Source organism: Kineosporia sp. NBRC 101677 (assembly GCF_030269265.1).
GTDB classification, from domain to species: domain Bacteria; phylum Actinomycetota; class Actinomycetes; order Actinomycetales; family Kineosporiaceae; genus Kineosporia; species Kineosporia rhizophila.
The window spans coordinates 858,844-973,318 of sequence record NZ_BSTA01000001.1; the positions used below are offsets into that span (position 1 = coordinate 858,844).

107 protein-coding genes (2 of these 107 running past the window's edge) are annotated in these 114,475 nt (G+C 70.9%); 35 read left to right on the plus strand and 72 right to left on the minus strand.

The features are described from left to right. The 4 genes from QSK18_RS03910 to QSK18_RS03925 all read left to right on the plus strand — a co-directional run. On the plus strand, window positions 1–117 hold the final stretch of the coding sequence (locus QSK18_RS03910; RefSeq protein ID WP_232808528.1) for a carboxylate--amine ligase/circularly permuted type 2 ATP-grasp protein. The gene continues 2,442 nt to the left of window position 1, outside the view; the window shows 117 of its 2,559 coding nt (coding positions 2,443–2,559); its start codon lies beyond the left edge, outside the window; it ends in the stop codon at window positions 115–117. Window positions 118–202: 85 nt separating this feature from the next. Further along, window positions 203–1,975, plus strand: a complete 1,773-nt coding sequence (locus tag QSK18_RS03915) for an N-acetylglutaminylglutamine amidotransferase (RefSeq protein ID WP_232808529.1) — start codon at window positions 203–205, stop codon at window positions 1,973–1,975. Beyond that, window positions 1,972–3,864 (plus strand): S9 family peptidase, encoded by a 1,893-nt coding sequence (locus QSK18_RS03920; RefSeq protein WP_285616579.1) that lies wholly within the window; start codon window positions 1,972–1,974, stop codon window positions 3,862–3,864. The genes QSK18_RS03915 and QSK18_RS03920 overlap by 4 nt, the downstream gene beginning before the upstream one ends. Before the next feature lie 323 nt (window positions 3,865–4,187). Next, complete coding sequence (locus QSK18_RS03925) at window positions 4,188–5,444, plus strand: calcium:cation antiporter family protein (RefSeq protein WP_502894171.1); 1,257 nt, start codon at window positions 4,188–4,190, stop codon at window positions 5,442–5,444. A gap of 61 nt (window positions 5,445–5,505) precedes the next feature. On the opposite strand, the gene QSK18_RS03930 is transcribed toward QSK18_RS03925, so the two are convergent. Then, window positions 5,506–6,069 (minus strand): DinB family protein, encoded by a 564-nt coding sequence (locus tag QSK18_RS03930; protein ID WP_232808532.1) that lies wholly within the window; start codon window positions 6,067–6,069, stop codon window positions 5,506–5,508. Between the two features lie 305 nt (window positions 6,070–6,374). Between QSK18_RS03930 and QSK18_RS03935 the strand changes: the two genes are divergently transcribed. Beyond that, the gene (locus tag QSK18_RS03935; protein ID WP_232808533.1) at window positions 6,375–6,623 is read left to right on the plus strand and encodes a hypothetical protein; all 249 of its coding nucleotides are present in this window, start codon (window positions 6,375–6,377) and stop codon (window positions 6,621–6,623) included. A 515-nt stretch (window positions 6,624–7,138) separates the two neighbouring features. Next, window positions 7,139–7,918, plus strand: a complete 780-nt coding sequence (locus tag QSK18_RS03940) for a hypothetical protein (protein WP_232808534.1) — start codon at window positions 7,139–7,141, stop codon at window positions 7,916–7,918. A gap of 1,022 nt (window positions 7,919–8,940) precedes the next feature. Here the strand turns inward: QSK18_RS03940 and bldC are convergent. Next, a complete protein-coding gene (gene bldC / locus QSK18_RS03945; RefSeq protein WP_052533586.1) occupies window positions 8,941–9,150 on the minus strand; it encodes a developmental transcriptional regulator BldC in 210 nt (69 codons plus the stop codon). An 861-nt stretch (window positions 9,151–10,011) separates the two neighbouring features. On the opposite strand from bldC, the gene QSK18_RS03950 reads away from it, so the two are divergent. Next, on the plus strand, window positions 10,012–10,224 hold the full coding sequence (locus QSK18_RS03950) for a DUF3073 domain-containing protein (protein ID WP_232808535.1): 213 nt from the start codon (window positions 10,012–10,014) through the stop codon (window positions 10,222–10,224). A gap of 241 nt (window positions 10,225–10,465) precedes the next feature. On the opposite strand, the gene purM is transcribed toward QSK18_RS03950, so the two are convergent. The 8 genes from purM to QSK18_RS03990 form a co-directional block, all read right to left on the minus strand. Beyond that, window positions 10,466–11,590, minus strand: a complete 1,125-nt coding sequence (gene purM, locus QSK18_RS03955; protein WP_232808536.1) for a phosphoribosylformylglycinamidine cyclo-ligase — start codon at window positions 11,588–11,590, stop codon at window positions 10,466–10,468. A gap of 100 nt (window positions 11,591–11,690) precedes the next feature. Further along, the gene (gene purF / locus QSK18_RS03960; RefSeq protein ID WP_232808537.1) at window positions 11,691–13,274 is read right to left on the minus strand and encodes an amidophosphoribosyltransferase; all 1,584 of its coding nucleotides are present in this window, start codon (window positions 13,272–13,274) and stop codon (window positions 11,691–11,693) included. 86 nt (window positions 13,275–13,360) lie between these two features. Then, entirely contained in the window at window positions 13,361–13,708 is a 348-nt protein-coding gene (locus QSK18_RS03965; RefSeq protein WP_232808538.1) for a hypothetical protein, read from the minus strand. 16 nt (window positions 13,709–13,724) lie between these two features. After that, window positions 13,725–14,114, minus strand: coding sequence for a sterol carrier family protein (locus QSK18_RS03970; RefSeq protein ID WP_285616581.1), 390 nt, complete (start codon window positions 14,112–14,114; stop codon window positions 13,725–13,727). Window positions 14,115–14,165: 51 nt separating this feature from the next. Further along, entirely contained in the window at window positions 14,166–15,458 is a 1,293-nt protein-coding gene (locus QSK18_RS03975; RefSeq protein WP_285616582.1) for a DUF1501 domain-containing protein, read from the minus strand. A gap of 172 nt (window positions 15,459–15,630) precedes the next feature. Continuing rightward, window positions 15,631–17,052 (minus strand): DUF1800 domain-containing protein, encoded by a 1,422-nt coding sequence (locus QSK18_RS03980; protein WP_285616583.1) that lies wholly within the window; start codon window positions 17,050–17,052, stop codon window positions 15,631–15,633. 96 nt (window positions 17,053–17,148) lie between these two features. Continuing rightward, a complete protein-coding gene (locus tag QSK18_RS03985; RefSeq protein ID WP_232808542.1) occupies window positions 17,149–17,907 on the minus strand; it encodes a class I SAM-dependent methyltransferase in 759 nt (252 codons plus the stop codon). Then, window positions 17,904–18,680, minus strand: coding sequence for a TetR/AcrR family transcriptional regulator (locus QSK18_RS03990; protein ID WP_285616584.1), 777 nt, complete (start codon window positions 18,678–18,680; stop codon window positions 17,904–17,906). Before QSK18_RS03990 ends, QSK18_RS03985 begins: the two co-directional genes overlap by 4 nt. 57 nt (window positions 18,681–18,737) lie before the next feature. Between QSK18_RS03990 and QSK18_RS03995 the strand changes: the two genes are divergently transcribed. Continuing rightward, a complete protein-coding gene (locus QSK18_RS03995; protein ID WP_285616585.1) occupies window positions 18,738–19,676 on the plus strand; it encodes an ATP-binding cassette domain-containing protein in 939 nt (312 codons plus the stop codon). Beyond that, window positions 19,673–20,455 carry an ABC transporter permease gene (locus tag QSK18_RS04000; RefSeq protein WP_232808546.1) on the plus strand — a complete coding sequence of 261 codons (783 nt, stop codon included), beginning with the start codon at window positions 19,673–19,675 and terminating at the stop codon, window positions 20,453–20,455. Before QSK18_RS03995 ends, QSK18_RS04000 begins: the two co-directional genes overlap by 4 nt. A 62-nt stretch (window positions 20,456–20,517) precedes the next feature. Here QSK18_RS04000 and QSK18_RS04005 read toward each other — a convergent pair whose 3' ends face one another. The 3 genes from QSK18_RS04005 to QSK18_RS04015 are packed head-to-tail and all read right to left on the minus strand — an operon-like array spanning window position 20,518 to window position 23,409. Next, window positions 20,518–21,294, minus strand: coding sequence for an ATP-binding cassette domain-containing protein (locus tag QSK18_RS04005; RefSeq protein ID WP_352396464.1), 777 nt, complete (start codon window positions 21,292–21,294; stop codon window positions 20,518–20,520). Between the two features lie 44 nt (window positions 21,295–21,338). Further along, a complete protein-coding gene (locus QSK18_RS04010; protein WP_285616587.1) occupies window positions 21,339–22,349 on the minus strand; it encodes an ABC transporter permease in 1,011 nt (336 codons plus the stop codon). A 4-nt stretch (window positions 22,350–22,353) separates the two neighbouring features. Continuing rightward, a complete protein-coding gene (locus tag QSK18_RS04015; RefSeq protein WP_232808549.1) occupies window positions 22,354–23,409 on the minus strand; it encodes a sugar ABC transporter substrate-binding protein in 1,056 nt (351 codons plus the stop codon). Between the two features lie 362 nt (window positions 23,410–23,771). On the opposite strand from QSK18_RS04015, the gene QSK18_RS04020 reads away from it, so the two are divergent. Further along, on the plus strand, window positions 23,772–24,764 hold the full coding sequence (locus tag QSK18_RS04020) for a LacI family DNA-binding transcriptional regulator (protein WP_269809417.1): 993 nt from the start codon (window positions 23,772–23,774) through the stop codon (window positions 24,762–24,764). A gap of 10 nt (window positions 24,765–24,774) precedes the next feature. Here the strand turns inward: QSK18_RS04020 and QSK18_RS04025 are convergent, their stop codons facing one another. The 9 genes from QSK18_RS04025 to QSK18_RS04065 form a co-directional block, all read right to left on the minus strand. After that, on the minus strand, window positions 24,775–25,776 hold the full coding sequence (locus tag QSK18_RS04025; RefSeq protein WP_285616588.1) for an ABC transporter ATP-binding protein: 1,002 nt from the start codon (window positions 25,774–25,776) through the stop codon (window positions 24,775–24,777). Between the two features lie 245 nt (window positions 25,777–26,021). Then, the gene (locus QSK18_RS04030; protein ID WP_232808552.1) at window positions 26,022–26,876 is read right to left on the minus strand and encodes a DUF1206 domain-containing protein; all 855 of its coding nucleotides are present in this window, start codon (window positions 26,874–26,876) and stop codon (window positions 26,022–26,024) included. Between the two features lie 91 nt (window positions 26,877–26,967). Continuing rightward, entirely contained in the window at window positions 26,968–27,624 is a 657-nt protein-coding gene (locus tag QSK18_RS04035) for an IspD/TarI family cytidylyltransferase (protein WP_285616589.1), read from the minus strand. A 76-nt stretch (window positions 27,625–27,700) separates the two neighbouring features. Next, window positions 27,701–30,001: a phosphoribosylformylglycinamidine synthase subunit PurL gene (gene purL, locus QSK18_RS04040; protein ID WP_232808554.1), complete on the minus strand. Its 2,301-nt coding sequence runs from the start codon at window positions 29,999–30,001 to the stop codon at window positions 27,701–27,703. Beyond that, window positions 29,998–30,699: a phosphoribosylformylglycinamidine synthase subunit PurQ gene (gene purQ / locus QSK18_RS04045; RefSeq protein ID WP_232808555.1), complete on the minus strand. Its 702-nt coding sequence runs from the start codon at window positions 30,697–30,699 to the stop codon at window positions 29,998–30,000. The genes purL and purQ overlap by 4 nt, the downstream gene beginning before the upstream one ends. A gap of 5 nt (window positions 30,700–30,704) precedes the next feature. Continuing rightward, window positions 30,705–30,962, minus strand: coding sequence for a phosphoribosylformylglycinamidine synthase subunit PurS (gene purS, locus QSK18_RS04050; protein WP_232808556.1), 258 nt, complete (start codon window positions 30,960–30,962; stop codon window positions 30,705–30,707). 79 nt (window positions 30,963–31,041) lie between these two features. Beyond that, a complete protein-coding gene (locus QSK18_RS04055; RefSeq protein ID WP_232808557.1) occupies window positions 31,042–31,512 on the minus strand; it encodes a nucleoside deaminase in 471 nt (156 codons plus the stop codon). Window positions 31,513–31,515: 3 nt separating this feature from the next. Next, complete coding sequence (locus QSK18_RS04060) at window positions 31,516–34,167, minus strand: molybdopterin-dependent oxidoreductase (protein ID WP_285616590.1); 2,652 nt, start codon at window positions 34,165–34,167, stop codon at window positions 31,516–31,518. Then, window positions 34,164–34,967, minus strand: coding sequence for an FAD binding domain-containing protein (locus QSK18_RS04065; protein WP_285616591.1), 804 nt, complete (start codon window positions 34,965–34,967; stop codon window positions 34,164–34,166). The genes QSK18_RS04060 and QSK18_RS04065 overlap by 4 nt, the downstream gene beginning before the upstream one ends. A 235-nt stretch (window positions 34,968–35,202) precedes the next feature. Here QSK18_RS04065 and QSK18_RS04070 point away from each other — a divergent pair, with 235 nt between their 5' ends. Next, window positions 35,203–35,853, plus strand: a complete 651-nt coding sequence (locus QSK18_RS04070; protein ID WP_285616592.1) for an MBL fold metallo-hydrolase — start codon at window positions 35,203–35,205, stop codon at window positions 35,851–35,853. On the opposite strand, the gene QSK18_RS04075 is transcribed toward QSK18_RS04070, so the two are convergent. The 3 genes from QSK18_RS04075 to QSK18_RS04085 form a co-directional block, all read right to left on the minus strand. Then, window positions 35,840–36,994 (minus strand): SGNH/GDSL hydrolase family protein, encoded by a 1,155-nt coding sequence (locus tag QSK18_RS04075; RefSeq protein WP_232808561.1) that lies wholly within the window; start codon window positions 36,992–36,994, stop codon window positions 35,840–35,842. The two genes, QSK18_RS04070 and QSK18_RS04075, sit on opposite strands and share 14 nt — an antisense overlap. Before the next feature lie 136 nt (window positions 36,995–37,130). After that, window positions 37,131–38,201, minus strand: coding sequence for an FUSC family protein (locus QSK18_RS04080; RefSeq protein ID WP_285616593.1), 1,071 nt, complete (start codon window positions 38,199–38,201; stop codon window positions 37,131–37,133). A gap of 68 nt (window positions 38,202–38,269) precedes the next feature. Further along, window positions 38,270–38,974, minus strand: coding sequence for a hypothetical protein (locus QSK18_RS04085; RefSeq protein ID WP_232808562.1), 705 nt, complete (start codon window positions 38,972–38,974; stop codon window positions 38,270–38,272). Between the two features lie 106 nt (window positions 38,975–39,080). On the opposite strand from QSK18_RS04085, the gene purD reads away from it, so the two are divergent. Next, a complete protein-coding gene (gene purD / locus QSK18_RS04090; protein WP_232808563.1) occupies window positions 39,081–40,394 on the plus strand; it encodes a phosphoribosylamine--glycine ligase in 1,314 nt (437 codons plus the stop codon). Window positions 40,395–40,456: 62 nt separating this feature from the next. Here purD and QSK18_RS04095 read toward each other — a convergent pair whose 3' ends face one another. After that, window positions 40,457–40,645, minus strand: a complete 189-nt coding sequence (locus QSK18_RS04095; RefSeq protein ID WP_232808564.1) for an Rv0909 family putative TA system antitoxin — start codon at window positions 40,643–40,645, stop codon at window positions 40,457–40,459. Window positions 40,646–40,800: 155 nt separating this feature from the next. Here QSK18_RS04095 and QSK18_RS04100 point away from each other — a divergent pair, with 155 nt between their 5' ends. Continuing rightward, a complete protein-coding gene (locus QSK18_RS04100; protein ID WP_285616594.1) occupies window positions 40,801–42,036 on the plus strand; it encodes a GNAT family N-acetyltransferase in 1,236 nt (411 codons plus the stop codon). 9 nt (window positions 42,037–42,045) lie between these two features. On the opposite strand, the gene mobA is transcribed toward QSK18_RS04100, so the two are convergent. From mobA to ligD (QSK18_RS04115), 3 genes are read right to left on the minus strand one after another with little or no spacing between them, the layout of a single operon-like run. After that, window positions 42,046–42,636: a molybdenum cofactor guanylyltransferase gene (gene mobA / locus QSK18_RS04105; RefSeq protein ID WP_285616595.1), complete on the minus strand. Its 591-nt coding sequence runs from the start codon at window positions 42,634–42,636 to the stop codon at window positions 42,046–42,048. Continuing rightward, the gene (ligD, locus tag QSK18_RS04110) at window positions 42,633–43,568 is read right to left on the minus strand and encodes a non-homologous end-joining DNA ligase (RefSeq protein WP_232808567.1); all 936 of its coding nucleotides are present in this window, start codon (window positions 43,566–43,568) and stop codon (window positions 42,633–42,635) included. Before ligD (QSK18_RS04110) ends, mobA begins: the two co-directional genes overlap by 4 nt. A 21-nt stretch (window positions 43,569–43,589) precedes the next feature. After that, window positions 43,590–44,537, minus strand: a complete 948-nt coding sequence (ligD, locus tag QSK18_RS04115) for a non-homologous end-joining DNA ligase (protein WP_232808568.1) — start codon at window positions 44,535–44,537, stop codon at window positions 43,590–43,592. Between the two features lie 260 nt (window positions 44,538–44,797). Here ligD (QSK18_RS04115) and ku point away from each other — a divergent pair, with 260 nt between their 5' ends. From ku to QSK18_RS04145, 6 genes are all read left to right on the plus strand, one after another. Beyond that, window positions 44,798–45,757 (plus strand): non-homologous end joining protein Ku, encoded by a 960-nt coding sequence (gene ku, locus QSK18_RS04120; protein ID WP_232808569.1) that lies wholly within the window; start codon window positions 44,798–44,800, stop codon window positions 45,755–45,757. Between the two features lie 153 nt (window positions 45,758–45,910). Beyond that, a complete protein-coding gene (locus QSK18_RS04125; RefSeq protein WP_285616596.1) occupies window positions 45,911–47,962 on the plus strand; it encodes an MFS transporter in 2,052 nt (683 codons plus the stop codon). A gap of 362 nt (window positions 47,963–48,324) precedes the next feature. Continuing rightward, window positions 48,325–49,554 (plus strand): MFS transporter, encoded by a 1,230-nt coding sequence (locus tag QSK18_RS04130; RefSeq protein WP_232808571.1) that lies wholly within the window; start codon window positions 48,325–48,327, stop codon window positions 49,552–49,554. 433 nt (window positions 49,555–49,987) lie between these two features. After that, entirely contained in the window at window positions 49,988–50,458 is a 471-nt protein-coding gene (locus QSK18_RS04135; protein ID WP_285616597.1) for an ATP-binding protein, read from the plus strand. Continuing rightward, window positions 50,455–51,372, plus strand: coding sequence for a SigB/SigF/SigG family RNA polymerase sigma factor (locus tag QSK18_RS04140; protein ID WP_232808573.1), 918 nt, complete (start codon window positions 50,455–50,457; stop codon window positions 51,370–51,372). Before QSK18_RS04135 ends, QSK18_RS04140 begins: the two co-directional genes overlap by 4 nt. Before the next feature lie 28 nt (window positions 51,373–51,400). After that, window positions 51,401–51,886 carry an SRPBCC family protein gene (locus tag QSK18_RS04145; RefSeq protein WP_285616598.1) on the plus strand — a complete coding sequence of 162 codons (486 nt, stop codon included), beginning with the start codon at window positions 51,401–51,403 and terminating at the stop codon, window positions 51,884–51,886. Window positions 51,887–51,893: 7 nt separating this feature from the next. Here the strand turns inward: QSK18_RS04145 and QSK18_RS04150 are convergent, their stop codons facing one another. The 6 genes from QSK18_RS04150 to QSK18_RS04175 form a co-directional block, all read right to left on the minus strand. Then, window positions 51,894–53,183, minus strand: a complete 1,290-nt coding sequence (locus tag QSK18_RS04150; RefSeq protein WP_232808575.1) for an adenylosuccinate synthase — start codon at window positions 53,181–53,183, stop codon at window positions 51,894–51,896. A gap of 96 nt (window positions 53,184–53,279) precedes the next feature. After that, complete coding sequence (locus tag QSK18_RS04155; RefSeq protein ID WP_232808576.1) at window positions 53,280–54,278, minus strand: NAD(P)/FAD-dependent oxidoreductase; 999 nt, start codon at window positions 54,276–54,278, stop codon at window positions 53,280–53,282. A 17-nt stretch (window positions 54,279–54,295) separates the two neighbouring features. Next, the gene (locus QSK18_RS04160) at window positions 54,296–54,733 is read right to left on the minus strand and encodes a DUF3151 domain-containing protein (protein WP_232808577.1); all 438 of its coding nucleotides are present in this window, start codon (window positions 54,731–54,733) and stop codon (window positions 54,296–54,298) included. A gap of 103 nt (window positions 54,734–54,836) precedes the next feature. Beyond that, entirely contained in the window at window positions 54,837–55,859 is a 1,023-nt protein-coding gene (fbaA, locus tag QSK18_RS04165) for a class II fructose-bisphosphate aldolase (protein WP_232808578.1), read from the minus strand. A gap of 376 nt (window positions 55,860–56,235) precedes the next feature. Then, window positions 56,236–57,003 (minus strand): response regulator transcription factor, encoded by a 768-nt coding sequence (locus QSK18_RS04170; protein WP_352396433.1) that lies wholly within the window; start codon window positions 57,001–57,003, stop codon window positions 56,236–56,238. 132 nt (window positions 57,004–57,135) lie between these two features. Then, on the minus strand, window positions 57,136–58,554 hold the full coding sequence (locus tag QSK18_RS04175) for a sensor histidine kinase (protein WP_285616599.1): 1,419 nt from the start codon (window positions 58,552–58,554) through the stop codon (window positions 57,136–57,138). A 153-nt stretch (window positions 58,555–58,707) separates the two neighbouring features. On the opposite strand from QSK18_RS04175, the gene QSK18_RS04180 reads away from it, so the two are divergent. The 3 genes from QSK18_RS04180 to QSK18_RS04190 all read left to right on the plus strand — a co-directional run bounded on the left by QSK18_RS04180 (window position 58,708) and on the right by QSK18_RS04190 (window position 62,523). Next, the gene (locus QSK18_RS04180; RefSeq protein ID WP_285616600.1) at window positions 58,708–59,937 is read left to right on the plus strand and encodes a lipid II:glycine glycyltransferase FemX; all 1,230 of its coding nucleotides are present in this window, start codon (window positions 58,708–58,710) and stop codon (window positions 59,935–59,937) included. Beyond that, the gene (locus tag QSK18_RS04185; RefSeq protein WP_285616601.1) at window positions 59,934–61,019 is read left to right on the plus strand and encodes an alanine racemase; all 1,086 of its coding nucleotides are present in this window, start codon (window positions 59,934–59,936) and stop codon (window positions 61,017–61,019) included. Before QSK18_RS04180 ends, QSK18_RS04185 begins: the two co-directional genes overlap by 4 nt. A 115-nt stretch (window positions 61,020–61,134) precedes the next feature. Continuing rightward, window positions 61,135–62,523 carry an SGNH/GDSL hydrolase family protein gene (locus tag QSK18_RS04190; RefSeq protein WP_285616602.1) on the plus strand — a complete coding sequence of 463 codons (1,389 nt, stop codon included), beginning with the start codon at window positions 61,135–61,137 and terminating at the stop codon, window positions 62,521–62,523. Here the strand turns inward: QSK18_RS04190 and QSK18_RS04195 are convergent. Then, complete coding sequence (locus tag QSK18_RS04195) at window positions 62,509–62,979, minus strand: hypothetical protein (protein ID WP_232808584.1); 471 nt, start codon at window positions 62,977–62,979, stop codon at window positions 62,509–62,511. The genes QSK18_RS04190 and QSK18_RS04195 overlap by 15 nt on opposite strands. Before the next feature lie 155 nt (window positions 62,980–63,134). On the opposite strand from QSK18_RS04195, the gene QSK18_RS04200 reads away from it, so the two are divergent. Further along, window positions 63,135–63,911, plus strand: a complete 777-nt coding sequence (locus tag QSK18_RS04200) for an HAD-IIA family hydrolase (protein ID WP_232808585.1) — start codon at window positions 63,135–63,137, stop codon at window positions 63,909–63,911. 52 nt (window positions 63,912–63,963) lie between these two features. Here the strand turns inward: QSK18_RS04200 and QSK18_RS04205 are convergent, their stop codons facing one another. From QSK18_RS04205 to QSK18_RS04220, 4 genes are read right to left on the minus strand one after another with little or no spacing between them, the layout of a single operon-like run. Then, window positions 63,964–66,744 (minus strand): FtsX-like permease family protein, encoded by a 2,781-nt coding sequence (locus QSK18_RS04205; protein WP_285616603.1) that lies wholly within the window; start codon window positions 66,742–66,744, stop codon window positions 63,964–63,966. Further along, window positions 66,741–69,512: an FtsX-like permease family protein gene (locus QSK18_RS04210; protein WP_285616604.1), complete on the minus strand. Its 2,772-nt coding sequence runs from the start codon at window positions 69,510–69,512 to the stop codon at window positions 66,741–66,743. The genes QSK18_RS04205 and QSK18_RS04210 overlap by 4 nt, the downstream gene beginning before the upstream one ends. After that, window positions 69,509–70,270, minus strand: a complete 762-nt coding sequence (locus QSK18_RS04215; protein WP_232808587.1) for an ABC transporter ATP-binding protein — start codon at window positions 70,268–70,270, stop codon at window positions 69,509–69,511. The genes QSK18_RS04210 and QSK18_RS04215 overlap by 4 nt, the downstream gene beginning before the upstream one ends. A 22-nt stretch (window positions 70,271–70,292) precedes the next feature. After that, window positions 70,293–70,820, minus strand: coding sequence for a PadR family transcriptional regulator (locus tag QSK18_RS04220; protein ID WP_232808588.1), 528 nt, complete (start codon window positions 70,818–70,820; stop codon window positions 70,293–70,295). A gap of 342 nt (window positions 70,821–71,162) precedes the next feature. On the opposite strand from QSK18_RS04220, the gene QSK18_RS04225 reads away from it, so the two are divergent. Further along, complete coding sequence (locus QSK18_RS04225; protein ID WP_269809420.1) at window positions 71,163–71,288, plus strand: hypothetical protein; 126 nt, start codon at window positions 71,163–71,165, stop codon at window positions 71,286–71,288. A gap of 157 nt (window positions 71,289–71,445) precedes the next feature. Continuing rightward, window positions 71,446–72,399, plus strand: coding sequence for an RNA polymerase sigma factor (locus QSK18_RS04230; protein ID WP_285616605.1), 954 nt, complete (start codon window positions 71,446–71,448; stop codon window positions 72,397–72,399). Window positions 72,400–72,403: 4 nt separating this feature from the next. Here QSK18_RS04230 and QSK18_RS04235 read toward each other — a convergent pair whose 3' ends face one another. Beyond that, complete coding sequence (locus QSK18_RS04235; RefSeq protein WP_408622476.1) at window positions 72,404–73,036, minus strand: TrmH family RNA methyltransferase; 633 nt, start codon at window positions 73,034–73,036, stop codon at window positions 72,404–72,406. A gap of 238 nt (window positions 73,037–73,274) precedes the next feature. On the opposite strand from QSK18_RS04235, the gene QSK18_RS04240 reads away from it, so the two are divergent. Together QSK18_RS04240 and QSK18_RS04245 are read left to right on the plus strand one after the other, a co-directional pair. Next, complete coding sequence (locus QSK18_RS04240; protein WP_232808591.1) at window positions 73,275–74,042, plus strand: DedA family protein; 768 nt, start codon at window positions 73,275–73,277, stop codon at window positions 74,040–74,042. A 38-nt stretch (window positions 74,043–74,080) separates the two neighbouring features. Beyond that, entirely contained in the window at window positions 74,081–74,710 is a 630-nt protein-coding gene (locus tag QSK18_RS04245) for a DedA family protein (protein ID WP_232808592.1), read from the plus strand. Window positions 74,711–74,801: 91 nt separating this feature from the next. Here QSK18_RS04245 and pyrE read toward each other — a convergent pair whose 3' ends face one another. Both pyrE and QSK18_RS04255 read right to left on the minus strand, forming a co-directional pair. Further along, window positions 74,802–75,377, minus strand: coding sequence for an orotate phosphoribosyltransferase (pyrE, locus tag QSK18_RS04250; RefSeq protein WP_232808593.1), 576 nt, complete (start codon window positions 75,375–75,377; stop codon window positions 74,802–74,804). Then, window positions 75,335–77,980 carry a putative bifunctional diguanylate cyclase/phosphodiesterase gene (locus QSK18_RS04255; RefSeq protein WP_285616606.1) on the minus strand — a complete coding sequence of 882 codons (2,646 nt, stop codon included), beginning with the start codon at window positions 77,978–77,980 and terminating at the stop codon, window positions 75,335–75,337. The genes pyrE and QSK18_RS04255 overlap by 43 nt, the downstream gene beginning before the upstream one ends. Before the next feature lie 238 nt (window positions 77,981–78,218). Between QSK18_RS04255 and QSK18_RS04260 the strand changes: the two genes are divergently transcribed. Continuing rightward, window positions 78,219–79,001, plus strand: a complete 783-nt coding sequence (locus QSK18_RS04260) for an exodeoxyribonuclease III (RefSeq protein WP_232808595.1) — start codon at window positions 78,219–78,221, stop codon at window positions 78,999–79,001. Between the two features lie 7 nt (window positions 79,002–79,008). Here QSK18_RS04260 and QSK18_RS04265 read toward each other — a convergent pair whose 3' ends face one another. Next, window positions 79,009–80,553, minus strand: a complete 1,545-nt coding sequence (locus QSK18_RS04265; RefSeq protein ID WP_285616607.1) for an ATP-binding cassette domain-containing protein — start codon at window positions 80,551–80,553, stop codon at window positions 79,009–79,011. Then, window positions 80,550–83,543 carry a hypothetical protein gene (locus tag QSK18_RS04270; RefSeq protein WP_285616608.1) on the minus strand — a complete coding sequence of 998 codons (2,994 nt, stop codon included), beginning with the start codon at window positions 83,541–83,543 and terminating at the stop codon, window positions 80,550–80,552. The genes QSK18_RS04265 and QSK18_RS04270 overlap by 4 nt, the downstream gene beginning before the upstream one ends. A gap of 57 nt (window positions 83,544–83,600) precedes the next feature. Between QSK18_RS04270 and QSK18_RS04275 the strand changes: the two genes are divergently transcribed. Further along, the gene (locus QSK18_RS04275; protein WP_232808598.1) at window positions 83,601–84,185 is read left to right on the plus strand and encodes a CGNR zinc finger domain-containing protein; all 585 of its coding nucleotides are present in this window, start codon (window positions 83,601–83,603) and stop codon (window positions 84,183–84,185) included. A gap of 248 nt (window positions 84,186–84,433) precedes the next feature. Then, complete coding sequence (locus QSK18_RS04280; RefSeq protein WP_285616609.1) at window positions 84,434–86,431, plus strand: S8 family serine peptidase; 1,998 nt, start codon at window positions 84,434–84,436, stop codon at window positions 86,429–86,431. 256 nt (window positions 86,432–86,687) lie between these two features. On the opposite strand, the gene clpB is transcribed toward QSK18_RS04280, so the two are convergent. Both clpB and QSK18_RS04290 read right to left on the minus strand, forming a co-directional pair. After that, window positions 86,688–89,369 (minus strand): ATP-dependent chaperone ClpB, encoded by a 2,682-nt coding sequence (gene clpB / locus QSK18_RS04285; RefSeq protein ID WP_285616610.1) that lies wholly within the window; start codon window positions 89,367–89,369, stop codon window positions 86,688–86,690. Between the two features lie 165 nt (window positions 89,370–89,534). Beyond that, a complete protein-coding gene (locus QSK18_RS04290; RefSeq protein ID WP_232808601.1) occupies window positions 89,535–90,248 on the minus strand; it encodes an LmeA family phospholipid-binding protein in 714 nt (237 codons plus the stop codon). 497 nt (window positions 90,249–90,745) lie between these two features. On the opposite strand from QSK18_RS04290, the gene QSK18_RS04295 reads away from it, so the two are divergent. After that, window positions 90,746–91,348: an LURP-one-related family protein gene (locus QSK18_RS04295; protein WP_285616611.1), complete on the plus strand. Its 603-nt coding sequence runs from the start codon at window positions 90,746–90,748 to the stop codon at window positions 91,346–91,348. A gap of 30 nt (window positions 91,349–91,378) precedes the next feature. Here QSK18_RS04295 and QSK18_RS04300 read toward each other — a convergent pair whose 3' ends face one another. From QSK18_RS04300 to QSK18_RS04385, 18 genes are all read right to left on the minus strand, one after another. Then, a complete protein-coding gene (locus tag QSK18_RS04300) occupies window positions 91,379–91,759 on the minus strand; it encodes a hypothetical protein (protein ID WP_232808603.1) in 381 nt (126 codons plus the stop codon). A 12-nt stretch (window positions 91,760–91,771) separates the two neighbouring features. Beyond that, a complete protein-coding gene (locus tag QSK18_RS04305; RefSeq protein WP_232808604.1) occupies window positions 91,772–92,173 on the minus strand; it encodes a hypothetical protein in 402 nt (133 codons plus the stop codon). 26 nt (window positions 92,174–92,199) lie between these two features. Further along, window positions 92,200–93,699 (minus strand): hypothetical protein, encoded by a 1,500-nt coding sequence (locus QSK18_RS04310; RefSeq protein ID WP_232808605.1) that lies wholly within the window; start codon window positions 93,697–93,699, stop codon window positions 92,200–92,202. Between the two features lie 47 nt (window positions 93,700–93,746). Continuing rightward, entirely contained in the window at window positions 93,747–94,136 is a 390-nt protein-coding gene (locus QSK18_RS04315; RefSeq protein WP_285616612.1) for a YxzC family protein, read from the minus strand. Window positions 94,137–94,152: 16 nt separating this feature from the next. Beyond that, window positions 94,153–95,475 (minus strand): hypothetical protein, encoded by a 1,323-nt coding sequence (locus QSK18_RS04320; RefSeq protein WP_285616613.1) that lies wholly within the window; start codon window positions 95,473–95,475, stop codon window positions 94,153–94,155. A 44-nt stretch (window positions 95,476–95,519) separates the two neighbouring features. Beyond that, complete coding sequence (locus tag QSK18_RS04325) at window positions 95,520–96,164, minus strand: hypothetical protein (protein ID WP_285616614.1); 645 nt, start codon at window positions 96,162–96,164, stop codon at window positions 95,520–95,522. Then, window positions 96,161–96,784: a hypothetical protein gene (locus tag QSK18_RS04330; RefSeq protein WP_232808608.1), complete on the minus strand. Its 624-nt coding sequence runs from the start codon at window positions 96,782–96,784 to the stop codon at window positions 96,161–96,163. The genes QSK18_RS04325 and QSK18_RS04330 overlap by 4 nt, the downstream gene beginning before the upstream one ends. A gap of 2 nt (window positions 96,785–96,786) precedes the next feature. Continuing rightward, window positions 96,787–97,890: an OmpA family protein gene (locus QSK18_RS04335; RefSeq protein WP_232808609.1), complete on the minus strand. Its 1,104-nt coding sequence runs from the start codon at window positions 97,888–97,890 to the stop codon at window positions 96,787–96,789. 91 nt (window positions 97,891–97,981) lie between these two features. Next, entirely contained in the window at window positions 97,982–98,185 is a 204-nt protein-coding gene (locus QSK18_RS04340; RefSeq protein WP_232808610.1) for a hypothetical protein, read from the minus strand. A gap of 129 nt (window positions 98,186–98,314) precedes the next feature. After that, window positions 98,315–98,962 carry a response regulator gene (locus QSK18_RS04345; protein WP_285616615.1) on the minus strand — a complete coding sequence of 216 codons (648 nt, stop codon included), beginning with the start codon at window positions 98,960–98,962 and terminating at the stop codon, window positions 98,315–98,317. After that, window positions 98,959–100,191 (minus strand): sensor histidine kinase, encoded by a 1,233-nt coding sequence (locus tag QSK18_RS04350; protein ID WP_232808612.1) that lies wholly within the window; start codon window positions 100,189–100,191, stop codon window positions 98,959–98,961. Before QSK18_RS04350 ends, QSK18_RS04345 begins: the two co-directional genes overlap by 4 nt. Beyond that, on the minus strand, window positions 100,191–101,090 hold the full coding sequence (locus QSK18_RS04355; protein WP_232808613.1) for a type II secretion system F family protein: 900 nt from the start codon (window positions 101,088–101,090) through the stop codon (window positions 100,191–100,193). The genes QSK18_RS04350 and QSK18_RS04355 overlap by 1 nt, the downstream gene beginning before the upstream one ends. Further along, a complete protein-coding gene (locus QSK18_RS04360; protein WP_232808614.1) occupies window positions 101,087–102,007 on the minus strand; it encodes a type II secretion system F family protein in 921 nt (306 codons plus the stop codon). Before QSK18_RS04360 ends, QSK18_RS04355 begins: the two co-directional genes overlap by 4 nt. Before the next feature lie 7 nt (window positions 102,008–102,014). Continuing rightward, window positions 102,015–103,340 carry a TadA family conjugal transfer-associated ATPase gene (locus tag QSK18_RS04365; protein WP_269809518.1) on the minus strand — a complete coding sequence of 442 codons (1,326 nt, stop codon included), beginning with the start codon at window positions 103,338–103,340 and terminating at the stop codon, window positions 102,015–102,017. Between the two features lie 89 nt (window positions 103,341–103,429). Next, complete coding sequence (locus QSK18_RS04370; RefSeq protein ID WP_232808616.1) at window positions 103,430–103,759, minus strand: TadE/TadG family type IV pilus assembly protein; 330 nt, start codon at window positions 103,757–103,759, stop codon at window positions 103,430–103,432. Then, a complete protein-coding gene (locus tag QSK18_RS04375) occupies window positions 103,756–105,297 on the minus strand; it encodes a CpaE/TadZ family protein (RefSeq protein ID WP_285616616.1) in 1,542 nt (513 codons plus the stop codon). The genes QSK18_RS04370 and QSK18_RS04375 overlap by 4 nt, the downstream gene beginning before the upstream one ends. After that, window positions 105,297–106,025 (minus strand): Flp pilus assembly protein CpaB, encoded by a 729-nt coding sequence (gene cpaB / locus QSK18_RS04380; protein ID WP_232808618.1) that lies wholly within the window; start codon window positions 106,023–106,025, stop codon window positions 105,297–105,299. The genes QSK18_RS04375 and cpaB overlap by 1 nt, the downstream gene beginning before the upstream one ends. Further along, window positions 106,022–106,786, minus strand: coding sequence for a hypothetical protein (locus QSK18_RS04385; RefSeq protein ID WP_285616617.1), 765 nt, complete (start codon window positions 106,784–106,786; stop codon window positions 106,022–106,024). The genes cpaB and QSK18_RS04385 overlap by 4 nt, the downstream gene beginning before the upstream one ends. Window positions 106,787–107,043: 257 nt before the next feature. On the opposite strand from QSK18_RS04385, the gene QSK18_RS04390 reads away from it, so the two are divergent. Further along, the gene (locus QSK18_RS04390; RefSeq protein ID WP_285616618.1) at window positions 107,044–107,400 is read left to right on the plus strand and encodes a DUF192 domain-containing protein; all 357 of its coding nucleotides are present in this window, start codon (window positions 107,044–107,046) and stop codon (window positions 107,398–107,400) included. Window positions 107,401–107,729: 329 nt separating this feature from the next. On the opposite strand, the gene QSK18_RS04395 is transcribed toward QSK18_RS04390, so the two are convergent. Both QSK18_RS04395 and QSK18_RS04400 read right to left on the minus strand, forming a co-directional pair. Then, window positions 107,730–108,137 carry a DUF3592 domain-containing protein gene (locus tag QSK18_RS04395; protein ID WP_285616619.1) on the minus strand — a complete coding sequence of 136 codons (408 nt, stop codon included), beginning with the start codon at window positions 108,135–108,137 and terminating at the stop codon, window positions 107,730–107,732. 11 nt (window positions 108,138–108,148) lie between these two features. Further along, the gene (locus tag QSK18_RS04400) at window positions 108,149–108,475 is read right to left on the minus strand and encodes a DUF192 domain-containing protein (RefSeq protein ID WP_285616620.1); all 327 of its coding nucleotides are present in this window, start codon (window positions 108,473–108,475) and stop codon (window positions 108,149–108,151) included. Window positions 108,476–108,557: 82 nt separating this feature from the next. Between QSK18_RS04400 and QSK18_RS04405 the strand changes: the two genes are divergently transcribed. From QSK18_RS04405 to QSK18_RS04415, 3 genes are all read left to right on the plus strand, one after another. Continuing rightward, a complete protein-coding gene (locus QSK18_RS04405) occupies window positions 108,558–109,862 on the plus strand; it encodes a hypothetical protein (protein ID WP_285616621.1) in 1,305 nt (434 codons plus the stop codon). Then, window positions 109,850–110,458: a putative periplasmic lipoprotein gene (locus QSK18_RS04410; RefSeq protein WP_285616622.1), complete on the plus strand. Its 609-nt coding sequence runs from the start codon at window positions 109,850–109,852 to the stop codon at window positions 110,456–110,458. The genes QSK18_RS04405 and QSK18_RS04410 overlap by 13 nt, the downstream gene beginning before the upstream one ends. Window positions 110,459–110,526: 68 nt before the next feature. Further along, a complete protein-coding gene (locus tag QSK18_RS04415; RefSeq protein ID WP_285616623.1) occupies window positions 110,527–111,483 on the plus strand; it encodes a hypothetical protein in 957 nt (318 codons plus the stop codon). On the opposite strand, the gene QSK18_RS04420 is transcribed toward QSK18_RS04415, so the two are convergent. The 5 genes from QSK18_RS04420 to QSK18_RS04440 form a co-directional block, all read right to left on the minus strand. Continuing rightward, window positions 111,473–112,195, minus strand: a complete 723-nt coding sequence (locus tag QSK18_RS04420; RefSeq protein ID WP_269809422.1) for a pilus assembly protein TadG-related protein — start codon at window positions 112,193–112,195, stop codon at window positions 111,473–111,475. The two genes, QSK18_RS04415 and QSK18_RS04420, sit on opposite strands and share 11 nt — an antisense overlap. 17 nt (window positions 112,196–112,212) lie before the next feature. After that, complete coding sequence (locus QSK18_RS04425) at window positions 112,213–112,431, minus strand: hypothetical protein (protein ID WP_232808627.1); 219 nt, start codon at window positions 112,429–112,431, stop codon at window positions 112,213–112,215. Window positions 112,432–112,519: 88 nt separating this feature from the next. Then, window positions 112,520–113,152, minus strand: a complete 633-nt coding sequence (locus QSK18_RS04430) for a response regulator (protein ID WP_285616624.1) — start codon at window positions 113,150–113,152, stop codon at window positions 112,520–112,522. Window positions 113,153–113,163: 11 nt separating this feature from the next. Further along, on the minus strand, window positions 113,164–114,390 hold the full coding sequence (locus tag QSK18_RS04435) for a sensor histidine kinase (RefSeq protein WP_232808629.1): 1,227 nt from the start codon (window positions 114,388–114,390) through the stop codon (window positions 113,164–113,166). Beyond that, window positions 114,390–114,475 carry the end of a type II secretion system F family protein gene (locus tag QSK18_RS04440; RefSeq protein ID WP_285616625.1) on the minus strand. It continues 820 nt past the right edge of the window, so only the last 86 of its 906 coding nucleotides appear in the window; the start codon falls outside the window, past its right edge; it ends in the stop codon at window positions 114,390–114,392. Before QSK18_RS04440 ends, QSK18_RS04435 begins: the two co-directional genes overlap by 1 nt.

The window sequence follows — 114,475 nt, forward strand, 5'->3', positions numbered from 1 at the left end:
GGAACCGGCGAGCTGCAGGTCGCGCCGACCGCCCTGACCCGGGTGGCCCCGGCCGACAGCATGGTCGTGAACAGTTCCCGCGGAGGCGGTTCCAAGGACACCTGGCTGCTGACGTAGCTCTCGGGTTGCGCGCCCCCCACAAGCACGTGTCAACTCGGTAGGGCGTTGTGGCTCGGTGTTGGCAAGTCTGGGAGGTTCGTGCATGTGCGGCTTGGGTGGCGAGTTCCGGCTGGACGGAGGAAGGCCCGACGCCGAGGCGGTGGCGCGGATGTCACCCTGCCTGGAGCGCCGGGGGCCGGACTCGAAGGGCACCTGGTCGCACGGGCCGGTCGCGTTCCTGCACCACCGGCTGCGGATCATCGACCTCTCACCGGCCGGCTCCCAGCCGATGGTCGACGAGGAGCTGCGTCTGGCCCTGGTGTTCAACGGCTGCATCTACAACCACCACGAGCTGCGCCGCGAACTCGAGGGCCACGGCTACCGTTTCCGGTCCACGTCCGACACCGAGGTGGTCCTCAAGGCCTACCACCGCTGGGGCACCGCCTGTGTGGAGCGCTTCCTCGGGATGTTCGCGTTCGTCGTGCACGAGCTCGACTCCGGGCGCCTGGTGATGGCCCGGGACCGGCTCGGGATCAAGCCGCTCTACCTGAGCGAGACCCCGCAGCGGATCCGCTTCGCCTCCAGCCTGCCCGCCCTGACCGCGGCCGGCGACGTGGACACCAGCATCGACCGGGTGGCCCTGCACCACTACCTGTCCTGGCACTCGGTGGTCCCGGCCCCGCGCACCGTCCTCAACGGCGTCCGCAAACTGCCACCGGCCACGGTCCGGGTGATCGAACCCGACGGTTCCGGCACCGAGACCGTCTACTGGAACCCCCCGGCGACCCGGTCGTCCGTGATCCGCCCCGAGGAGTGGCGCGAGCGCACCCTGGCCGCCCTCGACCTGGCCGTGCAGCGGCGGATGGTGGCCGACGTGCCGGTCGGCGTGCTGCTGTCCGGCGGCCTCGACTCCAGCCTGGTGGTCGCGCTGCTGGCCCGGGCCGGGCAGTCCGGCCTGGCCACCTTCAGCATCGGCTTCGACGCGGTGGGCGGCGAGAGCGGCGACGAGTTCGAGTACTCCGACCTGGTGGCCAAGGAGTTCGACACCGACCACCACAAGATCCCGATCCCGCCCGAGCGGCTGGCCAGCGGGGTGGACGGCGCGATCGCGGCGATGAGCGAGCCGATGGTCAGCCACGACTGCGTGGCGTTCTACCTGCTCTCCGAAGAGGTCTCGAAGAAGATCACGGTGGTCCAGTCGGGCCAGGGCGCGGACGAGGTGTTCGCCGGCTACGACTGGTACCCGCCGCTGCGCGACGTGCCCCGCGAGGACGCGGTCGCCGCCTACTCGAAGGTCTTCTTCGACCGGCCCGACGCGACCGTGGCCCAGCTGCTGAACCCGGACTGGTACGTGCCCGGCGATCCCAGCACGGCCTTCGTCCGCGAGCACTTCGCCGCCCCGGGCGCGCAGACCACGCTGGACGCGGCGTTGCGCATCGACAGCCGGGTCATGCTCGTCGACGACCCGGTCAAGCGGGTCGACAACATGACGATGGCCTGGGGGCTGGAGGCGCGGGTGCCTTTCCTCGATCATGAGCTGGTGGAACTCGCGGCCCAGTGCCCACCCGAACTGAAGCTGGCCCACGGCGGCAAGGGGGTGCTGAAGGAGGCGGCCCGCGGGGTGGTGCCGGACGCGGTGATCGACCGGACGAAGGGCTACTTCCCGGTGCCCGGCGTGCGGCATCTGGAGGGCAGCATCCTCGACCGGGTGCGCGACGCGCTGACCTCGTCCGCGGCCCGTGACCGGGGGCTGTTCCGCGACGACGTGGTCACCACGCTGCTGGCCGACCCGAACACCGCCCGCACCACGATCGGCGCCAACGTGCTGTGGCAGATCGGTCTGCTCGAGCTGTGGCTCCAGCGGACCGGTCTGTGAGCGTTCAGGGGCCCGGCGCGGAGGTCGAGACCCAGGGCATGGGTGTCGAGGACCAGTCCGCCGAGGCCGTACCGGAAGACGTCTACGGCAGCTGGTCGCCCACCCCTGATCCGGACGGTTCACGGGTCGCCTTCATCTCCGACCGGGGCGGTGCCCCCGCGATCTGGATCAAGGGCCCCGGCCCGCAGCCCACCGCCTCCGGCATCTCGCTGGCCCGGGTCACCTCGATCGGCTGGTCGCCCGACGGCGAGTGGCTGGCCTGCCTGGTGGCCGGGTCGGGCAGTTCGAGGGACGAGGTGTGGGTGGCCCGGCCGGACGGCTCGGGTCTGCGCCTGGTCGCCGGTGGCCCCGGCTCGACCGCCTGGCTGGGAGCCGGATCCCGGCAGGGATGGACGGCCGACGGACGGCTGATGGTCACCGAGACGGTCGGGGCGGTGGCTTCCGCGGTGCTCGTCTCCCCCGCGGACGGTTCGCGCTCGGTGATCACTTCGGGGCCACTGATCTCGATTTTGGACGTCTCTGGTGGGCGAGCGCTGATCCGGCGGGGTCCGCGTAGCTACCGCACTCTGGCGGTGTGCGCGCTGGACGGCTCGGACGAGCAGCCAGTCAGTACGTCGGTCACCGGGGAGCGGGGCGGATTCGCCGACCTGGGCGGCCTTTCCCCCGACGGCCGGTTCGTCTACGCCCGTTCCGAGGCCGACCACGACCTGGCCACGCTGGTCCGGGTCTCGCTGTCCGACGCCTCGGTCGAGCTGCTCGCCCAGCGCAAAGACGCTGAGCTGCAGAGCTTCACGCTGTCCACCGACGGGAGCACGGCCGTACTCCTGTGGAACGAGTACGGCGGCACCAACGCGGTCAGCCTGCTCGACCTGCAGTCTCTGGAGCAGGAGGAAGTCGGCCCGCTGCCCCGCGACGTGGTGGACAACTGCCTGCTGTTCGCCGGGGGCAAGTCACTGATCCTCACCGCGGAAGACTGGTCCGACCCTCGGGGCGCCTGGACCATCGACCTGGCTTCCGGCACCACTCTGCCCCTGACCAGCCGGGCCGACGGTGAGCTGCGCGGTTCGCGGGGGGCCAGTTACGCCACCGTGGACACCGCCGACCTGACTCGTCCCGTGCTGCGCCGCTTCCCCGGTCTGGACGGCCGGGAGATCAGCGGCTGGCTGTACCGGCCGGACTCCCCGGCCCCCTGGCCGACGATGATCCACCTGCACGGCGGCCCGGAGGCGCAGGAGCGCCCGGTGTACAACTCGCTGTTCCAGTCGCTGGTGGCCGCCGGGGTCGCGGTGTTCGCCCCCAACGTCCGGGGCTCCTCGGGTTTCGGGCGTTCGTACGAGACGGCCGACGACGTCGAACTGCGGCTCGGATCGGTCCAGGACGTCTACGCGGCGGCGGAACATCTCATCGGCTGCGGCATTTCGACACCCGGGCGGGTGGGCCTGATGGGCCGCTCGTACGGCGGCTACCTGACCCTGGCCGGGCTGACCTGGTACCCGGAGATGTTCGCAGTGGGCATCGACGTCTGCGGCATGGCCGATCTGGAGACGTTCTACCAGCACACCGAGCCCTGGATCGCGGCCGCCGCGGTGTCCAAGTACGGCGACCCGGCGAAGCACGCCGACCTGCTGCGCGACTTCTCCCCGATCCACCGCATCGACCGGCTGCGCGCCCCCTTGCTGGTGGTGCACGGCGCCGACGACACCAACGTGCCGGTGGAGGAGGCCGAGCAGGTGGTGACCGCCCTGGCCGAACGCGAGCGACCGCACCGCTACCTGCTCTTCCCCGGTGAGGGGCACGAACTGCTCGACACCGCGAACCGCGTGACCTTCGTGCGGGCCGCCGTGGAATGGGCCTGCGACCACCTCGGGGTAGAGCGCTCCGAGGCCTGAAAGTGATGTGAGAAGGACGCGTGCAGCGTGAGTGCCGGACGGCTCCGGCCCCACGACAGGCTCACCCATCTGGGCTAGCCTGAACGCGAAGGGGAGTAACTCCACCTGCTCTCGCCAGTGCGGAGTCAGGTGAGGATGGTCGACATCACGGCGCCCCGCAGACCGCGGGGAGCACGGTCATCCACCGCCGGCCCTTAGGCAGCTCGAAGGGCGCGGCGGCGAGCCAGACCTTCGGCCACAAGTCCGTTTTCTGGCCGGGTCACTCACCCTCAGCACCGCCCCCGGTGACCGGCCGAAGCCGACCGAGGGAGCCGTCCGTCGTGATCACGACCACCGAAGCTGCTGCCCCACCCACGAGAAGTCCACGCCTGCTCATGCTCAGGTCGATCGGCCTGTGCACGCTCCTGGCCCTGCCCGCGATCATCACCCGGCTCTCCGGCGCCCACCCGGAACCGGTGCTCTCGATGATCCTCTACGGCATGGCCGTGTTCGCCGCCTCGTTCCTGCTCGCCTGGGCCGCCGAGGCCGCCCAGGTGGACATCTCCGGCGGTCTGGCGATCGCCATCCTGGCCCTGATCGCCGTGCTGCCGGAGTACGCGGTCGACCTCTACTACGCCTACACCGCCGGCAGTAATCCCGAGTACGTGCAGTACGCCGCCGCGAACATGACCGGCTCGAACCGGCTCCTGCTGGGGCTCGGCTGGCCGGTCGTGGTGCTGGTGGGGCTGTGGGGCCTGCGCCGGCTGCGTGGGCGCACCACCCACGTGCTGCCCCTGAACCGGGGCAACCGGCTGGAACTGGGGTTCCTGCTGTTCGCCGGCATCTTCGCCTTCGTGATGCCGCTGACCGGCGAGATCCACCTGTGGATGGGCGTGATCCTGTTCGCCTGGTTCGCCTACTACGCCTACCGGCTGAGCCGGGGCGCGGTCGAGGAACCGCATCTGCAGGGCACTTCCGCGGCCATCGGCGGTCTGCCCCGGCGACAGCGCCGGCTCACCCTGTTCGGCCTGTTCCTCTTCGCCGCGTTCATCGTGATGATCGCCGCCGAGCCGTTCGCGCACAGCCTGGTCGACGCCGGGGCCGACCTCGGGATCGACGAGTTCCTGCTGGTGCAGTGGGTCGCCCCGCTGGCCTCGGAGGCGCCGGAGTTCATCATCGCGATCATGTTCGCCTGGCGGGGCAACGCCGGGGCGGCCCTGGCCACGCTGATCTCCTCGAAGGTCAACCAGTGGACGCTCCTGGTCGGGTCGCTGCCGATCGCCTACCTGGCCGGTGGCGGCGAGACGGCTCTGCAGCTCGACCACCGGCAGACCGAGGAGATGCTGCTGACCGCGGCCCAGACGATGATGGGGATCGCCCTCATCCTGGGGCTGCGGTTCCACCACTGGTCCGCCTGGATCCTGTTGCTGCTGTTCATGGTTCAGTTCCCGGTGACCGGGACCGACGGCCGGCTGATCCTGTCCGCCGTCTACGGGGCGATCGCGCTGGCGGCGTTCGCCTGGCACTGGCGGCACATCTGGCCGACGCTCAAGGCCCCCTTCGCCAAGCTGGAGGAGGCGGAGCCCGACTCCTCCAGGTGAGGGCGTTCTCCGCGCGGGGCCCTCGGGCCCCGCGCGCTCTCCCCCACGGCGCGCCCGGACTTCACCCCATGGTCTTCTGACCGTCGATCGACTCCCGGATGATGTCGGCGTGCCCGGAGTGCTGGGCGATCTCGCCGATCAGGTGCAGCAGCACCCGACGGGCCGACCAGGTGGCACCCGGGGTGAACCAGGGGGCCTCCGGCAGCGGGTGCGAGACGTCGAGGCTGGGCAGGGCGCGCACCACCGACTCGGTGCGCGCGGCCACTTCCTCCCACTCCGCCAGCACGCTCTCCAGCGTCTCGTCACCGACCAGCCGCCACCCGTCCACCCAGAAGCCCGGGTCGGTCTCCCAGCCCTCGGGGAGAGCCATCGCCGCGGTGCCCTCGACGATGAACCGGGCCCAGTCGTTCTCGGTGTCCTTCAGGTGCTTGGCCAGCCCGACCAGCGTGAGCTGGCTGGCGGTGGGCCGGGAGCCGACCTGCTCGGCGCTGAGCTTCTGCAGGGTGAAGCGGAAGAAGTGCCGACGCTCGGCCAGCGTCTCGAGCAGCTCGGCGGCCTCCTGAGCCGGTCCGGCCGGTCCGGTGGGCTGGGAAGCGTCCTGGGCGGCGGTCTGAGTGATCGACATCTCGGTCTCCTTCGCAGGCTGGCCGACCCGCGTTCTCGGGCCGTTGGAAGAACCGTAGAGAGCCTTTAGGTCAGCTTCTTTCCGCATGAGACCCGTTCCGGGCAGCTCTTCGGCCGATTCCGCCACGACGGGCTGATCGTGACTCACCGTCAGTAATAGCGGCTCGAGTAGTCCGCTGTCTGGAGTAACCTGGATCTCGTCGGCGGCATACCCGACATGATCGTCACGTTGTGGTAAGGGCGCGGAGCACGACGCGGTACCCCGCATCCACCACGCAAGCACTACGTTCAGGATCGTTGCTTCCCATGGCTGAGAACCTCACCACCGCCGACCTCCCTCAGTTCGTCGCCGTTTCCCCGGGCACCGTCCTGGAGAGCGGGCGGTTCGAGCTCAGGGTCACGATTCCCTCCAGCCGCTTCACCCGGAGCACGCAGGTCGACGTGAACCACAGCGCCACCGTCGCCTCCATCGAGCGCAACCTCAGCGACCGCTACGGCGAGTGCGTCGAGGTGGTCAACGCCCGATGCATCAAGAGCAGCATCAAGAGCAGCTGAGAGCTCACACTTCAGACCCGTCGTACGAGGCCGGTCGGGGGCATCTACCCCCGCGCCGGCCTCAGTGACGTCCACCCCTGGTCACCGGCGTGAGCCAGCCGGACACGAGTGGTGTTCGTGGGTTTCACCAGCTCAAATTTGCCCTATCCCGGCCTTATCAATCTGCCGAACGGTGCACGTGACTGCGCTTCCTGCAGCAAGCTAGGAGCGCCGAAACTGACGTCGGGAAGCCGGGGGGATCAGCATGTGCGAGGCACGGGGAGAACCTGCCGGCGAACGGGCAGCAGATGGAGCCGAAGGGGCAGCATTGCTGCTCCTGATGTCGCCTCAGGCAGGATCTGCCTGTTAGCGTCCGATGAGTAACGCCTGCGAGCCATCGCCCGATGTACAGCATAGTGCACTTCCCGTGGTGAACCGGGCGAGCCGGTCAGCAGGTCCTCCAGCCCCAGTCAGACAGCCCCCAGCCAGACAGCACAGACAGCGCGGAGTTCGGCTCCGGCAGACGAGAGCGAGCCATGAGGTACGTCGGTAGACATCGGGCGCCCCGCCCCCTCTTGCTGCGCCGCCCCATCGTCGGTGGGGTCGCAGCGGCCGTTGTCGTGGTCGTTCCCGCCTGGGCGGTGACCGGTCCGCTGAGCGGTCCTACCGACAAGACCCGCAACGCCTCGGTCAACCTCGCCGACGGCACCGAACTGCCGGCCTCCACCGACGCCTCGGCCGACGACGAGGACATCGACACCGCCGACGTGCCCACCACCGGCCCCACCGGCTCCCCGTCGGCCGGGCAGGAGGTCAAGACCCGCACCGAGGTGGTCACCACGACCACCACCGACGCCGCGGGCAACCCGGTGGTCACCTCCACCACGCGCACCGTCGTGATCCCGCCCGACGAGGACGAGCCGACCGGCAGCAACCCGACGAAGACCACGAAGACCACCAAGCCGGGCAAGCCGTCGAGCACCACCAAGACCACGACGTCGAAGCCGACGAAGACCACCAGCCAGCCCACGAAGACCACGTCGAAGCCGACCAGCACCTCCACCACCACGAGCAAGCCTCCGGTGGAGACGTCGGAACCCACGTCCGAGCCGACCAAGACGACCGACGAGCCGACCAAGACCACGCCGGTCGAGACCACGAGCGACGACGAGACCACGACCAAGCCCGACACGGTCGGCATCGACACGAGCTCGACCACCACCTCGGCCACGGAAACGGCCTCGACGACCGCCTCGAAGGCGATTCTGACCCTGGCCGCGCTGGCCGACCCGACCAACCTTCTGGGCTGGTCGTAGGCCGGTTCACTGCCCGCGCACGGCACGGAGCCGGCCACCGGTCGGTGCTGATGGGGTGCCCGCTGCACCAGCGGACCCAGAATTCACGTCGGGCCCGATCCGCCCGCCCGCCACCGGCGAACCCGGAACTCACGTCAAGCTTGATCCGCCCGCCCCGCCACACCCGGCAAACCCGGAGCTCACCTCGGGCCTGATCCGCCGCCCCGTCACACCCGGCGAACCCCGGAACTCACCTCAGGCCTGATCCGCTCGCCCCGCTACACCCGGCGAACCCCGGAACTCACCTCAGGCCCAATCCGCTCGCCCCGTCACACCCGGCGAGCCCAGAACTCACCTCTGGCCTGATCCGCCCGCCCCGCCACCGGTGAACCCGGAAACTCACGTCGGGCCTGATCCCCCACCCCGCCACACCCGGCGAACTCAGAATTCACATCAGGCCGGTCGGCCATCCGCCGTGCCGGATGCCGCGGCTATCACCTGCGGCTCGGCTCGACCAGGGCCCCAGTTCGCCCGGTGCTGCGTCCAGTCGGCCAGAACGTGAGTCTGGTCCAGTTCGACCAACACTTCACCGAGCAGCAGTTCCAGGACGTGGCAACGCCGGCCTGACACCCTCCGCGAATCGCATCACATTCATGATCTGCGATCGCATCGGGCCGGCTATCTGTCGCAAGGTCGGCAATGAGCCGTCCGACCAAACCACCAGGCCACCCCAACAACAGCTAGGCCCTGGATCACCAATTACCTCTCCGGCTCCAAGGCACTGAACGCCCCAGGCGGACTTCACGTGGGAGCGGGCCTTGAGAGGCGAACCTCAGCAGGCTCCCGGACGCACCTGCGCGTGCCCCCTGCCGTCGGAACCCCGGCAGAACGTTGTCGAGAAAACAGAACTCGGCTCGGACAAAGTCATATTCGCCCGCGAGTGGGTGTTTTCCACTAGCCTGCTATGAAAAGCCGAAAACCGCCGAGGCCCTGGTCGGCCCCGGCGGTCACGGGTTATCGGGTGTTGTCGTCGTGGACCTTGTTCAGTCCTCGTCGAGCCTCTGCTGCGGGATCCCAGCCAGCAAGGCCCGAACTTCCGACTCGCGGTAGCGGCGATGGCCACCGAGCGTTCGGATCGAAGAGAGCTTGCCGGCTTTGGCCCACCGGGTGACGGTCTTCGGATCGACACGGAATAGCGCGGCAACCTCAGCCGGTGTGAGCAGCGGCTCGGCGTCGGGCGATCGGGTGGTCATGTCAGCCTCCATGAACGGGGCGGATACCCCGGCTTCCGACATCGTGCCTTGTTAGGACACGTCGCGGGAACAATCCAGACGGATGATCCCCCATCAGGAGGAAGCATGACGTTGGTTGTGTACGTACGGTCACGGCATGGCACCTTACAGTGATCGAACCACGAATGTGGCCCATCCGACACGCCACGCGGGTCGGTTCTAACCTTCGCTCTCGTGAGCACTCCCTCGATAGGCGATCTGCCTGCCGAACACCGCCTACATGCCCCGCAACCGGGCTGGACGTTCTTGGCCAGACCACAGCAAATCCCCTCGAGAGCGGCGTGTACCCCACTAAATCAGCCATCACTGTGTGGAGCATCCCCGAAGCACTCAGATCCATATTCTCAGATCCGAAGAGGACGAAGCGTCACGGTACGACTTCTGAGTGAAGTGACACCTGTGAGTGACGCCTGACTCACGGTCTATCGCTGGTGACCACGAGCCGACCCCCCGGCGATCGCGAACAGCTTCGCGGCGTGTTGCCTACGATTAGGACATAGCTATCAAACCATGCGGAAGCGCCGATCGCTGCCCCCGCCCGTAATGTGAGACCGGCCACTGCCCGGACAGGCAACAACGAGCCGGCCGGGCTCTCCCGGAGCGGCGGGGTGAGCGTCCCACGCAGGTTGCACGTAGGATGGGCAGTGCAAGCCCGCGGTCGGCAAACGGGTCACGGCTTCCCCTGGGTGGGTAAGCCGTTCCAACCGGGATGCCGGAACCGCACCAGACGATGTAGCGTTTGGCGTCACGAGAGACTGATGACCACTCCGGGGCCGCGCCATGTGCGCCTGCGCCGGGTCGACGTTTAAGGGGGTCGACGCCATGGGGCGCGGCCGTCAGAAGGCCAAGCAGACGAAGGTCGCTAGGGAGCTGAAGTACTACAGCCCCAGCACCGACTATGACGCCTTACAGAGGGAACTCGGCCATGGGGACCATCGCTCGAGCCCGCCCGTGGACGACACGGATGCCGGGCGCGAAGACGACGGCGAATATGACGAGTACGCGGACTGGGCATCCAACGGTCGTCGTCATTGACTACTGACTCGATCCCCGGTGCCCGTCGGGTGCCGGGGATCGAGTCTGTCAAGGTGACTCCGGTGGACAGCTGGTCTTCCTGAGCACAGGTCGTCTGCACCAGGCGATGAGAAGTACGCATGCTGACCTGCCATGACGAGGTGGCTGGTCTTTCCATGCTCGAGACGGGTCCGGCACCTTCGGGTGCCGAATCCGTCTTTCTCATGCCCGCGTACCTGCCGCCTACCGCCTGAGCCGCCGCTCAGGCGCCGCGGTACTCCCCGACCAGCCGGACCGAACCGCCGTCCACACCCTTGGTGCCCTGGACGGTGCCTTCGCCGGTCTGCCCGTCGGGCGCCGAGACCTGCCCCAGTACCCAGGCGGGAAGGTTGCGGCCGGCGAAGATCTCCAGCGCGCGGTCGGCCACGGCCGGATCGACCACCAGGACCATGCCCACCCCGAGGTTGAACGTGCCCTCGGCGTCCAGCAGCGGCACCGAACCGAGCTTCATGATCAGGTCGAAGACCGGCTGCGGGGCCCAGGTGGAGCGCTCGAGGACGGCGCTGGTGCCCGCCGGCAGGACCCGGGCGAGGTTGGCCGCGAGCCCGCCCCCGGTGACGTGTGACACCGCGTGCAGGTCGTGGCCCAGCGCCTCGGCCGCGGCCAGGACGTCGGCGGTGTAGATCCGGGTGGGCTCCAGCAGCTCCTGGCCGATGGTGCGGCCGAGCTCGGGCACCTCCCGCTCCAGCGACCAGCCGGCCTGCTTCAGCACGCCACGCACCAGGGAGTAGCCGTTGGAGTGCAGACCGGACGAGGCCAGGCCGATCACCACGTCGCCGACCCGCACCCGCTCGGGTGAGAGCACCGACTCGGCCTCGACCACCCCGGTCGCCGCCCCGGCGACGTCGTACTCGTCCGCCGCCATCAGACCCGGGTGTTCGGCCGTCTCGCCGCCGACCAGCGCCGTACCGGCCAGCTCACAGCCCTTGGCGATGCCGCTGACGATGGCCGCGATGCGCTCCGGCACGACCTTGCCGACCGCGATGTAGTCGGTCATGAAGAGCGGACGGGCCCCGCACACGACGATGTCGTCCACCACCATGCCGACCAGGTCGATCCCGATCGTGTCGTGGATGTCCAGGGCCCGGGCGATGGCGATCTTCGTGCCCACGCCGTCGGTGCTGGTGGCCAGCAGCGGCCGCTGGTACCTGGTCAGGAAACTTGCGTCGTACAGGCCGGCGAAGCCGCCCAGGCCGCCCAGGACCTCGGGGCCGTGGGTGCGCCGCACCGACGCCTTCATCAGCTCGACCGCCCGGTCACCGGCCTCGGTGTCGACACCGGCGGAGGCATAGGTCAGGGCCGTGGTACCCGGCTCGGCTGAAGCCACAATGATCACCTTACTTGGTTCAACGGCCGACGGACCGTCGTCGTCACCGTCGCGGGGACGGGAGGAACGGTCTACGCCGGAGGACGGAGGCTGACGTTCGTCAGGGACGGGAGAGCGCGTCGACGGCGCCGCCGGCCAGGCCGGTGGAGACACCTTCGGCGTCGCGGTGGCCCTGCGGCGCGCGGTCGCGCTGCGAGATCTCCAGGCCGAGAGGGAGCTGCGGCTGCTGCTCCAGGGCGTGCTTGCCCAGGTGCTCGGAGTCGGGCAGCTCGATCGGGTACTCGCCGGTGAAGCAGGCGGTGCACAACCGCTCACGCTTCTGCTCGGTGGCCTCGACCATGCCGTCCAGCGAGATGTAGCCCAGCGAGTCGGCGCCGATACTGGCGCGGATCTCCTCCACGCCCAGCCCGCTGGCGATCAGCTCGGCCCGGCTGGCGAAGTCGATGCCGTAGAAGCACGGCCAGGTGACCGGGGCCGAGGAGATGCGCACGTGGATCTCGGCGGCGCCGGCCTCGCGCAGCATCCGGACCAGGGCCCGCTGGGTGTTGCCGCGCACGATCGAGTCGTCGACCACGACCAGGCGCTTGCCCTTGATCACGTTCTTCAGCGGGTTCAGCTTCAGCCGGATGCCCAGCTGCCGGATGGTCTGGCTGGGCTGGATGAACGTGCGCCCGACGTAGGCGTTCTTCACCAGGCCCTGGCTGAACGGGATGCCCGACTCCTGGGCGTAGCCCACCGCGGCCGGGGTGCCGGACTCGGGCACCGGGATGACCAGGTCGGCCTCGACCGGGTGCTCCTGGGCCAGCTTGCGGCCCATGTCGACCCGGGCCTCGTGCACCACCTTGCCGTTGATCGTGGTGTCGGGCCGGGCCAGGTACACGTACTCGAAGATGCAGCCGGTCGGCTTGGCCTCGGCGAAGCGCTGGGAGCGCAGGCCGTCGGCGTCGATCGCGATGAACTCGCCCGGCTCGACCTCCCGCACGAACGCGGCGCCGACGATGTCCAGCGCGGCCGTCTCGGAGGCGATCACCCAGCCGGTCTCGAGCTTGCCGATGACCAGCGGGCGCACCCCGTGCGGGTCACGGGCGCCGTAGAGGGTGTGCTCGTCCATGAAGACGAAGCTGAAGGCCCCACGCAGGTGCGGGAGCACGTCCAGCGCAGTGGTTTCCAGCGTGTGATCCGGGTCACCCGCGAGAAGGGCGGTCACCAGGGCGGTGTCGGTGGTGTTGCCGTTGACGATCTCGCCCCGGTCGGGCGTGCCGTAGCGCTGCGCCACCAGCTCGCGCAGCTCGTGCCCGTTGACCAGGTTGCCGTTGTGCGCCAGGGCCACCGTGCCGGCGGCCGTGTCGCCCAGCGTGGGCTGGGCGTTCTGCCAGGTCGAGCCGCCGGTGGTGCTGTAGCGGGCGTGACCGACCGCGATGTGCCCACGCAGGGAGTCGAGAGAGGTCTCGTCGAAGACCTGGGAGACCAGGCCGATGTCCTTGTAGACCAGCAGTTGCTTGCCGTTGCTGACGGCGATGCCCGCTGCCTCCTGGCCGCGGTGCTGAAGTGCGTACAGGCCGTAATAGGCCAGTTTCGCCACTTCTTCACCGGGGGCCCAGACTCCGAAGACTCCGCAGGCGTCCTGCGGGCCCTTCTCGCCGGGAAGTAGTTCGTGCGAAAGCCGTCCGTCGCCGCGCGCCACGTCATCGAGTGTCGCACATCCGGAGGAGGTCGCAGCATCGGCCGGAAGGACAGACCCTCGCCCGACCGGCCCGGCGCGCTTGCGGATCAGCCCTTCCGGCGGTCCAGGAGAACAGCCAGACCGCAGCCGAACAGGGCGCCCAGCAGGCCGAAAATGGCCACGAAATAGCCCAGAATGGTGCGCTCGGAGTAGGTGCTGGTGGCCTCGAACGACAGAGCCAGCACCGCACCGAGGAGGACGCCCACGAGCACGCCTGTGAATCCGAACGCACGGTAACGCGGGGCCCGCCGCAGGCGGTACCCGGCCGGCTCCGGCGCCTCGGCCTCAGGCGTCACCTCAGGAGCCTCCGGCTCGCTCGGTTCAGCCGGCCCGGCCGCGCCGGTCGTGTCGTCCTCGTCGATCGGGCTCACGGACAGTCCCTTGCTCTCAGCCACCCCACGACGGTACCGACTACCGGGAAGTCTCGGAGAGGAGACCGCCGAGCGGCAGCAGATCGGACAGGTCGGCGCGCTGCCCACTGGCCCGCACCCGTCCGTTGTATGCGGCGTCGGCCCAGCTCAGCCGGCCGGAGACGAGCTCCAGCCAGGTCTGCGGATCGGTCTCGACCACGTTCGGCGGGGTACCCCGGGTGTGCCGCGGCCCCTCGATGCACTGCACGGCCCCGAAGGGCGGCACCCGCACCTCGGTGGTCGGCCCCGGCGCCCGGGCGGCGATCTCCTCGAGGGTGAACCGCACCGCATTGGCCAGAGTGGCCCGCGGCACCCCCGTGGGCTCGGCCGCCCACGCCGCCAGGGCACCACGCCCCACCGCCGTATCGATCTTGCGTTTCCTCACCACCACGTGCTCATTTTGTGCCCTAGCGGGCCGACGCCCCAATCGGGAGCGCCTCCCTCAGGCCGCCTTCATCACCCCGAGCGGCGAAACCCCCTGCAGCCCGGGGAAGATCTGCGACAGCGATCCGGCCCCGCAGCGTTTCTGCAGGATCTCGCCGAGGATCGCGCGGTAGTCGGTGGTGCCGGCCAGGTCGCCGTCCACCAGGTCACCGTCGGCCAGGCCGGGCCAGCGGCCGTGCACCCGGCCGCCGTTCACCCCGCCGCCCAGCAGCAGCACCGCATTGCCGTGCCCGTGATCCACCCCGCCGGAGCCGTTCTCGACCACCCGGCGGCCGAACTCCGAGAGCGTGACCACGGTGACCTTCCTGAACCGGCTGCCCAGGTCGGTGGCGAAGGCGGCGAGGGCCTGGGCGAGGTCGTTCAGGTGGTCGTGCATCCAGCCGCTGTCGGCCGAGCCCATGTTCGCGTGCATGTCCCAGTCGCCCTCGTCCACGCAGGCCACCTGCAGGCCCACGTCGGCCTTGATCATCCGGGCCACGTCGCGCAGGGCCTTGCCGAGCGCCGAGTCCTTCGGGTAGCGGGCGCCGCCGGCCGGGGTGTACTTGGCGGCCGCCAGGGCCGCGGTGGTGCTGGTGGCGCCGAGGGTGGCCTGGGCCGGGGCGGCGATCGAGGCCGGGGCGCCGGCGTTCATCGCGGTCAGGGCCTTGGTCCAGCGCTTGCGCTCGGCGGTGTCCCAGGCACCGGCGATGGTGAAGGAGTCCAGGCTGCCCATGGCCATCTCGGCCGAGGGCCCGGCCAGGGCCAACGGCACCTCGTTGGACCCGACCTGCGAGGCCTGGAAGATCGTGCCCCGGGCGCGGCTGCCGAGCGTGCGGTCCAGCCAGCCGGTGCGCAGGCTGGAGCCGGGCGCCGCGCGCTCCAGCTCCTGCATGGCCTGGAAGTGCGACCGGGTCGGGTTGTCCTGGCCCACCGCGTGCACGGCGCCGAAAGTGCCCGCTTCCCAGAACTTCTTCAGCGGGGCCAGGGCCGGGTGCAGGCCGAAGATGCCCCCGGCCGGGATCAGCGAGCGCTCCGGGACACCGATCGTGGGGCGGGCCTCGAGGTAGGCCGGGTCACCGATCGGCACGACCGCGTTCAGGCCGTCGAAGCCGCCCCGCAGCGACAGCACCACCAGCACGTCGCCGGTGTAGGCGGCGGGGCTCGCGGCGAAGGCGAACTGGGCGTTGAAGCCGTCCACGGCCGTCATCACCCCGCCCAGGGCACCGGCGGTGGCCAGGCCGCGCAGCAGGCTGCGGCGCGAGAGTCCGGTGGAGGCGGCGTCGGGGCACTGGCAGTCGGAGAGGGTACTCATGCAGGTGGTGGTGTCCTCAGGCGTCGAGTCGGTCTGGCGGCGGATGTCGTCGGATCGGCGGGGCGTCGGGTCACATCGGTGCTACTGCCGACCTGTCGGTCGTCGGCGCCGCTACCTGAGTGGAACCGAAGTGAGCCGGGCCACCTGCGAGGCCCGCGGGCGTCCTCAAGCTCTACCGAAGTGCGTGCGCAGGTGAGTCGAGCAGCAGACTCACCACGTACGGCAGCCGCCAGCCGATGATCACGCTGTCCTTCTTGACCGGACTTGCGGGGGTGATCCGGTGCCACTCGTCGGAGAGAAAGTCGCAGATCGCGACCTGCTGGACCTGGGTGGCCTTGCGTTGCAGCAGCCGCTCGGAGAGGGCGTTGATCAGCGCCCCGTGCGTGGCCGGCCGGGGGTTCGGGATCATCGCCGAGAGATTCGGGCCGACCAGGGTTTTCGGCCAGAACCGAGCTGCGATGTTGAGGTGCGAGTTCCAGCGCGCCAACGTTCCCGCCGGTGACTGCCAGGCACTGGCCACGTCGGGATAACCGTTCGGCGGCCCCCAGTAGAGCGGGCAGTGGCCCATGTCCAAAATCATCCAGTGCAGGCTCTCGATGCCTTCGGTACCCTTGGCATCGGGCTTCATCCCGAGGATGCGCATAGTGGCCACCAGATCCTCGTACGGCCGGCGCAGCTTCTGACCTGATGAGGTGGCGAACTCCCTGCTGCCGAACAACTCTCGCAGAACCGGGACGATCGCGGTGTCGTTCGCCAGGTAGGTCTCGGCGAGCCGGGTCACCAGTGCGGCGGGCGGGTTGTCGGCGACGAACCGCAGGCACAGCTTGTAGGCCAGCTGCCGGGCGGTGTTCTCGTGCCGCGCCAGGTAGTTCAGGTACCTCACGGCCAGTTCCTGACCGCCCTCGGCGGTCGGGTTGGGATCCGAGAAACCGAGAACGCCTACCGGGCCGACGAAATGACGTTTGGGGCGGTAGGTGGCCTCGCCGGAACCGTCGGTGCCGAAACCGGTCAGGATGCGCGCACTGTCCTTCACGTCGTCCTCGGTGTACCCGGTCCCGACCCCGACGGTGTGCAGTTCCAGCAGCTCGCGGCCCTGGTTCTCGTTCGGGTGATCCTTGGTGGAGGAGGCGTTGTCGAGATAGCTCTGCATCGCGGGGTGCAGGCTGGCCGCCACCAGCAGGTCGCCGAACCGGCCGAAGGTGTGCTCGCGGATCACCCGGTCGTAGTCGGCGCGCGAGTCCCAGACGTCGCCGGAAGGGCAGGTGACATTGAGGTGGTTGGACCAGAACTCGACCATCAGCTCGAACAGCTGGCGCTCGCTCCAGATCGCCCGGACCATGGTGGCCCGGGTGAGTTCCAGCATGACGTCCCAGGATCCGAAGTTCTTGGCGTACTCCTGGCGGATCTTGGCGATCGGCCACTTCACCCGGGGGAAGCGGCCGAGGATGCCCTCCACGTAGCTGTCCGGGATCTGCGCGGGCGTGAGCTGGCGGTCCAGCCAGGCCTTGCGGCCCATCTTCTGCGCCTCGGCCAGCAGCGCCGGGGTCGGTCCGTAAGTGGCTCGTCGGAGCAGGAGAAGGGTCTGGGCGTCCATTGGCCTGCCTGTCGGCATCCGTCCGGGTTGCCTTAGCGGCCGGGCGGGTGAGGGCCTTCAGAGCAAACAATGGACGGGGGTGGGCCCCCGAACGGGTCAGCCCACCTGGGTGCGGGCCCGGTAACAGTGCGTGCGATGGGGCAGCGCGAGTTCCTGCGGCGTGCCCTGTTCGGCCGCCACCCGTTCGCCCAGCCGCTCGATGCGCTCGACGATTTCGGCGCGCTGGGGGTGGGTGTCCACGTAGGACCAGCTCGAGGCCAGCTCACTCAGCGCGCCGGGGGTCAGCGACAGCTGGTACTCGAACTCGGCATGTTCCAGGGGGCCGAACGGTTCGGGGAGCTCGACCACCGTGTCGCCGGCGTGAACCCGGCCACCGGCCTGCTCGGTCCGCGCCAGACCGGCGATCTCGTTCAGTTCCCGCACCCAGGGCACATCGGTGTCCCGCTCGTGCCAGGCCACCGCCAGCAACCCGCCCGGCCGCAGCACCCGGGCGATCTCCAGCGCCGCCTGCGGCTGCTGGAACCAGTGCCAGGCCTGGGCCACGGTGACCACGTCGGCGCTGTGGTCGGGCAGCGGGATCTGCTCGGCCGGGGCCTGCAGCGCAGCGGCCTGGGGAACCGCGGTGAGGAGTACCTGGTACATGCCCGGGCTGGGCTCGACCGCGGTGACCCGGTGGCCCAGGTCGACCAGGGTGCGGGTGAGCTTGCCGGTGCCCGCCCCGAGGTCGATCACGTCGAGGTGCCGATCCGACGTCCCGGTCAGCCAGCGGACGGTCGGCGCGGGCCAGCCGGGACGGATGCTGTCGTAGGTGGTGGCGTTGGCGTCGAACGAGACCCGCTGCTGTTCCCACGTCATTGCGTGTGCCTTTCGTCGGGGGCCACCCCGAGCAGCCCGCTCATCGTGTTGATCAGGACCCGGCCGAACAGGTCGTCGGCGCTCTTGCGGGCCAGCGCGTCGGGGGGCGGCGGAGCGGAGACGATCGCGGCCAGGTAGGGGTGGCGGCCGTCGCCGATCTGCTCGGCCAGGTAGGCGGCGTTGGCCAGCTGTGCCTCGGGGCTGGTGTTGCTGTTGGCGGCGGCCTCGTCCATCGCGAAGAGCCCGACCACCCCGTTGAAGATCGCCGCCGTCTCCATCTTGGCCTGGCCCGAGGCCGGCACGTCGGCCAGCGCGGCCACCACGCGCTCGGTGTAGTCGATCATCGCCGGCCCGAGCATGGCGGTGTTCACCCGGCCGGTCATCATCACTTCCAGGAACCAGGGGTGCTCGCGGAAGGCCTGCCGCAGGGCCCGGCCGATGTCCAGCAGGTCGGCCCGCCAGCCCCGGCCGGTGGGGGTGGCCGGTAGTTCGAGGGTGCGCAGGCAGGCGTCGCTCATCAGCGCCAGGAGCTCGTCGCGGCTGGCCACGTAGCGGTAGAGCGAGGCCGGGGCGATGCCGACGGCGGCCGCCGCCTTGCGGATCGAGACCGCCTTCAGCCCCTCGGCGTCGGCCAGCTTCATGGTGGCCTCGGCGATCGAGGCGCGGCTGTGCTCCGGCGCGGGGCCGCGGGCGCCCCTTTCGGAGCGCTTCCAGATCGGCAGGTCGGGGTCGGGCACGTGTTCATCTTCGCGCACCATAGAAACTGCGAACACCGGACGCAGTATGGTTCACTAAGAACCGCGAACACCGATCGCAGTTGAGGAGGGCGCATGGGGAGCGTGATCGAGGCCGCCGGGCTGGGCCGGGGGTACGGAGAGGTGCGGGCACTGGATTCGCTGGATCTGTCCGTCGCGGAGGGGACGGTCTGCGCTCTGCTCGGACCGAACGGCGCGGGCAAGACCACCGCGATCCGGATTCTGGCCACACTCGCCCGGCCCGACTCCGGCAGCGCGCGGATCTGTGGCTTCGACGTGGTCGAGCAGGCCCAGCAGGTGCGGCAGAACATCGGCCTGGCCGGGCAGCACGCGGCGGTGGACGATGCGCTGACCGGGCGGGACAACCTGTTCATCCTCGGCCAGATGCACCATCTGAGCCGCCGGGCTGCGCGGGCCCGGGCGGCGGAACTGCTCGAGCAGCTCGGGCTGGCCGAGGCGGCGGACCGGCTGGTGAAGACGTGGTCGGGCGGGATGCGGCGGCGGCTCGACCTGATCGCCAGCCTGATCACCCGCCCGCCGGTGCTGTTCCTGGACGAGCCGACCACCGGCCTGGATCCCCGCAGCCGCGACGAGATCCATTCCACAGTGAGCAATCTCGCCGCCGCGGGCACCACTGTTCTGCTCACCACGCAGTACCTGGAAGAGGCGGACCGGCTGGCCGACGATGTGGTGATCATCGACGCCGGCCGCGAGATCGCCCACGGCACTCCCCCGCAGCTGAAAGACCTGGCCGGTTCCCGGGTGGAGGTACTGCTTGCCTCCGCCGAGCAGCTGAACCCGGCTCAGGAAGCCGTGAGATCGCTCGGCGGGCAGGATCTGGCCGTCCAGGACAACCGGGTCTCGGCGACCGTGCCGACCGGGTCGCTCACGCTGCCCCGCCTGGTGCGGCACCTGGACGAACTGGGAATACCCGTGCAGGACGCCGGGATCCGCCGGCCCACGCTCGACGAGGTGTTCCTGAAACTGACCGCACGAGAGGGGAGCCTGCGATGAGGGACGCCCTGCCCGCCGCCGAGCGCCTGCTCACCTCGGTGATCCGCAATCCGGCCTTCATCCTGGTCCTGGTCACCGCGCCGATCGTGCTGGTGCTGATCTTCGGGTTCATCTTCGGCGGCGCCATCACCGTTCCCGGCGCGGGCACCGGCGGCGCCACCTACCGCGAGTTCCTGCTGCCCGGGCTGCTGGTGATGACCGCCTCCAACATCGTTCCCTCAATGGTCAGCGCGGCCAAGGACAATCACTCCGGCCTGACCGACCGTTTCCGCTCGCTGCCCGTCCGCCGGGTCGCCATCCCGGCCGGAAGCGCCCTGGCCACACTGGTCTACGGCACGATCAGCTTCTCGATCATGATGCTCTGCGGCCTGGCCGTGGGCTGGCGGATCCGGGGCGGCCTGGCCGACGCCCTGCTGGCGGTGCTGATCCTGTTGTTGTTCCAGTTCGCCGCCAGCTGGATCGGGATGTTCCTGGGCTACCTGTTCGACGACGAGGAGACGGCCGGGCAGGCGGCGATCCTGGCGATCCCGCTGGGGATGGTCTCGAACGTGTTCGTGCCGACCGGCGGTATGCCGGCCTGGCTGGCCACGATCGCCGAGTGGAATCCGCTCAGCGCCGTCGCCGCCGCGCTACGCGAACTGTTCGGCAACCCGACTGCCCCCACGGGCGGTGCCTGGCCCCTCGAGAACCCGGTCACCGCGTCCATCGTCTGGGCTCTGGGGTTGCTTGCGGTGTTCGTGCCGCTGTGCACCCGGCGGTATGTGCGCGCAGGTCGCTGACTTTCACACAAACTAGGGACGTCGGTGGGCACCAAGGTGCCCACCGACGTCCATAATCTGTTTCATGGGCTGGGAGGAGGTGGCGCGGCCCCGGTCATGATCGCGACCGTGTCGGACATCGAGTGCGACGACGGGGTGACCACCGCAACCCGCCGGCCCAGCCGCTGGATGTGGATGCGGTCGGCGACCTCGAACACGTGCGGCATGTTGTGGCTGATCAGGATCACCGGCAGGCCGCGGTCGCGGACGTCGCGGATCAGCTGGAGCACCCGGTTGCCCTCCTTGACCCCGAGCGCCGCGGTGGGCTCGTCGAGGATCACCACCTTGCTGCCAAAGGCGGCCGACCGGGCCACCGCCACGCCCTGCCGCTGACCGCCGGACAGGCTCTCCACCGCCTGGCCGATGTTCTGCAGGGTGGCGATGCCGAGTTCGCTCATGTGCCGCTGCGCCTCGGTGCGCATCTGTTTGCGGTCGAGCATCCGCAGCACCGAGCCCAGCGGACCGGGCTTGCGCAGTTCCCGGCCCAGGAACAGGTTGTCGGCGATGTCCAGGCCGGGAGCCACCGCCAGGGTCTGGTAGACCGTCTCGATCCCGGCCTGCCGGGCGTCCATCGGGCTCCGGAAGTTCACCTGCTCCCCGTCCAGCCAGATCTCGCCGGTATCCGGCACCAGCGCTCCCGACAACGCCTTGATCAGGCTGGACTTGCCGGCCCCGTTGTCGCCGATCACGGCCAGGATCTCGCCCGGGTACAGGTCGAGGTCGGAGCCGTTCAGCGCGGTCACCCGGCCGTAGCGTTTGACCAGGTTCCGGGCCCGCATCACCGGGGTCGGCCCGGTCATCTCCACCCGGTGCAGCCTCTCGCCCTCCGCGGGCGTCTCGGTACTCATGCCCTCACCTTCCGGATCCATTGATCGATGGTGACCGCGAGCAGGACCAGCAGGCCGATCGCGAAGCCCTGCCAGACCACCTGGACTCCGGCCAGCACCAGCCCGTTACGGAACACGCCGACGATCAGCGCCCCGACGAGCGTGCCGACCACCCCGCCCCGGCCACCGAAAAGGCTGGTCCCGCCGAGCACCACGGCGGTGATCGAGTCGAGGTTGTACTCCGTGCCCACGTTCGGGTCGGCGCTGGCCAGGCGGCCGATCAGGACCCAGGCGGCGACCGCGTAGATCGCCCCGGCCACGGTGTAGACCGACAGCAGGACGCGCCCGGTTCGGATACCGGCCAGCCGCGCGGCCTCGATGTCGTCGCCGGCGGCGCGGACGTGTTTCCCCCACGCGGTGTGCGCCAGCAGGTAGAAGAAGAACCCGAACAGCAGCAACATGATGATGGATCCGTAGGTCAGACGGAAGCTGCCGATCGGGATGGTCTCGCCGGTCCAGGTCATGATGCCGGGCAGGTCGGTGCCCCGGACCGTCTCGCTGCCGGAGACCACCGAGTTCAGGGCGAAGAAGATGGACAGGGTGCCGAGGGTGACGATGAACGGCGGCAGTTTGACCGCGGTCACCAGCACCCCGTTGAACGCCCCCATCGCAGTGCCGAACGCCAGGCCCGCCAGCAACGCGATCAGCCCCGGAAAGCCCGCGTCGTAGGCCAGGTTCGCCATCAGGATCGAGGAGAACACCGCGATCGCCCCGGCCGACAGGTCGATCCCGGCGGTCAGGATGATCAGGGTCTGGCCGAGGGCGAGCAGGGCGATCACGGTGACCTGCTGCAGCACCAGGCTGAGGTTCTCGGGGTGCAGGAAGCGGGTGTTGATGATCGAGAAGACGACGACCGCCAGGCCCAGCACCGCCAGCGGGCCCAGGGTGGGCTGGGCGTGCAGCCGGTGCTGCACCCTGTCCCGCAGCGACTCGTGCGCCCGCTGCTCGAAACCGGTATCGGTGCTCATCCCTCTACCCCCAGCAGTTCTCGGTGCCGAACGTGGTGTCCTCGGAGTCCACGCCGGACTGCGGATCGTCGGTGATCAGGGTGACTCCGGTGTCGGTGAAGTCCTGGCCCTCCGGATTCGCGGGTTTGACCCCGCTACGGGCGAACTCGGTGATCGAGGCGACCCCCTCGGCCGCCATCTTCAGCGGGTACTGCTGCGAGGTGGCGCCCAGCTGGCCGTCTTTCACGCTCTGCACGCCCGGGCAGCCGCCGTCGATCGCCACCACGACCACGTCCTCGGCCTTGCCGGCCGCTCGGAGGGCCTGGTAGCCCCCGGCCGCGGCGGGCTCGTTGATGGCGTAGACCAGGTTGATGTCGGGGTCGCGCTGCAGCAGGTTCTCCATCGCGGTGCGCCCGCCGTCGGCCGCCCCGTCGGTGACGTCGTGCCCGGAGATGCGCGGGTCGTCCTCGTCGCCGATCCGGTTCGGGTCGCCCACGTCGATCCCGAAGCCCGCCATGAACCCCTGGTCGCGCTGCACGTCCACGGAGACCTGGTCGGAGTTGAGGTCGAGGAAGGCGATCCGGGCGTTGGCCGCCTCGTCGCCCAGCTTGGCCTTGGCCCACTGGCCGACCAGCTCTCCGGCCCGGTAGTTGTCGGTGGCGAAGGTGGAGTCGGCCGCACCCGGCGGGTCGAGCTGGCTGTCCAGCGCGATCACCGCCAGACCGGCCTCCTTGGCCCGGTCGATGGCGGGCACGATCGCCCGCGAGTCGTTCGGGGTGATCATGAAGCCCTCGGCCCCCAGGGCCATCAGGTTCTCGATCGCGGTGACCTGCGACTCGTTGTCGCCGTCCACCTTTCCGGCGAACGTGCGCAGGTCGATGCCGTCCTGCTCGGCCTGGGCCTGGGCGCCCTTCTTCATCGTGACGAAGAACGGGTTCGTGTCGGTCTTGGTGATCAGCCCGATGATCGGACGACCGTCGCTGCCGCCGGAGCAGGCGGCCAGGGCCAGGGCGGCACCGGCCAGGACGAGGGCGGCCGGTCGCCGGGCGGGGGAACGTGGTCGGACACCTGAACGCGGCACGAAGCGGCTCCTTCGGTACGCGTCGAGCCGCCGTGCCGGAGATTTCTGGGCGCGGACAATTCCGGTCGCACCCGGGCACATCCGGGCCGGCTCCCGACTTCCTTGTCGGTGCTGGGCTACTCAGGACAAGTTACGCCACATCGCCCATTCCGGTAAGCGGCCGCGAACGGTCAACGGCCGCTGGGCGCCAGTTCGGCGAACGTGCTCCCCTGGCCCCAACCGCGCGGTAGGTTCTCGGCAGGGGGATGTCGATCTCGGGCACGAGGGGAGCGGCGGGCATGGAAAGCCAGCTGCCGGAGACTGCAGGAATGCACGAGGAAACGTCACGACGGGGGCAACCACCACTCGGGCGACGCCCGACCATGCGTGACGTGGCGGCCGTGGCGGGGGTCAGCCTCAAGACCGTTTCGCGAGTGGTGAACGGGGAGCCGGGGGTTTCCAGCACCCTGGGACGCCGGGTGCGCGACGCCATCGACGAGCTCGACTTCCGCCCGAACATCGGGGCGCGCAGTCTGCGGCGGGCGGGCGGGCGCACGGCGACCGTCGGGCTGCTGCTGGAGGACGTGTCGAACCCGTTCTCCTCGGCGCTGCAGCGGGCGGTGGAGGACGTGGCGATCCCGCGCGGGGTCATGGTGTTCACCGCCAGCCTGGACGAGGACGCGCAGCGCGAGCGCGAGCTCACCCGGGCGTTCAGCGCCCGGCGCACCGACGGCCTGATCATCGCGCCGGCCAGCAACGACCAGTCGTACCTGGAGAGCGAGGTGCGGGCCGGCACGGCCATCGTCTGCATCGACCGCGCCGCCCGGCGGCTCGAGGTCGACTCGGTGCTGACCACCAACGTGGCCGGGTCCACCGCCGGGGTGCGGCACCTGATCGAGCACGGTCACCGGCGCATCGCCTTCCTCGGCGACCGGGCCGACATCACCACCGCCCAGCAGCGCTACGAGGGCTACGTGGCGGCGCTGGAGGAGGCCGGGATCGCGGTCGACACCCGGATCGTGCTGAGCGACCTGACCAGCCAGGCCATCGCCCAGGCGGCGGCGGTCGAGCTGCTGGGGCGGCCCGAGCCGCCGACCGCCGTGTTCGCCGCGCAGAACCTGGTCACCATCGGCGTGGCCCGGGCCCTGCGGCAGCTGAAGAAGGAGCGCACGGTCGCGCTGGTCGGTTTCGACGACTTCCCGCTGGCCGACCTGCTGGATCCGGGGATCACCGTGGTGGCCCAGGACCCGGCGGCGATCGGCCGGCTGGCGGCCACCGTGCTGTTCGACCGGATCGGCGGCAACGACGCCCCGCCGGCCACCCATGTGGTGCCGACCCGCCTGATCACCCGCGGTTCCGGCGAGATCCGGCCTTAGGCCTCAGGCCTCAGGCGAAGCGCACCGCGTGGCGGCGCGGCCAGACCACGGTGACCGGTTGCCCGGCCTGCACCGGGATGTCTTCCGGGGCAGCGCTGTTCAGCCTCAGCACCTGGATCTCGGCGCCCTCGGCATCCAGCCGCACGGTGATCCGTGAGGTGGCGCCCAGATAGACCACGCGCTGCACCGTGCCGGTGGCCAGCACCTCGTCCGCCGCAAGTGGGTAGCCCTCCCCCACCACCCGGATCTTCTCCGGCCGCACGCTGAAAGTGGCTGTCTGGGCGAGCAACTGCACCGAGACCGCGGGCCCGAGCAGATTCACCGCCCCGATCAGCTCGGCCACCGACTCGTTGGCCGGCCGCTCGTAGATCTCCAGCGGCGGTCCGCTCTGCACGGTGCGCCCCTCCCACAGCACGGCGATCCGGTCGCTGAGGCTCAGCGCCTGCTGGGCATCGCGCGTGGCGATCACCAGAGCGAAGCCGAACTCTTCTCTGACCACCCGGATCTCGTCCTGCACGCGTTCGCGCAGAGGGTGCTCGACGGGTGCCAGCGGATCGTCGAGCAGCACCACCTGGGCGCCGGCCGCGGCCTCGCGCCCCATGGCAAGGAGCAACTGGTGCGCCGGGGACAGCTCGACCGCACGCAGCTCGGGATCGTCGATGGGGCCGATCCGCTTGAGCAGCGAAGCGACCTCGTCGTCCATCTCGCGCCGGCCCACGCCCCGGGCTTTCAGCGCTGGGGCCAGCACGTCACGCACACTCTGGCGCGGGCCGAAGTCGGTGTCGGCCAGGCCGATGACCGAGCTGCCCCGGGGCACCTCCTGGCCGTCCAGGAGGATCTGACCGTGGTCGGGCTTCTCCAGCCCGGCGACGAGGGCCAGCGTGGCCGACTTCCCCGACCCGGCCGGCCCGAGCAGGGTGAGCACCTCGTGCTCGTACAGCGTCAGGTCGACCCCGTCGAGCGCGGTCAGGCGGTGCGAGCGCGACCCGAACGACTTGGCCAGGCTACTCACAGTGAGCAGCGGAGGCAGCGCGGACTCCAGCTGCTGAAGGTAGGACAGATGCGTGCCGGCCACTGTGTCGCGCCCTCACTTCACTCGGAAAACCGCCCCCACCAGCGGTGCTGATCATGCTAGGGGGCCGTCCACCAGCTCGGGCGGATCAGGTACCTACGCGCAGAGAAACAGGGGCGGATCGTGCACGACCGCGACTGTGTGTCGTCGGCCGGGCACGATCCGCCCCTGTCCGGGTGGGGTGGTCAGCCTTCCTTGTGCTGGCGGGCCGTGACCAGCTGGAACACCGCGTAGCAGGCCAGGCCCAAGGCGACCAGCGTCAGGATCCACTGGCCGAAGGGCTGCTCGGCCAGGGTCTTCAGGGCCGCGTCCAGGCCGCGGGCCTCTTCCGGCTGCGACTTCACACCGGCCACGACGAACAGGATGCCCAGCACGCCGAACGCGACACCGCGGGAGATCCAGCCGGCCTGACCGAGGCGGGTGATGTTGCGGCCCGGGTGACCCTCGAGCTTCTCCAGGAACTTCTTCTTCACGCCCTTGTAGACCATGTAGCCGGACCAGGCGATGACCGCCAGGCCGAGCAGCACGACCAGCACCCGGCCGGCCGGAGCGCCCATCAGGTCGGCGGTGAAGTCGGACGTCTTGTCGCTGGAGTTGCTGCTGCCGCCGCCGAGGCCGAGACGCAGCGACTGCACGGCCAGCAGCGCACCGAAAATGCCCTTGCCGGCGGCACTCAGGCGCTTGAAGGCACTGTCGTCGCTCGGCGGGCCGATGATGCTGAGCAGGAACTGCCAGACCGCGAAGCCGATCAGGCCGATCCCCATGATGACGAGAAGTGCCTTGCCGAACGGCTGTTCGGCGACCTGCTGGAGGGCCCCGCTGTTGTCGGCGCTCTGCTCCGAGCTGCCCCAGGCGACCTGGAGCGAGATCCAGGCCAGCAGCAGGTAGACGACCCCGATGGCGGCGACGCCGACCTGCCCCAGCCGCTTCAGCCAGGGTGAGTTCGCCTGCCGGGCAAGCCCTTCGGCGGTGTTCTTGGCGTTCGAGGCTTTACCCTCGCCGCCGGAGGAGCCGTTACGTGTCGGCGTGGCACTGGCCATGGTTCGACCTCTCACTTCCCTACGTGGTTGATCGCCGGACCAAGATCGCACGAAAGGATGAAGGCCGCATATCGAGAGTCTTGACGAGCGGTCAGACCAGGGGTAGGAGCGCCTGTGCCACGGTCAGCTCGGCCGGGGTGGTCACGTGCACGTTGGTCGGCTCACCGGGAACCACCACCACGCGCCCACCCAGGGCCGCCACCATCCCCGAGTCCTCGACAGCGTCTGCAATCTGCTCGTGGGCCCGGCGCAGGGTGGGCAGGTCGAAGGCCATCGGCATCTGCGCCGACACACTGCCGCCGGCCGGGGTGGTGGCACCCGCCAGCCCCAGAATTCCCTCCGCGCCGGAAACCGGATCATTCTCAAGCTTTTTCACCGCATCGGTGAGCGGGAGACCGGGCAGGGCGGCGGCGGCCCCGCCTCGCACTGCCGTGATCACCCGGTCGTAGAGGAGCGGACTGGCCAGCGGGTGGGCGGCGTCGGTGATGCAGACGATCTCGGCGTCTTCCGGCAGGGCGGCCAGACCGGCGCGCACGGACTCGGCGCGGGTGGAACCACCGGTGGCCTGCACTCCCTTACCCGGCCACTCGTGGCCGGCAGGCAGGACGACCACAACGCCGTCGCAGCTGCGCGCCGCGATGTCCACCACCCGCTCGAGCAGGGTCTGTCCGCCGAGCACGGCGAACTGCTTCAGCCCGCCGAACCGGGTACCACCGCCACCAGCGAGAACAACACCCCAGACGCTCATGGGCGCAACCGTATCGTCCGGATATGCGCAACGGCCCGCCTCCCGTTGCCGGGAGACGGGCCGCCGACTTACAGCCTCAGGCGTTGAGCGCCTGGGGCAGCGTGCTCTCGTGCGCGGTGCGCAGCTCGTCGAGCTCCAGCGAGAAGTGACCGGTGACCGTCAGCGACTCGCCGCCGGTCGATCCGAGCGCCACCACCGGCACCTCGTTGGCCAGGCAGGCCTGGGTGAACAGCTGCATGGCCTCCGGCTTGACCGCCACCACGGCGCGGGCCGTGGACTCGGCGAACAGCAGGGTGAACGCGTCCACCCCGTCACGCTCGCAGGCCGCCTCGAGCGAGACCGTGGCGCCGACGCCGTAGCGCAGGCTGGACTCGACCAGGACCTGGGCCAGACCACCGTCGGACAGGTCGTGCGCGGCGACGACCAGGCCGTCGTTCGCGGCCGCGACCATGACCGCGGCCAGGGCCCGCTCGGCCTCCAGGTCGACCTGCGGCGGCAGGCCACCCAGGTGCTGGTGCTGCGACCAGGCCCACTCCGAGCCGGCGAACTCGGCGCGGGTGGTGCCCAGCAGGAACAGCTGCGCACCGGCGCTCTTCCAGCCGGACGGCGTGCGCCGGGCCACGTCTTCCAGCACCCCGAGCACGCCGACCACCGGGGTGGGGTGGATGGCCGTGCTGCCGGTCTGGTTGTAGAGGCTCACGTTGCCGCCGGTGACCGGGATGCCCAGGGTCTGGCAGCCGTCGGCCAGGCCGCGCACGGCCTCGGCGAACTGCCACATCACGGCCGGGTCCTCCGGCGAGCCGAAGTTCAGGCAGTCGGTGACCGCCAGCGGCTTGCCGCCGGCCACACCGACGTTCCGGTAGGCCTCGGCCAGGGCCAGCTGCGCCCCGGTGTACGGGTCGAGCGCGGCGAAGCGCTGGTTGCAGTCGGTGGCGATGGCCACGCCCAGACCGCTCTCTTCGTCGACCCGGATCACGCCCGCGTCGTCGGGCATCGCCTGGGTGGTGTTGCCCTGGACGTAGCGGTCGTACTGGTCGGTGATCCAGGAGCGGCTGGCCAGGTTCGGCGTGCCGGCCATCCTGACCACCAGGGCCCCCAGCTCGTCCTCCGAAGGCCGGGGCAGCTTGTCCGGGGTGTCGGCCTGACGCGCGTCCAGCCAGTCGGGGCGGGCGTAGGGCCGGTCGTAGACCGGGCCGTCGTGGGCCACGCTGCGCGGCGGCACGTCGACGATGGTCTCGCCGTGCCAGAGCACGACCAGTCGGCCGGTGTCGGTGACCTCACCCATCACGGTGGCCTCGACGTCCCAGCGGGTGGTGATCTCCAGGAAGCCGGGCAGGTCCTCCGGGGTGACCACGGCCATCATGCGTTCCTGCGACTCGCTCATCAGGATCTCTTCCGGCGCCAGCGTGGAGTCACGCAGCGGGGCCCGGTCGAGGTGCACCAGCATGCCGCCGTCACCGTTGCTCGCCAGCTCGGAGAACGCGCAGGACAGGCCGGCCGCTCCGAGGTCCTGGATGCCCTGCACCACGTCGGCCTTGAACAGGTCGAGGCAGCACTCGATCAGCACCTTCTCGGCGAACGGGTCGCCCACCTGCACGGCCGGGCGCTTGGTCGGGCCGCCCTCGGTGAAGGTGTCGCTGGCCAGGATCGAGGCGCCGCCGATGCCGTCGCCGCCGGTGCGGGCGCCGAACAGGACCACCAGGTTGCCGTTGCCGCGGGCGTTGGCCAGGTGGATGTCCTCGTGCCGCAGGGTGCCCACGGCGAGGGCGTTGACCAGCGGGTTGCCCTGGTAGCAGGGGTCGAACGAGACCTCGCCGCCGATGTTGGGCAGGCCCAGGCAGTTGCCGTAGCCGCCGATGCCGCCGACGATGCCGGGCAGCACCCGCAGGGTGTCCGGGTGGTCGATGGCGCCGAAGCGCAGCGGGTCCATCACCGCGACCGGGCGGGCGCCCATCGAGATGATGTCGCGCACGATGCCGCCCACGCCGGTGGCCGCGCCCTGGTAGGGCTCGACGTAGCTGGGGTGGTTGTGGCTCTCCACCTTGAAGGTGACCGCCCAGCCCTGGCCGATGTCGACCACGCCGGCGTTCTCGCCGATGCCGACCAGCAGGTGTTCCTTCATCTCGTCGGTGGTCTTCTCACCGAACTGACGCAGGTGCACCTTGCTGGACTTGTACGAGCAGTGCTCGCTCCACATCACCGAGTACATCGCCAGCTCGGAGCCGGTGGGGCGGCGCTCGAGGATCTTGCGCACCGCCTCGTACTCGTCCTCCTTCATGCCCAGGGCGGCCCAGGGCTGTTCCACGTCGGGCGTGGCGGCGGCCTTGTCGACAGTGTCGAGGGCCTTGCGCTGCTCTTCGGTAAGGCTGTTGGTCACGCTGAGAGCACTCCCTGCAGTGCGCTGGTGAAGAAGGCCAGTCCGTCGGTGCCGTTGTTGACCTCCGGGCCGTAACCGGCCTCGGTGGCGTGCTCCGGGTGCGGCATCAGGCCGACGACGGTGCCGGAGGCGTTGCTGACGCCGGCGATGTCGCGGTACGAGCCGTTCGGGTTCACCTCGAGGTAGCGGGCGACCACCCGGCCCTCGCCCTCGAGCATGTCGAGCGTGGCGTCGTCGGCGACGAAACCGCCCTCGCCGTTCTTCAGCGGGACGACGATCTCCTGGCCCTGCTCGTAGCCGTTGGTCCAGGTGGTGCCGGTGCGCTCGATCCGCAACTTCTGGTCGCGGCAGATGAACTGCTGCTTCTCGTTGCGCACCAGGGCGCCGGGCAGCAGGTGCGACTCGGTGAGCACCTGGAAGCCGTTGCAGATGCCGAGCACCGGCAGACCGGAGGAGACCTGGGTGGGCGGGCCGGCCAGCCGGATGATCTCGTTCATCACCGGGGCGAACCGGGCGATCGCGCCGCAGCGCAGGTAGTCGCCGTAGGAGAAGCCGCCGGGGAGCACCACGGCGTCGACGCCCTTGATGTCCTCGTCACCGTGCCACAGCGGCACCGGGGTGCCACCGGCGATCTTCACCGCGCGCAGGGCGTCCCGGTCGTCCAGGCTGCCCGGGAAGGTGACGACACCGATCCGCATCCCGGTCACTCCTGCTCCGAGGCGGCGCGGACGGCCACCACGTCCTCGATGACCGGGTTGGACAGCAGCGTCTGCGCCGCCTCCCGGGCGCGGTCGAGAACCGCCTGGTCGACCTCGCCCTCGACCTCGAGCTCGAACCGCTTGCCCTGGCGGGCACCGGCGAACTCGGCGAAGCCGAGCCGGGCGAGGGCCCCGACGACCGCCTTGCCCTGCGGATCGAGGATCTCAGGCTTCGGCATGACGTCGATCACGACGCGACCCATGACAGTGCTCCTAGCTGGAGAGACGGGCTGATGCGGGTAAAACGCTACCTGACCCGGACCGCCCTGCCGCACATCAGCATCAGTAGTCGGTGCGGTCGCTCTTGCGCCCCCACTCCTCGAACGGCCGGGTGGCCGCGGCCAGCGGCAACTGGGCCAGGGTGAGCGGCCACTGCGCGGGCTCGTTCTGGAACACCTCGTAGAAGGCCCGGTCGTCGAAGCCGGCCTTGGCCGCGTCGTAGCGGTCGGCGGCGAAGACGATGCGTTCGACCCGGGCCCACAGGGCCGAGGCGAAGCACATCGGGCAGGGTTCGCAGGAGCTCACCAGCAGGCAGCCGTCCAGCCGGAAGGAACCCACCGCCCGGCAGGCCGCCCGGATCGCCACCACCTCGGCGTGCGCGGTCGGGTCCAGCGTGGGGGTGACCTGGTTGGTGCCGGAGGCCAGGAGCTCGCCGTCGCGCACCACGATCGCCCCGAACGGCCCACCGCCGTCGGTCACGTTCTGCGCCGCCAGCGCCACCGCCTGGTCCAGCCACTCGGTCTCGGTGACCATGGTTCAGCTCCTGTCCGGATGGTTCGTGAGGTTCTGCCGCTCGGCCTCCAGCCTGGCCCAGATCCGGTCGCGGCTCAGCGGGAGGTCACCGAAACGCACGCCGGTGGCCGAGCGCAGGGCGTTGGCCAGGGCCGGGGCCACCGGGTTGAACGGGCTCTCGCTCATCGACTTGGCCCCCAGCGGGCCGAGCCGGTCGTAGGTCTGGGCGAAGACCACCTCGGTGGTGGGCACGTCGGCCACCGTGGGCAGGTGGTAGCCGCGGAACGTGGAGGTGGTCACGGTGCCGCCGGCGTCGATGTCGACGTGCTCGAACAGGGCCGCGCCGAGGGCCTGCGCGGTACCGCCCTCGATCTGCCCCCGGCACTGCATCGGGTTCAGCACGGTGCCCGCGTCGGCCGCCTGGATGCTGCGCAGGAAGGCGATCTCCCCGGTCTCCGGGTTCACCGCGATCCGGAACCCGTGCACGTTGAAGGCGATCGAGCGGGGCGAACCACCGGCGGTGCCGGTGCCGGTCAGAGCAGAATTGAGGACGTCTGTGGGCCTCGACGCCGGTTGCGTCATCTTTTGTCTCAGGTCGAGTGCGGCCCGGACCGTGGCCGCCCCGGCCACCACGATCCCGGTCGACCCGAAAGCGCCGGTGTCGTAACGCACCACGTCGGTGTCGGACTGGCGCAGCCGGATCGCCTCGACCGGGCAGCCGAGCACCTCCGCCGCGAGCTGGCGGTGCACCGTGCTGGTGCCGTTGCCGAACTCGGCCGTGCCCACGTTGAGCTCGTAACCGCCGTCGGCCAGGGCCCGGACGGTGACCTCGCTGTGGTGACCGCGCGGCGGGATGGTGTCGATCATCGCCAGAGCCATCCCCGAGCCGACCAGCCACCCTTCCGGCGCCGGGGTCGTGTCTTCTTCGAGGGCGCGGCGCACCACGGCCAGGCACTCGTCGGCCCCGTGGCTGCCGTACTCCACGTCGTGGTCGTCCTCGCTGGTCGAGACCATCCGGTCACCGGGCCGCACGATGTTCAGCTCGCGCAGCCGGAACGGGTCGATCCCGAGTTCGCGGGACACCTCGTCGACCGCCGACTCGATCGCGAAGATCAGCTGGCTCAGCCCGTACCCGCGGAACGCCCCGGCCGGCACGGTGTTGGTGTACACGGCGTACCCGTCGACCTTCTTGGCCGGGCAGCGGTACACCGAGATCGACTCGTTGCAGCCGTGGAACAGCACACCGGGAGCGTGATTTCCGTAGGCCCCGGTGTTGCTGACCACCTCCAGCTCGATCGCGGTGAACGTGCCGTCGGCCCGGGCCCCGATCTTCACCCGGATCCGCATCGGGTGCCGGGTGGTGGCCGCGGTGAACTGCTCGGAGCGGGTCAGCTCGATCTGCACCGGCCGGCCGGTGCGCAGGGTGGCCAGCGCCGCCACGTCCTCGACCAGCATCTCCTGCTTGCCGCCGAACCCGCCCCCGACCCGGCCGGTCAGGACCCGCACCTGGGCCTCGGGCCGGCCGAGCACGTGGGCCAGGGCGGCGCGGGTGAGGAACGGCGTCTGACTGCTGGTCCGTACGTTCAGGCGGTCCTTCTCGTCCACCCAGGCCACGCAGGCGTGGGTCTCCAGGTGGGCGTGCTGCACCCGCTGAGTACGAAAGGTGTTCTCGTACACAACGTCGGCGGCGGCGAACCCGGCCTCGGCGTCTCCGATCCGGCCGTGCACCTCGGCCACCACGTTGTCGGCGGCCCGGGCCACGCCCTGCTCCGGGGTGCGGTCGGGATGGAGCACCGGGGCGCCGGGGCGCATCGCCAGCTCCGGATCGAACACGGCTTCCTTCAGCGTGTAACGGATCTCGAGCCGGCGCACTCCCTCCTCGGCGGCGGCCACGGTCTCCGCGACGACGGCGGCGACCCGCTGACCCTTGAAGCGCACCGTCCGGTCGAGGACCAACGTGTCCCACGGGTCGTCGCGCAGGCTGTCGTGGCGGCCGGTGGAGAACAAGGTCTGCGGCGAGTCCTCATGGGTGAGCACGGCCACCACGCCGGGCACGGCCAGGGCCGCCGAGCAGTCGACCGAGTCGATCTCGGCGTGGGCGTGCGGCGACCGAGCCAGCACGCAGTGCAGCAGGCCGGACGGAGTCTCGTCGAGGGTGAAGCGGGCTGCCCCCGTGACTATCTCGCGCGTGGCCGGGGCCGGGCTATTCCGGCCCACCCCGCCCACACCGCCCGCCTCGACGTGTGACACCCCGGCCACCGCGTCGCAGATCGAGCGGTAGCCGGTGCAGCGGCACAGGCTGCCCTTGAGCGAGCGCGGCAGGTCCTGCTTCTGCTCCGGGCTCATCCCGGCCACGGTCATGATCATGCCCGCGGTGCAGAACCCGCACTGGAAGCCCTGGGCGTCGGCGAATCCCTGCTGCACCGGATGCAGCCCGTCGGCGCCTTCCAGACCCTCGATCGTGGTGACCTCGCGACCCGCCGCTCGTTGCGCCGGGTACAGGCACGAGTGCACCGGACGCCCGTCCACGTGCACCGTGCAGGCCCCGCAGTCACCCGCGTCGCAGCCCTTCTTCACCCCGGTCCAGCCGACCTCGCGCAGATAGGTACGCAGGCACTGCCCGGGCGCCGGCTCTTCGCCGTACGACTTCCCGTTGACCAGGACCCGGAAACTCACTGCACCAGCTCCTGTCTGATCTCCTCGGCGAAGCCCAGGGTCAGATGCCGGCGCCAGGCCGGAAGCCCGTGGACGTCGTCGTGCCACAGCTCGTCCGGCACAGCCTGCAGCACCGCGCGACGCACCTCGTCCGCACCTTCGTCGCCGGAAAACCGCAGCTGGACAGGATGCTTGACGGAGGCCGTGACGGTCAGTTCCCATTCGCGACCCGATCTCGCCGTACCGATCAGCAAGGCCGCCGAACGTCCGTGGGTGTTCAGCGACTGGCGGCGGAAGACGTGACGCCCGTGCAGTGCCGCGGCCGGGAGGTAGATGGAGCGCAGCCACTCACCGGGCCGGAGCACATGCCGATTGTCACCGACGACGAAGTCCGCGGCCCGCACGGCCCTTTCGCCCGAAGGCCCCTGGATCAGGCACACGCCGTCGAGCGCTGCGGTGAGGGCGATCATGGGTCCGGCCGGCAGTGCGTTGCAGAGGTTGCCGCCCACGGTTGCCTCGTTCCAGACCTTGAACGAGGCCAGGAAGGCCTCGCAGCACTGCCTGATCAATGGCCCGGCCGTCGTCCCGGGCAGCCCCGGCCAGCTCCGCAGTTCGGCGATGGTGCAGGTAGCAGCGATCTCCAGACCGTCCGGCCCGGCCACCAGCGCGGGCCAGCCCAGGGTGGTCAGGTCGAGCAGGCGCTCGATCCCGGGCTGCGGTTCGGAGAACAGCCAGGTGCCGCCGGCCAGCCAGGCGTCTCCCGGCCGCCAGTCGCCCAGGGCCGGAGTGGCCACGAAGGCCGAGACCTGATTCAGGTCCACAACGGTCCCCGCAACCCAACCTCCGCAAAACCGCCGTCGCCCACCACAACGTCCTCAGTTCGGAGGTTTTCCCGCCCCAGAGGCCGCCGTGCCATGTCTGACTCAACCACCTCCTGGAGCGTACGCACCACCTGTTGCGCCCAGGTGTCGCAACGCGACGGACAGATAACGTTGTCCCCGCCCGGGCGCCGTGTCCCGAGTGCATCGCCGGACCGCTCGTGCCAGGGTGGACGGCGTGCGGATCACTCATATCGGGCATTCATGTCTGCTGGTCGAGACCGGGAACGCCCGCATCCTGACCGACCCGGGCGCCTTCACCGAGGGTTTCGAGGACCTGACCGGGCTGGACGCGATCGCGATCACGCACCAGCACATCGACCACCTCGACACCGAGCGGCTGCCCACCGTGCTGGCCGCGAACCCGCAGGCCGTGGTGCTGGCCGAGCCGGAGACGGCGGCCCTGCTGGCCCAGGCCGGGGTGCCGGTGCAGGCCCTCACGCCGAACCAGCCGGTGCGCGTCGCCGAGGCCGTCCTCACCCCGATGGGCGGGGTGCACGCGGAGATCCACGCCGACATCCCGCTGATCGGCAACGTGGGCCTGCGGATCGCTGCCCCGGGCGACATCTCGCTGTTCCACCCGGGCGACTCCTACGGCGCCCTGCCCGGTGAGATCGATCTGCTGGCCCTGCCGCTGAACGCGCCGTGGGCGAAGTTCAGCGAGACCGCGAACTTCGTGAGGGCGATCGCCCCGGGCCGGCTCTTCCCGATCCACGACGGCCTGCTGCAGCCCGCCGGGCGCGCCGTGTACCTGCGCAACCTCTCCGGGCTGCTGCCGGCCGGGGCCCAGCTGGTGGATCTGGCCGGGCAGGGCCCTACCGAGCTGTGATCCGCAGCGCCTTCAGGCCTTTCTCGGGAAGACCGGTGCAGGTCGCGTCGCCCTTCAGGCGGGCGGCCCCGGCGATGCAGCGGCCGATCGCCTGCTGCCCGTAGAAGTTCGGGTGCAGGGACTCGGCATAGTCGCCCTGGCCGGTGTAGTCGACGAAGCGCACCCACTCCACGTCGGTCGAGTTCGGCTCACCGCGGGGGTGGGTGGTGCCGTCGGCGCACAGCTCGTGACCGTCGAAGGCGTTGCTGAGGTCGAGGAACGTGGCGCCCTGCCGGTGCGCGGCCCGCTCCAGGGTGAGGCTGATCGCCGGGATGGCGCTGCGCGCCGTCCAGGTCATGTCCGGATCGGTGAACGGGCAGCGCCCACCGGTCCACTTGAACACCCGGGAGTGCCCCTCGTACTTGTCTTCCGCGGCGGTGGGCAGCGGGTTCGGGTACGACTGCAGCATCAGCCGGTAGTCGCCGTCGGCGTAGCCGGCCGCGCGCAGGGTGGCCCGGATGTCGGCGAGCACGGCCCCCACCGCCGCGCCCATGGCCGGCAGCTCGACGTCGAGGCGAGGCTGCTGCTCGGTCTTGCACGGGTCGTCGCGCAGCGTGTAGGCGGAGATGCAGTCGAACACCAGCTCGGGGAAGCTCAGGTCGTTGCCGCCGACCGAGAGCACCACCAGCTCGACCCGGCTCTTGCGGGCCAGGGCGGCCAGCTGGTCGTTCTGCGGCTTCTCGCCACGCATCCCGACCCCGCCCTCCACCGCTCGCAGCACGTTCGCGGCCTGGGCGCCGGAACAGGAGAGGTTGACCGGCCGGCCGGCCAGCCCGGCCTTGGTGGCGCTGATGATCGGGGCCGAGTCGGACCGGTAGCAGCCGCTCTTGGCGGTGCGGCCGTAGACCTTGCCCCGGTCGGAGTCGCCGAAGAGCTCGCCGTCGTCGCGTGACCAGGCCCGGTCGGTGCCACCGCGGTCGAACAGGAACTGGTCGGAGTTGCCGGCCCAACGGCCACCGGTGCCGGAGATGTAGCTGTCGCCGAGGCTGACCACCACCGGGTCGCCGGACGGGCGCTGTGGTTGCGGCTGCGCATCGGCGGAGGGTGGGACGGCCAGCAGCGCGGAGGCGGCCAGGGCCGCGACCGCGGCCCAACGCAGCACGCGCCCCTGCGTAGTAGTTCCGGTTGCCGACCGTGCCTGCGCCACGCGAACCTCCCCCGCCGGATGCCTCTGGCAGGGTCGCACCCAATGCGCTGTGTCCGCAATGGTTCACCGTCGGTAGTGCGGCGCGCGGAGGTCAGCCCGGCAGCAACGTCCGCGCCTGGTGCTCGTCCATGCCGGTCACCCCCAGCAGGTCCACCACCACCGACCTCAGCTGCGCCACCACCACGTTCGCCGACAGCGACTGTGCGCCCAGCTGTTCCGGGTCGAGGCGCCCGGCCAGGGCGGCCAGCGCGGTGGCCGAGACCATCCGCTCGTGCGCGGTGCCGACCTCGCCCTCCAGCAGCCGGAGGATCTCGGCCAGGTGGTCGAAGACGTCGGCCAGCTCGGCGGGCATCGGGGTGCCGGTCTCCAGGGCGGCCGCGATCCGGCGCACGGCCACCCGCATGTTGCGGGTGGCCCGGTCCAGCCCGACCAGGCCGCGGCGGTAGCGCTGCAGCTCGGGCCGGTGCCGGCGGCGCAGCGGAGACACCCGGCTGATCTCCTCGGCCCCGCGCAGCGCGTCGGTCCAGGCCTGGATGTCGTCCTGGGTGCGCCGGGCCCGTTCCAGGGCTGCATCGGCGCGTTCCGGGTCTCCGCTGCGCAGCACCGCGGCCGACTCCGACGAGATGGCCGCCAGCACCCGGATCAGGTCCTGCGCCTCCTGCCGCACGAACCGGGCCGGGTCAGCCGGCAGGAAGGCCACCACCACCAGGGCGGTGGTGCCCCCGATCAGCGCGTCCTCCCAGCGGTAGAGACCGCCCCCCGGGGTCTGCGGCATCGCGGCCAGGAAGATGCCCTGCACTGCCGACTGCGTGGTCATCAGGGCCCCGCCGCCGAGCAGCTGGGCCACCGACATGCAGACCAGCACCACCAGGGAGATCTGCCACCAGCCGTTGCCGAGCTCCTTCACCAGCAGCTCGGCGATGCCCACGCCGATGCTCACGCCCAGGGCGAGCTCGACCATCCGCCGCAGCCGCTGGGTGTCGGACAGGCCCAGGCAGACCACCGCCGCGATGGGGGCGAAGAACGGCCGCGGGTGGTCGAGCACGTTCTCCGCCACCAGCCAGGCCACCGCCGCGGCGATGCCGCACTGCAGGATCGCGAACCAGGCCATCCGGACCCGGAGCACACCGTCCCGCACCACCACACCCGAGGCTCTGATCACGGGTCAATCCTGGTGGGCAACCCCCGGCCCGGCCACCAGGGCGGGGCCACCACCCAGCGGCGGCGGCGTCATCCGTCCGTGCCCGGGGCCTCGGCGCCGACCGGCTCGTCCCAGTCCGAGAACGTGTAGGTGATCTCGTCGCTGCGGTAGCCGACCAGTTCCGCCTCACCGTCCGCCGAGGCGTACAGCGTCAGCGCCTCGTCCTCGGTCTGCAGCCCGATCGCCAGCCGGCCGTCGAACTCCTGACCGTCGACCTGCCGCAGGCCGGACATCTCGCTCCTCGACAGCTTGAGCAGCGTGTCGGTGTAGAAGGGGATCTCGGTGTACGTCAGGAACCCCGCCACCGGGCTCTTGGCGGTGATCGCTCTCCACTCGCCCTCCGGCTGCGCCCCCTTCACGCCGTACGCATCGAGAAAGTCCTGGTCACCCTTGAACCAGGCGTCGTCGCCGACCTTCAGCAGCTCGACCTGCTGATCGTCGGTGGGGGAGACCGAACCGGTGGCCGAGCCGTCGCGGTCGAGCCGCAGATCGGTGCTCAGGACTGCACCGGCGTTCTCCGATTCCATGCGCACCCGTACAGAGTCGGCCTTGCGCACCGAGGTGCGGACCAGCTTGTAGATCTCGACCGGCTGCAGCCCGTCGTAGGGGACCACTTGCAGGGTGTTACTCAGAGCAGTGGACGAGGGGGCGTCGCCCGACGCTGTCGAGTCGCCTCCGCAGCCCGCCAGCAGGGCCGTCGCGGTCAGGGTGATCAGCAACTTACGCAGTGCCATTGCGAGTCCGTTCGCACGCAGGACCGCGCCTTTGCGGTGATTTCCAATGGTTCGGACCCAGCCTAGAGAACATGGAAGGGGCCGAGGACGATTACCCTCTGGAACCGTGAAGGTTCTTGTGGTCGGGCCCGGAGCCCGTGAGCACGCCCTGGTCCGCTCCCTCGCCGCCGACCCGGGGGTGACGAAGCTGTACGCGGCACCGGGCAACCCGGGCATCGCCGGGCTGATCGGTGAGCGCAACTGCCTGCCGGTCGACACCCTCGACCCGCAGGCGGTCGCCGCCCTGGCCACCGACCTCGAGGCCGATCTGGTCGTGGTCGGGCCGGAGGCGCCACTGGTGGCCGGCGTGTCCGACGCGGTGCGGGCGGCCGGTGTCCCCTGCTTCGGCCCGTCGGCCGCCGCCGCCCAGCTGGAGGGCAGCAAGGCGTTCGCCAAGGACGTGATGGCGGCCGCCGGGGTGCCCACCGGCGCGTCGTACGCCTGCACCACCCTCGAAGAGGTGCAGAAGGCCCTGACCGAGTTCGGCGCGCCCTACGTGGTGAAGGACGACGGGCTGGCCGCGGGCAAGGGGGTCGTGGTCACCGAGAGCGTGGACGCAGCCCTGGCGCACGCCGCCGCCTGCCTGGACCGTGAGGGCGGCCGGGTGGTGATCGAGGAGTTCCTCGACGGCCCCGAGGTGTCGCTGTTCTGCATCACCGACGGCAAGACGGTGCTGCCGCTGGCCCCGGCGCAGGACTTCAAGCGCGCCCTGGACGGCGACCTGGGGCCGAACACCGGTGGCATGGGCGCCTACTCGCCCCTGCCCTGGGCCCCGGCCGACCTGGTGGACGACGTGGTCGAGAACGTCGCCCGGCCGACCATCGAGGAGATGGCCCGGCGCGGAGCCCCGTTCGTCGGCGTCCTGTACTGCGGGCTGGCCCTGACCAGCCGGGGCGTGAAGGTGATCGAGTTCAACGCCCGCTTCGGCGACCCCGAGACGCAGGTCGTGCTGGCCCGGCTGAGCACGCCGCTGGGCATGCTGCTGCGGGCCGCCGCGGTGCAGCACCTGGAGCACGTGCCCCCGCTGGAGTGGCTCGACCGGGCCGCCGTCACCGTGGTCCTGGCTTCCGAGAACTACCCGGACACGCCGGTCAAGGGTGACGTGATCACCGGGGTGAGCGACGCCGACGGCTGGCCGGACGCCTGGGTGCTGCACGCCGGCACCGCGATCGAAGAGGGTGACCTGGTCGCGGCCGGAGGCCGGGTGCTCTCGGTGGTGGCCACCGGTGAGGACCTGACGGCGGCACGCACCACCGTCTACGCCGCCCTGGAGCGGATCGGGTTGCGCGGCGGGCAGTTCCGTAAAGACATCGCCGAGGCTGCGGCCGCGGCCGAGCTCACCGAGCGTCTGGCCCACCCCGCGGTGCCCAGCGAGTCCTGAGCCCGGCGCCGAGCCGCAGCGGAGTCGTTCAGGCTCCGCTGCGGCTCGCGGCGGTCTCTTACCTACTGACCGATCGCGCCGTCGGCCTTCTTCTGCGCCGCGTCGACCTGCTTCTCGTACTTGTCGCCGCTGGCCTGGTCGGCCGCGTCGCCACCGCGCTCCACGGCCTGGTCGCTGGCCTTCTCCACCTGCTCGGGGTGGTCCTCGGCGTACTGCTGGCCCTTGTTCTTCAGCTCGTCGAACGCGCCCATGACGTACTCCTCCCGGATTTCGCGGATACAACGGGTACAGCGGATCTGCGCTGCCCAGTCGAGCCCAGCCCGGAGGAGTCCGCGAGTTGATCAACCCCCGTCGCCGTCCCGGAAAACCGGGTGCAGGCGGGCGCTTCGCCGCGTAGCGTCCCGATGTGACCGCCACCACGATCGAAGTCCGCCCGGTCGGCGCGGAAGAGCTCCCTATCTGGGCCGCCCTGAATCACCGGGGTTTCCTGTCCACCACCCGGCCTTCCGAGGCCCGGCTGAAGCACTACCAGCGACAGTCGGCCGAATACCGGTTCTGGCTGGCCTACAGCGGTTCCACGCCGTGCGGCGCCTACCGCTCGTGGGACCTGGAACTGCCGGTGCCGGGTGCGGCGGCGGTGCCGACCCGGGCCATCGGCTCGCTGAGTGTCCTGGCCACCCACCGCCGGCGCGGCGTGGCCAGCAGCTTCGTGCGGGGTGCGCTTTCGGGTGCGCGGGAACGCGGTGCAGCGCTGAGTCTGCTGATCCCCAGCGAGTCGGGGATCTACGGGCGTTTCGGGTTCGGCGCAGCCACCGAGACCACGCACCTGGCGGTGGACACGCGCCGGATCACGCTGCCCCCGGCCGAGGGTCTCGAGCTGGAACTCACCGATGATGCGGCGGTGCGCGCAGTCGCCCCCGCGCTGTACCGGGAAGTGGCCGCGGGTATGCCGGGGGCACTGCCTCGCACCGACCTGTGGTGGGACGACGTGTGCGGGCTGCACGCGGACGAGGACGATGACGACGACCGGCCGGCGGTGATCGCCCGCGACCAGAGCGGTGCGGTGGTCGGCACGGCCAGCTACCGGATCAAGGGCGACTGGAGCCTGGACCATCAGGCAGACATCGAGCTGCAGGATCTGACTGCCGCGAATCCCGCTGCCTACACTGCTCTTTGGCGGTTCCTGGCCGACCTCGACCTGACCGACCGGGTGCTCGCCGAGGACCGGCCGGTGCACGAACCCCTGGCCTGGATGCTGCCCGACCGACGGGCGATCACCGAGTCGCACCGCACCGACTTCCAGTGGGTCCGGGTGCTCGACGTGGTCGCCGCCCTGAGCGCCCGGGCGGCGCAGGGGCCGGGTCGGGTGGTGGTCGAGGTGGCCGATGCCGACGGGTACGCGAACGGCCGGTGGCTTGTGGACGCCGACGAGGACGGCCGCACGCAGGTCACCGCAACCGAGGTGGAGGCTGAGGTGACCCTTCCGGTACAGACCCTGGGATCGCTCTACCTGGGCCAGAACTCGCTGGTCCGGCTGCACGGGGCGGGCCGGGCCGACGAGCACCGGGCCGGGGCGGTGCGCAGGCTGGACCGGATGCTGGCCTGGGCGCCGGAGGCGGCGGTGGGGCACACCTGGTTCTGAGCAGCTGTCTCATGGTCGAGTCGCGGCTGCCTGGTCCTGCAGGGCCTGGAGCTGGGCCGGGGTGTCACAGTCCTCGGAGGCACCGCGATCGGGCACCTCGACGACGGTGAGCGAACGCACGAGGGCGCGCATGGGTTTCCCGGCCAGCGGGCTCAGTTCGCGCAGCGCGGTGATCAGCGGCGTGGTGCGGTAGACGGCGGCCAGGGGCTGCATCCGACCTTCGGCATCGACGAACAGGGCAGCCTCGGCGTCAGTGGTGGCGACCAGGGTCTCCAGCAGTAGCTGCACATCCGGCTCCCGCAGCCGGGCCAGATCGGTGGCGAAAACCCCGGTGAAGGGCGTCACCTCCGGATCCAGTAGCTCCACACCGGCCAGAAGGGCGGCCAGCGGCCCGGTTCCGGGCGGCTCCTCGCGCGTCCACTCGACTTCTCGCACAGAAGGACGTTTGTCACCGACGACCACGGTGAGCACAGCCGATTCGGTGGCCCGGAGAACGTTGTCGAGCAGGGTCACGCCGCCGATCTCCAGCGCCCCCTTGTCCACCCCACCCAGGCGTTCCCCGGTGCCGCCCGCCAGCACCACAGCAGCCAGATGCGTCATGACGTGGGCACCTTCGGTCCGGCCCCGGCCTGACCGGCCGAGGGCAACATCGTGGCCAGCGGGTCACCGAATTCCTGCACGCGCTCCAGCACCTCACCGAAGTCCAGTTGTCTCAGCGCCCCCGGCGATTCCAGCTCGTCCCAGGTACGGGGCGCCGCCGCCGTCGGCCGCTCCCGGCCGCGCGGGGAGAACGGGCAGATCGTGGTCTTGGCCGAGTTGTTCTGGCTCCAGTCCAGCAGCACCCGGTTCTTGCGCAGGCTCTTGGTCATCCGTGAGACCACCAGGCGGGGCAACTTCTTCTCCAGTTCCTCGGCCAGACGGTGGGCGTACTCCCGGACCGTCGTCGCATCCTGCTTGCCCGACACCGCTGCGTACAACTGCATACCCTTGCCCCCGGAGGTGACCGGATGCGGCTCCAGGCCGTCCTCGCGCAGCCTCTCCTGCACTGCGAAGGCGACCTCGCAGCATTCCGGCAGACCGGCCGGGGCCCCTGGGTCGAGGTCGATCACCAGCAGGTGCGGATCCTTGGCACCGCCGCGCGGGCCGACCCGCCACTGCGGTACGTGCAGCTCCAGGGCGGCCAGGTTGGCCGCCCACATCAGCCCGGCCAGGTCGTCGATCAGCGGATAGGTGACCATCTCGCGGTCCTTCGTGCTGCCCGGGGCCGGCAGGGTCACCTCGCGCAGCCACTTCGGCGCGCCCCGGGGCACGTTCTTCTCGAAGAAGCTGGGGCCCGCCTCCACCCCGTCGGGCCAGCGCTTACGCGTGGCCGGACGATCGCGCAGATGCGGCAGCAGCACCTCGGCCACGCCGGTCAGGTAGTGCAGCAGCTCGCCCTTGGTGGTGCCGGTGGACGGGTAGAGCACCTTGTCGAGGTTGCGCAGCCGTAGCGTGCGCCCGGCCACCTCGACCAGTTGTTCCTCTCCAGGCAACGGGCCCCCCTCAATCCACGCTCACTCGTACCGGACGTCCTCTGGTTCCAGGTCGCTGCGGATACCCCGGAAGACCGGCTGCCGCAGCCTTCCGCCCTCGGTCCGCCCGAGGTGCCGTACGTCCACCACGACCCGCGGCCGCACCCAGGTCGCCCCCTTGGCATCCGGCCGCGGCACCGTGTCGTCGAACGGTGACTTCTCCAGTTCTAGCGGTGCCAGCAATCGGCGCAGCTCGGCCTGCGGCCCGGCGGCGGTCAGGCCGCTGCCCATCCGCCCGACGAAGCGCAGTACCCCCGGCGCCGCCCACACCCCGATCAGCAGTGCCCCGATCTGCGCGCGGTCGTTCACCTCCGGCCGCCAGCCCCCGATCAGCACCGACTGCACCCGCCGGTGGGCCAGCTTGCGCCAGTCGCTGCTGCGCGCCCCGGCCCGGTAGACCGAGCTGCGCCGCTTGGCCACCACCCCCTCGAGCCCCTGCTCCCGGGTGGCCTCCAGCAGGATCTCGACGTCCTCGTAGACCGGCGACAGCTGCCAGTGCTCCCCCGAGGCGGGCAGGCGTTCCAGCGACTCCCGCCGTTCCTGCCAGGAGCGCCCGGTCAGGTCCACGCCGTACATCCGCAGCGCGTCGAAGGCGATCAGGGTGGCCGGGTTGCGCGCCGCCAGCGCGGCGGCCTTGCGCGGGTCGCTCAGGTGGATCCGGTCGGCCAGGGCGGTGAACGAGGGCAGTCCCTGCTGCAGGATCACGATCTCGCCGTCGAGCAGTACGTCCGGATGGGCCCGGCCGATCGCCGTCAGCTCGGGGAACGCCGCGGTGATCTCTCGTTCCGACCGGCTCCACAACCGCACCGAGCCGTCGTGGATGTCGGCCAGCACCCGCCAGCCGTCCCACTTGACCTCGTAGGCCCAGCGCACGCGGTCCGCCGGGAGCCCGCGGTCGGGATCCGCCGCGGTGGCCAGCATCGGACGCATGTCGCCATCAGAGCACACCGCAGCCGCGGATCACTGGGGCTGGCCGACTCGATCGCCACCTCAATCGCCGACTCACCCGAACCGATGACTTTCCCCGTAGACGCAGGTCAGTACGAATGGACACGCACCTGCCCTGGCACCGTGGTGATCGAGCGGTCATGCTGGGTGACAGGTCTGCGCGTGTCCGCCTTGACACCGGATGTCGGTTCGGTCCCGTGCCGCCAGGGTCGACGTGAGTGCGACAGCGAGGGAGATCCACGATGCGAGCGATCTGGAAGGGCGCGGTCTCGTTCGGCCTCGTCAACGTGCCGGTCCGGCTGTTCTCGGCGACCCAGGAACACGACATCCGCTTCCACCAGGTGCACCGCGAGGACGGCGGGCGGATCCGGATGCGCCGGGTCTGCAGCGTCTGCGGCGAGGAGGTGGCGTGGGACCAACTGGCCAAGGGCTACGAGGCCGAGGACGGCCGGCTCGTGGTGATGACCGACGAGGACTTCGAGGCCCTGCCGCTGTCCACCAACCGCGAGATCGACGTGATCGAGTTCGTCCCCACCGGGCAGGTCGACCCGGTGCTCTTCGGCAAGTCCTACTACCTGGAGCCGGACTCCCGGGCGGCCAAGCCCTACGCCCTGCTGCGCGAGGCGCTCGAGGCCACCGATCGGATGGCCGTGGTGAAGGTCGCTCTGCGTCAGCGTGAGTCACTGGCCGTGCTGCGGGTGCGCGAACAGGTCATCATGATGCAGACGTTGCTGTGGCCGGACGAGATCCGCGCGGCCGACTTCCCGATCCTCGAGGAAGACGTCGAACTGCGCCCGCAGGAGCTGCGGATGGCCGCCTCCCTGGTCGACTCGATGGCCGCCGACTTCGAGCCCGAGGAGTTCGAGGACGACTACCAGCAGGCCCTGGTGAAGCTGGTCGAGGCGAAGCTCGAGGGGGCCGAGCCGGCCCCGGTGGAGGCCTCCGACGAGGCCGCCACCGAGGTGGTCGACCTGCTCTCGGCGCTGCAGGCCAGCGTCGACCGGGCCAAGGCGGCCCGGGGCGAGAGCACCGGCGAAAAGGACGAGAAGCCGGCCCGCAAGAGCGCGAGCAAGGCCCCGGCCAAGAAGGCCACGGCCGCCAAGAAGAGCAGCACGGCCAAGAAGGCACCGGCCAAGAAGACCGCCACCAAGACGGCGAGCAAGAGCGCCGCGAAGAAGGCCCCGGCCCGCAAGTCGGCCTAACGGCCTGACTTTCCGTGCTCGCCCGACCGCGTTCCGGCATCTGGCGGGCGGCTGGTTCTTGTGACACCCTCACGGCGCGCCGACGCCTGCTGGTCCATCCCCCGCGAGTTGTCCGGCCAAGATCCGGAACAGCTGTAGGCGAAGGCGGCAGGCGTGCTCAATCCCGTGCGACGAGCACTGCTGGTGCTGGCGATCTGCAGTTTCGGCCTCGGGACGGGTGAGTACGCCAGCCTCGGCCTGCTGCCGGACATCGCCCAGGACCTCGACATCACCGCCACCCAGGTGGGCAACCTGATCTCGGCCTACGCGCTGGGGGTGGTGATCGGGGCGCCGGTCCTGGCCGCCGTCTCGGTCCGGTTCCCCCGTAAGGGCCTGCTGATCAGCCTGGTGCTCGCGCTGGCGGTGGGAAACCTGCTCTCGGCCGCGATGCCGAGCTTCTGGGGCCTGCTGGCCATGCGCTTCCTGGCCGGCCTGCCGCACGGCGCGTTCTTCGGCCTGGCCTCGGTGCAGGCCGCCAACCTGGTGCCGCAGGCCCGGCGCAGCCAGGCCATGGCCGTGGTGTTCGCCGGGTTGACCATCTCGAACGTCGTCGGCGTGCCGCTGACCACCTACATCGGCCAGAACACCTCCTGGCGGCTGGTGTTCGTGCTGGTCGCCGTGGTCGAACTGGTCGGCGTGCTGGGGATGCTGGTGGCCGTGCCCCGCAGCGCCCGGGCCGACCGGGACGCGCCGGACGGCCCGAACCTGCGCACCGAACTGCGGGCGTTCAAGAACCTGCAGATCTGGCTGTCGCTCGGGGTGGCGATGATCGGCTGCGGCGCGATCTTCTCCACCTTCAGCTACATCGCGCCGATGATGACCGAGGTCGCGGGGTACGCCGAGGAGAGCATCACCCCGCTGCTGGTGCTGTTCGGGCTGGGCATGACCTTCGGCAACCTGGTCGGGGCGCGGCTGTCCGACCGGTTCGAGGTGACCCGGGTGATCTACGGCGTGATGGCGGCCCAGGTGGTCGTGGCCGGGATCTTCTTCTTCGCCTCGAGCAACCGGATCGCCTCGGCAGTAATGATCTTCGTCTTCCCGTTCTGCAACACGATGGCCTTCCCGGCCCTGCAGAACCGGATCATCACGATGGCCGGTGGCGCCCCGAACCTGGCCGCCGCGAGCATGCACGCGGCCTTCAACATCGCCAACTCCCTGGGCGCCTGGCTGGGCGGCCTGACCATCGCCGCGGGCTGGGGCTACAACGCGCCCAACCTGGTGGCCGTGGGGCTGGGCCTGGTGGCCGCGCTGATCGCGATGTACGCGGCGCAGATGCAGCACTCGCTGGTCCTCACCCTGCGCCCGAGCCTCGGTGACGTGCCCCCGGCCAGCAACAACCAGGCCCACGAGGCCCTGAGCGCCGACCCGGCCGCGACGGCTCCGCGCGGCCTGCGGATACCGGTGGTGGGCCTGAACACCAACCCGATCCCGATGGTCGGCCACTACACCAACACCGGCCAGATCCCCGTGATCAAACCCCAGCCCGTCTGGCCCACCGGCCCGCTGCCCGCAGCGCACGTCCGTCCCTTGGCCGCCGCGTCCGCCAGTTCCGCCGCCACTGCCTCCCAGCCCGTGGCGCCGAACCCCACCCCCGCCGACGACAAGCCCTCAAGCACATCAGCGCCGATCACATCCACGTCGGCCACCACAGGCCCCACTGCATCAGGCCCCACCACCTCGGGACCCGCCACCCCAAGGCCCGCCACATCCACGCCGTCCACCCCAGGCTCCACCACATCAGGCCCCACCACCTCCAGCCCCACCACCCCAGGCCCGGCCACCGCACCCACCCCCACCGTTCCCACTTCCGGGCCGCCCACCGCCCCCACGCCCGCAATACCGGCACCCGCCGCCAGCCCCACGCCTGCGCCGACCTCCGCGCCGGCACCGTCCACCCTGGCCGCGTCCACCTGGGAAGAGCAGATGAAAGACATCCTCGACCTGGCCGCCCCCAGGATCGAGGCAATGCTCAATGCCCCCGAACAGCCGCAGCCGGCCTCAGAAACACCCGCCGAAACCTCCAAGCCCGACGCAGCGGTTTCCTCTTGGCGAGCGGTCTCACCCCCCGCGACGGTCACCGTTCCGGCGGAACTGCTCAACGAGCCGCCCGAAGCAGTCCTCGACTCCGGCACGACCCCAGCCGTACCCAGGACACCGCCGAACTAGGGCCTGTCCTGTGGATCAGCGCCGTAGCGAGGAGGTGCCGGTAGGCGCCCCGCAGTAGGCGAGTGATCCGCAGGACAGGCCCTGACCCGAGCCCCGGCCCCGAATCCCCGGCCCCCACCGACCGCCCAGCCCAGCCTCAACGGGCGCGAGCGGTTGTACGCTGGGAGCAGCCAGTGGCGACCGCAGCCGTCCGTCCGTTCGGCGCTTGGGCTCAATGATGCCGCCCCGCAGCTTTTTCCCCTACCGTCCGCTTTTGCTTGCCTCTCAAGCAAACGACGCGCCCTGGCCGACCGCGAGACCTCAGCGGCTGCCGTCCCAGGGGCGGGGCCGCTCACTGATGTGCACGAAAGAGGCGGCAGGCCATGTTCACTCCCGTACGGCGAGCCCTTCTGGTGCTGGCCATCTGCAGCTTCGGCCTGGGTACAGGTGAGTTCGTCGCCCTCGGGCTGTTGCCGGACATCGCCGCCGATCTCGATGTGAGCGTGCCCCAGGCGGGCAACCTGATCTCGGCCTACGCCATCGGCGTGGTCATCGGGGCGCCCCTGCTCACCGCCGCCAGCGTCCGCTTCCCCCGCAAGGGTCTGCTGATCAGCCTGGTCGTCGCGCTGGCGCTGGGCAATCTGCTCTCGGCGGTCATGCCCGGCTTCTGGGGGCTGCTGATCATGCGGTTCCTGGCCGGTCTGCCGCACGGCGCGTTCTTCGGTGTGGCGGCGGTGCAGGCGGCCAACCTGGTGGCGCAGAACCGTCGCAGCCAGGCGATGGCCATGGTGTTCGCCGGGCTGACCATCTCCAACGTGGTGGGCGTGCCGATGGCCACCTACATCGGGCAGGGCACGTCCTGGCGGGTGGTGTTCGCCCTGGTGGCCCTGATCGAACTGGCGGGCGCCCTGGGCGTGCTGGCCGCGGTGCCGCGCAGCGAGCGGATCGATCCGAGCTCGCCCGAGGCCCCGCACCTGCGCAAGGAACTGGGCGCCTTCCGGAACCGGCAGGTCTGGCTGGCCCTGGCGGTGGCCACGATCGGCGGCGGGGCCACGTTCGCCACCTTCAGCTACATCGCGCCGATGATGACCGAGGTGGCCGGCTTCGCCGAGTCCAGCCTCTCGCGCCTGCTGGTGCTGTTCGGCCTGGGCATGACCGTGGGCAACCTGATCGGGGCCCGGTTGTCCGACCGCTTCGACAGCAACCCGGTGATCTACGCCGCGATGGGGGCGAACGTGCTGGTGGCCGCCACCTTCTACTTCGCCTCGAGCAACCAGGTGGCCTCGGCCGTCCTGATCTTCCTCTTCCCGTTCTGCAACACCATGGCCTTCCCGGCCCTGCAGAACCGGATCATCACGCTGGCCGGCGGGGCGCCCAACCTGGCCGCGGCCAGCATGCACGCGGCCTTCAACATCGCCAACTCCCTGGGCGCCTGGCTGGGTGGTCTGACCATCGCCGCGGGCTGGGGCTACAACTCCCCCAACCTGGTGGCCGTCGTCCTCGGATTCCTCGGCACCCTGATCGCGGTGTATTCGGGACGGACCCTGGCGCCCACCACCCCCGCGCCCAGCGCACAGAGACAACACAGCCCCGCCGCCCTGACCGACCACTGATCAACCCGACTGAAGACGTCCGTGGTCACCACGGACGTCTTCAATCGGGTTCTGCGCTGGTCGGCGAACCCGGCGCGCTTGTTGAGTTTTCACGCACGGAGGACGATTCGCCCGATTGGTGATGAATGCCGTGCTGCACTCACGCTGCATTCACCGGAGAATGACCGGATGTGGCCAACAAGGCGTGCAACGGCTCCGGAATCAAGCCGTGGATGCGCCCCTGGACGGGCAGAATTACCCGTACGGCCGAACGGGTGACCGGGTTAACTAGTCGTGATCGAGCAAGCGACTTCCGTAGCTTGCCTCTCCCTTGAGGCCTGGACAAGTTCAACTCTGAGTGCACTACCCTGTTCCGATGGTGACATTGGTATCGTTCCGTGACGAACGATCCGCGCACCGCAACGATCAGGTCCGGACTTCGTCACGGGGGGATGTGAGCACGATTCGCGGCAGCCAGCGCTCCGACCTGTTCGACCGCAACGGGCAGGCCGAGCCGGCAGAGAAGGCGGAGAAGACAGCGCGCCGCCCCGACGTGGTGGACCTGCGGGTGCCCGCCGATCCGGCCTACCTGGCCGTCGTGCGCACGGCCGCAGCCGGCCTCGGCACCCGCCTGGACCTGACCCTCGACGAGATCGAAGATCTGCGGATCGCCGTGGACGAGGCCTGTTCCCTGCTGCTCGCCGGGCGGGCCCACCCGGGCCGCACCCTGGAGGCGGCCTTCGAGGTCGGGCTGGTCGGCAGCCAGCATCTGTCGGTCACCATCTCCGGGCCGGTGGCCCACCTGCCCCGCGAGGCGAGCTTCTCGTGGTCGGTGCTGCGCGCCCTGGCCGGAGACGTGCTCACCGGAGGCGGGGCCGAGGGGGCCTGGATCAAACTGAGCGTACCGGGGCGGGCGGAGAGGTGAGTCTGCAGCCGGACGCCGACGCCCGCCTGCACGTAATGCCGCGCAGTCAGCCGGGAATCGTCCACCGGGTGGGGCCGGAGCAGCCGGGCGAGCGCGAGGTGCTGGACCTGGACGACCCGGATCTCGCCGCCCCGGGCGAAGAAGAAGACGAGGAAGAGGTACCGGTAGATCCAGACACCGCCGTACCCCTGGCCGATCCCGACCTGTTCCGGCTGGCCGCGATGCCCCCGGCGCACCCGCAGTACCAGCAGTTGCGCCGTGCGGTCATCGAGGCCCATCTTCCCCTCGTGCACCACCTCGCCCAACGCTTCAAAGGCCGCGGCGAACCCTACGACGACCTCGTCCAGGTCGGAACCATCGGCCTCCTGCACGCCGTCGACCGCTTCGACCCCCAACGCGGAGCCTTCGCCGCCTTCGCCGTCCCCACCATCGTCGGAGAGATCCGCCGCCACTTCCGCGACCGCGGCTGGGCCATGCGCATCCCCCGCCGCATCCAGGACCTCGGCCGCCGCGTCTCCGAAGCCCGCGAAACCCTCACCCACACCCTCGACCGCTCCCCCACCGTCCGTGAGATCGCCGAACACCTCGACGTGGACGCGGATCTCGTGCTCGAGGCGCTGGAGACGGCGAGCGCATACATCACCGTGCCGCTGCAGACCACGGCCGACGACTCCGACCGGATGGGCAAGTCGTTCGAGGACGCCGGGCTGGAACTGGTCGAGCAGCGCGAGACCCTGCGCCCTCTGCTGGCCCGGTTGCCGGTGCGCGAACGCCGCATCCTGGAGCTACGTTTCGGCAAGGGTCTGTCCCAGTCGCAGATCGCCGCCGAGGTGGGGGTCTCGCAGATGCACGTCTCCCGGCTGCTCACCAAGAGCCTGAACATCCTGCGCAGCGGACTCACTCAGGAACTCTGAGACGCGATCTTGTGGGAGCCTGACCCCCATGCAGACGTCAGACCCGACCGGCCGCATCACCCGTGACCAGAACGGCGCTCGCCTGGTGTTCACCCGGGCCTACAGCGTTCCGGTGCAGCAGTTGTGGGCCGCCCTGACCGAGCCGGAGCAGACGGCCCGCTGGATCGGCCGCTGGGAGGGCGATCCCACCTCGGGCACGGTCTCGCTGCACATGTCGGCCGAGGAGGGCACCCCGGCCAGCCCGGTGCGCATCGACAGCTGCGCCGCGCCCTACGTGCTGGCCGTGACCACTCCGGCCGAGGGTGAACCGTGGACGCTGCGCCTGGTGCTGAGCAGCACCGCCTCGGGCAGCAGCCTGACCTTCACCCACGAGCAGGCCGGCTCCCCCGACCTGGGCAGCATCGGCCCGGGCTGGGAGTTCTACCTCGACCGCCTCGCCGCCGTGCTGGACGGCGGCGAGGTTCCGGAAGACTTCGAGAAGTACTATCCGGTGCGGGCTTCCGCCTACGCCTGAGACTTTCTCACTCCGGCAGCAGCGAGTGGCGCACCACGGTCTGCTCACGGCTCGGGCCGACCCCGACCGCGGAGATCCGCTGACCCGAGATCTCTTCCAGGGCGAGCACGTACGCCTGGGCGTTCTTCGGCAGGTCCTCGAACGTGCGGGCCGCGGAGATGTCCTCGGTCCAGCCCTCGAAGTGCTCGTAGACCGGCTTGGCGTGGTGGAAACCGGTCTGCGTCATCGGCATCTCGTCGTGCCGCACCCCGTCCACGTCGTAGGCCACGCAGACCGGGATGCGCTCGATGCCGGTGAGCACGTCGAGCTTGGTGAGCACGAAGTCGGTGACGCCGTTGACCCGGGCCGCGTAGCGCGAGATCGGCGCGTCGTACCAGCCGCAGCGCCGCGGGCGGCCGGTGGTGGTACCGAACTCACCGCCGACGTTGCGCAGCCGGTCACCCCACTCGTCGTGCAGCTCGGTCGGGAACGGGCCCTCGCCGACCCGGGTGGCGTAGGCCTTGGCCACCGCGATCACCCGGTCGATCCGGGTCGGCGGTACGCCGGAACCGGTGCAGGCGCCGCCGGCGGTGGCGTTCGACGAGGTGACGAACGGGTAGTTGCCGTGGTCGACGTCGAGCAGGGTGGCCTGGCCGCCCTCGAAGAGCACCATCTCGCCCCGGTCGAGCGCGTCGACCAGCGTCTTGCCGGTGTCGGTGACCATCGGGCGCAGGCGCTCGGCGTAGGCGATCAGCTCGTCGAAGACCTCGTCGACCTGGATGGCCCGCCGGTTGAAGGCCTTGACCAGCAGGTGGTTCTTGGACTCGAGGGCGCCCTCGATCTTCTGCCGGAGGATCTTCTCGTCGAACAGGTCCTGCACCCGGATGCCGACCCGGCTCATCTTGTCGGCGTAGGTCGGGCCGATGCCGCGGCCGGTGGTGCCGATCTTGCGCTTGCCCAGGAACCGCTCGACCGTCTTGTCCAGGGTGCGGTTGTACGACGGGATCAGGTGGGCGTTGGCCGAGATCAGCAGCTTGGAGCAGTCGATGCCGCGGGCGGTCAGGCCCTCGATCTCCTGGAACAGCACGGCCAGGTCGATGACCACGCCGTTGCCGATCACCGGGATGCAGTCCGGCGTCAGGATGCCCGAGGGCAGCAGGTGCAGCGCGTACTTCTCACCGTCGACGACCACGGTGTGGCCGGCGTTGTTGCCGCCGTTGAACTTGACCACGTAGTCGGCTTCGGCGCCGAGGGCATCGGTGGCCTTGCCCTTACCCTCGTCGCCCCACTGGGCGCCGACCAGAACGATCGCGGGCATCTACCGGGCTCCTTAGCTCACCCCTGGGTGTGGGGTCCGGTGATTGATGCTACCGCGACGACAGTGCATCGCCCGGACGCCCCCCGGGCCTGTCGATCACTGGTCCAGATGCTTCAGCAGCGTCTCGGCCAGCCCGTTGCCGGACATCCAGGCCTGTTCCACCCGGGAGCGCGGGCCCCAGGCGTCCGAGCAGACACCGATCAGGCCGGGCTCTTCACCCGTCCCCAGCAACCGGAACGGCTCCAGATGGGTGCGCGCCGGCGCGGCGAACGACCAGCGGTGGATGCGGGCCCACTCGGCCCGCGGCGTGGGCTCGACGCCCAGCACCCGGCCCAGTTCGGCCAGCATCGGCTCGATGCCGGAGCTCGGGTTCTTCAGCCGGGTGCGGGCGAACTCGCTGGTGCTGTGGGCGACCAGCAGGGGCACCCCGTCGGCGTGGCTGCGGCCGCTGTCGGCGATCCAGGTGAGCACGTCGGAGTGGTTCACGAAGACCCCGTCGAACTCCGGCCACCAGCGCTGCGCCCAGGGCGCCCAGAGCGCGAGCACCGGCTGCTGACCGGAGTTCTGCACCCCGAGCCGGGCGGCGACCGGCGCCGGCACCAGGCGCTCGGCCTGCGGGTCGGGCATGGCCAGCACGACCGCGGCCACCGGTTCCCCGTCGACCGTGGGGCGCCCGTTCTCCAGGCCCACCGACTCGACCAGGTGCGCCGTCTCCACCCGCAGCCCCTGGGCCAGGTTCTCGACCAGACCGCGCAGGCCCCCGGCACCGGGCACGGTCGACCAGCGCTGCAGGCCGTTCTCCTGCCGGCGCAGGCCCTGCTCGTCCAGCACCGAGAACCGGTCGGTCCAGGGCTGGGCCAGGCCGGCCCGCTGCCAGGTGGCCACCACGTGCGCGAAAAGGGCCTCCCGCACGGTGAAGTAGGGAGCGCCGATGTCGACCGCGTGGCCCACCGACAAGGACGAGACCGGCCCGACGTACTCGGTCTTCACCGCCATCCGGCCGCCGATCCGGCGACCGCGCTCGAAGACCCGGACCCTCACCCCTGCGTCGTGCAGGCGGCGGGCGCAGGCGATGCCCGCGATCCCGCCGCCCACCACGACGACGGTCTTGCTCAGCGCGGGTCCGCCCAGCTCAGAACGTTGAGGGCGGAGGCGGCCTCCGGGTCGCAGTCGGCCACGAACTTGGCGATGCGCTCGCGCTCCTCGTCCTCACCGATCTCGGCGGCGGAGCGGCCGAGCGCGGCCAGCGCCCGCAGGAAACCCTGGTTCGGCAGGTGCGACCACGGCACCGGGCCGTGCCCCTTCCAGCCGTTGCGGCGCAGGGCGTCCAGGCCCCGGTGGTAGCCGGTCCGCGCGTAGGCGTAGGCCTCCACGTCGTTCCCGGCCTCCAGCGCCCGCTCGGCCAGGGCCGCCCAGGGCAGGCAGTGCGCCGGGTTGGCGGCGGCGACGTTCTCCAGCGGGGCCCCCGCGGCGATCGCGTCGCGGGAGACCGCGTCGTCCGGCAGCAGGGTGGGCGGCGGCGAGTTGAGCAGGTTATGCGGCGTGGTCACGGAGGTGATTGTGCCCCAGCCCGCCGGTGAGACGCCCGTCCGCCCCCGGCCCGGCGCCGGCAAAGGTGCGTGGCCCGGCGAGCCGGGCCACGCGTCCGCCGCTCTACTTGATCTTCGTACCCGCGCTGCGCAGCGCCTCGCAGGCCTCGACCACCCGGGCCGCCAGACCCGCCTCGGCGGCCTTGCCCCAGGCCCGCGGGTCGTACTGCTTCTTGTTGCCGACCTCGCCGTCGATCTTCAGCACGCCGTCGTAGTTGCGGAACATGTGCTCCACCACCGGCCGGGTGAAGGCGTACTGGGTGTCGGTGTCCACGTTCATCTTGACCACGCCGTAGTCGACGGCGGCCGAGATCTCCTCCGGCAGCGAACCGGACCCGCCGTGGAAGACCAGGTCGAACGGCTTCTCGCGGCCGTACTCGGCGCCGATCTCGTCCTGGATCTGCTTGAGGATCTCGGGGCGCAGCTTCACGTTGCCCGGCTTGTACACGCCGTGCACGTTGCCGAAGGTGAGAGCCGTGATGTAGCGCCCCTTCTCACCCAGGCCGAGGGCCTCGACGGTGGCCTTGGCGTCGGCCACGGTGGAGTACAGGTGCTCGTTGATGTCGTGCGAGACGCCGTCCTCCTCGCCCCCGACCACACCGATCTCCACCTCCAGAACGATCTTCGCGGCGGCGGTGCGCTCCAGCAGTTCGGCGGCGATCTTCAGGTTCTCGTCCAGCAGCACCGCCGAGCCGTCCCACATGTGCGACTGGAACAGCGGGTTCTCGCCCCGGTCGACGCGTTCCTGGCTGATCGCCAGCAGCGGGCGCACGTACCCGTCGAGCTTGTCCTTCGGGCAGTGGTCGGTGTGCAGCGCGATGTTGACGTCGTAGTTCTTGGCCACCTCGTGGGCGAACTGGGCCAGCGCCACGGCCCCGGTGACCATGTTCTTGATCGTCGGGCCGGAGGCGTACTCGGCCCCGCCGGTGGAGATCTGCACGATGCCGTCACTGCCCGCCTCGGCGAACCCGCGGATCGCGGCGTTCAGCGTCTGGGACGAGGTGACGTTGATGGCGGGATAGGCGAACGACCCGGCCTTGGCCCGGTCGAGCATCTCCGCGTAGACCTCGGGGGTTGCAATCGGCATCTGCGCTGCTCCTGTGCGGTTCGTCGCGTGCGGTTTTCGCTCTGCGGCTCGGCGGTAACTCGTCTACGGCTCGGGTACGGCCCTCGGAGACATGTCCTGCCGCCGATCCTTGCACGTAACGCCTGCCCGAACCCGTCTCCAAGCGCGGCCATGAGGCTCGAATTCCTCGACGGGGCCGCCGTTTTACACGCGCCGGTGTCATCCACCTCCGGCTTCCCGGGCCAATCGACGAACGGTCGTGTCCAACTTGTCCGGACAAGCACGGAGTTCAAAGCGGTTCAGGTGATCAACACGACATTCCGGACGCTGGTGCGACGTCGGTTCAGTACCCCCGAACCTGTCCGGACAACGTGATCCAGACAACGAGTGGCGTGCATCAAGTACCAGTGATCCAGGCAACTCCGCCAGGGCCTTCCGGCCTCCCCGGCACCACCACGCCGGTCTCGTAGGCCACCACCACCGCCTGCACCCGATTCCGCAGCCCCAGCTTGGCCAGCACCGAGCTGACGTGGGTCTTCACCGTGGTCTCGCTGACCACCAGATGCGCGGCCAGATCGGTGTTCGACAGCCCGCGGCCCATCCCGGCGAAGATTTCCTTCTCCCGCTCGCTGAGGGTGGCCAGCCGGGGAGACCAGTAGGCGTGGGCAGGCCGGTCGGGCCCGCCCGGCAGGGCCGGAGGCTGGGCGCGCTCGAGCTCCAGACAGTGGGCGATCAGCGTGTTGGTCACCACCGGGTCGACCAGGGAGTTGCCGGCGTGAACGGTACGCACGGCTGCCACCAGAACGTCCGGGCCCGCGTCCTTCAGCAGGAAACCGCTGGCACCGGCCCGGATTGCACCGAGGACGTACTCCTCGTCGTCAAAGGTGGTCAGGATCAGCACCGCAGGCTGAGGGCCCCCCGCCGCTCCTTCGGCCAACAGCCGGCGGGTGGCCTCGATGCCGTCCAGCACCGGCATACGGATGTCCATCAGCACCACGTGCGGTTGTTCGGCCGCGACCATCGCCAGCGCGGCGGCACCATCAGCGGCCTCACCGACCACGGTCAGATCGGGCTCGTGGTCGATGATCATGCGCAGCCCCGCCCGGATCACCCCCTGGTCGTCGACCACGGCAACACGGATGGGCTGGTTCAACACGGTGTACATCCTGCCCGTCAGGGGTTTGTTTTAGGACGCTGGCCCGCCTCTTTGGTGACCATCGGCACCTTGGGTGCGGGAGGGCGTCCTCAATTTTGCTTTTGAAGGCCGTAATTCGTGCCTTTGGGTGTTGAAAGGTGTTCAGCCGGCGTGCGGCAGCGCCGCCTGGTTCATCAGCGACTCGCTGGACACGGCCGTGGTCAGCCGGGCCCGCACCAGCCAGCCGCCCAGGTGCGAGCGGCCGATCTCGAGGGTGCCGTCGCACGAGGCCGCCCGTTCGCGCATACCGACCAGACCGTGCCCCGAGCCGAAGGTGGACGAACGACCTACCGGCATCGGCTGCCCGGTGGCCGCACCGACCGCTGGAATGCCGGAGGGCTGGGTGGCGGCCCGCCGGGACCAGCGGGTGCCCGCGCCCTCAGCCGACGAGGTCCCCCGCCCACCGTCGTCGTGGACCTCGATGACCAGCTGGTCCCCCGAGGGCTCGAGGGCCACCAGCGCCTGCCCGGCCCGGGCGTGGATCAGCGCGTTGGTCAGCGCCTCCTGCACGATCCGGACCGCCGCCAGCTCCACCGCGGCCGGCAGGATCGGCTGGATCGGCGGCAGACCCAGCTGGACCGGCATGCCCACCGCCTGCATCCGGGCCGCGATCTCGGGGATCTCGGCCAGCGTGGTCTGCGGGGCCAGGGCGGCTCCCGAGTCGGTGGAACGCAGCACCTTCACCACCTGACGCATGGCGGCCAGGGTGTGCTGCCCGTCCAGGGCGATCCAGCGCACGGCCTCGCGCAGCTGCTCGGGCTGGGCGTCGGCGACCCGGTCGGCGGCCTGGGCGCGCAGCACCACGGCGCTGATGTGGTGCGCCACCACGTCGTGCAGCTCCCGGGCGATCCGGGTGCGCTCGGCCATCACCATCTGGTCGGTCTCGATCTTGCGCAACCGTTCCACCTCCTCCTGCCGCCGGCGTAGCTCCTGGTTCGCCTGCTCCTGCCGATAGGACGCACGGCCGAGCAGAACGGTGGCAACGAAGGCGCAGCCGAACAGCGCGGTGCGGGAGAAGTTGAAGTCCCAGAACGAGTAGGCCTCCGGGTACTGCAGGAGCGACAGGAGGGGCCACGACTGCCAGTCCGGCCCGCTGACCCAGTCGTGCCGGAACACCCCGAAGAGGCCGACGAGAAGTCCCCAGTGGGCACGCATGGCCCCGCGCGCCGCCACCGTGTACCCGGCCAGGGCGTAGGGCAGGATGTGCCAGTTGCTGCTCAGCCAACTGCCGTAGGCGTCGGGGTAGAACAGCGCCAGGGCGATCAGGGTGAGCCGGGGGAAACGGTCGCGGGTGAGCAGCACCAGCGTGATCACCGCTCCGAGAGCCTGGTACTCGTACACGCCGATGCCCGGGTACCAGCCGTGCCGGGGCAGCCAGTACATGGCCAGGGCCCAGCTCAGGCCCACCGCGGTGGCCACCAGCGCCGGACGCCCGGGGGGCAGGACCCGGTCGCGCAGGAACACGGCGACCCGCACGGCCGGGCTCGGGCTCGTGCTCGGCCTTGGGGACGGGCTCGTCACCGTTCGACGATACGGCCGGGGAGGCGGGCCGGGCCTCCTCCCGGAGGATGAACCCCCTCGTTCCCGAACCTCGTTCTAGAGGACGAGCCGGGCGCGCACAGACCGTTCCGGCGCCCGATGTGGTCAACGGTCCGGTGCAGCCACGCTTCCGGCATGCCTGGAACCGATCTACGCGGCACCCCCACCGGCCTTCTGCGGGGCAGGCCGGCTCACACCCTCCGGCTACGGCCCGAGGCTGCTTCGGCGCTGTGGCCGAAGTCCCGGACGGGCCTGGTGGTGCAGGCGATCGACGCCCGGCAGCACGCCCGCTACGCCGAGTCGCACTCGGCCAGCATCCTGCAGACCCCGGCCTGGGCCGGGGCGAAGCCGTCCTGGCGCAGCGAGAGCATCGGCTGGATCGAGCAGGGGGAACTCGTCGGCGCTGCGCTGGTGCTGCACCGGCCGGTGCCCGGCACCAACCGGAGCCTGGCCTACGTGCCGGAGGGGCCGGCCCTGCCCTGGCACCAGGTGGTGCGCGAGCCCGCCCGGTGGCTGGACCCGTTCCTGGCCCACCTGCGCTCGCAGCACGCGTTCGCCGTGCGGATCGGGCCGGCCCAGGCGGTGCGCACCTGGAGCACCGCCACCGCCAAGCGCGGCCTGGCCGCCCCCGGGGCCCGCCGCTTCTCCGACCTCGAACCCGACCAGGTGCACCCGGAGGGCACGGCGTTGCTCGAGGTCCTGCGCGAGAAGGGCTGGACCTCGCTGGAGGACGAGTCGGGGCACTTCAGCGCCGGCCAGCCGCGGCTCGGGGTCCGGCTGGACCTGCGCGGGCAGACCCCGCAGGACCTGCTCAAGGGCATGAACCAGCAGTGGCGGCGCAACGTGAAGCGCTCGGCCGCGGCCGGGGTGCGGGTACGCCCGGGCTCGGAGGCCGACCTGGCGGTGTTCCACCGGCTCTACGTCGAGACCGCCGAGCGGGACGGCTTCACCCCGCGCCCGCTGAGCTACTTCCGGACCATGGGGGACGCCCTGGGCCCGGTTCTGCGGCTCTGGGTGGGCGAACTCGAGGGTGAGGCACTGGCCGCGGCGATCACCGTCGACGCGGACCGCACCTGCTGGTACACCTACGGCGGCTCGACCTCCCTTAACCGCGACGCCCAGGCCTCGACCGCGGTGCAGTGGGCCGCGATGCGGGCCGCGCTGGCCCGGGACTGCTGGGTCTACGACCTACGCGGTATCGCCGACACCCTGGACGAGGCCGAGAAACTCTCCGGGCTGCTGCGTTTCAAGCTGGGCACGGGCGGATCCGTGGTGGAGACCGCCGGGGAGTGGGAGTTCGTTCTTTCCCCGCTGTGGCACAAGGCGTTTCAGGCTCATCAGCGTATCCAGAAGGCGCGGTCATGACGTTTCGGCTGACGATCGACGAACCCCGCTGGCACGCCGCGATCCGGCGGGCAGCCGCGCAGTCTCCCGGGCTGGTGCCGGTGATCAAGGGCAACGGCTACGGTTTCGGGCGCGAGCGGCTGGCCGAGCTCTGCGGCCGCCTCGGGGTGGACACCGTCGCCGTCGGGACCGAGGCCGAGATACCCTCGGTACGGCTGGGTTTCCACGGGACGATCGCGGTGATGGCGCCGCTGGGCACAGCCGACCTGAACCCGGAACCGCGGCCGACGCAGGTGTTGCGCACGGTGGCCCACGCTTCGGTGGTGCGTCACCTGGCCGGCCTGGGGGCGGCCGGACCGGCGGTGGTCCTCGAGCTGGACTCCCCGGTGCATCGGCACGGTGTAACTCTTTCCGAGCTGGCCGAACTGGCCGCTCCGCTGCGTCAGGTGCGGCTGGCCGGCGTAGCGATGCACCTGCCCAGCGGCGGCGACCGGCGGCGGGTACTGGAGTCGGTGCACCTGGCCCTGGACGCGCTCGGGCGGGCCGGGATCCCGCTCAGCACTTTCTGGGTCTCGCACCTGACCCCGCCGGAACTGGCCCTGGTGCGGGCGGCTCATCCGGGCGTGCAGGTGAGGCCGCGGATCGGGACCAGCCTCTGGCTGGGCGACCGCCAGGCCTTCCGGGCCAGTGGCACCGTGCTCGATGTTCGCCGGATGCCGCACCGGCAGGCGGTGGGCTACCGGCAGCGCCGGTTCGCCGGGGGCACGCTGCTGGTGGTCTCCGGCGGCACCGCGCACGGAGTCGGGCTGTACGCCAGCGCCGCCCACAGCGGTCTGCGGGACGTGCTCAAGGGCGCGGTGCTGGGGGCCGCGCGCGGGGCGGGCTGGGCGCCCTCACCGTTCCACTGGGCCGGGCACCGGCTGCACTTCGCCGACGTGGCGCACATGCAGGTCTCGATGCTGGCGGTGCCGCCCCATCTGAGCGCGCCGGCGGTGGGCGACCGGCTGGACTGTGACATCCGGATGACGGTGAGTACGTTCGACGCGGTGGAACTGAGGCCGGGGGTGAGCGAGCCGGAGGCGAGCTGGCCGGCGGCTTCCTGAGGGTTCATACGGAGTTGTCCCAAGTCGGAACCCGACGGGCTACCGTCGAGTTGAACTCTCCAGCGGGCCCGACGTCGTGCCGATCAGGGGGGACACGCGGGGTTCGGGAGGGGCAGTGGGGCACAGCCGTCGACGGGCCTTCACCACCGGGCTCGCCCTCTTCTCGGTGGGCGCGCTGACCGGGGGCGTGATTCTGGCGACCTCTCTGGACAACAGCGGCCTGACCGCCGGCGCCGACCCGGACCGGTCGCGCTGCGTCACCGCAGCCTTCCCCGGCGAGACCGAGACCCTGGCTCCCAGCCCTTCCGCCCCGGCCACGCCCCGGCTCCCGGTGGCCACCCCGAGCCCTACGGCGAGCATTCCGGCCAAGGCGATCCCGCCCGGGTGGAGCGGGGTGTGGAGCACCTCGGTGCAGGACCTGGACGGCCCCGACCTGTCCGGCCGTACCCTGCGCCAGGTGGTGCTGCCGAGCGCGGGCGGCACCGGTTTCCGGATCCGCCTGGCCAACACCTTCGGCACCGAACCGCTGCGGCTGAGCCGGGTCAGCGCGGCGCTCGCCGCGGCCAGTGGCTCGCCCGACCTGCGGGGCGGCACCGCCCGCCGGGTGACCTTCGAGGGCGCCGGTGAGGTCGAGATCCAGCCCGGCGAGCGGGTGGTCAGCGATCCGGTCGACCTCACCTTCGGCTTCGGTCAGTCGCTCGCCGTCGACCTGGTCCCGCAGGGTCCGGCCGTGGCCGGCTCCGGGCACAGCCGGTCGATCGCCACCTCGTACATCGGTGAGGGCGACCTGGCCGGCCAGACTTCCGGCGCGGCGTTCTCGGGTTCGGTGCGCTCGTGGTTCTGGCTGGAGGGCATCGACGTGCCCGACCTGGCCGGGGTGGGGGCGGTCAGCACGTTCGGCGACTCGATCACCGAGGGGATGAGCTCCACGGTGGACCGCAACCAGCGCTGGCCGGACCTGCTGGCCGGGCGGTTGCGGGCCGACCCCTCGACCGGCGGGCTGGGGGTGCTCAACGAGGGCATCGGCGGCAACCGGGTGGCCTCGGAGAACCTGAGCTGCAACTCGCCCAGCGCCTCGGGCCTGCGCCGGTTCGACCACGACGTGCTGAGCCGGCCCGACGTGCGGGTGGTGGTGCTGGCGCTGGGCATCAACGACATCGGCTCGGGCACCCCGGCCACCACGGTGATCGACGGCCTGACCGTGCTGGCCGAGCGCGCCCGCGAGCACGGCCTGCGCGTCGCGGCGGTCACCCTCACCCCGTTCACCTGCGACGACGGCTGCCTGACGGCCGAGAAGGAGCAGCAGCGCAAGCTGGTGAACGACTGGATCCGCAGCACCGACGTGTTCGACGCGGTGGCCGACTTCGACGCGGCCGTGCGGGACCCGGCGGCGCCGGAGCGGATGGGTGCGCTGTACGACTCCGGCGACAACCTGCATCCCAGCGATGCCGGGATGCAGGCGCTGGCCGCCAGTTTAGACCTGGACGCGCTACTCGGACGCTGACTGCGGCCCGGGCAGTTCGGGCTGCAGTTCGGCCTGCATCGACATCGACCCCGGGCCGGGTTTCGGGCGCCGGGGCTCACGCACCCCGGCCGATCCGCCTTCGTCAGGATCGTCACCGGCGCCGAACCAGCCGCCGGGCCAGGGCCCGTCGCCCTGCACCGACTCCGGGCGCCGCCGCCGGCCACCCACCAGGGCACGTTCGCGGTCGGCCCGCCAGCTGGCCATCTTCAGCTGACCGTGGGTCTTCGCCCACGCCCGGCCGACCTCCTCGGTGACCAGCCCGGCCGCCTCGGACGGAGTGTCGGCCCGCACCCCCGACGCGGTGACCGCCAGCATGCCGTCGGCGGCGAGCATCCGGATCGTGCTGCCCACCCCCCGGCGCAGCGTGTGTTTCCGGTCGAAGGACGCCCGCAGCCCCGGCGCCTCGAACGTGATCAGAACCGCGTACCTGGCCATGGACCCCTCCTGGGCCGAGCGCACCTGACGTTCCGCCGATTGTCCGCCGACTGCTGCGGCCGGGTCCACCGCAGTACGGTTCCAGCTCAGGCTTTCCGCGGAGAGCCGAATCCGGAACGAATCCGGACGTAACCCCTCAGAGACTGGGAGAAGTCATGAAGACGCGCGAGATCCGCTGCTGGCTGACCGACATGGACGGCGTTCTCGTGCACGAAGGCCTCGCGCTGCCCGGGGCGGCCGAGTTCCTGCAGAAGCTCCAGGAGAAGGAGCGCCCCTTCCTGGTGCTGACCAACAACTCGATCTACACCGCCCGTGACCTGCGGGCCCGGCTGAACGCCTCCGGCCTGGACGTGCCGGAGACCTCGATCTGGACCTCGGCCCTGGCCACCGCGCAGTTCCTGGCCGACCAGGTGCCCGGCGGCAAGGCCTACGTGATCGGTGAGGCCGGGCTGACCACGGCGCTGCACGAGGCCGGTTACGTGCTCACCGACACCGACCCCGACTTCGTCGTGCTGGGCGAGACCCGGACGTACTCGTTCGAGGCGATCACCAAGGCGATCCGGCTGATCGAGAACGGCGCCCGGTTCATCGCCACCAACCCCGACCCGACCGGTCCCTCCGCCGAGGGCCCGCTGCCCGCCTGCGGTGCGGTGGCGGCGCTGATCAGCCGGGCCACCGGCCGTGACCCGTACATCGTGGGAAAGCCCAACCCGATGATGTTCCGCAGCGCGCTGAACGCGATCGACGCGCACTCGGAGTACACCGCGATGATCGGCGACCGGATGGACACCGACGTGGTCGCCGGGATGGAGGCCGGCCTGGAGACCTTCCTGGTGCTCACCGGGTCGACCACCCGCGACGACGTCCAGCGTTACCCGTTCCGCCCGTCGCACATCGTGCCCTCGATCGAGAGCCTGATCGAACTGGTCTGATGCGCAAGGGTTTCCGGGCCACCCGGCCCTCCACCGGGCGGCCCGGAAGTCATCACTGCCCCAGCCGGCGCACCATCGTCAGCCGGGAGCGGGTGGCGGCGAACGCGATCGTGGTCGCGAGCAGGGGGATCCCCACCGCCACGGCGAGCAGGTACCAGCCGGGCAGGGCCAGCCGCCACAGGTTCTCGCCACCGTACTTGACGGCCCAGTCCTGCTGCATCCGGACCAGGATCCAGCCGGCCAGGATGCCGCTCAGCACCCCGAGAATCCCACCCAGGCCCGAGATCACTCCGGCCTGGGCGGCCGCGAGCCGACGTCGTACCCCCGGCCCGGCGCCCACGGCGGCCAGCGTGGCCACGTCGGCCCGCGCCTCGGCCGCGGCCAGGCCCACCGCGGTGAAGGTGCCGACCAGACTGATCACGGCACAGGCGATGAGCAACGCCAGCTGCCCGAGGGCGTACTGACTGGTGTAGCCCCGCTCGACCGTGCCCTCCAGCCCGGTCTGGGCCAGCAGGAGGTCGTTCGCGGCCTCCTCCTCGTCCTTGGTCGGCATCCGGCTCATGTCGGCCACGAAACCGATGTCCTGCAGGGAGATCCCGAGCTCCTCGGCGGCCGTGACCGGGTAGACGATCCCGTCCAGGCTGAGCTGCCCCGGCGCCGAACGCACGGCCTTCAGCGGGATGACCTCCCGGCTCAGGTCGTTGCCGTCCTGGTCGTAGCGGTGCACCAGTACGTGCACCCGGCCGTCGGGCCAGATCAGCTCGGGACGGTTGGTGACCACGCTGCCCGCCCGGAGCGCGGCCTCGTCCGAGGCGGCCCGGCCACCGGTCAGGATCCGTAGCGCCGAACCGTCGTCGAAGATCGAACCGGCGGAGTCCAGGGTGCCGACCGGGTTCCGGCCGTAGTAGCAGGCGCCGGGCCAGCCCTCTTCGGCCTCCGGCGCACCCGGTTCCAGCACCGTGCCCTCTTCCCCCGGGCAGCGCCGGTCCGGAGGCCTCAGCTCCTGGACCTCCACCTCGACCTCGCCGTCCGGCTGGGACCAGGCCGGGGTGCGCAGCGGCTGAACCGTCTTGACCGGCAGTTCGTCACGAACGATCGCCTCAGCCCGATCCATCGATCCGATGACCTCGTCGACCGCATACCCGGAGGCGCCGACGGTCAGAACGCCTTCTACTGCGGTCGCCCGATAGTCGCGCCGGTCGTGGTCGTCCTGCGCCGCGACGTAGACCAGCGCTGCACTACCCCCGGCGATCGCGGCCAGCACCGCGGCCACCGCCGGAGCGGTGCGGCTGCGCTGGCGGGCCGCGTCCCGCAGGGCGAACCGGATGGTGAAGGGAGACCGCACGGCCAGGCGGGCGGCCAGTGCCACGACGGCACCGGAGGCCAGCACCATGCCTACCTCGGCCACCCCCAGGCCCAGCACGGTCACGAAGGCCCAGCGCCGGGACGATCCGAACACCGCGAGCGCGGCGCCGGCCAGGGTGATGAGGAGCCCGGCCACCGGCACCCGCAGCGCCGGCGGGTGGTATCCGCGTCGGCCGGTCAGGGCGGCCACCACGTCGAGGCGGGCGGCCTGGCGCGCCGGGAACAGCGAGGCCCCGGCCGCGGTCAGGCCCCCCACCGCGACCAGGACCGCGAGGTCGGTCAGGCGGATGTCCACCCGCACCACGGTGGTGCCGAAGGCCCGCGCCACCTCGACCAGCCCGATCCCGATCGGCACACCCACCGCTGCCGCGACGGCACTGCTGACCAGACCGATCAGGCCGTTGGTGGCCAGGACGAGGGTGCGCAGATGCTTGGGTTCGGCCCCGGCCGCCACCATCAGGGCCAGCGTGCGCTGGTTGCGCCGGGCGCCGACGGCGATGGCCGGGCCGGCCAGCAGGGCGATCTGGAGCAGGATCAGGCCCACCGCCACCGCGGCGATGCCCACCGCATCACCGTTCTGCCCCAGCCCGTAGTCGTCGTCGTTGAAGGCGACCTGGCTGGACGGCGGCGGGTTCTCGACCACATGCCGGCTCAGCACGGTCGCCCCGCGCTGGTTGATGTCCAGCACCGCGTCCCAGGTCACCGGGTCGGGGCCGACCACCAGCAGACGGGACTCGCCAAACGCGCCGCCGTAGCTGATGAACGAATTCTGCGTGGCGAAGGCGTCTTCGGGGAACAGCGAGCCCGGCAGGCCGATCACCTGCCGGTCCAGATCCAGCCCGCTGACCACCCCGACCACCTTCAGGCGCTGCTCGGGGTCATGGGCGGAGGGCCGGTAGACGAGCTCGTCGCCGGCCTTCACCCCGGTGTCGGCCACCGCGTCGCTGACCACCACCTCCCCGGGCTCCTCGGGAGCCCGGCCGGACTCCTGCTCGACGAGGCCCTTGACCCCGCTCGCGGTGTAGTCGAACTCCCGCACCTTGAGCGCCAGGAACCGGTCCTGCCAGCGCAGGTTGCGGTTGGAGTCGAACGTGCGATCGCGCACCAGCCGGTCCCGGGCCGGGATCAGCGCACCGACCTCGGCCTCGAACTCCTCGGGCGTCGGGGCCGCCGCGGCGGACCCGACGGTCCCCTCGGAGACGTACTGGGTCCCGTTGTCGGTGGGCGACTGCACGATCGGGGTACCGTCGACGTAGGCGATCCGGGCCTGCGCCTGCACCCCCAGCGCCACCCGGACGTTGTCCTGCGGATCGCGCACGTCCGAGCGGTAGAGCACCGACACCGAAGCCATCACGAGCACCGGCAGGGCGATCATCAGCGCAATCAGGGCGCTGCGCCCCTTGTTCCGCCAGGCGTCGCGCCGGGCGATCCGGAGCGCCGCCCGCCAGAACACGATCCGCTGTCTCACAGACCGACCCTCCTCAACGGCGGCAGCGGTCTGCGGGCCACCAGGGACCCGACCCCCATCGCGATCAGCGGGATGCCGAGGCCGACCCCGAGCAGGTGCGGCCAGGGAACGATGAACTCCCAGATCGCCGAGTCGCTGAACTGCACCCCGGCCGGCCGGGCCAGCCGCACCAGGACGTAGCCGGCCAGCACACCGCTGCCCAGCCCGAGAACCGTTCCGAGCCCGGCGATCACCGCGCCCTGCCCGGCCCCGAGCCACTTGCGCAGACCCGGCTCGGCGCCCAGCGTGGACAGGGTGGACAGGTCGGCCCGCGACTCGGTGACGGCCAGACCGACCGCGGTGAAGGTGGCGACCAGGCTGATCACTCCCGCGGCCACCAGCAGGGCCAGGACGGTGAGCCGGTAGGTCTCCTGGTAGCCGCGTTCCACCTCGACCTGCGACACCTGGCCGGTCGCCATGAGCGCGGCCCGGACCGAGTCCTCCTGACTCTCCGAGAGAGGCTGCGGCGGCTGGGCGACCAGACCGCCGGGGACCAGCTCGACCCCCAGCTCCGGCGCCGTCCCGATCGGGAAGACCGGCTGCGGCAGGCGCAGTTCACCGGTGGCCAGCGTCGCCGGGAGAACGACCTGCGTGCTCTCCTGCTCCTTGCCGTCCCGGGTGTGACGCTGCACCGTCAGCTGCACCATGCCGTCCGGCCGGAGCTGCGCCGGATCGGCCACCACCACCCGGCCGGCCCGCAGTGCGGCCACGTCCTCTTCGGCCCGGCCGCCGGTGAGCACCGCCAGGGCGCTCCCGTCGTCGAAGACGTCACCGTCCAACGACTTCAGCGCGTGATCTTCCCAGTAGCAGATCTCCAGCGAGTTGGTGGGGAAGTTCCCGGTGCTGCCTTCGCACCGGTTGTTCGGCTGACGCTCCGGCTCGAGGTAGGTGGTGAAATTCCCGTCCACGATCTTGACCCTGGAGAAATCTGCGATGTCGTCGGTACCGAGCTCCTCGGCCAGAACCTTCTCGGCCCGGTCGAGCGGCTCCACCGCACCGGTGGTCGAGAGGAACGGATCGGTACCGGTCACCCTGACCACGCCCAGTTCGCCGGCGGCGTTGTAGACCCGTGCCTGGTGGTCCTCCGCCGAGGCGAAATAGACCAGCCCGGCCGTGCCTCCGGCCACGGCCGCGAGAACAGCCGCCACCGCCGGGGCGGTCCGGGTCCGCTGCCGGGAGGCGTCCCGCAGGGCGAACCGCATCCGGAAGGGCAGACCTCGGGACAACCGGGCGGCCGTGGCCACCACTGCTCCGACGGTCATCACCAGGCCGATCTCGAACAGGCCCAGGCCCACCACCACACGAGCCGGATCGGCGATGAACCCCCGGGTGGTCTGCACTGCCAGAGCGAGACCGCCGACGGCAACGGCCCCACCGATCAGCGGCAGCAACAGCCGGACCGGACCGGAACCCCGGGACCGGCGGCCGGTCAGGGTGCGGGCCACGTTCATCCGCGCGATCTGCTGGGCCGGGACCAGCGCCGTCATCACCACGGTCAGGGTGCCGACCAGGACCAGGGCGAAGAGATCGGTGAAGTGCAGGTCGATCCGGGGCATGTCGGGGTCGCCCCACTGACGCAGGCCGGCCACCACGAGCACCCCGGCCAGGCCCCCGACCACGGCTGCCGCGACCGAGCTGACCAGGCCGATCACGCCGTACGAGGCGAGCAGCACCCGGCGTAGGTGAGCCCGGCTGCCTCCGGCGGCCGCGATCAGGGCCAGATCCCGCTGGTTGCGCCAGGCACCGACGGCGATCGCCGGACCGGCCAGCAGCGCGATCTGCAGCAGGGCCAGACCCGCCACCACCACCACGATCACAGCGGTCTGCCGGGACGGGCGACTCGTGCCGTCGCTGCTGTAGACCCCGAGGGAGCTGGCCGAGGGATCGGCGAAGACCTCTTTGCTGAACACCACGGCCCCGACCTTGTTCAGCTCACGGACGTGCGACCAGGTCACCGGGCTCGGCCCGGTCACCAGCCACTCCACCGCAACCGGCCGGCGATCCTTCTCCCGCTGCGACCGAGGCAGATCGAAAAGATCCTGTGGGAGCAGGGTTCCCGGCATTCCCAGGATCGAGTCGCGCGCGGTGCTGTGGTAACTGTCCACCACGCCGACCACGGTCAGCTCGACCGGACCCTGCCCCTCGGCGGCGCGGTAGGTGATCACGTCGCCCTCGGCCAGGCCCTGGCTGGTCAGGTCCTCGCTGACCACCACCTCTCCGGGCCGGGCCGGGGCGCGACCTGAGACCTGCTCGACCAGGCCGTCGATACCGGCTGCCGTGTAGTCCAGTTCACGCAACGACACGGTCTTACGTTCGGCGATTCCGGGCCACTGCACCTGAGTCTGGTTCACCGAGGTCCAGCGTTCGGCGACCAGGGTGTCATCGGCGGGGATCCGCCGGCTCAGCAGTTCCTGGTACTGGGCCGGATTCAGCTGCCCCAGCCCTTCCTGGTCCACCGGGACGTTCGACACGGTGACCCCGGCGTCTGCCGACTGCTCGATCGGATTGAGCGCCTGCCACAGGATCCGGGCCTGCGCCGCTCCCATCTGGGCCCGAAGCTCGTCCTCGGTGTCCCACTTCTGCGACTGGTAGATCACCGAGACCACCGCCATGGCCAGCACCGGCACCGCCACCAGGCAGGCGATCAGCACGCTCCGGCGCCGGTTCCGCTGAATGTCCCGGAAAGCCAGCCGCAGAACGGGCTTCCAGGAAACGAACCAGCGCTTCATCGGCCCGGGAAGGGCGCGTCGTCGGAGACCTTGCCGTCGCGCAGCAGCACCACGCGGTCGGCCCAGGCGGCGTGCTGGGAGTCGTGGGTGACCAGCAGGCCGGCCGCACCGGCATCGACCCGGGCGCGCAGCAGCCGCATGATCGCCTCCCCGGTGAGCGAGTCCAGCGCTCCGGTCGGTTCGTCGGCCAGCACCAGGCGGCGCGGGCCGACCAGGGCGCGGGCGATGGCCACCCGCTGCTGCTGACCGCCGGACATCTCCTCGGGGAACCGGTCGGCCAGGTCTTCGACGCCGACCTCGCTCAGGGCCGCCCGGGCCTCCTTACGGGCCTGGCGGGTGCCGATCCCGTCGAGTTCCCGCGGCAGCATCACGTTCTCGACCGCAGTCAGGGCCGGAACCAGGTTCAGGTCCTGGAACACGTATCCCACGCTGCGCCGGCGCAGGGCGGCCCGGGACTTCACCGAGAGCCCGCCGATGCTCACCCCGTCCACCACCACGTCACCCGAGGTGGGCTTGTCCAGGCCACCGGCCACGTGCAGCAGGGTGGACTTGCCGGATCCGGAAGGTCCCATCACGGCCACCAGTTCGCCGACCCGGACCTCCAGGCTGACCCCGTTCAGGGCGTGCACCGGCACGGCGGTGCCCTGCCCGTGCACCCGGGCCACCTCCTCCAGCCGCAACAGCACCGGCCGACGGTCCTCCGTCTGCTCGGACCCCACCGCAACCGGCTCCGTGGCCGGCGTGTCGATACTGCTCATGTCCTCGAAACCCCTCTGAACGTCACTCATCACGCGCCGCCAGGCGCTGCTCGACCAGATCCAGCCAGCGGGCCTCGGCCTCGGCCGAGAAGATCAGGCTGTCCAGGACCAGGAGCCGGGCCAGTTCCGCACCCTTGGCCGGATGCGGCAGCGCACGCTTCTCCCGGGTGTATCCCTGCAGCACGCGCAGGGTTTCGCTCTTCTGCCGGTGCACCACCGCGATCGCGTCGACCAGGGGTGCGGTCGCGGCCAGGGCGATCTTGATCGCCACCTCGTCACGGTTCGGCGTGCCGCGATCCACGGCCGTGCTCCACCAGTTCTCGACCTCTTCGCGCCCGGCGTAGGTGAGCCGGTAGTTGACCGAGCCGTCCTCCTTGCGGCCCGCCTCCTCCACCAGCCCGTCCCGCACCAGGCGGTTCAGGGTCGTGTAGACCTGCCCGATGTTGATCGGCCAGGTCCGCCCGGTACGCAGTTCGAACTCGTGCCGGAGCTGGTATCCGTACTGCTCGCCCTCGGCCAGGATGGCCAGCAGGCTCTGTCGGACCGACATCTCCGGAACTCCCCTCCTTCATGCATACCCGGTATGCGGCAGAAGCTATACCGAGTATGGTGGACCGAGCAAGCACCGAGCCCGTACCGGCACCGCGCCGCTCCGGGCGCACGACACGCCCGCAACCCGACTGCACCGCTCGCCTCGCGAGTCGGCACCGATCGGCACGGGCGCGGGAGTTCGGCACCGGAACGGCATTCCAGCGGCACCAGGGGCTCACAGGAGCGAGCTGCCGTTATTAGATCGTGACCGCACGAACTGCCCCAAAAGGACGCCCGACGCGTCTTTGGGGGTGGGGGCCGCAACCAGCGGTCGGAGTACTCGGAGTACCTGGGGGCAGGGATGAGCATCAAGAACTTCGTCGTCGGCGTGGCCGCGGCTGCACTGGGGTCGGCGTTCCTCACCATCGCCGGTACACCCGATGACGATCTGGTCCCTGCGGCTGACCTGGCCGATGACCTGGTCTGATCGGAAGGTCCGGGAGTTGTCCGGCCAGTAGCCTGCTCAGGCGCCTCGGGGGGCGAGGAGGTCGGGCCACGGCGAACCAGTGGGGATCAGGACCACCGGCACGCGGCGCGCCCAGGTCCGGAACGAGCAGTGGCGAGTACGAGGAACGGCGGGTGGAATGACGACCGACACGCAGGCACCGGCAGGTCGCGGGCTGCCCGACCGGCAACCCCGCCGGTTCCGGGGCCGGATCCCGGGCCAGACGGCAGGTGGCGCCGCCGACCAGAACCCGGGCCGCCTGCCCACCCGTAGGCCCGGCCGCCGGGAAGACGACTGGGTGTCCCTGTTCCCCGAGTTGTACCGCTCGGCCTTCACCGCGGCCCACCGTGAACTCGGCAGCCGGACGGCAGCCGAAGAGGTCACCCACGCCACTCTGGCCCGGGCCCACGCCCAGTGGCCGCGCATCGGTGATTCGCCGGTGGGCTGGGTCTCCACCGCCGCCCGTACCCAGGCCCGGCAGGTGCTGCAGCGTCAGCCCCTGGGCCGCGAGGTTCTCACCGACGACGAGACCGAACTGCTCCCGGGCCAGATCCCCGATCCGGCGCCCGGTGATCTGGCCGCCGTAACTCGCCGCGGCCGCTGGCTGCGCCGTCGGCGGGCGGCCGGCTGGGCCACGGCGGGGGCCTCGGTGGTGGCCGCAGCGATCCTGGCCGTGGGGCTGGGCAACTGGATGCCCCCGACGCGGGTGGGCGCTGCGGCCGTGCCCGCAGTCGCGCCCGTCACCTCCGACTACTCCCCGATCGACGAGACCGCTCAGGCCTCGCAGGCGCCGAACCTGCTCTTCGGCCGGATCAGCGCGGGCCGTAGCGAGCAGGGCTCCGTACGGGTCACGTTCGAGCCCGCAACCCTGGCGTCCGGGCAGGAGCAGCGCTGGGGTTCGCCCCAGCAGCTGGTGATCGACCCGCCGGCGTCGCTGGAGTCACGGCAGTACGCGCGTGAGGGTCAGCCTCTGATCGCCCGCACGCCGGAACAGCTCGTGCAGAACCTCAACCGCTCCACCCCCGGCGGCCAGGCCGAGGTCTGGGTACGGCTGGGCCCCGACGGCCGGATCAGCGCCCTTCGCGAGCGCTGAACCCTCAAACGGCGTGCTGACGGATCCAGGCATGCATGGCGATCGCCGCCGCCGCCCCGGCATTGATCGACCGGGTCGAGCCGAACTGGGCGATCGAGAGCACCTGCTCGCAGGCCTGCAGCGTGGCCTCGGACAGGCCCGGCCCCTCCTGGCCGAACACCAGCACGCAGTCGCGGGGCAGCTGCGCCGTCTCCAGGGCGACCGATCCGGGCACGTTGTCGATCCCGATCACCGTCAGCCCCTGCCCGGCCGCCCACCCGGTCAGCGCCGCGGCGTCCTCGTGGTGCTGAACGTGCAGGTAGCGATCGGTCACCATGGCCCCCCGCCGGTTCCAGCGGCGGCGGCCCACGATGTGCACCCCGGCCGCGTTGAACGCGTTGGCCGTGCGCACCACCGAGCCGATGTTCAGGTCGTGCGCCCAGTTCTCGATGGCCACGTGGAAGGAGTGCCGACGGGTGTCCAGCTCGGCCACGATCGCCTCGACGCTCCAGTAGCGGAACTCGTCCACCACGTTGCGCCGGTCGCCCAGTTCCAGCAGCTCCGGGTCGTAACGCGGGTCGTCCGGCCAAGGCCCTTCCCAGGGCCCCACCCCGACCGACGCCACCTCGACCGGCAATGCCGCCTCGGCCGGCGTCACGTCCACCGGCGCCGACCCGTCGCCCTCACCCAGCCGCTCACTCACCCGCCGATCCTGCCCTACCCGCCCACCCCGTCCGTCGTCGGTGCCTCGGCCACCGGGCCCGATTCACCTGACGGAATGATGTTCGCCCAGAGCGGGAACGCCGGACCGGGCTTCCCACGTTGACGGCTTACGTGCACCTACCCCCGGGGAAACCCCACGAGTCCGTTCACACCGACACCGTAGGGTGGGCGCCGTGCTGACGAGCGTTCCGATGGCCTTCGGGCCGGAGTTCCTGTCCCCCGACACCCTGCTCACCAATCTCGGTGACGTGGCGCTGTGGGGAAGTGCGCTCATCATCTTCGCCGAGTGCGGCCTGCTGCTGGGCTTCTTCCTGCCCGGCGACTCCCTGCTGTTCAGCATCGGCCTGTTCATCGGCCGGGGCGACATCGACTTCCCGATCTGGCTGGCCTGCCTGGTGCTCACCCTGGCCGCCTTCGCCGGGAACGTGGTGGGGTACGAGATCGGCCGGGCCGCCGGGCCGGCCATCTTCAAGAAGGAAGACTCGAAGCTGTTCCGGCGCGAGTACGTGGACAAGACCATGGCCTTCTTCGACCACTACGGCCCGGTCGCGATCGTCCTGGCCCGGTTCGTGCCACTGGTCCGCACCTTCATCACAGTGACCGCCGGGGTCGGCAAGATGGACCGCCGCCGCTACCTGACCTACAGCTTCATCGGTGCGGTGCTCTGGGCCGCGGGCCTGACCCTGCTCGGCCGCCTGCTCGGGGGCATCCCGCTGTTCCGCGACCACCTCGAGGCTGGTTTGCTTCTCCTGGTCGCGCTCACCGTGATTCCGATGGCCTTCGAGGCCCTGCGGCACCGGCGCAAGGCCAGGAACGCCGATCCGGAGGCCACCGCGGCCGCTGCGCACGACGCCGGTGAGGAACCTCTGACGCACCCGCACGGGGCTGAGCAGCCCGGGCACGAGGAGCCGGAAGGCGCCCAGGGTCCCGGCCGGCGCTGAGCCGGCACTGAACCCGGACCGGAACAGGACGGACGACCATGTCGCACTGGTGGGCCAGCCTCTCCGACGTCTCCTCGATGACCACGGTGACGGTCTACCTGGTGATCTTCACCCTCGTCTTCGTCGAGTCGGGCCTGCTGGTCGGGTTCTTCCTGCCGGGCGACAGTGTGCTGTTCGCCGCCGGTCTGCTGGCCGCCGAGCCGGGCAGCGACCTGAACCTGTGGCTGCTGGCCGGGGGCACCGCGGTCGCCGCCATCGCCGGGGACGCCGTGGGCTACTGGACGGGACGGCGCCTGGGCCGGCCGTGGTTGTTACGCAAGGCCGGTAAGAACGCCGACCGGGTGCACCGGGCCGAGGCCTTCTACGAACGCTGGGGATCGCTGGCGGTGATCATCGCCCGGTTCATCCCCTGGGTACGCACGTTCACCCCGATCATCGCCGGCATCGCCCGGATGCCCTACCCCAAGTTCCTGCTGGCCAATGTGCTGGGCGCGCTGATCTGGGGCGCGGGGATGATCCTGCTGGGCTACGTGGCCTACAACGTCCCCTGGGTGAAGTGGGCGGCGTACATCATCGCCGGTATCGCGATCACGGCGACGATCGTGACCCTGGTGGTCGACCGGCGCCGCAGTCGGCGCCAGGCCGCCCAGGAAGTGACCGCCCCCTAAGTGGGCGCCCACCGACGTCCGTAAGCAAAACAAAGGTGCCCACGAACGTCCTCAAATCAAGGACGTTTGTGGGCACCGATTGCTGTGTCGGTCAGGAAAGCCCGAGATCCGTAAGGTCGTAGGCGTAGCGGTAGGGCAGCCCGGCCGCCTCGACCTTCTCGCGGGCGCCGGTACCCCGGTCGACGATCACCGCTACCCCGACCACGTCGGCCCCGGCCTCACGCAGCGCCTCGACGGCGGTGAGCACCGAGCCACCGGTGGTCGAGGTGTCCTCCACCGCGAGCACCGGCCGGCCCGCGACCTCGGCGCCCTCGATCCGGCGCTGCAGCCCGTGCGCCTTGCCCTGCTTACGCACCACGAACGCGTCCAGCCGGCGGCCCGCGGCCGCACTGGCGTGCAGCATCGACGTGGCCACCGGGTCGGCGCCCAGGGTCAGACCCCCGGCGGCCTCGAACCGCCAGTCCTTCACCAGGTCGAGCATGATCCGCCCGACCAGCGGCGCGGCCTGCCCGTCGAGGGTGATCCGGCGCAGGTCGACGTAGTAGTCGGCCTCCTTGCCGCTGGACAGGGTGACCTTGCCGTGGACCACGGCGAGCTTCTTGATCAGCTCGCGCAGTTCGTCCCTCACGGGGCCGAGGGCGGCCGGGCTGTCGTCGGTGTGCTGCATTCGGCCAGGGTATCCAGGCGCGTGTCCAGCGGGGCGTCCAGCGGGCTCCGGAGCCGGTCACCGGTGTCGGTGGGCTGGGCCGGGACCGGCGGGAAACCGTTCGGCAGCAATCGGGTGGTCCACGGCCCGAAGCCCTGCAGCCGTCCGCTCGCCTGCCAGGCCAGCTCGCCCACGGCCATCGGCGCGGTGAAGTAGTAGCCCTGGCCGAACCGGCAGCCCATCCGCTTCAGCTCGATCCGGGTGAGCGCGTCGGCCACCCCCTCGGCCACCACCTCCAGGCCCAGGTTGCGGCCCAGGTCGATGATCGACTGCACCACCGCGCGGTCCCGGCCGGCCGAGCGCAGCTCCTGCACGAACGACTGGTGGATCTTGATCTGGTCGACCGGCAGGCGGTTGAGGAAGGTCAGCGAGGAGTAGCCGGTGCCGAAGTCGTCCACCGACAGCCGCACCCCGATCTCCCGCAGCCGGGTCAGCGCGGCCAGCACACCGTGGGCGGTGTCCGGCTCGTCGATCACGTCGGCCTCGTTGACCTCCAGGACCAGCAGCTCGGGCGGCAGGTCGTGGACGGCCAGGGCGGTGGTGATCTGCTCGGGCAGGCTCGGGTCGGCCAGCCAGCCGGGCGCCAGGTTGATCGCCACCCGCACCCGCTGGCCGGCGTCCAGCCACTGCCGGGCCCCGGCCAGCGCCTGGTCCAGCACGCAGCGGGACAGTTCGACCACCAGCCCGCTGCGCTCGGCCGCGGCGAAGAAGTCCTCCGGCGGCACCTCGCCCAGCTCCGGGTGGTTCCAGCGGGCCAGCGCCTCGAGGGCGTGCACCTGACCGCTGACCAGGTCGACCACCGGCTGCACGGCGATCCCGATCCGGCCCTCCTTCAGGGCCTCGGCCAGCGCCGTGGCCAGGGTGTGCACCTGCTCGGCGGGCAGGTCCATCGAGCGGGTGAACATCCGGTACCCGCCGCCGCCGGACTTGGCCACGTACATCGCCACATCGGCCCGGCGCAGCAGCTCGGCCCCGGTGGTGCCCTGCTCCGGCCCCACCGCCACGCCCAGCGAACCCCCGATCCGCAGCTCGTTGGCATCGAGGCGGACCGGCTCGTCGAACGCCGACATCAGCCGCCGGGCCAGGGCCCGGGCGGCGCCGTCGCCCATCCCCGGAGCCAGCACGGCGAACTCGTCGCCGCCGAGCCGGGCGATGGTCACGCCCTTGCCCGCGACCTTGCCGAAGCGCCCGGCCAGGGCACTCAGCAGCTGGTCGCCGGCGTGGTGGCCGAGAGTGTCGTTGATCGCCTTGAACCCGTTGAAGTCGAGCAGCATGACCGCGCACTGGCGGCCGCCGGAGATCAGGTCGTCGACGCACTCGTCGAGCTGGGCGCGGAAGTCCAGGCGGTTGGGCAGGCCGGTCAGCTCGTCGTGCCGGGCCTCGAACTGCAGGCGCTCGAGCAGGTGGCCGTTGCCCAGGGCGACGGCGGTGCGGTCGGCCACGGTCTGCAGGAGGTCCGGGTCGGCCGGGGCGAACCCGCGTTCGCCGCCCCGGCGGTCACCCACCACGAGGTGGCCGATCACCTGCTCGTCGATCCGCAGCGGCACCCGCACGGCCTGGTCGATGCCCCGGCCGCGCAGGAAGCTGGCCTCGTCCGGGTCGCTCCCCCGCACCAGCGCTGCGCCGGCCAGCGGGAAGAGCAGGTCGGGCGCAGGGGTGCGGGGGCCGGTGATCCGGCCGTCGCGCAGCACCCACAGCCGGCGGCCACTGGTGCTGCGTTGGGCCGGCAGAGCATCGGTGAGCATGAGCTCGGCGTAGCGGGCCCGCAGCAGGTCGGCGGACTGCTCCAGCACCAGCGGGATCGCCCGGGCCGGGTCGGGGGCGTGGGCCAGGTCGTCGGAGAGCCGGTACAGGCGGCGCAGGCGGTCGTGCCGCTCGGAGAGCGAGGCGAAGGCCCAGTAGCCCAGCACCAGACCGGGCCCCAGCACCGCGCCGGTCACCAGCGGCTCGTCGTGCACCAGCCACATGGCGGGGATCAGCCCGACGGCCGCGCCGAGCACGCCGATCACCAGGGCGCGCGCCAGCAGGCCGCCCGCCTCGCGCCGGTGCCCGGCTCCGACCCGGTGCACCAGCACCTTCAGCCCGACCTCGACCAGCACGGCGAGCCCGACCACGGCCAGCGTCAGCACCCGGCCGGGATAGCTGAGCACCTCGTACTGCAGCACCAGCACCCGGAACAGCAGCTCGGCCAGTGCGGTGCCCGCGATCATCGAGAACGCGCCGGCCAGCAGCGAGGCCGGGGTCTGCCGGCGATGCCCGGCCGAGACCAGCAGACCGCCGGTGAGCCGGCCGACCAGCAGGGACAGCGGGTCGGTCAGGTAGAGCCCGGCCGCCAGCGGCAGGCCGACGAGCGAGATCGGGTACCGCCGTCCCCGCAGGCTCAGGTTCAGCCCACCGGCCTCGGCCAGGGCGAAACCGACGGTGAAGACCCACCACGGCAGCGCGCTCACGTGGGCCAGTTCGCCGGGCCGGCCGAGCAGCACCGCCAGCAGGCCGAGAGCGAGCACGCCCAGCGCGGAGCCGGCCGCGGCCCACTGGGTGGCGGCGGGACTCTTCGTGGTCACCCAGGGATGTCCCATCGCTCCATCCAGTTGACGTCGAAGCCGTCAGTTCACCGCAACGGGTAGTGGATCGTCACGCTGTGGTCACCACTAGCACCCGGACGGCGTCACCCCTGCCCCACCTGGAGCAATCCGGCTTCGACCGGACTTGCCGGGAAAAGCGAGGTCCGGAAAGTACGGGCGGTGAGGCCTGGACCCGCTCGGGCGGCCGCCGTCCGGGTGACGCAGGTACGCTCGCGGCGTGCGGATCGCTACTTGGAACGTGAACTCGATGCGGGCCCGGGTCGACCGGGCGGTGGCCTGGCTGGAGCGCAGCGACGTCGACGTGCTGGCCGTGCAGGAGACCAAGTGCAAGGACGAGCAGTTCCCCACTGCGCGGTTCGAGGAGATCGGCTACCAGGTGGCCCACCTCGGCCACTCGCAGTGGAACGGCGTGGCCCTGATCTCACGGGTCGGCATCGACGACGTCCAGCACGGCTTCCCGGGCATGCCCACCTGGGGTGATCCGGCGGTCGCGGAGGCCCGGGCGATCGGCGCGGTCTGCGGCGGGGTGCGGGTCTGGAGCCTGTACGTGCCGAACGGCCGCACCCTGGAGGATCCGCACCTGCAGTACAAGCTGCAGTGGCTCGAGGCGCTGCGCGCGGCCGGGCAGGACTGGCTGGCCGCCGACCCGCAGGCCCAGGTGGCCCTGGTCGGCGACTGGAACGTGGCCCCGCGGGACGAGGACGTGTGGGACATGGCGGCCTTCGAAGGCAGCACCCACGTGTCCCAGCCGGAACGCGACGCCTTCAACGGGGTGGTCGACGCGGGTTTCGCCGACGTGGTGCGCCCGCACACCGAGGGCGCCTACACCTACTGGGACTACACCCAGCTGCGCTTCCCCAAGCGGCAGGGCATGCGGATCGACTTCGTCCTGGCCTCCCCGGCGCTCTCCGCCCGGGTGAAGACGGCGGCGATCGACCGCGAGGAGCGCAAGGGCAAGGGCGCCTCCGACCACGCCCCGGTGATCGTCGAGCTGAACTGAGGGCTGGTCACCGCGGGGTGAGCAGCTGGTCGGCCGGCCCGGTCAGGACCGGGTCGTGGCTGGCCACCAGCACGGTGGTGCCTTCGGCGGCCCGCTCCCGCAGGACCTCGGCGACCAGCTGCGCCGAGGCCTCGTCGAGCTGCGAGGTGGGTTCGTCCAGCACCAGCAGCCGGGGGTCGAGGGCCAGGGCCCGAGCCAGGGCCAGCCGCTGACGTTCTCCGCCGGAGAGCGCCTCCACCCGGCGGCGGGCGAGGCCGGCCAACCCCAGCCGGCCGAGCAGGCTCAGGGCCAGGGCCGGGTCGGCGGGCAGACCCCGGGCGGCCCGGGCCAGGTCGATCTCGTCGACGCAGTCGAGGGCCGAGGAGAGGTCGACCTGCTGCAGCACCACCGCGCTGAGCCCGGATCGCAGCCGGGCCAGACCGTCCCGGTCCAGCCCGGCCAGGTTCTGCCCGGCCAGCTTCACCGTGCCGGCGTCGGGCCGCTGCAACCCCAGCGCCACCCGCAGCAGGGTGCTCTTGCCGGTACCGGAGCGCCCGGCCACCACGGCCACTTCTCCGGACCGCACGCTCAGCCGTAGTCCGGGCCCCAGGACCGGTGGCCCGCCGTCGTACCCGAAACTCACGTCCTCGAACTCGACCAGGATCCCGGCCTCGGTCTCGCGCCGGGCCGGCTGGTCCCGGACCGGCGGCACCGGGACGACGGGGGCACCGTCCCGGCTCAGCCGGACCGCGCCCTCGCTGACCTCGGCCGACCACAGGGCACCGCCCATCACCTGCTCGCGCACCGGCTGGGGCAACCGGATCCAGCCCCGGTCGTCCATCACCAGCAGTTCCCGGCCGGGACCGGGCCGGGCCGGGCCCCGGGGATCCCAGGTCTCGCTGATCCGGCCGTCCCGGATGCGGACCACCCGGTCGGCGATCTGCCCGGCCCGGCGGTCGTGGGTCACCAGCACCAGAGTGGCGCCCACCGCCCGGACCGCATCGGCGAGCAACTCGTACACCCCTTCGGCGGAGCGGACGTCGAGTTCGCCGGTGGGCTCGTCGGCCAGCACCAGCTGAGGTCGGTGGGCCACCGCGGCGCAGACGGCCACCCGCTGGCGCTGCCCACCGGAGAGCGTCTCGATCCGGCGTCCGGCCAGGTCGGCGAGGCCCAGCTCACCGAGCGCGGCCAGGCCCGCGGCCCGGGCCTTCGACCGGGCCGTACCGGCGATGCGCAGTTGGAGGGCGATGTTGTCGAGCACGTCGAACTCGGTGCGCAGCAGCCGTCGGGCGTCCTGGTCCACCTGCCCCAGCTGCCGCGAGCGCCAGCGGGCCAGGTCCCGGGCCCCGGCGGCGGCCAGATCGAGCCCGGCCACCTGGGCCTGCCCGGCCGCCAGCGCCCGATCACCGGCCAGAACCCCCATCAGCGTGGTCTTTCCGGATCCGTTCGGCCCGTGGACCACGAGCAGTTCACCCGCCGGCACACTCAGCCCCAGCCCTCGCAGGGCAGCCACCGCTCCCCCGCCGGGCAGCGGATGCAGGCAGAAGGCGTCCCGGATGTCGACGGCCCTCATCGAGGCTGCGCCTCCCGGAAAGAGGTGAGGGCCACGACCCCGGACCCGGCCAGGGCGACCGCGAAAGCGCCCAGGACCAGAGGAACGGCGAGACCGGCACCGATCACCGGAACCAGTGGCGGCTCCGGCACCGCGGCTCCGGCGGTCAGCTGGACCAGGCGGGCGGTGAGCGCGGTCAGGCCCAGCCCGGCGGCCACCCCGGCCGGGGCCGAGACCCCGAGGATCAGGACCGCCCGCCCCCACAGGGCGCGCCGGAGCACCCCGGGCCGCACCCCGCTCGCCTCCCAGGCCCGGAACCGGTCCGCATCTTCGGCCCGCTCGCTGATCACCAGTAACACCACCGCGGCCAGGGCCACCAGCAGCGTGGCCAGCGCGGCCAGGAACAGCACCCGCTGCGCCCCCTCGGCCACCGGATCGGTGCGTAGGTCACGTGCCACGTCGGAGGCCCACTGCACGTCAAGACCGGCAAATTGGCCACTCTGTAGTGCGTTTGCCGGCGGATCGGCGGATCCGTCCAGGGAGAGCCAGATTTCACCGGCCTGCCCACCTCCGGGGGCGAGCCGGGAGAAGACCGGGCTCAACGCGCCCGAGTCGGCCAGCACGAACCGGCCCGACACCGTCGGCATCCGCGGCAGGACGGCCACCACCTGAGCGGTCACCGGCTGGCCGGAGACGATGAGGGTGAGCGAGGACGACTGGGCCGCGGTGAGCGGATCGGCCGCCACCTTGATCGGGGCGGTGGCCCCCGGAGCCCCGGCCGGCGGCGGGGTCGACCAGATCGAGACGGTGCTCTGCGCCAGTTCGTAGGCGAAAGTCGCCTCCTCGCCACTGGATCCGACTTTCAGACCGTCACCCTCCCAGCCCTGCCAGGGGTGTGCAACCGGCGAACCGTCGACCGACACCGGTCCCAGATCGACCTCTCCAAAAGGAATCTCGGCGGTGGTGTCACTCTCGCCCAGCCGGTGCTGGCGGCTGGTGCTCTCTCGTTCGGTCTGGCTCAGCGACAGCGAAGCCAGCGACCATCCCCGCCCCGGCGGCAGCGCTCCCTGCAGCACGCCCGCCCGCTCAGAAAGAGGAACGCTCACTTCTCGCCCGTCGTCGGCCCGTACCCAGGCGGTAGCGACCAGAACCGGCCAGTCACGGACTTCGATGCGCAGCCCTTGCCCGGCCGGAAGAGCTTGACCAGCAGCAGTTCTCGGGGCGGCGATGGCCTTCGCCACCTGCCCCGGGGAGATGTCGCCCACCACGGTGGGCCAACGCCGGATCCGGCTCAGAGCGGCCGGATCCAGACCTATCAGCTGCACCGGCTCGGACTGGTCCAGCCCGACCCGCAACGATCCGGCCTGACGCACGACGGCCGTCGCGGTGGCTCCGGGAGCCGTTGCCGCGTAGTCGTGCTGAGCGGCGACCGACAACACCGGGCGTAGTCCCACTCCCGGCCGGATCCGGGCATCGGTAGGCACCGAGAAGGCGGCCTGGTCGAGCGCCCCTCGATCGAGCGTCGAACGGTAGGAGGCCGCGAACCCGGTAGCACCGATCGCGGCGACCAGGAGAGCCAGACAGGAGGCGGCGATCAGGGGACGGCCGGCCAGTCCGGCCAGGGCCAGCCGGGTGGCGACCGCTCGCCGGGGCAGTGCCCGCCCGCCCGCGTGCAGCACCCACGGCCAGGTGCGGGCGGCCAGCAGCGCCGCAGTGAGCAGGAGCAGCACCGGCAGGGCGACCAGCAGCGGATCTCCCCGCCGGGACGCCACCTCGGCCGACCCCCGCGAGATGATCAGCACCAGCGCAGTCAGGCCCGCCAGGGCGGCCCAGCCCACTGCCTGCCAGGACTCGCCCGGGTCTTTCACCGGCCGCAGAACCATTGAGAGAAGGACGAATCCGAGACCCAGCAGCACCGCCACACCCGGCGCGGCCGCTCCCAACGCATCCAGCGTGCCGGCCGTCACCGGCAGCCCGGCCCGGTCGAGCAGGGCCATGGCCGCGCCGGCCCCGAGAGCAAGCCCCAGTCCGGCCGCCGCGAGAACCAGGATCAGCGCTTCGGCCATCAGCACCAAGCGGATCCGGACCGGGCCCAGACCACGGCGGCGCAGGGCCTCGGCGAAGCGCAGCACGTCGGGCCGCAGTGCCGCTCCGCCGATCACCGCGGCTCCCAACAGGAGAAGACCACAGCCACCGGCCAGGAGACCGAAGCGCTGCGCGGAGGCGGACGCCCGGCCCAGTTCTCCCCGCACCTCGTTCCGCGGGATGGTGAGGGCAGTGCCCGGACGATGTCGGACCACGGCGTCGGCCACCGCGTCGGCCGTCCTGCTCCAGCCCTCGGCCCCCTGGCTGGAGATCACTCCCCGGTCGAGTTCTCCCACCCATCCCTGGGTCCGGCCGATGACCTCGAAGGAGGACAGGGCGCCGGCCTCGGGCACACCGTCGGCCAGCAGCATCGTGGTCTCGTCACCGACCTCGAAGGTGCCCGACAGCAGCAGCGGGTCGGACCGTTCGACCGTGCCGACGATCTTCAGGCCCAGGTCGGCGACCTCGGGCCGCGCGCCCGAGGTGGCCAGGACGGCCACCACCTCGCAGTGCTGGGGAGCACAACCGCGCGGCAGCCGGCCCTCGACCAGCCGGACCGCGGCCGGCAGGTCGTCGGTGGCCGCCAGCGCGAAGTCGGTGCCGGTTCCGTCGGCCAGGGCCCGGTAGATCAGTTGCCTGCGGATCGGCCCGTGGGTGAGCGCCGGCAGCTGATCGCGGGCCACCGCGTCCATCGCGTCGAGCTCGCTCCGGTCGAGGATGCCGTTGAACGAGACGATCGCGCTGCGCTGCCCGGCCGGCAGCTCCGCCAGGGCCCGCCCCAGCGTCTCGTCCGCCGTGATCCGGGTGGCGACGGCGATCAGGACCGGGATCAGGACGGCCACCGCGAGCCCGAGCACGACCGCCGCCGAACGCGCCCGGGCGGCCCGTAGCCGTCCGGCCAGCAGCGACCCGGTCACTGGGCTCATAACCGGTAAAGTTAGCATTACCGGTTACACAGGTACAGGCTCGGAGGGCAGAGGGCGATGTCGTCGTACGAGATCGACGGGGTGACCCTGCCCGAGGCCGTCGCCGGCCATCCCGCGCTCGACTTCTGCAACACGCGCGCGGGCTGGAACGCCCCGAAGCAGCGCGAGTACCTGGTAGATGCCGGGGTTCTCGCGGTCTGGACCCGGCAGGCCGGCCTGAGCGGGCAGCCGTCCGGCGCTCGGCCCGACACGGCGCCGGCCGAGGCGGTCCTGGCCCGGGCTCTCGTCTTCCGGGAGGCGCTCTACCCCGTCCTTCTCGGCCGCGGCACCCCCGACGACTGGTTGACGGTGTCCCGCGAGGCCGCCCTGGCCCAGACGCACGCCCGTCTCGTACCCCCGGCCGACGGCGAGCGCTCGGCCCGCTGGGAACGGGACACCTCCGGCCTCGAAGGTGCCCTCCGGGCGGTCGCCGCCAGCGCCGCCGACTTCCTCACCGGACCGGGGTACGGCACCGTCGGCGCCTGCCCGGGCGAAGGGTGCGGCTGGTTGTTCACCGATCCCCGCGGGCGTCGGCGCTGGTGTTCCATGGCGGTGTGCGGAAATCGGGCCAAAGCCAGGCGATACCGCAGTAGCGGACGATGACACGCGCGGGCCGTCGAGCGTCCTGAATTTAAATTTCGGTCAAGCCAGAACTAGGGGGGCCGGAAGGACTACCCCGACCCTCACCGAAACAGGTGAAGGCAGTTACTTTCCGCGGAATTCGGCCTCCGGCCCGGCCCTCTCGGGGACGCATCCTGTCGGTGAGTCCCCGTAAGGTACGGGGCGTGACGGATCCTCGCGCCCCACGGCGGGCCTTCCCCCTTCGAGGCAAGCTCAACCGTCGTCGGACCGTGACCATAGGGATCGCTCTCGGGGTCACCGCCGCGACCGCCACCGCGGTCACGCTGACCCCGATGGCCTCGGCCCTGCCCGCCGCCCTGGGGGGTGGCACCGAATACACCGCGCCGCTGGTCGGTGCCGGCAACGCCGGCGCGATCGAGGGTGAGTACCTGGTCATGCTGAAAGACCAGGCCGGTCTGCGGGCAGCCGGGGTCGACGGCGCCGGCGACCCGGCGCCGGCCTTCGTGGCCGAGGCGGTCGAGCGCGGCGAGGAGGCCGGCGCCACCGTGCAGTCGCAGTTCGACGAGCTGCGCGGCTACGCCGCCGAGCTCACCGAGGGCGAGCTGGCCGAGATCCGGGAAGACCCGGCGGTCGAGTACGTCGCGGTCAACCAGCGCTACCGGGCCACCGACACGCAGAAAGACGCGCAGTGGGGGCTGGACCGGATCGACCAGCGCAGCAGCAAGCTGAGCGGCTCGTACTTCTACACGAACACCGGCAAGGGCGTCACCGCCTACGTGGTCGACACCGGCATCCGCAGCACCCACCGCGACTTCACCACCAGCCTCTCCGGGGCCAAGGTGAGCAGCCGGGTGGTGGCCGGCCGGTCCACCCTCGACAACGACAAGAGCACCGAGGACTGCGAGGGTCACGGCACGCACGTGGCCGGCACCATCGGCGGCTCGGTCTACGGCGTGGCCAAGGAGGCCACCCTGGTGCCGGTCCGGGTGCTCGACTGCGACGGCGGCAGCACCAGCTCGATCGTCGCCGAGGGCCTCGACTGGATCGTCTCCCACCACCAGAGCGGCACGCCGGCGGTGGCCAACCTCAGCCTGACCAACGAGGGCGGGGCCGACCCGGTGGTCGAGGCGGCCGTCGAGCGGGTCATCGCCGACGGGGTCACCGTGGTGATCGCGGCGGGCAACGGCAACGCCGCCGGCGTCGGCATCCCCGCCTGCTCGGTCTCGCCCAGCGACGTGAAGGCGGCGCTGGTGGTCGGGGCCACCAACCGCAGCGACCGCCGCACCGGCTTCTCCAACTACGGCGCCTGCGTCGACCTCTACGCCCCGGGCCTGGGCATCAAGTCGGCCGGCATCGACAGCGACACGGCCAGCCTCACCCAGTCGGGCACCTCGATGGCCACCCCGCACGTCACCGGGGCGGTCGCGCTGTACCTGCAGAACAACCCCAAGGCCTCGCCCAAGCAGGTGCAGGCCGCGATCGTGCAGGCCACCAGCAAGAACGCGGTCAGCAAGGTCAGCACCAAGTGGTCGCGCAACATGCTCTTCGCCCCGCAGAAGGTCAAGGCGCCCTCCGCCACCACGGCCAAGTCGCAGGTCGCCTCCGGTGCCTCGCTGCCGGTCGGCAGCAAGATCACCAGCCCCAACGGGCTCTACACACTCACCCAGACCACGAAGGATCTGCGGCTGACCAAACCCGGCAACCGGGTGCTCTGGCGCTCGGGCAAGGCCGCGGCGTGGACCAAGATGACCAGCACCGGCAACCTGGTCTCGTACGACGCCTACGGTCAGCGGGTCTGGTCGTCGGGCACCGGCGGTGGCGCGGCCCGGCTCGAGGTCGACAACCGGGGCTTCGCCGCGATCGTCAACAACTCCGGCGGCAGCACGCTCTGGACCAGCAACAAGGCCCAGAAGTCGGCCCCGCAGCAGAACGCCAAGGGCAAGTCCACGCTGGACAAGGGGCTCGGCCTCTACCGCGGCGGGCGCACCCTGGTGTCCAAGAACGGCAAGTACAGCCTCGCCCTGCGGGCCAACGGCAACCTCACGGTGACCGAGAAGGGCAAGGGCATCGTCTGGAGCACCGGTGTGAAAGACGCCGACTGGCTCTACCTGCGCAACAGCAACCTCACCCTGGTCAACTCCGGCGGCAAGACGGTCTGGCAGTCCAAGACCGTGGGCAAGGCCGCCGACCGGCTGCGTCTGCTCGACAGCGGCAAGCTCCAACTGGTGCGCAAGAGCGACAGCAAGGTGGTCTGGACCGCCAAGTAGCCCTCGAACCCGAACGGGGGACGTCCGCGCTCGAGTCGAGCGCGACGTCCCCCGTCGGGTTCGGGGTGGCTTCGATCAGGGGACGTCCGCGCTGAAGTCGAGTGGGACGTCCCCTTGGTTTTTGGAACCGCCCCGCAGATCAGGGGACGTCGATGCTCGGGTCGAGCGGGACGTCCCCCTTTGGTTCTTGGCCGGTTGAGACCAGGAAACGTCCGCACCCAACTCGAGTGCGGACGTCCCCCATTGGTCTCTGGCCTCAGATCGTCGGGCCGGACTCCAGCTCGATCAGACCACCGTCCGGGCCCTCGAAAGTGCTCGAGCCGGCTACCGAATCGACACTCTCGCCGGGCTCGAGCCGCCGCACCATCAGGCCGTCGGCCGCCGTCGCGGCGTCGACCAGCACCCCGTCGCCGTCGTGGATCTCGCCCGCCAGCAGGGCCTTGGCCAGCTTGTCGCCGATCTCGCGCTGCACCAGCCGGCGCAGCGGCCGGGCCCCGTAGGCCGGGTCGTAGCCGGTCAGCGCCAGCCAGTCCCGGGCGGCCGCGGTGACCTGCAGGTCCAGCCGCCGGTCGGCCAGCCGCCGGCCCAGCAGGCCGATCTGCAGCTCGACGATGCTCGAGAGCTCCTCCATCCCCAGCGGGTCGAAGACCACCACGTCGTCGAGCCGGTTCAGGAACTCGGGCTTGAACGCCGTGCGCACCGAGGTGAGCACCGCATCCTTCTTGGCCTCGTCGGACAGCGTCGGGTCGACCAGGAACTGCGAGCCCAGGTTCGAGGTCATCACCAGGATGGTCGAGCGGAAGTCGACCGTGCGCCCCTGGCCGTCGGTGAGCCGGCCGTCGTCGAGAACCTGCAGCAGCACGTCGAACACGTCCGGGTGGGCCTTCTCGACCTCGTCGAACAGCACCACGCTGTACGGCCGCCGGCGCACCGCCTCGGTGAGCTGGCCGCCGGACTCGTAACCGACGTAGCCGGGAGGGGCCCCGATCAGCCGCGCCTCGCTGTGCTTCTCGGCGTACTCGCTCATGTCGATGCGGACCATCGCCCGCTCGTCGTCGAACAGGAAGTCGGCCAGGGCCTTGGCCAGCTCGGTCTTGCCCACGCCGGTGGGGCCGAGGAAGAGGAACGAGCCGGTCGGGCGGTCGGGGTCGCTGATCCCGGCCCGGGCCCGGCGCACCGCGTCGGAAACCGCTCGGACCGCGTTCTTCTGGCCGATCAGCCGGCCGCCGATGACCTCCTCCATCCGCAGCAGCTTGGCGCTCTCACCCTCCAGCAGCCGCCCGGCCGGGATCCCCGTCCAGGCCGCCACCACGTCGGCGATGTCGTCCGGGCCGACCTCGTCCTTGACCATCGGTGCCTGCTGCGCCGGGTTGTCGTCGATCACCTGCTCGGCCGCCTGGGCCTCGGCGATCTCCTTCTCGATGGTCGGGATCTCGCCGTAGAGCAGCCGCGAGGCCGCCCCCAGATCGCCCTCGCGCTGCAGCTTCTCGGCCTGGCTGCGCAGTTCGTCGACCCGCTTCATCAGGTCGCCGACCCGGTTCAGGCCGGCCTTCTCCTGCTCCCAGCGGGCGGTGAGCGCGGCCAGCTGCTCGGAACGGTCGGCCAGGTCGGCCCGCAGCTTCTCCAGCCGGGCCCGGCTGGCCGGGTCGTCCTCGCTGGCCAGGGCCATCTCTTCCATCTTGAGCCGGTCGACCTGGCGGCGCAGGGCGTCGATCTCCTCCGGGGAGGAGTCGATCTCCATGCGCAGCCGGCTGGCCGCCTCGTCGATCAGGTCGATCGCCTTGTCGGGCAGCTGCCGGCCGGGGATGTAGCGGTGCGAGAGGGTGGCCGCGGCGACCAGGGCGGCGTCGGTGATCGCCACCTTGTGGTGCGCCTCGTAGCGCTCCTTCAGGCCGCGCAGGATGCCGACCGTGTCCTCCACGCTGGGCTCGCCCACGTAGACCTGCTGGAAGCGCCGCTCCAGAGCCGCGTCCTTCTCGATGTTCTCGCGGTACTCGTCGAGCGTGGTGGCACCGACCAGGCGCAGCTCACCCCGGGCGAGCATGGGCTTGAGCATGTTGCCCGCGTCCATCGAGCCGTCGCTGCTGCCGCCCGCGCCGACCACGGTGTGCAGCTCGTCGATGAAGGTGACGACCTCGCCCTCGGAGGACTTGATCTCCTCCAGCACGGCCTTCAGCCGCTCCTCGAACTCCCCGCGGTACTTCGCCCCGGCCACCATCGCGGCCAGGTCGAGGCTGATCAGCCGCTTGCCGCGCAGGCTCTCGGGCACGTCACCGGCCACGATGCGCTGGGCCAGGCCCTCGACCACGGCGGTCTTGCCCACGCCGGGCTCACCGATCAGCACCGGGTTGTTCTTGGTGCGCCGGCTCAGGACCTGGACCACGCGGCGGATCTCGGCGTCGCGGCCGATCACCGGGTCGAGCCGGCCGTCGCGGGCGGCGGCGGTCAGGTCGACGCCGTACTTCTCCAGCGACTTGTAGGTGCCCTCGGGGTCGGGGCTGGTGACCTTGGCGTTGCCGCGCACCTTGGGCAGCGCCTTCACCAGCTTCTCGGAGGTGAGGCCGGAGCTCTTCAGCACCGTGTCGGTGGAGGCCAGGCCGATCAGCAGGTGCTCGGTGGAGACGTACTCGTCGCCCAGCTCCCGGGCCACGTCACCGGCCGCCGACATCGCCTGGTAGGTGGCCCGGCCCAGGCTGGGCGTGCTGACCGAGGAACCGCTGGCCCGGGGCAGAGCCTCGAGCGCGGTGGCGTTGGCGCGGCGCAGGGCCTGCGGGTCGGCGCCGACCGCCTGCAACAGCGCCGGGGCCACCCCGTCGGGCTGCTCCAGCAGGGCGCCCAGCAGGTGTGCGGGCTCGACCTGCGGCGCACCGTCGGTGGCGGCCCGCCGGACGGCGGAGGCCATTGCCTCCTGGCTGCGGGTGGTGAGCTTCAGATCCATGGTTTTCGGTTTCCCTCCGCTTCGGCCGGGATCGGATGCCGCTGTGGACAACGCCGACAGAGTTGAGTCTGTTCCGCTCAACCCAGGGTATACGCACCGGCGGAGGGACCAAACGCAGAGGGCCGCCGATCCCCTGGGGAATCGGCGGCCCGGAGGCGAACCTGATCAGCTGAGCTTGACCTCGCTGGTGGTGGCCCGCACGGTGACCCCGTCCTCGCCCACCTTGACGTCCCGCGCGGTGAAGCCGAAGGGGAGCTCGGGCAGGTGGTAGGAGCCGCTCAGCAGCTGCTCGACCTGGGGGCGCAGCTCGGCCGGCACGTCGGTGAGCGAGTCCTGGGTGAGCTCCAGCAGCAGCGCGCCGTCCTCGATCCGGACCGTCGCCGCCCCGGTGATCTGGGTGCTGGCCAGTGCGTTCTCGAAGGTGCCGGTGATTGCCAGGGCGCCGGCCTGACCCTGGGTGAACTCCACGTCCAGGCTGTCGTCGGGCAGCCGCTCGGCCACCACCTGGTCGATCGAGGCGAAGCCGACGGTGGCCTCGGCCACGGCCGAGTCGACCGGCACGTCGCTCAGGCGGTGGCTGAGCAGGTCGCCGAAGCTGGCCGAGATGCCCCGCATCTCCACGTCGAGCTCGTCGACGGTCAGCCCGTCCTGCACCGTGAGGTCGTCGACCTTGGCGTTGACCTGCTTGTACTTGCCGCCGATGGCCTGGGTGAGCAACGGGAAGCCGTGCACCTCGACCTCGGGCCGCTCGGCCAGGCCCGCCGTGCTCTGCACCCGGTCGGCGACCACGCGTTTCGCGGCCCACCAGGTCACCCGGTCGACGATGACGAGCAGCACCAGCAGCACGAGGACGACCCCGACGAGCCGACGGATGATCACGACCAAACCTTTCGCAAGGGCACCAGGACGGACGCCTCCGGCGCACCGCCGGGTAACCGTGACATACCCGGACCGGCAAGTGACAGTCGGGGCCACTGGTCGGTATGAGATCGCGATCGGGGTGCAACGGCCACTTGACGGCGGGAATGCGCCGAAAGTGCGGATTGGGGGCGGAGCCTGGGCGGCGCGCACGGTGTCGCGCCACCCAGGCCCCGCAGTCGTGGGACTCATGCGGAGCGGTGACTCACGCAGAGTGGCCTGACGGACGACTGAACGTTGGGGGCGGATTCTCACGGATCGTGCTCGACCCGGAGAATCTCGCAGGTCAAAACTCTCAGAATGCATATTCCGACGTCAAGGTGTAATGGGGTCATATCGACGCGATCGCAGAACAGAATGACGGAGTGTGAGCGGATTCGTCGCCCGAGCGGGATCCTCGTGACTACGCAACAATGACCGCCACCAATCGGACACCAGCAACGGAGAGCGGGGACCTGATGGCAGGCGACCTGAGGACGGTCGAGCGCTTCGCGGTCAACCAGAAGATCACGATGATGGTCAACCGGTACGAGATCCGCGAGCTGCTGCCCGACGGCAGCACCGGTGGCCTGCTCGCCTTCGCCCAGCAGAAGCGCCTGGCCTTCAAGGAGGAGGTCACCTTCTACACCGACGAGCAGCGCACCCAGCCGGTGTTCAGCTTCAAGGCCCGGCAGCGGATGGACCTGGGCGCCACCTACGACGTGCTGGACGCGGCCGGCCAGCCGATCGGCTGGTTCCGCAAGGACTTCGGCAAGTCGCTGCTGCGCAGCACCTGGCACATGGGCTTCGCCAACAGCCCGGTCGAGCTGTTCGGGCAGGAGCGGAACAAGAACGTGGCGATCGCCCGGCGGGTCTGGGAGTTCGTGCCGTTCCTGAACGACCTGCCCTCGCCGTTCGTGTTCCACTTCGACTTCACCGACCCGGACGGCACGATCCTGCTCTCCTCGCAGCGCAAGCGCGCCCTGCGCGACCGCTACGAGGTCGACGTGCCGGGCGCCCGTCTGGACGGCCGGCTGGCTGCGGCGATGGCGGTGGCGCTGGACGCGCTGCAGTCGCGCTGATCCGACGCTCCCCCAGGGCCCGCCCCGGCCTCAGCGCAGGTAGTCGCGCGAGGCCGGGCGGGTCACCAGGACCAGGATCACGATCGGGATGATGATCGAGGTGAACCCGCGCGGGTCACCCTGCCCGGCGTTCCCCAGACCCATGAAGATCCAGACCCCGCCGACCACGAGCGTCCACAAGTAGTGCTTGCGACCGCCCCGGGGCAGGCCGCGGGCCAGGACCAGCGCGGCGACACCGGGCCAGACCGACCAGGTGACCTGGCCGAGCACCTCGGCGTCGGCCCCGAGCACGGCGATCACCGCGATCGCGGAGACCACGCTGATCACCCCGCCGATCACCAGCAGGATGCGGGCGGCCTTCAACGGGCGCGGCATCTCGGGCCGCACCGACGGTGCACCGTAGGCGTTCATCCGAAAACCTTTCTACTGGTAGGGCTGAGGAGCCGGGCGGCGCCGGGCGGGCAGGAACCAGACCGCAGCCGCCACGCAGACCAGAACGGCAAGCCACTGCAGTACTCGGCCGGTGATCGTGCCGGTGGTCACGTCGCGGTCGGCCCAGAGCCAGATCGACAGGGCCAGCAGCACCAGCGGAACCGGCACGACCGCGAGAAGGTAGCTGCCCAGCGAGGTTCCACCGCGCGAGCGCCGGAACAGCAGTGCCGGCGCGCCCACCACCACCGCGTACGTGACCAGGGCGGACAGGGTGGCCACCCAGTCGGGCCGGGCGTCGCGGGCGGTCAGCGCGTAGAACACCCCACTCACCACCAGGTAGAGAATGCCGGCGATCACCCAGGTGCGTAGCACCGAACCCATTGCTCTGCTCATGCTTTCGTTCTCCTGACCGGGCGCCGTCACTGACATTCGGAGTACTGCAGCAGAGGACGTGAACCGTCGGTGCGGGGTGCCCCCAGGTACCGGGCGTCGACCGTCTGGCTGCTGCTGTTCTCCGTGCTGATCTTGGCCCCGAACTTCCAGCCCACGTTGATCTCGGCGCCGAACTCCTCGATGTCCTTCACCCCCTCGTACTGCACCTGGGACGAGGTGGCCTTGTCGTACATGAGTTGACCGAAGACGTCGCCCTCGGCGGCCTCCCGGTCGGGGACGAGCGAGTCGTAGGTGAGCCCGAACGGGGAGCCGAACTGCTCGTTGTTGCCGCGGAGCCAGGCCTGGGCGGTCGCCCGGTCGGCGTCGTTGTCGAGCTTCAGGGTGGTGGTGGTGACCGTGGCCGTGGTGAACGCCGAACCGTCCTTGCCGGTCGCCTCGCCGTCCTTGCCCGCACCCTTGCCGGTGACGTTGGCCTGCAGCGAGCCTTCCCGGGTGCTCACGAACGACAGCTCGGTCAGCTTCCCGTCCTTGTCCCGGGTGACCTTGAAGGCGCCGGTCGACTTGCCGGCAGCCTCGCCCCCGACCAGGATCGCGCTGCCCTCGACCTTGCCCTCCCCGGCGAGCTGGTAGGTCCAGCTGACGTCCCCGTTGGTCTTGGTCTCCTGGGTGACCTCGTACTCCCCCTTGAGGGCGAGCAGGCCGCCGACGTTGGGGTCGAACTCCTCCGGCCCGGCCTCCTCCGCCGACCCCTCGTCGGTGGCGTTGCTGTTGTTGCTGTTGTTGCTGTTCCCCGGCGCGGCCGCCTCCTGGAGGGTGACCTGCAGGCCGGCCTGGACGCCCGCGTCACCACTGACCTTGGTGACCTTGGTGGTCGGGACCGGCACCTCGGGATAGCCGACCGCCCGGTTCCAGAGAATGATGAAGAGGCTGTCGGGGGCGTTCTCCATGCTCTTCATCGAGGAGTACTCCTCGATGTCGGCCTGGAACTTGTCGGCCTCCTCGGCGGAGCTGAACTCCCAGGTGTCGCCGTAACCGACCTTGACCGTGCCCGAGCCCTCGACCTCGAGTTCGCCCACCTCGGTGCCGATCTTGCCGATGTCGAAGGTCTTGCCGTTCGGCCCGCCGGCCACCCCGACCGACTGACTGCCCACCGCGGTGAGCTGCACCTTGCCGTCGGCCATCTCCTGCCGCTGGAAGCCCAGCTCCTGGCCGATCCGGACGAACCCGATGTTGATCTCGCTGCCGTACTTCTCGCTCTGGTCGCGCACCCGGCACTCGGTCGGCTTGAAGCCGGCGTCGGTGGCCGTGGGCGCACTCGAACCGCAGTTGCCCAGGCCGAGAGTCAGCACCTGGCAGATCGCCCGGGTGACGGAGGAGACGAACTGCTGGGGCGCCAGGGCCACCACCACGGCCAGGATCAGGACCGCGGCGGCGACGGTCAGCCCGACCTGTTCCACGGTCGCGGCCCCGGTTTCGGAGCCGGCGGCGCGCATCTGCCGGCGCCGGGCGGTCACAAGTCGTCTCACGCAACGACGTTAACCAGGGCGGACTAGGTCTCCGGGCCCAACTTCTTTCAGGACAAGGGTTTCGTCCTTCGGGGCGGTCGGAGTCCGGCGGCCCGCTCGGCCTCCAGCTCGAGCCGGCGCTGATGCCTGCGCTCGTCCTCGGCCGCCCGGTACCCTTCGGGATCTTCCGCGAGGAATCGCACTGCGGCCGCGAACTTCTCGTACCGATCGGCCAGATCCTGCATCGGGTGCAGCCACGTCCCGTCGCTCTGCCTCAGATCGGCCCCGTGCAGATCGGCCAGGCCGTAGTCGGCCAGCGGGTCGTCGACGAGTTCCTCACCCTCCAGCCACTGGGCCGCGAGAGCATGTACCTCTTCCCGGGTACGCACGCCGTTGCACAGGTCTGCCCACCAGCCCCGCACGGTCTCCGCGTCGGGCATCGCCGCTTGCTCGCTCATCCCCACACTCTGGCGGTCATTCGTAGAACTCTCCACTGGCGATCCGCTTCTCGATGGTGCGGTTCGACATACTGCGGATGTTGGTGATGGTGTGTCCCGGATTGTCACGCGAGAAGACCACGAAGGAACTGGTGCCGTCGCCGTTGTCGACGAACCGGACCTCCCGCTCGTCCCCGCCGACGTTCTGCCGGTACGACTCCCCCTCGGTCAGGACCTCGTCGATCTCCTGCTGCGACAACCGCTTGGGGTCGGCCTTGCGCAGTTCGTCGTGCACGTCGCGAGGCGCGATCGAGGTCTCCTCGGCCCGATCCGCGGCCTCGTCCGCCTCCTGGTACTTCTGGTACGCCTCGTCCTGCTCGGCGTCGGCCTTGCTCTGCTGCTCACGCTCGTACTGCGCCCAGGCGTCATCCATCTCCTCCTCGGTGCAGTCCTTGGCCGCGTGCAGCACGAGCACCGCTGACGGAACCCGGCCACCCCCACCGAAGGCCAGCACCGAGCCCGCCGGACCGCCGGGGTCGGCCCCCGGCAGTCGCAGCGCCACCGCGCAGACCCCGCCCAGGGCCTCGTCCTTCGCGTCGTCGGCGCGTTTACGGGCTTCCTCAGCCGCCTTCTCCACCGCCGCCAGGTCACCGGCATCACCGGCCTTCTCGGCCGCGGTGGCGAATTCTGCCGCTTCGTCGGACAGCCGGGCCAGCTTGCCCAGGTCGGCCGCGCTCTCGGCGACCTTGCCCGCCTTCCCGAGTTTGCCCAGCACGCCTGCGGCCCGGCCGGCGTCCACTCCCGGGATGAACCAGGAGCCGACGTTCCAGACGGTGCGCCCGACCGAACCGCCGTAGTCCTCGCGGTCCCACATCTGCGACGACTCCTCGTCCCAGACCAGCGAGAGCGCGGCGTCTCCGGGGTGGTCCCAGGCGTACTCACCCGCATCCACCAGCGAACCCGGATCCGTCACCAGGTCCCAGATGCCCACCACATCGTCGACCGCACCCTTGCCCACGTTGAACAGCCCGCTACCGGTCTGCTTGGTGGCGTTCCAGGTACAGCCCCAGAAACCCGAGCAGTCCCAGTCGCCGCCGTCCTCCTGCTCCTGCTCCTGCTCCGGCTGCTCCGGCTGCTCCGTCACGGGAGCCGGAACACCCTCACCGCAGGAGGTACCCGGGACCACGGCACAGATCGCCGACTTCAGCCCACTGACCAGCTGACCACCGGCCCCGGTCGCCGCCAGCACGGCCAGCACGGCACCGAGCACGATCGTGGTGGCGACCACCATCGCCACGTACTCGGTCGTGGCCTGCCCGGCTTCTCGTCCACGCCTGCCCGGACCCGGCGTACGCACCATGCCGACGACGCTAGTGGCGCAGAACTAGGCCCCAGGGCCCAACATCAGGAGATCAGGCGTGGTTCGAGGTCGTCGAAGAGGTCGTCCAGATCCGTTTTCAGAGACGGCTTCCCGTCATCACCGGTGATCTCGAACTGCAGTTCGAGGTCACCGCAGAGCACCTCGGCCGTTCCCGGCTCGTCCGGCTCGTCCGGCTGATCCGGCTCGTCCGGTTCGGCGAGACGGCAGACTCCGAGCCGGATCCCGAGCTCGGCGGTGGCCGACGACTGGGCCCGGTCACCGGTGGAGGCGGGTTGCCGATGCCGGACCTGGGCCCAGATCCGGCCGGAGGCGCGGGTGTACTGGTATCCGACGAGATCGGCACCGTTGCGGTCGGCGTACTCACCGGCCTGCTCACGCCCGAACCCCCCGGTCAGGGAGTCCAGCACGCCAGGCAGGTCCTCCACTGTGCGGGCCTGGTCCACTGCGTCCAGAACTGCTGAGGCCAGGTCGTTCTGGATCTGCTCGGCCGCCGCCAGCGCGGCCGCGTCGGCCGCGGCCCGCGAGCTCGCCTTCTGGTCGGTGGCCTCGCCCAGCGGCAGGAAGTAGCTCACTGCCAGGAAGAGCAGACCCACCATGACCACCGTGACCAGGCCGATCGTCAGCTGGCCGGAGTCGTCCGGGCGCCGCCCGCCGGCTGCAGTCCTCATCTGGTCACCGGGGCGCTCAGGGCCTCGAAACCAGGCATCGAGAACTTCACCTCGGTCACCGCCTCGGGCAACGCCGGGTAGAGGATGCTCAGCTCCACCGGCTCGGCGCCGGTCGAGGCCGGCAGGTAGGCACAGGCGCAGTCCAGGGTGTCGTTCTCGGCCTGCGACCACAGCCCGGCGGTCAGGCGGAGGTCGGCCGACTCGGCGGTGAGCTCGAAACCGCGGACATCGGCACTGGAGACCTTGATGTACGGCGTGAAGAGCGGAACCGCAGGGCTGTCGGTGCTCAGCGAGATGCGCACGTGCGTGGAGTCGGGACCGGCCTCGACGGCCAGGATCCGCAGAGTTGCGGGCACATCCTTCACGTCACCGGGCGACGCGTCGTTGCGGGCGTAGATCGTGCCCTGCGCAGATGCCACCGCCTCGGCCGTGGCCGGCTGCCCGCTCAGGTACTTCTGCGCGAGCTCGCTGACCGTTGGACCGCCCGAAGTCTTCGGAGAGTCACTCTGCGCCTGGGGATCCCCGGAGTCGCGCGCCCACCAGAAGACCCCCACGGCGACCAGTACCGCAACCAGCAGGAGGCCGGCCAGGAGCCGGGTCCGGCCACGGGTGGCAGACATGCTCATTTCCCTTCACCCGAACCGATGACCACACTCACCCGACGGTTCCGCCTGCGTCCTTCGTCGGTGGCATTGCTGTCCACCGGGTCGGCCTCGCCCACGCCGGAGACGTCGTACGTGACGCCGGAAATCGTGATCAGCGGTTTCAGGGCCTCGGCAACCGCCTGGGCGCGGCGCTGCGACAGGTCCAGGTTGTGCGGGTCGCTGCCGGTGCTGTCGGTGTGTCCCACGACCCGGACCTGCCCGCCCTTCGCCGAGGCGTTCACCTCGTCGGCGGCCTTCTGCAGGGCCTGGCCGGCGTCCGGCCCCAGTTCGGCCGAGTCGACCGCGAACAGCACGTCGGCGGCGAGGTCGACCGAGGTGGTGTCCGCCTCCGAGCGCTCTGTCACGGTCTCCTCGAGGTCGGAGGTCTCCACCGTCATCGGGACCACCGACTTCTCCGGTTCCAGCGAGGCGGCCGCCGCGGCCTGGTCGATCTGCGGCCAGCCCTCACCGGTACGGATCGGGCCCTCCTGCGCGACGGCGGGTTCCAGGACTCCGTCCTCGACCGGCACGTCGTGGACCACGTCGGCGTTGCCGAACAGGATGTCCACCTGCTCCAGGTCGTCCGGCAGTTCCGGCATCACCGCGTAGAAGGTGTAGAAGGTGCCGCCCGGCTGCCCGGACGGCCAGGCCGCCTCCGGCGAGACCAGCATCTGCTCGGTACCGTTCGCGTCCTGACCGTGCAGCGGAAGGTACACGCGGCGGTTCGCGAAGTCGGCCAGGCGCACCTTGCCGACCGTCGTGTAGGGGGAGACCAGCCGGTCGACCGCGATGCGGTTGAAATAGCCCCACGAGGCGGAGGTCTCACCGCTGGGGATGCCGCCGGAGAAGTAGACCACCGAGGCACCCGGGATGCGCCGGACCCCGTGCACCAGCACGGTGGCCCGCACCCCGTCGGCCTCCCGGTCCGCAGTCAGCGTGGTCGTTCCCAGCACCGGAACCTGGGGGCTGGTGGCGGCCTTCGCCGCGGGGGCCGCGAACAGGCCGGCGACCAGAGGCAGGAGGGCCGCGACGAGCACCCCGCTACGCCTTCGCCCGCTGGGACCTGGCTTCTGCTCGACCATCATCTCCACCCTTCCGACGGTTCCGGTGCCCGGTGACATGCCGATGCGGGCGAAGGACCCGAAGTCCTTCGCCCGCACCGTGGATCAGGGATCAGCCCTGGTTCAGCACGCTCTTGATCTTGTCGCCGACCGTGGTGTCGATACCGGCCGCCTTGATCGCGGTGGCCACGGCGAGCACCACCACCACAGCGGCGATCACCATGCCGACGTACTCGATCGTGCCCTGACCGCGGTCGCGCGCCCCCTCGATGCGCTTCGCGGCCCAAATCTGCATGGAGACAAGCTTCCTGGTCATGCGATGCTCCTTCGTGCCGGGCCCCGCCCGACGCTCCCGTCCCGGGAGGTCCTGTTCTCCGGGAACTTTCGACATCGCCAACGCTATGCCCGGAAACCGCCGCCGCCGTGGGCCCAGGGGCCCAATCCCTCACCGTCCCCGGCCCTGTGTCCGGCCCCGGAACCACAGGGCGATCGCCTCGCTGCGGGTGCGCACCCCGAGCGTGGCGAAGATCCGGTTGATGTGGTTCTTCACCGTCTTCTCGGAAAGGAAGCACCGGTCGGCGATCTCACCGTTCGACAGGCCCTCGGCGATCAGTTCCAGGATCTCGGTCTGCCGCGTGCTCAACCCCAGGTCCGGTGCCTCGGTGGGCTCCGGGGCGGGCGCCGGGGAGCCCCGAAGCGCGTCCAGCGCACCGACCGAGAAGATGCCCGAGCCCCGGGCCACCGCCAGAACTCCACCCACCAGGTCGTCCGGCTGGAAGGCGCCGTGCACCAGGTACCCGGACGCGCCGGCGTCCACCGCCGTGCGGATCACCTCGTGGTCCTCGGTGAACGTCAGCATCAGGACCTTGCTGGTGAGGGCGATCTCGGCGGCGGCACTGACCCCGTCCCGGCGCGGCATGCGCACGTCCAGCAGCACGACGTCGGGCTGCAGGGCCCGGGTGAGCTCCACCGCCCGCTCCCCGTCCCAGGCCTCTCCGACCACGTGGATGTCCGGGCTGGCGGCCAGCAGCCCGCGCAGACCCGCGCGGACGCTGCTGTTGTCGTCGACCACCAGGACCGAGACCGGCCTCACGGCTCGACCTGCCGGATCTCCAGCGAGGGCAGCAGGTGCACGTCGGTCAGCGGGGCCCGCAGCACCACCGAGGTACCGCCTTCCGACCGCGACAAGATCCGGCAGGTCCCACCGATCTCCTGCAGCCGCTCCCGCATGCCCCGGATCCCGAAATGCCCCTCGGCCTCCCGGGAACCGATGATGCCGAGATCGAATCCGGGCCCGGAGTCGCACACGGTCAGCACCGCGAACTCCTCGTCCGGCTCCAGCCGGACCTCGACCGGGCCCTGCGGAGCGTGCCGCCGGACGTTCTCCAGAGCCTCCTCCAGGGCGGCCAGCAGTTCGTAACGGGTGTCGGCCCCCAGCGGCTGGATGGCCTCCAGCCGGACGCAGAGCCGGCGTTCGTGCTGAGCCCCCCAGGCCCTCAGAAAGTCGCCCAGCACCTCGTGGAAGTCCCGGGACGGTTCGTCGGTGCGCATCCGGGTCAGCAGCGTGCGGGCCTCCTGCACCGCCTGCTGCGCACTGACCGCCAGATCGGCGGCGACCTGCTGGGCCCGCAGGCCGTCCTGCTCCACCCAGCTGGGCAGGGCGGAGGCGCCGAAGGCGATGCCCTGCAGCGACTTCGCCAGCGAGTCGTGCATCTCCCGGGCCAGCCGGGACCGCTCGTCCTGGGCCGCGGCCGCCTGCACCCGGATCGCCAGCTCCCGCTCGGCCACCTGCTGGGCCTGGTAGATCCGGGCCACCGAGCGGCCGATCCAGACCAGGCAGAGGAAGGCCACCGGCAGCCCGTACAGCAGCAGGAACGGCGTTGCCGAGTCACCCGCGTGCTGCCGGATCGCGGCCGCCGCGTAGGTCAGGGCCAGACACGGGCCGAGGATGCAGGCCACCGGGAGCGGGTAGAGCAGGCCGATCAGGAACGCCGTGCTCAGGGCGGCCAGGGCCAGCGGGCTGTCCACGCCCAGCACGCCGAGGACGGCGACCACCAGCAGCACGTCGATCAGGGCCAGCAGCGGGTGCCGGGTGAGCAGGCCGAGGAACTGCGGGTAGAGCACACCGGCCAGGCTGCTGGCCCCGAGCAGGAAGATCGCCAGCAGCAGCCGGCCGGTCAGCTGCTCGCCGACCAGCCCGACCAGCCCCACGCCGATCGAGGCGAGCCGCACCAGCATGGCCAGTTTGACGCTCTGGATCAGGTCGCCCGAGGCCGCCGGGTAGAAGGCGGAGTGCACCCGCGGGTGGGCCGCGCCGACCATCAGGAACCCCCCAGCAGGGAACCGAAGTCGACGTCCGACCCGAGGAAGAGACCGACGAAGATCAGCACCATGATCGCCGGGACCAGCAGCAGGCTGGTCACCAGGGTCACCCGCGGGGCGGCCTGGGCGGCCCGGCGGCGCATCCGCTGGGCGTTGCTGCGGCGCATCTCGACCGCGATCTGCTTGAGCGTCTGGGCCAGCGGGGCGCCCAGTTCCTCGGACTGCAGGAAGGCGGTGACGAACTGGGCCAGGGCCTCGGAGTCGTTCCGGTCGCGCAGCTGGGTGAAGGCCGAGCGGCGGCTGGCCCCGTTGGCGATCTGGTTCAGGGTCAGCGTCATCTCCTCGGCCAGCGGCCCCTGGTAGCGCTGGGCCACCCGCAGCAGCGCGGGCCGGAAGGCCACCCCGGCCGAGACCGTGACGCTGAGGATGTCCAGGAAGTCGGGCAGGTCCTGGTCGAGGCGCTGCTGCCGCAGGCGCCGGGCCCGGGAGAGCCGGGCCAGCGGCATGATCACGACCAGTACCAGGGTGAGGCCGACGGCGAGGAACTGACCCAGCAGCAGGCACAGCAGGGCGACCGGGCCGAAGATCAGGATCCACATGCCCGCGGTGCGCAGCACGGTGTCGGCGGTGGCGCCGTCCGGGCGGCCGGCCAGCGTGACCTGCCGGTCGAGCCAGCGCAGGCCCTGGGTGCCCAGCAGCGCCCGCAACGGCGGCACCAGCGGTCCCGCCATCCGGTACAGCGGCCCGCCGCCGGTGGCCTTCTGCTGCTGCTCCCGGCTGAGCAGGACCAGGTCACCCACGTCGAGACCCTCGATGTCGCGCGAGCGCAGCAGCCGCCAGCCACGGAAGAAGAGCAGCACCGCGGCCAGCGCCAGCACGCCCGGCACCAGCGCGGTCACGACTCGACCCGGGTCAGCTTGCGGATCATCGTCAGGCCGACCGCGAACAGCAGGCCGGAGACCGCCAGGGCGGCCTGACCGACCAGGACGGTGGTCATCTCCCGCACCGACCCGGGGTAGGCCAGGTTCATCCCGACCAGCACCAGGAACCCGAGCACGATGATGATGTAGCCGGTGGCCACCGACTGGGCCAGCGTCGTGCGCACCTCCCGCCGGGTCTCCTTGCGGGTCTCCAGGGTGTCGGCGATCTCGCGCAGGGCCTCCACCAGCGAACCACCGCTGCGGGCACTGACCACCAGCGTGGCGGCCAGCACGCCGACCTCCCGGGAGACCAGCCGCTCCTGCAGTTCGCCCAGCGCGGTCTCCAGCGGCACGCCGAAGGCGACCCGCTCGCTGATCCGGCGCATCTCGGTGCGGGCCGGCTCGGCCAGCTCGGCCCCGGCCACCGCCACCGCGGTCGAGATGGACAGACCGGCGTTGGTGGCGTTGGCCAGAACCCGGGCCAGCTCCGGCATCTGGGTGACGAAGGCCTCGAGCCGCCGCGCTCTCTCACGACTCAGGTAGGCGCGCACCGCGACCAGCCCGGAGGCCACTCCGACCACTCCGAAGAGCGGGGCCAGCAGCACCCAGAGAGCGATCGCGGCCACCACCGCGACCCCGACGCCGGCCCCGAAGACAACTACGGGACGCCGGTCAAGACCGGCCAGCACCATCTCGCGTTCCAGCCGACGCCCCAAGGAGGTCGCCCGGAAGACACGGTCGGCCCGGTCGAGCCGGGCGCCCCCGGCGTAGTAGTCGTCGCCCATCACGGCCTGGACCACCTGACGGCGCCCGGCCGACACGGACAGGAACTGGGTCACCCCGGCCAGGAAGGCTCCCGCCGCGAGGACGAGGAGCAACAGGATCAGCAGGTACACGCAGACCTCACCTCAGCTCGATCGGCTGGGTACTGGGACCGAATGTGCTCCGTCGTCCGGCCCGGCGCGGCGAGGCCGGTTCGCCGAAGCCGTCCGGAACCCGTTCCCCCCGCTCGGCCAGCCGTTGGGCCAGCGCCGGAGGCAGCGGGTAGCGCACGAACGCACCGCGCTGGCCCGGCGCCGCCCCGGGGGCGTCCGGTTCCCAGCGCATCAGCGGCACCACGCTGAACGGCTCCTGCCGGCGCGAGGTCAGATAGCCGACCTCGGTGACCCGGCGGGTGCCGTCGGCCTGGCGGTTCAGCTGAACCACGATGTCCACCGCGGTGTTCACCTGGTCGCGCAGGGCCTCGAACGGGATCCGGACCTCGCTCATCGAGGCCAGGGTCTCCAGCCGCGACAGGGCGTCCTCGGAACTGTTGGCGTGCACGGTGGTCAGCGAGCCGTCGTGGCCGGTGTTCATCGCCTGCAACATGTCCAGCGCCTCGCCACCACGGCACTCCCCGACCACGATCCGGTCGGGCCGCATCCGCAGCGAGTTCCGCACCAGGTCGCGGATCGTGACCGCGCCCTGGCCCTCGACGTTGGCCGGCCGGGTCTCCAGCTGGATCACGTGGTCCTGCTGCAGCGCCAGCTCGGCCGCGTCCTCGATGGTGACGATCCGCTCGTGCCCGGGGATGAAGGCCGACAGGGCGTTCAGCATCGTGGTCTTGCCCGACGCCGTCCCGCCCGAGACCACCAGGCTCAGCCGGGCCCGCACGCAGGCCGCCAGCAGGTCGGCGGTGACCTGGTCGAGGCTGCCCCGGGCCATCAGCTCGGACAGGCCGTAGGCCTTGGGGAAGAGCCGGATGGTGACCGTGGGCCCGGCCAGCGCCAGCGGCGGCAGCACCACGTTGACCCGAGCCCCGCGGGGCATCCGGTGATCGGCCGGGATCCGCGCGTCGACCATCGGGCTGGACTCGTCCACCCGCCGGTTCACGGTGGACACGATCCGGTCGATCGCCTGCAGCAGCTGCTCGTTGTTGGTGAACCCGGAGGGCACCCGCTGCAGCCGGCCGAACCGCTCGACGTAGATGGTGTCGTGTCCGTTGATCATGATCTCGCCGACCGACGGGTCGGCCAGCAGCGGTTCCAGCACGCCCAGGCCGACCGACTCGTCGACCACCCGGCGCACCAGCGACGCCCGCTCACGGGTGCTGAGGATCACGCCCTCACGGGAGACCAGGTGCGCGAGAACGCGTTCCAGCCGGACCCGGCGCTGGGAGATCTCCAGCCGGCCGAGCTCGCGCAGGTCCACCTCCTCGAGCAGCAGGCGCTTGAACCGCTCGATCAGCATCTGGTCGGCATCGGCGCCCAGACCGGCCCCGGCCGCCGGCTCGCGAGTGCCGCCGAGCTCGGCCGGAGCCACGAAATCCCGGTAGGACCTCACGGCATCACCACCTCCCGGGTGATCCGGAAGGTGGGCATCGGCGCCACCCGCGGCACCTGCACGGTCAGCCGCACCCCGTGCCCGGGCCCGGTGGTCTGCACCGAGGCCACGTCCAGGGCGCCGGGCAGCGCGGCCTCGGCCGCGGAGGCAGGGTCCTGCCCCAGGCTGTAGGCCCGGGCGGCCTGCCGGGTGGCCTCGTTGGCCGAGGTCATGGCCCACATCGCCACGGCCGCCTGGAACACGTACAACCCCACCACCAGGACGATCGGCAGCAGCACCGCGATCTCGAGCGAGGACTGCCCGCGCTCACCACCGGGCCGCCTCACGGTTCCATCACCACGGTGCGGCTGGTCTCGACCCCGCCGGGGAACGAGGCCGTGCCCGGAACCACCATCGGCACCGGCAGATTCACCGTCACGGTGTTGCCGGAGGTACTCACCGAGAGGTCACCGGCGAGACCTCCGGGCACCCCGGCCCGCGCCGCCACCGCCGGGTCCTGGCCCACCGAGACCGCCCGGGCCGCCGCCGAGGCCGCGTGCCCGGACCAGACGAACGTCATCCCGAAGAGCACCAGCTGCCAGATCACCAGCAGGGTGAACAGCAGCACGGGCAGGGTGCCGACCACCTCGATGGCGGCCTGCCCGTCGTCCTTGCCGCGGCGCCGGGAGCGGCCCTTGGCCGGCTCGGCGGCCACCGCCGGGGCGCCCGGCGCCACCTGCACCTCGTGGCCCACGGCCCGCAGCGCCTTCCACCACACGTCGTCGCGCAGTTCCAGCGGCGAACGAGAATTGATGACGGGTTCCAGTCGCCGGAACATCGCGGGGAGCCCCGCGCTGAGAACCGGTGCGCGGGTGAGCTGGCGGATCGTCTCGGCCGACACGCTGGACTGCCGGCTGACGCGGTTGACCAGCACGTGGAGGTCGCTCTCCTTGCGCACGCCCAGCCCCTCCCACTGGGTGATCGTGCGCCGTAGGCCGCGCAGGGCCAGCACGTCCGGCGTGGTCAGCATGACCACCTCGTCGGCCAGCTCCACCGCGGCCGCCTGCACCGGCGTCACGTGCGCCCCGGCGTCCACGACGACCAGGTCGTACTCATGCCGCAGCACCGCGAACACCTCCCGCAGCGACTGCGGGTGCACCGCCTCGATGTCCCGCACGTCGGCCGGGGCCAGCAGCAGCCCGAGCCCGCTCTCGTGCAGCACCACCGCGTCGGCCACGGCCTGCGCCGACAGATCTTCGGAGACCTTGGCCACGTCGGCCACCGAGGTACGGTGCCGGACCTCGAGAATGCCCGAGACGTCGCCCTTCTCCAGGTCGAGGTCGACCAGGCAGACCCGGTGCCCGGGCAGGTTGCGCAGCACGTCCAGGGCCAGGTGGGTGGCCACCGTGGTGGTGCCCACCCCGCCCTTGGCCCCGGCGAAGGCGATCACCCGGGCCCGGCCCGGGCCGCTGAGCACACCGGCGTCCCGGGGAGCGGCCAGGATCCGGCGCATCTGCTGAGACCACTCACCGGCCGCCGTGATCCGGGCCCGCAGGTCCTCGTAGGCCGGCGGGAACGCGACCACCCCGCGCGCCCCGACGTCCATCGCCATCGTGAACTGGCTGGTGTCGGCGCTCGCGGTCACCACCAGCAGGGCGCAGCCGGGCCGGCGCAGCGACAGGTCGCGCACCGCCTGCAGGGCCGGGTCCGGGCCGAGCTGGTCGTGCACCAGCACCACGTCCGGCTCCAGCCGCAGCACGGCGGCCACCAGCTCGCTCGTGGTCTCCACCACGAACTGCACCTCCACGCCGTCCATCTCGCCCAGGGCGGCGCGCAACTCGTAGGCCACCGACTGGTCGGCGGCACCGATCACCACGCTGATCATCAGTTAGTCCCCTCCGGAACCGCTTTCCCACCGAGCTGTTTGGCGTCGAAGCGGTCCTGCTCACCGCTGCGGTCGGCGTTCTCGTCGGTGGGCAGGCCAACCAGCCGGACCTCCTGGGCGAAGGCGTTGGCGTAGGTCACCGCCAGCGCGTCGTCCGGCTTCAGGGCCAGGGTCACCGGCACCACGTCGGACTGCCCCACTCCGCGCTCGTCCTCGGTGGTCACCGTCTGCTGCCCGCCGATCGAGACCACCCGCACGTCCCGCACCAGCACCTGGACCTGCTTGGCCAGGCCGTTGACGTCGGCGAAGACCGCGTAGATGTCCACCCGGTCGCCCGAGGTCACCCGCCCGCCGATCCCGGTCACCGGGTCGACGTTGATCGCGATCTCCCGCTCGTCCGGGTTCAGGTCGGAGACCGCCAGCAGCATGTCCGCGCTGATCGTGGTGCCGGTCTCGACGTTGAAACCCACCTTGCGGCCGAGCAGGTCGGCCAGTTCCTGCCGGCTGGCGGCCGAGGTCCAGCGCTCCGGCACCTCGACCGGCTGCAGGTTGGCCTCGCTCAGTTCGGTGTAGGCCGGGATCTGGGCCTTGGCCTGGTACACGGTCACCTTCGCCCCGACCTCGCTCTCGACGTTCGAGGTGTAACTGGCCACCATCACGAAGACGGTGATGCCGAGCAGGGCGGCCAGGAGCATGAACAGGACGCCGCGGCGCTGGCGGGGGTTCAACGGAGACCTCCGGAGGTCGAACGGGACGGGGAACCACCTACGCCGGAGGCGCTCTCGGTGTGGACCCGACAGAATGGGCAGATCGCCGCGATCTGCTCGAGCCCGCAGGCCCGGCACCGGGCCGACGGCCGGGCCAGCAGGTCGGCGGGGCGGGCCGGCAGCGCGGCCAGCTGACCGGCCCGGGCCGTGCCGTAGACCGATTCCCAGCGGCCCGGAAGCCGAACCGGGCGGACACTCACGGAACCGGCCAGCCGGGCGAGCTGCTCGGCCACCGGGCCGGGCACGCCCTCCTCCTCCATCAGCAGCACCTGATCACCGGACGACCGGGAGAAGGCTTCCGGGACAACCCGGTTGAACACATGAGGATGGTCTCCCTGGCGTACCAGGAAGCCGGGACCGGGCAACAGCGAGCGCAGATGCTGACTCATGCTCGGGGCCGGGCGCCCGAGCCTGCTCACCGAGGCCGTCCAGGCTCCCGACCAGGAATGCCCCAGCAGCGTGCGGGCCAGTTCGTGGCCCAGGGCGGGCTCCTCGGTCACCGACCGCGCGAAAGTCAGCGCAGACAGGATGGCCAGCGGCGCCTGAGGGCTGTACAGGCCCGCCAGTTCCATCTCCGGCAGATGCCCGGCCGCGAGCGTGACCTGTAGAGACACGCGTTCGGCGAGGGCCTCGGGGGCCGCGACGGAGACGTAGCGGTGCCCGATCCGATGCCGGATCTCCTCGATCGAGGAGACCACCTCGTCGACCGCCACCACTTCCACGCCACCCACCGACGCCCGCGTCGATCCAGGATCCGCAACCACCAGACAGGACCACATACGCTCGGAACCCCACCCTTGACGGCAATCACTCACCGTTTCGACTATGTACGCTCTACGCCCCCCGGCGTTCCCACACCATAGAACCTGATTCGGCCTTTGTGCACTCTCAGTGAAGGTAGTCACGTCATATGCCGGAACTTCATAACTCGTGGTTAGACATCTCTTACGAGTCGTCCGACAACTGAACAGGAGTCCGAATGAGAACGACTACGCTCCGCTTACACGTCGACGGGCGTGACGTGGCCCCGCTCTGGCTGGCCGACAGCTACTGGCGCCGCGCCCGCGGCCTGCTCGGCACCCGGTCGATCCCCGGCGCACTGCTGCTGCGACCGGGCAACAGCGTGCACGGGATGGGCATGCTGTACGCGCTCGACGTCGCCCTGCTCGACGACGAGGCGACCGTTCTGCACGTGCTCACCCTGCGACCGTTCGGCCTGACCCGTCCCCGCCCGGGCGTGCGTCAGGTACTCGAGGCGAACCGAGGATCGTTCAGCCGGTGGGGACTTCGGGTAGGCAGCCGAATTACCGCCCACGACAATGGAAATGGCCGGTGACGTCCCTCCGAAGTCACCGGCCATCATCCCCCCGGGCAGAACATACCGCACCCGCGCACTCCCGAAGACCGCCCTAACCAGGGGTTTTCACCCTGGTCAAGCCGAACCGGAAGCTTCTCGGCCCCTTCCTGACCCTACCGAGCAGCACCGGATCCCTCCGGCACCGCCCCCTTGTCGACAACTGTAGGGATGCAAGCCGCCGCTGCACACTTTCCGTGAACGACATCACGCCGTCCGAGGGAACCCGGTCACCACCGGTGGTGAATGTCGAACACGATGTCGAAATTCGGACGCAGGTCCGAAACGGTTCGACTACCTTCGGTCAGTCCTCAGGACAGGAGCAGGATCCCGAAGAGCGCCGCCAGGATTCCCGCGAGGACGAACGAGATCGAGCCCCGCCGGTCGAGCGCGAGCACCTGGACCTGGAAGTGCTGGGGATCGGACGGGTCGTACCAGACCGGCACCCGCTTGCCGATCACCGGCGTCACGACGGCGAAGCCGGTGCGGCGTTCGGCCACCACCGTCTCTCCGTGCCGGGTGGTGAAGCGCACCACCGGACGGCGGTTCGAGGCGCCGATCACACTGCGCTCGCCGATCACCTCGCCGACCACCTCGGGCCAGATCCGCCGCACCTCGTTCTGCCGGCTGCGCCGCAGCAGCCCGGTGCCCAGACAGAGCAGGAAGAGCACCCCGACCACACTCCGGGCCAACAGCATCGGTCCAGCGGTGTCGTACATGGGAACTCACCCTAGGCCAGGCCGAGTTCCCGCCCGGGAACGATGCCCCACGCCGCCGCCCGCCCGGCCTCCGTCTCGAGGATCCAGGCCGACCGCAGCCGGGGCCGGCCGAGCCGGTGGGGCCGCATCGGCGCCACTGCCAGCACCCGGCCGTCGCGACGCACGTAGACCACGTCGATCGCGAACCGCATACCGAAGGTGTGCACACTCGAGCCCGGGCGCAGCACCAGGCCGGTCGCGATCCCGTCCCGCCCCAGCAGTCCTTTCGAGCGCGCGGCGTAGCTGACGGCCACCTCGACCTGAGCCACCGGCACACCGTCCACCGACAAAGTCTTCACGAACGTCCTCACATCGGGTCCAAAGGTAACAATCACGCGAATCGCCACCATGTAATCGTCCGGTACGGCACAGTGACCAGTGATGAGCCTGATCGTTCGTCGCCCTGATCGCGCAGCGCTCCCGGACGCCGGCCCGTCGCCGATCCGGTACCTCGCCGTGCTCACCGGCAGCTGCCTGGTGGTACTGGTCACCGTGGTGCTGACGCCGGTGCTCGGGCACGGTGTGCGCAAGACCTTCTGCGGCAACGGCGACACGGCCTGCGCAGCGCCGGTCATCGCCGCCGCGGCCGAGACCCGTTGTCAGGTACTCAGCCACGCCGACGTGGTGCCCGACGATGCGGTGCTGTTCACCGACGACCTGGGCAGTTCCGGACGGTTGACGCTGAGCCGCACGGTGGACAAGAACGCGGTGGTGCACTGGTTCGTCCGGCGCGACAACGTTCCCGGTTCGGTCCGCGGGGGTGAGCTCACCGAGTTCCCCACCGAGAGTGCCGCCCGCGCGTACATCACCGCCGCCCAGCACGAGCCGGTCCGGCGCCGGCTGCAGAGCGCCGATCCCACCGGTCTGCTGGCCCGGATCGCCGAAAAGGTGGACGGGCACCCGATGCCGGGCGAGATGGTCCGGCAACCGCATGCCTACTTCGTCGACGCGGGCTCGGCCCCGGATCTCGCGGCCCAGGCCCGCTCGGCGGTCGGCGGCGGCATCGTCGGGGGCGGGGTGGCCGGGGTCGCAGAGGTTCGGGTCACGCAGGAGAAGCAGCCTTCCACGACGATTTTCGTCGAGCTGACCGAGAAGGCAGGCGAATCCTTCCGTCTGGGAACCCCCGGATCCGCAACCACGGTGGCCGGGGTGACCTTCGACCGGTTCGGGCGGGCGCGGTACCTGGTGATCGAGACGGCGGGTGGGTTGCGGGGGTGGCTGAGCGCGTCGGCCGGCACCCCGGAGCATCTGCTGGGCACGCTTTTGGACGTCGGTGAGCCCGAAGGCTCGGATCTCACCTCCGATTCGGTCGAGTCGGAGGAACCAGAGGAACCGGCACCGTTCGTCGGGCGGGCCACGATCCGGATCGATCTGCTGAGGAGCGAACCCGCCGGCGCGACCGCCGACGTGCTGCACTGGCTGGGCGTGCCGTTACTGCTCGATCTGGGCCAGGGCTCGGAGCTGGAGGAAGGTCAAGATCCCGTCCAGCGCCTGTACGCCCTGCTCGACGCCGGGGCGCCCGGCACCTCGGTCACGGTCAGCGCCTACCGAACTGCCCAGAACGCCTCGCCCGAGGTAGGTCTGGGCATGCTCGGCGGGCTGACCGTCCGAGGCGCCCTTCCCGGCGACGACTTCTACTATGCGCCCGGCCAGGGTCTGGTCAGGTGGCAGACGTGCGCATCCTGACCGGGCTTTCGCTGGCCGTGCTCCTGCTGGCCGGCTGCTCAAGTGATCCCGGACCCCCTCCCGGGGCGGAACCCATGAACGACGGCCGTACCCAGGTGTTGCCGTTGTCCGGGCTGGACCACTACACGGTCGGCACCGGAGCGCTCAGTTTCGAACTGCCCAGCGACGTCGACTACTCACCGGAGACCTCGAGCGCCGCTGCGAACGAGACCGGCGCCGCCCGGGTGCGGGTCTGGCGGGCCTCCGCAGAAGGCGGCTCCTGCGTCGTGATCGCCGGCGAGAAGCTCGACTACCGGGGCACTTTTCCGGCTGCCGCGATCGCCACCTTCTCGGCCGGCCGCGAACCGGGCGGGCAGATCGAGCAGAACGAGCCGATCGACCCGGTTCCCGGCACCGTGGCCGGAGTGCGCCAGAGCAGCCGCTACCCGATCGTCCCCGGTGATCTGTACGGCCCCCAGGGCGCCCTGTTCGTGCGCCAGTTCCTCACCGAGGAGTCGACCTTGATCTCGCTCAACGTGGCCGGCCCGGCCGACGCCGTCGAGTCCTGCCGGCTCGAGGAGATCGCCTCCACCCTGCGGCCCGGGGGTGCCTCGTGAGCAGCGGGGCCGAGCCCGGGCGACCGATTTTCCCAGGGCCACAACCGATCACCGGCCAGGCCCCGATCGTGCCGGTGGAGAGCCGGCCGGTGCCCCGCGAGCCGCACGACACCCAGCCCACCCGGATCCTGCGGCAGACCGCCCGCCGCGCCCAGCCGGCCCCGGCGCCGCCCCCACCGCCTCCGGCCCCCGAGCCGTCCGAACCGCCGATCCGGGTCCTGCTGGCCGACGACCTGAACCTGTGGCGCGAGGAGAACGGGCCGGCCGGCCTGCTCAACGTCTCGTCGGCCACCCGTCTCGGCCTCCTGGAAGACCTCACCTCCGACGGAGCCCGGCTGCTCATGCTGTGCGGCGAGACCGCCGAGGCGGCCGTCACCCGCGAGGCGGCCCTGGCCCGGGCCGCTCTCGACGTGGAGATCACCGTGGTCGCCCTGCCGAACGGCCCGCTCGGGCAGTACGCCGTGGCCCGCATCAGTGAGCAGGCCCTGGCCGTGGCCGGACGGCCGTCGTCGCTGGTGGTCTCGGTCTTGCCCACCCTGGCCGCCGAACTGGTGAACGTGGCCGTGCTGCACAGTGTGACCGGGCTCGACCTTCCCGGGGTCGGGGTGGGCCACCACCTGGCCTCGATACTGCCCGGCCAGCGCCAGTTCGCGGTCCAGGTCACACCGCGCCCGATCGTGCGCTCACTGTCGAAAGACCTGCTTTCAGAAGGCTTCACCCGCGCCGCCTTCGGCTCCGCCGAGACCCGGGTGCTGATCGCCGGCCCGCACAGCATGCCCGCACCGCTCCAGGCCCTGACCGGGGTGAGCGACGTGCCGCACCGAGTGCGCACCGAGCTCGACCTGCCCGGTTTCTGGGGCGACGACGAGGCCACCGAGATCGTGGCCGTGCCCCGTGACCCGGCCGCCTGGATCGCGCAACGGGTTCCGCTGCAGCCGTACTCACCCTGCGACTGGTGCGGGGCGGCGCTGGTCGCCGCGGCCCCGCGCTGCGTGTTCTGCGGCTACCAGGTGCCTAGCCGATGATCTCGATCCGCAGGCTCTCCCGCACCGCGTCGAGGATCTCCTCGGGCGGGCCGACCGCGGCCACCATGACCGGGAACGGCCAGGCCTCGAGGATCTCCAGCTGCATCGCGTCGGCCATGGTGAAACAGTCGGAGTCGTGGCCGAGCTTGGCCATCGTGGTGTCCACCAGCCAGTGCGCCAGGGCGTCCTGCTTCGCCGGCCCGGGTGCCGGGCACTCCTCGAACGTGATCCGCGAGAGCGCTGCGGCCTGAGCTCTCTGGTCCTGCACGTCGGCCGGGCCGTCGATCACCTGACCGGGCGGAGCCAGCACCCCCACCTGCACCCCGTCCCCGGTTCCGGCGAGGTAGACGTCGCCGCACCCCAGGCCGCCGGAGTGTGGGTTCTCCTGCCAGTTGCGCTGGGCCGCGGCGCAGGCCGCCGCCGTCAGGTCCGGCTCCCAGCCGCCCAGGGGCGCGAACAGAACCCCTAGGCCCCAGGGAATCTCGTCCGCCGCCTGCAGGATGGTGGCGTCGCGCAACTGGTGGGTCGCGGCGACGGCGGCCGAGTCGGCGGCCGTCTGGGTCTGGGTCTTCTGCTCGGAGGCGCTGCCCACCTGGGCGAAGAGCAGACCCAGGAACAGCAGCGCGGCCACGACGAGGAGGAGGGCCGGCGCGATCTGACCCTCCTCCCCTTCAGGACGACGTCGGGACCGCACGGGATGCGGTGACTTCATCCGGTGCGGCCGCGTCGTCAGCCTCCTGCGTTGAAGATGTCGTTGATCTTGTTGGTGATGTTCGTGGCGATGGTCTGGCCGATGTTGCTGGTGGCGATCGCGACGATGATGATCGCGACGATGACGACGATGCCCATGTACTCGGCCGCCGTCTGCCCCCGGTCCTGCCCGGCCCGACGTCCGCGCCCGACCGTCGTCGCGAGCAGACTCAGTAGCGCGCAGTAGACGCGAATCATCCTGCTCTCCCCTCGTTAGCGCCGAACGCTAACCCTCCGGCCCCCGCCCGGCGAGGGTCCGTGGGCCCAGCCGCGGGCCCAAAGTCCTTCAGCGGGCGGTGCCCACCCAGACCGCGACGGCCTGGGCGCGGGAGGTCACCCCGAGCTTGGCGAAGATCCGGTTCACGTGGTTCTTCACGGTTTTCGGGGCCAGGAACAGCTGGGCCGCGATCTCCCCGTTGGTGCGCCCGGCCGCCAGCAGGCGCATCACCCCGGCCTCCCGCTCGGACAACAGCGCCGCCACGGCCGGATCGGCGGCCGGAACCGACTCCGCAGGCGCGGGCGGACCGGCCAGGACCCGCACCACCGAGGCGCTGAACACCGAACCTCCCCCGGCTGCCGCCAGAATGTTCTGCACCACCGCGGTTTCGTCGAAAGTGCCGTAGACGAGGTATCCCCGGGCCCCGAGCTGCACCGCCGCCCGCACCGTCTCGTCCTCTTCGCTCGAGGTCAGCATCAGCACACAGGTGAAGGTGGCCAGCTCGGGAAGCACCTCCAGCCCCGACGTACCGGGCATCCGGACGTCCAGCAGCACCACGTCGGGGCGCAGCTCCCGGGCCAGCCGCAACGCCTCGGCGCCGTCTGCGGCCTCACCCACCAGGTCGGTGGCCGGCTCGGCACCGAGCAGCTGCCGCAGGCCGATCCGGATCACCGGATTGTCGTCGGCCACCAGAACCGTCACCGGGCGCACCGTCACGGCACCCCCTCGGCCAGCACCACCGGCTTCGGCTGCTTCGACTGTTTCGCCGGCTTCGGTGGACGGGCCGGCACCGCCAGCCGAACGGTGGTGCCGTTCCCCGGCGCGCTGAGCACCTTGAGCTTGCCGCCACTACGGCTGGCCCGTTCGCTCATCCCGACCAGTCCGTAGTGCCCCGGATGCCCGGCCGAGACGTCGAAGCCGCGCCCATCGTCCGTAATCTGCAGGACCACCTCGGCACCGGCAGCCGCCAGCGTGAGCGTGACCCGCCGGGCCTGCGCGTGCTTCACCACGTTGTGCAGTGCCTCGGAAGTGACCGCCAGCATGGTGTTCCGTCCGGCCGCGTCGGGCCCGGGCCGGGGAGTGCCGCGCTCGTCGTGCACCTGCACACTCAGCCGGTGTCCGGCCGTGGCCGCGGTGGCGCGCTCGCGCAGCGCCTCGACCAGATTGCGGTGGGGGTTCTCGCGCAGCCCCTGGATCACCACCCGGGACTGCCCGGCCAGGCCCTCGGCGGTCTGACCGATCACCCCGGCCGCCTCGCGGGCCGAGGTCAGGTCGCCCCGGTCCAACGAACTCTGCAACGTCCGGCTGAGAAGCCAGACCCCGTGCAGGTTCTTGGTGAGCGAGTCGTGCAGCTCGCGGGCCACCCGCAGCCGTTCTTCCCGCACCGCCGCGCTCCGCCGCAACCGCCACAGCTGCGTAGCCGTGCGCTCCTGCTCGTCGAGCAGCCGGCGCAGTGCCACCCCCGCCGGACCGGCCGCCAGCACCAGCGCCGGAAGGGTGATCGTGGTGTGGAAGTCGTTGCCACCCGGCACGTATCCGGTGCGGAACACCAGCAGCACCCCGTAGACCAGCGTGGCCCCCAGGCCGACGAGCAGCACCGGCCGGGCCCGGTAGGTGAGCCCGGCCAGCACGCCGCCGGCGATCAGGTACAGCACCATCGGCGTGCCCAGACCGGTCACCCCGAGCACGACCAGGGCGGTGAACTGGTCGAGCACCAGCACCAGCGGATGACGCCGGCCTTCGATCAGGGTCCAGTAACGCAGGGCCAGGTAGTTCAGCGCCATCATCACCAGCAGCACCCCGAGCAGGGGGCCGGCCGGATCGTGGTCGGCCCGCAGCGCCACCACACTCAGGCCCGGGGCCCCGATCCGCGGGATCAGCACGTACTGGGCCAGCCGGCCGACCGCGTCCGGCTCCGGAACCGCTGGCCGCCGGCGCATCACAACGAGCCGAGATCCACGTCGGAGCCCAGGAACAGGGCCAGGACGAGCAGGGTGACCACGGCGGGCATGATCACCATGGTGA

Excerpts from the sequence above, each read along its gene's own strand:
- QSK18_RS04180 (WP_285616600.1), top strand. The coding sequence starts at position 58,708 with ATGCCTGGAACCGATCTACGCGGCACCCCCACCGGCCTTCTGCGGGGC.
- QSK18_RS04150 (WP_232808575.1), bottom strand. The coding sequence starts at position 53,183 with ATGCCCGCGATCGTTCTGGTCGGCGCCCAGTGGGGCGACGAGGGTAAG.
- clpB (WP_285616610.1), bottom strand. The coding sequence starts at position 89,369 with ATGGATCTGAAGCTCACCACCCGCAGCCAGGAGGCAATGGCCTCCGCC.
- QSK18_RS04145 (WP_285616598.1), top strand. The coding sequence starts at position 51,401 with ATGCAGACGTCAGACCCGACCGGCCGCATCACCCGTGACCAGAACGGC.
- QSK18_RS04435 (WP_232808629.1), bottom strand. The coding sequence starts at position 114,390 with ATGCGCCGGCGGCCAGCGGTTCCGGAGCCGGACGCGGTCGGCCGGCTG.
- purS (WP_232808556.1), bottom strand. The coding sequence starts at position 30,962 with ATGGGTCGCGTCGTGATCGACGTCATGCCGAAGCCTGAGATCCTCGAT.
- QSK18_RS03930 (WP_232808532.1), bottom strand. The coding sequence starts at position 6,069 with ATGTCGATCACTCAGACCGCCGCCCAGGACGCTTCCCAGCCCACCGGA.
- QSK18_RS04305 (WP_232808604.1), bottom strand. The coding sequence starts at position 92,173 with ATGAGCAGAGCAATGGGTTCGGTGCTACGCACCTGGGTGATCGCCGGC.
- QSK18_RS03980 (WP_285616583.1), bottom strand. The coding sequence starts at position 17,052 with ATGGACGCCCAGACCCTTCTCCTGCTCCGACGAGCCACTTACGGACCG.
- QSK18_RS04030 (WP_232808552.1), bottom strand. The coding sequence starts at position 26,876 with ATGGCCAGTGCCACGCCGACACGTAACGGCTCCTCCGGCGGCGAGGGT.
- QSK18_RS03950 (WP_232808535.1), top strand. The coding sequence starts at position 10,012 with ATGGGGCGCGGCCGTCAGAAGGCCAAGCAGACGAAGGTCGCTAGGGAG.
- QSK18_RS04275 (WP_232808598.1), top strand. The coding sequence starts at position 83,601 with ATGTCGTCGTACGAGATCGACGGGGTGACCCTGCCCGAGGCCGTCGCC.
- QSK18_RS04200 (WP_232808585.1), top strand. The coding sequence starts at position 63,135 with ATGAAGACGCGCGAGATCCGCTGCTGGCTGACCGACATGGACGGCGTT.
- QSK18_RS04185 (WP_285616601.1), top strand. The coding sequence starts at position 59,934 with ATGACGTTTCGGCTGACGATCGACGAACCCCGCTGGCACGCCGCGATC.
- QSK18_RS04390 (WP_285616618.1), top strand. The coding sequence starts at position 107,044 with ATGAGAACGACTACGCTCCGCTTACACGTCGACGGGCGTGACGTGGCC.
- QSK18_RS04330 (WP_232808608.1), bottom strand. The coding sequence starts at position 96,784 with ATGTCTGCCACCCGTGGCCGGACCCGGCTCCTGGCCGGCCTCCTGCTG.
- QSK18_RS04000 (WP_232808546.1), top strand. The coding sequence starts at position 19,673 with ATGAGGGACGCCCTGCCCGCCGCCGAGCGCCTGCTCACCTCGGTGATC.
- QSK18_RS04085 (WP_232808562.1), bottom strand. The coding sequence starts at position 38,974 with ATGGCACTGCGTAAGTTGCTGATCACCCTGACCGCGACGGCCCTGCTG.
- QSK18_RS04265 (WP_285616607.1), bottom strand. The coding sequence starts at position 80,553 with ATGAGGGCCGTCGACATCCGGGACGCCTTCTGCCTGCATCCGCTGCCC.
- QSK18_RS04095 (WP_232808564.1), bottom strand. The coding sequence starts at position 40,645 with ATGGGCGCGTTCGACGAGCTGAAGAACAAGGGCCAGCAGTACGCCGAG.
- QSK18_RS04300 (WP_232808603.1), bottom strand. The coding sequence starts at position 91,759 with ATGAACGCCTACGGTGCACCGTCGGTGCGGCCCGAGATGCCGCGCCCG.
- QSK18_RS04315 (WP_285616612.1), bottom strand. The coding sequence starts at position 94,136 with ATGAGCGAGCAAGCGGCGATGCCCGACGCGGAGACCGTGCGGGGCTGG.
- QSK18_RS04350 (WP_232808612.1), bottom strand. The coding sequence starts at position 100,191 with ATGGTCGGCGCGGCCCACCCGCGGGTGCACTCCGCCTTCTACCCGGCG.
- QSK18_RS04320 (WP_285616613.1), bottom strand. The coding sequence starts at position 95,475 with ATGGTGCGTACGCCGGGTCCGGGCAGGCGTGGACGAGAAGCCGGGCAG.
- QSK18_RS04245 (WP_232808592.1), top strand. The coding sequence starts at position 74,081 with ATGTCGCACTGGTGGGCCAGCCTCTCCGACGTCTCCTCGATGACCACG.
- ku (WP_232808569.1), top strand. The coding sequence starts at position 44,798 with ATGCGAGCGATCTGGAAGGGCGCGGTCTCGTTCGGCCTCGTCAACGTG.
- QSK18_RS03935 (WP_232808533.1), top strand. The coding sequence starts at position 6,375 with ATGGCTGAGAACCTCACCACCGCCGACCTCCCTCAGTTCGTCGCCGTT.
- QSK18_RS04005 (WP_352396464.1), bottom strand. The coding sequence starts at position 21,294 with ATGACCGGGCCGACCCCGGTGATGCGGGCCCGGAACCTGGTCAAACGC.
- QSK18_RS04055 (WP_232808557.1), bottom strand. The coding sequence starts at position 31,512 with ATGGTCACCGAGACCGAGTGGCTGGACCAGGCGGTGGCGCTGGCGGCG.
- QSK18_RS04230 (WP_285616605.1), top strand. The coding sequence starts at position 71,446 with ATGACGACCGACACGCAGGCACCGGCAGGTCGCGGGCTGCCCGACCGG.
- QSK18_RS04215 (WP_232808587.1), bottom strand. The coding sequence starts at position 70,270 with ATGAGCAGTATCGACACGCCGGCCACGGAGCCGGTTGCGGTGGGGTCC.
- QSK18_RS04010 (WP_285616587.1), bottom strand. The coding sequence starts at position 22,349 with ATGAGCACCGATACCGGTTTCGAGCAGCGGGCGCACGAGTCGCTGCGG.
- ligD (WP_232808568.1), bottom strand. The coding sequence starts at position 44,537 with ATGCGTCCGATGCTGGCCACCGCGGCGGATCCCGACCGCGGGCTCCCG.
- QSK18_RS04425 (WP_232808627.1), bottom strand. The coding sequence starts at position 112,431 with ATGATTCGCGTCTACTGCGCGCTACTGAGTCTGCTCGCGACGACGGTC.
- QSK18_RS04270 (WP_285616608.1), bottom strand. The coding sequence starts at position 83,543 with ATGAGCCCAGTGACCGGGTCGCTGCTGGCCGGACGGCTACGGGCCGCC.
- QSK18_RS03975 (WP_285616582.1), bottom strand. The coding sequence starts at position 15,458 with ATGAGTACCCTCTCCGACTGCCAGTGCCCCGACGCCGCCTCCACCGGA.
- mobA (WP_285616595.1), bottom strand. The coding sequence starts at position 42,636 with ATGACGCATCTGGCTGCTGTGGTGCTGGCGGGCGGCACCGGGGAACGC.
- QSK18_RS03940 (WP_232808534.1), top strand. The coding sequence starts at position 7,139 with ATGAGGTACGTCGGTAGACATCGGGCGCCCCGCCCCCTCTTGCTGCGC.
- QSK18_RS04340 (WP_232808610.1), bottom strand. The coding sequence starts at position 98,185 with ATGACCAGGAAGCTTGTCTCCATGCAGATTTGGGCCGCGAAGCGCATC.
- QSK18_RS04220 (WP_232808588.1), bottom strand. The coding sequence starts at position 70,820 with ATGTCGGTCCGACAGAGCCTGCTGGCCATCCTGGCCGAGGGCGAGCAG.
- QSK18_RS04375 (WP_285616616.1), bottom strand. The coding sequence starts at position 105,297 with ATGATCAGCGTGGTGATCGGTGCCGCCGACCAGTCGGTGGCCTACGAG.
- QSK18_RS04035 (WP_285616589.1), bottom strand. The coding sequence starts at position 27,624 with ATGAGCGTCTGGGGTGTTGTTCTCGCTGGTGGCGGTGGTACCCGGTTC.
- QSK18_RS04405 (WP_285616621.1), top strand. The coding sequence starts at position 108,558 with ATGAGCCTGATCGTTCGTCGCCCTGATCGCGCAGCGCTCCCGGACGCC.
- QSK18_RS04395 (WP_285616619.1), bottom strand. The coding sequence starts at position 108,137 with ATGTACGACACCGCTGGACCGATGCTGTTGGCCCGGAGTGTGGTCGGG.
- bldC (WP_052533586.1), bottom strand. The coding sequence starts at position 9,150 with ATGACCACCCGATCGCCCGACGCCGAGCCGCTGCTCACACCGGCTGAG.
- QSK18_RS04210 (WP_285616604.1), bottom strand. The coding sequence starts at position 69,512 with ATGAAGCGCTGGTTCGTTTCCTGGAAGCCCGTTCTGCGGCTGGCTTTC.
- QSK18_RS04335 (WP_232808609.1), bottom strand. The coding sequence starts at position 97,890 with ATGGTCGAGCAGAAGCCAGGTCCCAGCGGGCGAAGGCGTAGCGGGGTG.
- QSK18_RS04170 (WP_352396433.1), bottom strand. The coding sequence starts at position 57,003 with ATGTACACCGTGTTGAACCAGCCCATCCGTGTTGCCGTGGTCGACGAC.
- QSK18_RS04195 (WP_232808584.1), bottom strand. The coding sequence starts at position 62,979 with ATGGCCAGGTACGCGGTTCTGATCACGTTCGAGGCGCCGGGGCTGCGG.
- QSK18_RS04130 (WP_232808571.1), top strand. The coding sequence starts at position 48,325 with ATGTTCACTCCCGTACGGCGAGCCCTTCTGGTGCTGGCCATCTGCAGC.
- QSK18_RS04420 (WP_269809422.1), bottom strand. The coding sequence starts at position 112,195 with ATGAAGTCACCGCATCCCGTGCGGTCCCGACGTCGTCCTGAAGGGGAG.
- QSK18_RS04225 (WP_269809420.1), top strand. The coding sequence starts at position 71,163 with ATGAGCATCAAGAACTTCGTCGTCGGCGTGGCCGCGGCTGCACTGGGG.
- QSK18_RS04020 (WP_269809417.1), top strand. The coding sequence starts at position 23,772 with ATGCGTGACGTGGCGGCCGTGGCGGGGGTCAGCCTCAAGACCGTTTCG.
- QSK18_RS03985 (WP_232808542.1), bottom strand. The coding sequence starts at position 17,907 with ATGACGTGGGAACAGCAGCGGGTCTCGTTCGACGCCAACGCCACCACC.
- QSK18_RS04295 (WP_285616611.1), top strand. The coding sequence starts at position 90,746 with ATGGCAGGCGACCTGAGGACGGTCGAGCGCTTCGCGGTCAACCAGAAG.
- pyrE (WP_232808593.1), bottom strand. The coding sequence starts at position 75,377 with ATGCAGCACACCGACGACAGCCCGGCCGCCCTCGGCCCCGTGAGGGAC.
- QSK18_RS03915 (WP_232808529.1), top strand. The coding sequence starts at position 203 with ATGTGCGGCTTGGGTGGCGAGTTCCGGCTGGACGGAGGAAGGCCCGAC.
- QSK18_RS04365 (WP_269809518.1), bottom strand. The coding sequence starts at position 103,340 with ATGCTGATCGAGCGGTTCAAGCGCCTGCTGCTCGAGGAGGTGGACCTG.
- purQ (WP_232808555.1), bottom strand. The coding sequence starts at position 30,699 with ATGCGGATCGGTGTCGTCACCTTCCCGGGCAGCCTGGACGACCGGGAC.
- QSK18_RS03995 (WP_285616585.1), top strand. The coding sequence starts at position 18,738 with ATGGGGAGCGTGATCGAGGCCGCCGGGCTGGGCCGGGGGTACGGAGAG.
- fbaA (WP_232808578.1), bottom strand. The coding sequence starts at position 55,859 with ATGCCGATTGCAACCCCCGAGGTCTACGCGGAGATGCTCGACCGGGCC.
- QSK18_RS04325 (WP_285616614.1), bottom strand. The coding sequence starts at position 96,164 with ATGAGGACTGCAGCCGGCGGGCGGCGCCCGGACGACTCCGGCCAGCTG.